This is a genomic window from Amycolatopsis sp. WAC 04197, assembly GCF_003947475.1.
In the GTDB taxonomy this organism is placed as follows: Bacteria; Actinomycetota; Actinomycetes; order Mycobacteriales; family Pseudonocardiaceae; genus Amycolatopsis; species Amycolatopsis japonica.
This window is the reverse complement of record NZ_QHJK01000002.1, coordinates 621,900-734,473: the sequence shown is the minus strand read 5'-3', so window position 1 is coordinate 734,473 and position 112,574 is coordinate 621,900. Positions and strand designations below refer to the sequence as shown.

At 69.2% G+C, this 112,574-nt stretch carries 108 protein-coding genes, 1 pseudogene and 1 riboswitch (2 of these 110 cut by a window edge); of the genes and pseudogenes, 49 read left to right on the top strand and 60 right to left on the bottom strand.

The window, feature by feature from the left end; all coding sequences use genetic code 11:
* From DMC64_RS10700 to DMC64_RS10680, 5 genes are all read right to left on the bottom strand, one after another.
* Positions 1 to 752: the 5' portion of a glycosyltransferase 87 family protein gene (locus DMC64_RS10700; protein ID WP_125733360.1), read on the bottom strand. The gene continues 448 nt to the left of window position 1, outside the view; only the first 752 of its 1,200 coding nucleotides appear in the window; the start codon lies at positions 750 to 752; its stop codon lies off the left edge, out of view.
* Between the two features lie 80 nt (positions 753 to 832).
* A complete protein-coding gene (locus tag DMC64_RS10695) occupies positions 833 to 2,047 on the bottom strand; it encodes an ABC transporter permease (RefSeq protein ID WP_125733359.1) in 1,215 nt (404 codons plus the stop codon).
* Positions 2,044 to 2,730, bottom strand: a complete 687-nt coding sequence (locus tag DMC64_RS10690; RefSeq protein ID WP_037348052.1) for an ABC transporter ATP-binding protein — start codon at positions 2,728 to 2,730, stop codon at positions 2,044 to 2,046. The genes DMC64_RS10695 and DMC64_RS10690 overlap by 4 nt, the downstream gene beginning before the upstream one ends.
* Positions 2,727 to 3,827: a peptidoglycan-binding protein gene (locus DMC64_RS10685; RefSeq protein ID WP_125733358.1), complete on the bottom strand. Its 1,101-nt coding sequence runs from the start codon at positions 3,825 to 3,827 to the stop codon at positions 2,727 to 2,729. The genes DMC64_RS10690 and DMC64_RS10685 overlap by 4 nt, the downstream gene beginning before the upstream one ends.
* Entirely contained in the window at positions 3,824 to 4,369 is a 546-nt protein-coding gene (locus DMC64_RS10680) for a hypothetical protein (protein ID WP_125733357.1), read from the bottom strand. Before DMC64_RS10680 ends, DMC64_RS10685 begins: the two co-directional genes overlap by 4 nt.
* A gap of 230 nt (positions 4,370 to 4,599) precedes the next feature.
* On the opposite strand from DMC64_RS10680, the gene DMC64_RS10675 reads away from it, so the two are divergent.
* The 4 genes from DMC64_RS10675 (at position 4,600) to sepH (ending at position 9,420) form a co-directional block, all read left to right on the top strand.
* Positions 4,600 to 6,402, top strand: a complete 1,803-nt coding sequence (locus DMC64_RS10675; protein WP_125733356.1) for an alpha-L-fucosidase — start codon at positions 4,600 to 4,602, stop codon at positions 6,400 to 6,402.
* Positions 6,403 to 6,561: 159 nt separating this feature from the next.
* Entirely contained in the window at positions 6,562 to 7,221 is a 660-nt protein-coding gene (locus DMC64_RS10670) for a response regulator transcription factor (protein ID WP_037348058.1), read from the top strand.
* Positions 7,218 to 8,384 (top strand): ATP-binding protein, encoded by a 1,167-nt coding sequence (locus tag DMC64_RS10665; protein ID WP_125733355.1) that lies wholly within the window; start codon positions 7,218 to 7,220, stop codon positions 8,382 to 8,384. The genes DMC64_RS10670 and DMC64_RS10665 overlap by 4 nt, the downstream gene beginning before the upstream one ends.
* A 190-nt stretch (positions 8,385 to 8,574) precedes the next feature.
* Positions 8,575 to 9,420: a septation protein SepH gene (gene sepH / locus DMC64_RS10660; RefSeq protein WP_038507911.1), complete on the top strand. Its 846-nt coding sequence runs from the start codon at positions 8,575 to 8,577 to the stop codon at positions 9,418 to 9,420.
* A 36-nt stretch (positions 9,421 to 9,456) separates the two neighbouring features.
* Here the strand turns inward: sepH and DMC64_RS10655 are convergent, their stop codons facing one another.
* On the bottom strand, positions 9,457 to 9,822 hold the full coding sequence (locus DMC64_RS10655; protein ID WP_038507909.1) for an MmcQ/YjbR family DNA-binding protein: 366 nt from the start codon (positions 9,820 to 9,822) through the stop codon (positions 9,457 to 9,459).
* A 32-nt stretch (positions 9,823 to 9,854) separates the two neighbouring features.
* On the opposite strand from DMC64_RS10655, the gene DMC64_RS10650 reads away from it, so the two are divergent.
* Entirely contained in the window at positions 9,855 to 10,670 is an 816-nt protein-coding gene (locus DMC64_RS10650; RefSeq protein WP_125733354.1) for a hypothetical protein, read from the top strand.
* Here the strand turns inward: DMC64_RS10650 and DMC64_RS10645 are convergent.
* Both DMC64_RS10645 and DMC64_RS10640 read right to left on the bottom strand, forming a co-directional pair.
* The gene (locus DMC64_RS10645) at positions 10,667 to 11,269 is read right to left on the bottom strand and encodes a DUF2537 domain-containing protein (RefSeq protein ID WP_037348064.1); all 603 of its coding nucleotides are present in this window, start codon (positions 11,267 to 11,269) and stop codon (positions 10,667 to 10,669) included. The genes DMC64_RS10650 and DMC64_RS10645 overlap by 4 nt on opposite strands.
* Before the next feature lie 27 nt (positions 11,270 to 11,296).
* Positions 11,297 to 12,112 carry an RNA methyltransferase gene (locus DMC64_RS10640; RefSeq protein ID WP_125733353.1) on the bottom strand — a complete coding sequence of 272 codons (816 nt, stop codon included), beginning with the start codon at positions 12,110 to 12,112 and terminating at the stop codon, positions 11,297 to 11,299.
* A gap of 216 nt (positions 12,113 to 12,328) precedes the next feature.
* Here DMC64_RS10640 and DMC64_RS10635 point away from each other — a divergent pair, with 216 nt between their 5' ends.
* The 7 genes from DMC64_RS10635 (at position 12,329) to DMC64_RS10605 (ending at position 20,027) form a co-directional block, all read left to right on the top strand.
* Positions 12,329 to 13,828, top strand: coding sequence for a glutamate-cysteine ligase family protein (locus DMC64_RS10635; RefSeq protein WP_037348067.1), 1,500 nt, complete (start codon positions 12,329 to 12,331; stop codon positions 13,826 to 13,828).
* 201 nt (positions 13,829 to 14,029) lie between these two features.
* Entirely contained in the window at positions 14,030 to 14,617 is a 588-nt protein-coding gene (locus DMC64_RS10630) for a TetR/AcrR family transcriptional regulator (protein ID WP_125733352.1), read from the top strand.
* A gap of 79 nt (positions 14,618 to 14,696) precedes the next feature.
* The gene (locus DMC64_RS10625; RefSeq protein ID WP_125733351.1) at positions 14,697 to 15,365 is read left to right on the top strand and encodes a heme oxygenase (biliverdin-producing); all 669 of its coding nucleotides are present in this window, start codon (positions 14,697 to 14,699) and stop codon (positions 15,363 to 15,365) included.
* A gap of 96 nt (positions 15,366 to 15,461) precedes the next feature.
* Complete coding sequence (locus DMC64_RS10620) at positions 15,462 to 17,321, top strand: serine hydrolase (RefSeq protein WP_125733350.1); 1,860 nt, start codon at positions 15,462 to 15,464, stop codon at positions 17,319 to 17,321.
* 198 nt (positions 17,322 to 17,519) lie between these two features.
* Positions 17,520 to 18,143, top strand: a complete 624-nt coding sequence (locus DMC64_RS10615) for a superoxide dismutase (protein ID WP_016337537.1) — start codon at positions 17,520 to 17,522, stop codon at positions 18,141 to 18,143.
* A gap of 91 nt (positions 18,144 to 18,234) precedes the next feature.
* Positions 18,235 to 18,984, top strand: coding sequence for an arylamine N-acetyltransferase (locus DMC64_RS10610; RefSeq protein ID WP_125733349.1), 750 nt, complete (start codon positions 18,235 to 18,237; stop codon positions 18,982 to 18,984).
* Between the two features lie 203 nt (positions 18,985 to 19,187).
* Positions 19,188 to 20,027, top strand: coding sequence for an SDR family NAD(P)-dependent oxidoreductase (locus DMC64_RS10605; RefSeq protein WP_125733348.1), 840 nt, complete (start codon positions 19,188 to 19,190; stop codon positions 20,025 to 20,027).
* A 336-nt stretch (positions 20,028 to 20,363) separates the two neighbouring features.
* Here the strand turns inward: DMC64_RS10605 and DMC64_RS10600 are convergent, their stop codons facing one another.
* Entirely contained in the window at positions 20,364 to 20,846 is a 483-nt protein-coding gene (locus DMC64_RS10600; RefSeq protein WP_125733347.1) for a hypothetical protein, read from the bottom strand.
* Positions 20,847 to 21,038: 192 nt separating this feature from the next.
* On the opposite strand from DMC64_RS10600, the gene DMC64_RS10595 reads away from it, so the two are divergent.
* Together DMC64_RS10595 and DMC64_RS10590 are read left to right on the top strand one after the other, a co-directional pair.
* Positions 21,039 to 21,737 carry a hypothetical protein gene (locus tag DMC64_RS10595; RefSeq protein ID WP_233629614.1) on the top strand — a complete coding sequence of 233 codons (699 nt, stop codon included), beginning with the start codon at positions 21,039 to 21,041 and terminating at the stop codon, positions 21,735 to 21,737.
* A 10-nt stretch (positions 21,738 to 21,747) separates the two neighbouring features.
* Entirely contained in the window at positions 21,748 to 22,761 is a 1,014-nt protein-coding gene (locus DMC64_RS10590) for a hypothetical protein (RefSeq protein ID WP_125733346.1), read from the top strand.
* Here DMC64_RS10590 and DMC64_RS10585 read toward each other — a convergent pair.
* The 4 genes from DMC64_RS10585 to DMC64_RS10570 all read right to left on the bottom strand — a co-directional run bounded on the left by DMC64_RS10585 (position 22,758) and on the right by DMC64_RS10570 (position 26,494).
* The gene (locus DMC64_RS10585) at positions 22,758 to 23,174 is read right to left on the bottom strand and encodes a hypothetical protein (protein ID WP_125733345.1); all 417 of its coding nucleotides are present in this window, start codon (positions 23,172 to 23,174) and stop codon (positions 22,758 to 22,760) included. The two genes, DMC64_RS10590 and DMC64_RS10585, sit on opposite strands and share 4 nt — an antisense overlap.
* The gene (locus tag DMC64_RS10580; RefSeq protein ID WP_037335683.1) at positions 23,171 to 24,430 is read right to left on the bottom strand and encodes an MFS transporter; all 1,260 of its coding nucleotides are present in this window, start codon (positions 24,428 to 24,430) and stop codon (positions 23,171 to 23,173) included. Before DMC64_RS10580 ends, DMC64_RS10585 begins: the two co-directional genes overlap by 4 nt.
* Before the next feature lie 107 nt (positions 24,431 to 24,537).
* The gene (locus DMC64_RS10575; RefSeq protein WP_016337543.1) at positions 24,538 to 24,969 is read right to left on the bottom strand and encodes a MarR family winged helix-turn-helix transcriptional regulator; all 432 of its coding nucleotides are present in this window, start codon (positions 24,967 to 24,969) and stop codon (positions 24,538 to 24,540) included.
* 67 nt (positions 24,970 to 25,036) lie between these two features.
* Positions 25,037 to 26,494: an NCS2 family permease gene (locus tag DMC64_RS10570; protein WP_125733344.1), complete on the bottom strand. Its 1,458-nt coding sequence runs from the start codon at positions 26,492 to 26,494 to the stop codon at positions 25,037 to 25,039.
* Between the two features lie 80 nt (positions 26,495 to 26,574).
* Between DMC64_RS10570 and DMC64_RS10565 the strand changes: the two genes are divergently transcribed.
* Positions 26,575 to 26,802 (top strand): DUF2530 domain-containing protein, encoded by a 228-nt coding sequence (locus DMC64_RS10565; protein ID WP_037335676.1) that lies wholly within the window; start codon positions 26,575 to 26,577, stop codon positions 26,800 to 26,802.
* Between the two features lie 27 nt (positions 26,803 to 26,829).
* On the opposite strand, the gene DMC64_RS10560 is transcribed toward DMC64_RS10565, so the two are convergent.
* Positions 26,830 to 29,637 carry a sacsin N-terminal ATP-binding-like domain-containing protein gene (locus DMC64_RS10560; RefSeq protein WP_125733343.1) on the bottom strand — a complete coding sequence of 936 codons (2,808 nt, stop codon included), beginning with the start codon at positions 29,635 to 29,637 and terminating at the stop codon, positions 26,830 to 26,832.
* On the bottom strand, positions 29,627 to 30,583 hold the full coding sequence (locus DMC64_RS10555) for a DUF3027 domain-containing protein (protein WP_125733342.1): 957 nt from the start codon (positions 30,581 to 30,583) through the stop codon (positions 29,627 to 29,629). Before DMC64_RS10555 ends, DMC64_RS10560 begins: the two co-directional genes overlap by 11 nt.
* Positions 30,584 to 30,632: 49 nt before the next feature.
* Between DMC64_RS10555 and DMC64_RS10550 the strand changes: the two genes are divergently transcribed.
* The 3 genes from DMC64_RS10550 to DMC64_RS10540 are packed head-to-tail and all read left to right on the top strand — an operon-like array spanning position 30,633 to position 33,864.
* Positions 30,633 to 31,397: a glutaminyl-peptide cyclotransferase gene (locus DMC64_RS10550; protein WP_125733341.1), complete on the top strand. Its 765-nt coding sequence runs from the start codon at positions 30,633 to 30,635 to the stop codon at positions 31,395 to 31,397.
* 51 nt (positions 31,398 to 31,448) lie between these two features.
* Complete coding sequence (locus DMC64_RS10545) at positions 31,449 to 33,371, top strand: MFS transporter (protein WP_125733340.1); 1,923 nt, start codon at positions 31,449 to 31,451, stop codon at positions 33,369 to 33,371.
* Positions 33,372 to 33,399: 28 nt separating this feature from the next.
* Positions 33,400 to 33,864 carry a DUF2771 family protein gene (locus DMC64_RS10540; protein WP_052120336.1) on the top strand — a complete coding sequence of 155 codons (465 nt, stop codon included), beginning with the start codon at positions 33,400 to 33,402 and terminating at the stop codon, positions 33,862 to 33,864.
* Between the two features lie 123 nt (positions 33,865 to 33,987).
* Here the strand turns inward: DMC64_RS10540 and DMC64_RS10535 are convergent, their stop codons facing one another.
* The gene (locus DMC64_RS10535; protein WP_016337551.1) at positions 33,988 to 34,374 is read right to left on the bottom strand and encodes a cold-shock protein; all 387 of its coding nucleotides are present in this window, start codon (positions 34,372 to 34,374) and stop codon (positions 33,988 to 33,990) included.
* A 132-nt stretch (positions 34,375 to 34,506) separates the two neighbouring features.
* Between DMC64_RS10535 and DMC64_RS10530 the strand changes: the two genes are divergently transcribed.
* Positions 34,507 to 34,752 (top strand): hypothetical protein, encoded by a 246-nt coding sequence (locus DMC64_RS10530; RefSeq protein ID WP_051972318.1) that lies wholly within the window; start codon positions 34,507 to 34,509, stop codon positions 34,750 to 34,752.
* On the opposite strand, the gene DMC64_RS10525 is transcribed toward DMC64_RS10530, so the two are convergent.
* Positions 34,724 to 35,341 carry an HAD family hydrolase gene (locus DMC64_RS10525; RefSeq protein WP_125733339.1) on the bottom strand — a complete coding sequence of 206 codons (618 nt, stop codon included), beginning with the start codon at positions 35,339 to 35,341 and terminating at the stop codon, positions 34,724 to 34,726. The genes DMC64_RS10530 and DMC64_RS10525 overlap by 29 nt on opposite strands.
* A gap of 94 nt (positions 35,342 to 35,435) precedes the next feature.
* Between DMC64_RS10525 and DMC64_RS10520 the strand changes: the two genes are divergently transcribed.
* Positions 35,436 to 36,047 (top strand): TetR/AcrR family transcriptional regulator, encoded by a 612-nt coding sequence (locus DMC64_RS10520; protein WP_174491991.1) that lies wholly within the window; start codon positions 35,436 to 35,438, stop codon positions 36,045 to 36,047.
* Positions 36,044 to 37,015 carry a R2-like ligand-binding oxidase gene (locus DMC64_RS10515; RefSeq protein ID WP_016337555.1) on the top strand — a complete coding sequence of 324 codons (972 nt, stop codon included), beginning with the start codon at positions 36,044 to 36,046 and terminating at the stop codon, positions 37,013 to 37,015. Before DMC64_RS10520 ends, DMC64_RS10515 begins: the two co-directional genes overlap by 4 nt.
* Positions 37,016 to 37,073: 58 nt before the next feature.
* Here DMC64_RS10515 and DMC64_RS10510 read toward each other — a convergent pair whose 3' ends face one another.
* The 3 genes from DMC64_RS10510 to DMC64_RS10500 all read right to left on the bottom strand — a co-directional run bounded on the left by DMC64_RS10510 (position 37,074) and on the right by DMC64_RS10500 (position 40,567).
* Positions 37,074 to 38,216, bottom strand: coding sequence for a hypothetical protein (locus tag DMC64_RS10510; protein WP_125733338.1), 1,143 nt, complete (start codon positions 38,214 to 38,216; stop codon positions 37,074 to 37,076).
* A 146-nt stretch (positions 38,217 to 38,362) separates the two neighbouring features.
* Positions 38,363 to 38,743 carry a hypothetical protein gene (locus DMC64_RS10505; protein ID WP_125733337.1) on the bottom strand — a complete coding sequence of 127 codons (381 nt, stop codon included), beginning with the start codon at positions 38,741 to 38,743 and terminating at the stop codon, positions 38,363 to 38,365.
* Between the two features lie 165 nt (positions 38,744 to 38,908).
* Entirely contained in the window at positions 38,909 to 40,567 is a 1,659-nt protein-coding gene (locus tag DMC64_RS10500) for an AMP-binding protein (protein WP_125733336.1), read from the bottom strand.
* 133 nt (positions 40,568 to 40,700) lie between these two features.
* On the opposite strand from DMC64_RS10500, the gene DMC64_RS10495 reads away from it, so the two are divergent.
* Both DMC64_RS10495 and DMC64_RS10490 read left to right on the top strand, forming a co-directional pair.
* Complete coding sequence (locus tag DMC64_RS10495; RefSeq protein ID WP_125733335.1) at positions 40,701 to 41,462, top strand: PhzF family phenazine biosynthesis protein; 762 nt, start codon at positions 40,701 to 40,703, stop codon at positions 41,460 to 41,462.
* Positions 41,462 to 41,836, top strand: a complete 375-nt coding sequence (locus DMC64_RS10490) for a YccF domain-containing protein (protein ID WP_063273289.1) — start codon at positions 41,462 to 41,464, stop codon at positions 41,834 to 41,836. The genes DMC64_RS10495 and DMC64_RS10490 overlap by 1 nt, the downstream gene beginning before the upstream one ends.
* 3 nt (positions 41,837 to 41,839) lie before the next feature.
* Here the strand turns inward: DMC64_RS10490 and DMC64_RS10485 are convergent, their stop codons facing one another.
* From DMC64_RS10485 to DMC64_RS10455, 7 genes are all read right to left on the bottom strand, one after another.
* Entirely contained in the window at positions 41,840 to 42,655 is an 816-nt protein-coding gene (locus tag DMC64_RS10485; protein WP_037335654.1) for a metallophosphoesterase family protein, read from the bottom strand.
* Between the two features lie 37 nt (positions 42,656 to 42,692).
* Positions 42,693 to 43,487: an HAD-IIA family hydrolase gene (locus tag DMC64_RS10480; RefSeq protein WP_007033377.1), complete on the bottom strand. Its 795-nt coding sequence runs from the start codon at positions 43,485 to 43,487 to the stop codon at positions 42,693 to 42,695.
* Between the two features lie 10 nt (positions 43,488 to 43,497).
* The gene (locus DMC64_RS10475; RefSeq protein ID WP_125733334.1) at positions 43,498 to 44,562 is read right to left on the bottom strand and encodes a sulfate/molybdate ABC transporter ATP-binding protein; all 1,065 of its coding nucleotides are present in this window, start codon (positions 44,560 to 44,562) and stop codon (positions 43,498 to 43,500) included.
* On the bottom strand, positions 44,559 to 45,335 hold the full coding sequence (locus DMC64_RS10470) for an ABC transporter permease (protein WP_073845324.1): 777 nt from the start codon (positions 45,333 to 45,335) through the stop codon (positions 44,559 to 44,561). The genes DMC64_RS10475 and DMC64_RS10470 overlap by 4 nt, the downstream gene beginning before the upstream one ends.
* A 70-nt stretch (positions 45,336 to 45,405) precedes the next feature.
* Positions 45,406 to 46,167: a molybdate ABC transporter substrate-binding protein gene (modA, locus tag DMC64_RS10465; protein ID WP_125733332.1), complete on the bottom strand. Its 762-nt coding sequence runs from the start codon at positions 46,165 to 46,167 to the stop codon at positions 45,406 to 45,408.
* On the bottom strand, positions 46,164 to 46,568 hold the full coding sequence (locus DMC64_RS10460) for a molybdopterin-binding protein (RefSeq protein ID WP_005156143.1): 405 nt from the start codon (positions 46,566 to 46,568) through the stop codon (positions 46,164 to 46,166). Before DMC64_RS10460 ends, modA begins: the two co-directional genes overlap by 4 nt.
* Before the next feature lie 33 nt (positions 46,569 to 46,601).
* Positions 46,602 to 47,066, bottom strand: a complete 465-nt coding sequence (locus DMC64_RS10455; protein ID WP_125733331.1) for a MarR family transcriptional regulator — start codon at positions 47,064 to 47,066, stop codon at positions 46,602 to 46,604.
* Positions 47,067 to 47,144: 78 nt separating this feature from the next.
* Between DMC64_RS10455 and moaA the strand changes: the two genes are divergently transcribed.
* The 4 genes from moaA to DMC64_RS10435 all read left to right on the top strand — a co-directional run bounded on the left by moaA (position 47,145) and on the right by DMC64_RS10435 (position 50,516).
* Entirely contained in the window at positions 47,145 to 48,209 is a 1,065-nt protein-coding gene (gene moaA / locus DMC64_RS10450; protein ID WP_051972317.1) for a GTP 3',8-cyclase MoaA, read from the top strand.
* Position 48,210: 1 nt separating this feature from the next.
* A complete protein-coding gene (locus DMC64_RS10445; protein ID WP_037335646.1) occupies positions 48,211 to 48,465 on the top strand; it encodes a MoaD/ThiS family protein in 255 nt (84 codons plus the stop codon).
* A 111-nt stretch (positions 48,466 to 48,576) separates the two neighbouring features.
* The gene (locus DMC64_RS10440; RefSeq protein WP_125733330.1) at positions 48,577 to 49,428 is read left to right on the top strand and encodes a phosphatidylinositol-specific phospholipase C/glycerophosphodiester phosphodiesterase family protein; all 852 of its coding nucleotides are present in this window, start codon (positions 48,577 to 48,579) and stop codon (positions 49,426 to 49,428) included.
* A 455-nt stretch (positions 49,429 to 49,883) separates the two neighbouring features.
* Positions 49,884 to 50,516, top strand: coding sequence for a transglycosylase family protein (locus DMC64_RS10435; protein ID WP_037335640.1), 633 nt, complete (start codon positions 49,884 to 49,886; stop codon positions 50,514 to 50,516).
* Between the two features lie 495 nt (positions 50,517 to 51,011).
* Here the strand turns inward: DMC64_RS10435 and DMC64_RS43625 are convergent.
* The 5 genes and pseudogenes from DMC64_RS43625 to DMC64_RS10405 all read right to left on the bottom strand — a co-directional run bounded on the left by DMC64_RS43625 (position 51,012) and on the right by DMC64_RS10405 (position 55,793).
* Positions 51,012 to 51,928 (bottom strand): annotated as a pseudogene (locus DMC64_RS43625) (molybdenum cofactor biosynthesis protein MoaE).
* Positions 51,925 to 52,395, bottom strand: coding sequence for a cyclic pyranopterin monophosphate synthase MoaC (gene moaC, locus DMC64_RS10420; RefSeq protein ID WP_016337573.1), 471 nt, complete (start codon positions 52,393 to 52,395; stop codon positions 51,925 to 51,927). Before moaC ends, DMC64_RS43625 begins: the two are co-directional and overlap by 4 nt.
* A gap of 17 nt (positions 52,396 to 52,412) precedes the next feature.
* Positions 52,413 to 53,960, bottom strand: coding sequence for an alpha/beta hydrolase (locus DMC64_RS10415; protein WP_125733327.1), 1,548 nt, complete (start codon positions 53,958 to 53,960; stop codon positions 52,413 to 52,415).
* Positions 53,961 to 54,109: 149 nt separating this feature from the next.
* Positions 54,110 to 55,510 (bottom strand): NAD-dependent malic enzyme, encoded by a 1,401-nt coding sequence (locus DMC64_RS10410; RefSeq protein ID WP_037335633.1) that lies wholly within the window; start codon positions 55,508 to 55,510, stop codon positions 54,110 to 54,112.
* 100 nt (positions 55,511 to 55,610) lie between these two features.
* Entirely contained in the window at positions 55,611 to 55,793 is a 183-nt protein-coding gene (locus DMC64_RS10405; RefSeq protein WP_037335631.1) for a hypothetical protein, read from the bottom strand.
* 93 nt (positions 55,794 to 55,886) lie between these two features.
* On the opposite strand from DMC64_RS10405, the gene DMC64_RS10400 reads away from it, so the two are divergent.
* Positions 55,887 to 58,130, top strand: coding sequence for a helicase-associated domain-containing protein (locus DMC64_RS10400; RefSeq protein WP_037335629.1), 2,244 nt, complete (start codon positions 55,887 to 55,889; stop codon positions 58,128 to 58,130).
* A gap of 172 nt (positions 58,131 to 58,302) precedes the next feature.
* On the opposite strand, the gene DMC64_RS10395 is transcribed toward DMC64_RS10400, so the two are convergent.
* The 6 genes from DMC64_RS10395 to DMC64_RS10370 form a co-directional block, all read right to left on the bottom strand.
* Positions 58,303 to 58,884 carry a DUF742 domain-containing protein gene (locus DMC64_RS10395; protein WP_125733326.1) on the bottom strand — a complete coding sequence of 194 codons (582 nt, stop codon included), beginning with the start codon at positions 58,882 to 58,884 and terminating at the stop codon, positions 58,303 to 58,305.
* A 3-nt stretch (positions 58,885 to 58,887) separates the two neighbouring features.
* Positions 58,888 to 59,307: a roadblock/LC7 domain-containing protein gene (locus tag DMC64_RS10390; RefSeq protein WP_005156190.1), complete on the bottom strand. Its 420-nt coding sequence runs from the start codon at positions 59,305 to 59,307 to the stop codon at positions 58,888 to 58,890.
* Positions 59,308 to 59,736: 429 nt separating this feature from the next.
* On the bottom strand, positions 59,737 to 60,345 hold the full coding sequence (locus DMC64_RS10385) for an ATP/GTP-binding protein (protein WP_007033392.1): 609 nt from the start codon (positions 60,343 to 60,345) through the stop codon (positions 59,737 to 59,739).
* On the bottom strand, positions 60,326 to 61,111 hold the full coding sequence (locus DMC64_RS10380; RefSeq protein WP_037335627.1) for a DUF742 domain-containing protein: 786 nt from the start codon (positions 61,109 to 61,111) through the stop codon (positions 60,326 to 60,328). The genes DMC64_RS10385 and DMC64_RS10380 overlap by 20 nt, the downstream gene beginning before the upstream one ends.
* A gap of 25 nt (positions 61,112 to 61,136) precedes the next feature.
* Positions 61,137 to 61,595 carry a roadblock/LC7 domain-containing protein gene (locus DMC64_RS10375; protein WP_085939650.1) on the bottom strand — a complete coding sequence of 153 codons (459 nt, stop codon included), beginning with the start codon at positions 61,593 to 61,595 and terminating at the stop codon, positions 61,137 to 61,139.
* A gap of 20 nt (positions 61,596 to 61,615) precedes the next feature.
* Entirely contained in the window at positions 61,616 to 64,729 is a 3,114-nt protein-coding gene (locus DMC64_RS10370) for a nitrate- and nitrite sensing domain-containing protein (RefSeq protein ID WP_037336323.1), read from the bottom strand.
* A gap of 722 nt (positions 64,730 to 65,451) precedes the next feature.
* Here DMC64_RS10370 and DMC64_RS10365 point away from each other — a divergent pair.
* From DMC64_RS10365 to DMC64_RS10345, 5 genes are all read left to right on the top strand, one after another.
* Positions 65,452 to 66,408: an ABC transporter substrate-binding protein gene (locus DMC64_RS10365; protein WP_125733325.1), complete on the top strand. Its 957-nt coding sequence runs from the start codon at positions 65,452 to 65,454 to the stop codon at positions 66,406 to 66,408.
* 247 nt (positions 66,409 to 66,655) lie between these two features.
* Entirely contained in the window at positions 66,656 to 67,660 is a 1,005-nt protein-coding gene (locus DMC64_RS10360; RefSeq protein ID WP_233629613.1) for an ABC transporter substrate-binding protein, read from the top strand.
* A gap of 8 nt (positions 67,661 to 67,668) precedes the next feature.
* The gene (locus DMC64_RS10355; protein ID WP_038507842.1) at positions 67,669 to 68,439 is read left to right on the top strand and encodes an ABC transporter permease; all 771 of its coding nucleotides are present in this window, start codon (positions 67,669 to 67,671) and stop codon (positions 68,437 to 68,439) included.
* Positions 68,436 to 69,269 (top strand): ABC transporter permease, encoded by an 834-nt coding sequence (locus tag DMC64_RS10350; RefSeq protein WP_125733324.1) that lies wholly within the window; start codon positions 68,436 to 68,438, stop codon positions 69,267 to 69,269. The genes DMC64_RS10355 and DMC64_RS10350 overlap by 4 nt, the downstream gene beginning before the upstream one ends.
* A 184-nt stretch (positions 69,270 to 69,453) precedes the next feature.
* The gene (locus DMC64_RS10345; protein ID WP_125733323.1) at positions 69,454 to 70,329 is read left to right on the top strand and encodes an ABC transporter ATP-binding protein; all 876 of its coding nucleotides are present in this window, start codon (positions 69,454 to 69,456) and stop codon (positions 70,327 to 70,329) included.
* 311 nt (positions 70,330 to 70,640) lie between these two features.
* Here the strand turns inward: DMC64_RS10345 and mdlC are convergent, their stop codons facing one another.
* The 3 genes from mdlC to DMC64_RS10330 all read right to left on the bottom strand — a co-directional run bounded on the left by mdlC (position 70,641) and on the right by DMC64_RS10330 (position 75,952).
* Positions 70,641 to 72,224, bottom strand: coding sequence for a benzoylformate decarboxylase (mdlC, locus tag DMC64_RS10340; RefSeq protein ID WP_125733322.1), 1,584 nt, complete (start codon positions 72,222 to 72,224; stop codon positions 70,641 to 70,643).
* A gap of 352 nt (positions 72,225 to 72,576) precedes the next feature.
* Positions 72,577 to 73,254, bottom strand: coding sequence for a copper homeostasis protein CutC (locus DMC64_RS10335; RefSeq protein WP_125733321.1), 678 nt, complete (start codon positions 73,252 to 73,254; stop codon positions 72,577 to 72,579).
* Between the two features lie 16 nt (positions 73,255 to 73,270).
* Entirely contained in the window at positions 73,271 to 75,952 is a 2,682-nt protein-coding gene (locus tag DMC64_RS10330; RefSeq protein WP_199754948.1) for a nitrate- and nitrite sensing domain-containing protein, read from the bottom strand.
* Between the two features lie 191 nt (positions 75,953 to 76,143).
* Here DMC64_RS10330 and DMC64_RS10325 point away from each other — a divergent pair, with 191 nt between their 5' ends.
* A complete protein-coding gene (locus DMC64_RS10325; RefSeq protein WP_125733319.1) occupies positions 76,144 to 77,103 on the top strand; it encodes an ABC transporter substrate-binding protein in 960 nt (319 codons plus the stop codon).
* On the opposite strand, the gene DMC64_RS10320 is transcribed toward DMC64_RS10325, so the two are convergent.
* Positions 77,100 to 77,735 (bottom strand): hypothetical protein, encoded by a 636-nt coding sequence (locus DMC64_RS10320; protein WP_125733318.1) that lies wholly within the window; start codon positions 77,733 to 77,735, stop codon positions 77,100 to 77,102. The two genes, DMC64_RS10325 and DMC64_RS10320, sit on opposite strands and share 4 nt — an antisense overlap.
* An 85-nt stretch (positions 77,736 to 77,820) precedes the next feature.
* On the opposite strand from DMC64_RS10320, the gene DMC64_RS10315 reads away from it, so the two are divergent.
* The 3 genes from DMC64_RS10315 to DMC64_RS10305 all read left to right on the top strand — a co-directional run bounded on the left by DMC64_RS10315 (position 77,821) and on the right by DMC64_RS10305 (position 81,477).
* Positions 77,821 to 79,467, top strand: coding sequence for a DNA repair helicase XPB (locus DMC64_RS10315; RefSeq protein WP_125733317.1), 1,647 nt, complete (start codon positions 77,821 to 77,823; stop codon positions 79,465 to 79,467).
* 386 nt (positions 79,468 to 79,853) lie between these two features.
* Complete coding sequence (locus tag DMC64_RS10310; protein WP_037336314.1) at positions 79,854 to 80,609, top strand: DUF4253 domain-containing protein; 756 nt, start codon at positions 79,854 to 79,856, stop codon at positions 80,607 to 80,609.
* Positions 80,610 to 80,661: 52 nt separating this feature from the next.
* Complete coding sequence (locus tag DMC64_RS10305) at positions 80,662 to 81,477, top strand: DUF72 domain-containing protein (RefSeq protein ID WP_125733316.1); 816 nt, start codon at positions 80,662 to 80,664, stop codon at positions 81,475 to 81,477.
* 115 nt (positions 81,478 to 81,592) lie between these two features.
* Here the strand turns inward: DMC64_RS10305 and DMC64_RS10300 are convergent, their stop codons facing one another.
* Complete coding sequence (locus DMC64_RS10300) at positions 81,593 to 84,415, bottom strand: BTAD domain-containing putative transcriptional regulator (RefSeq protein ID WP_125733315.1); 2,823 nt, start codon at positions 84,413 to 84,415, stop codon at positions 81,593 to 81,595.
* Positions 84,416 to 84,472: 57 nt separating this feature from the next.
* Between DMC64_RS10300 and DMC64_RS10295 the strand changes: the two genes are divergently transcribed.
* A complete protein-coding gene (locus DMC64_RS10295; RefSeq protein ID WP_125733314.1) occupies positions 84,473 to 85,417 on the top strand; it encodes an o-succinylbenzoate synthase in 945 nt (314 codons plus the stop codon).
* Between the two features lie 56 nt (positions 85,418 to 85,473).
* Here DMC64_RS10295 and DMC64_RS10290 read toward each other — a convergent pair whose 3' ends face one another.
* The 5 genes from DMC64_RS10290 to DMC64_RS43485 all read right to left on the bottom strand — a co-directional run bounded on the left by DMC64_RS10290 (position 85,474) and on the right by DMC64_RS43485 (position 88,663).
* Positions 85,474 to 86,382, bottom strand: coding sequence for a M23 family metallopeptidase (locus DMC64_RS10290; RefSeq protein WP_233629612.1), 909 nt, complete (start codon positions 86,380 to 86,382; stop codon positions 85,474 to 85,476).
* A 157-nt stretch (positions 86,383 to 86,539) separates the two neighbouring features.
* Positions 86,540 to 87,178 (bottom strand): hypothetical protein, encoded by a 639-nt coding sequence (locus DMC64_RS10285; RefSeq protein WP_125733313.1) that lies wholly within the window; start codon positions 87,176 to 87,178, stop codon positions 86,540 to 86,542.
* Positions 87,179 to 87,258: 80 nt separating this feature from the next.
* Positions 87,259 to 88,053 (bottom strand): transporter substrate-binding domain-containing protein, encoded by a 795-nt coding sequence (locus tag DMC64_RS10280; protein ID WP_125733312.1) that lies wholly within the window; start codon positions 88,051 to 88,053, stop codon positions 87,259 to 87,261.
* Positions 88,053 to 88,376 (bottom strand): nucleotidyltransferase domain-containing protein, encoded by a 324-nt coding sequence (locus tag DMC64_RS43490; RefSeq protein WP_255432505.1) that lies wholly within the window; start codon positions 88,374 to 88,376, stop codon positions 88,053 to 88,055. Before DMC64_RS43490 ends, DMC64_RS10280 begins: the two co-directional genes overlap by 1 nt.
* On the bottom strand, positions 88,355 to 88,663 hold the full coding sequence (locus DMC64_RS43485; RefSeq protein ID WP_255432504.1) for a DNA polymerase beta superfamily protein: 309 nt from the start codon (positions 88,661 to 88,663) through the stop codon (positions 88,355 to 88,357). The genes DMC64_RS43490 and DMC64_RS43485 overlap by 22 nt, the downstream gene beginning before the upstream one ends.
* 91 nt (positions 88,664 to 88,754) lie before the next feature.
* Between DMC64_RS43485 and DMC64_RS10270 the strand changes: the two genes are divergently transcribed.
* Together DMC64_RS10270 and DMC64_RS10265 are read left to right on the top strand one after the other, a co-directional pair.
* The gene (locus tag DMC64_RS10270) at positions 88,755 to 88,979 is read left to right on the top strand and encodes a PspC domain-containing protein (protein WP_007033414.1); all 225 of its coding nucleotides are present in this window, start codon (positions 88,755 to 88,757) and stop codon (positions 88,977 to 88,979) included.
* Between the two features lie 206 nt (positions 88,980 to 89,185).
* On the top strand, positions 89,186 to 90,871 hold the full coding sequence (locus tag DMC64_RS10265; RefSeq protein ID WP_125733311.1) for a hypothetical protein: 1,686 nt from the start codon (positions 89,186 to 89,188) through the stop codon (positions 90,869 to 90,871).
* A gap of 235 nt (positions 90,872 to 91,106) precedes the next feature.
* On the opposite strand, the gene groL is transcribed toward DMC64_RS10265, so the two are convergent.
* From groL to DMC64_RS10240, 5 genes are all read right to left on the bottom strand, one after another.
* A complete protein-coding gene (gene groL, locus DMC64_RS10260; RefSeq protein ID WP_037335595.1) occupies positions 91,107 to 92,735 on the bottom strand; it encodes a chaperonin GroEL in 1,629 nt (542 codons plus the stop codon).
* A gap of 249 nt (positions 92,736 to 92,984) precedes the next feature.
* Entirely contained in the window at positions 92,985 to 94,439 is a 1,455-nt protein-coding gene (locus DMC64_RS10255; RefSeq protein ID WP_125733310.1) for a serine/threonine-protein kinase, read from the bottom strand.
* Positions 94,440 to 94,495: 56 nt separating this feature from the next.
* A complete protein-coding gene (locus tag DMC64_RS10250; RefSeq protein WP_005164266.1) occupies positions 94,496 to 94,702 on the bottom strand; it encodes a cold-shock protein in 207 nt (68 codons plus the stop codon).
* Positions 94,703 to 94,816: 114 nt separating this feature from the next.
* Positions 94,817 to 95,440, bottom strand: a complete 624-nt coding sequence (locus tag DMC64_RS10245) for an AIM24 family protein (RefSeq protein ID WP_125733309.1) — start codon at positions 95,438 to 95,440, stop codon at positions 94,817 to 94,819.
* Between the two features lie 4 nt (positions 95,441 to 95,444).
* Positions 95,445 to 96,122, bottom strand: coding sequence for a TIGR00266 family protein (locus DMC64_RS10240; protein WP_037335581.1), 678 nt, complete (start codon positions 96,120 to 96,122; stop codon positions 95,445 to 95,447).
* A gap of 74 nt (positions 96,123 to 96,196) precedes the next feature.
* Between DMC64_RS10240 and glp the strand changes: the two genes are divergently transcribed.
* The gene (gene glp, locus DMC64_RS10235) at positions 96,197 to 97,390 is read left to right on the top strand and encodes a gephyrin-like molybdotransferase Glp (protein WP_125733308.1); all 1,194 of its coding nucleotides are present in this window, start codon (positions 96,197 to 96,199) and stop codon (positions 97,388 to 97,390) included.
* A gap of 15 nt (positions 97,391 to 97,405) precedes the next feature.
* Here glp and DMC64_RS10230 read toward each other — a convergent pair whose 3' ends face one another.
* Positions 97,406 to 98,650: an MFS transporter gene (locus tag DMC64_RS10230; protein ID WP_125733307.1), complete on the bottom strand. Its 1,245-nt coding sequence runs from the start codon at positions 98,648 to 98,650 to the stop codon at positions 97,406 to 97,408.
* A complete protein-coding gene (locus DMC64_RS10225) occupies positions 98,647 to 99,210 on the bottom strand; it encodes a helix-turn-helix transcriptional regulator (protein WP_037335572.1) in 564 nt (187 codons plus the stop codon). The genes DMC64_RS10230 and DMC64_RS10225 overlap by 4 nt, the downstream gene beginning before the upstream one ends.
* A gap of 81 nt (positions 99,211 to 99,291) precedes the next feature.
* Between DMC64_RS10225 and DMC64_RS10220 the strand changes: the two genes are divergently transcribed.
* From DMC64_RS10220 to pssA, 3 genes are all read left to right on the top strand, one after another.
* Positions 99,292 to 99,573, top strand: a complete 282-nt coding sequence (locus tag DMC64_RS10220) for a GlsB/YeaQ/YmgE family stress response membrane protein (RefSeq protein WP_039923570.1) — start codon at positions 99,292 to 99,294, stop codon at positions 99,571 to 99,573.
* Between the two features lie 476 nt (positions 99,574 to 100,049).
* Entirely contained in the window at positions 100,050 to 100,778 is a 729-nt protein-coding gene (locus tag DMC64_RS10210; protein ID WP_038507807.1) for a phosphatidylserine decarboxylase, read from the top strand.
* A 3-nt stretch (positions 100,779 to 100,781) separates the two neighbouring features.
* Positions 100,782 to 101,750 (top strand): CDP-diacylglycerol--serine O-phosphatidyltransferase, encoded by a 969-nt coding sequence (pssA, locus tag DMC64_RS10205; RefSeq protein WP_125733305.1) that lies wholly within the window; start codon positions 100,782 to 100,784, stop codon positions 101,748 to 101,750.
* Positions 101,751 to 102,003: 253 nt separating this feature from the next.
* On the opposite strand, the gene DMC64_RS10200 is transcribed toward pssA, so the two are convergent.
* Positions 102,004 to 102,645, bottom strand: coding sequence for a TetR/AcrR family transcriptional regulator (locus tag DMC64_RS10200; RefSeq protein ID WP_125733304.1), 642 nt, complete (start codon positions 102,643 to 102,645; stop codon positions 102,004 to 102,006).
* An 81-nt stretch (positions 102,646 to 102,726) separates the two neighbouring features.
* Between DMC64_RS10200 and DMC64_RS10195 the strand changes: the two genes are divergently transcribed.
* Both DMC64_RS10195 and DMC64_RS10190 read left to right on the top strand, forming a co-directional pair.
* Complete coding sequence (locus tag DMC64_RS10195) at positions 102,727 to 103,341, top strand: nitroreductase family protein (RefSeq protein WP_125733303.1); 615 nt, start codon at positions 102,727 to 102,729, stop codon at positions 103,339 to 103,341.
* Positions 103,342 to 103,354: 13 nt separating this feature from the next.
* A complete protein-coding gene (locus DMC64_RS10190) occupies positions 103,355 to 105,634 on the top strand; it encodes an AAA family ATPase (protein WP_125733302.1) in 2,280 nt (759 codons plus the stop codon).
* A 54-nt stretch (positions 105,635 to 105,688) separates the two neighbouring features.
* On the opposite strand, the gene DMC64_RS10185 is transcribed toward DMC64_RS10190, so the two are convergent.
* Together DMC64_RS10185 and DMC64_RS10180 are read right to left on the bottom strand one after the other, a co-directional pair.
* Positions 105,689 to 106,324, bottom strand: coding sequence for a LytR C-terminal domain-containing protein (locus DMC64_RS10185; protein ID WP_125733301.1), 636 nt, complete (start codon positions 106,322 to 106,324; stop codon positions 105,689 to 105,691).
* Positions 106,321 to 106,632 (bottom strand): DUF3263 domain-containing protein, encoded by a 312-nt coding sequence (locus DMC64_RS10180; RefSeq protein WP_005160574.1) that lies wholly within the window; start codon positions 106,630 to 106,632, stop codon positions 106,321 to 106,323. Before DMC64_RS10180 ends, DMC64_RS10185 begins: the two co-directional genes overlap by 4 nt.
* A 158-nt stretch (positions 106,633 to 106,790) precedes the next feature.
* Here DMC64_RS10180 and DMC64_RS10175 point away from each other — a divergent pair, with 158 nt between their 5' ends.
* Positions 106,791 to 107,357 (top strand): peptide deformylase, encoded by a 567-nt coding sequence (locus DMC64_RS10175; RefSeq protein WP_037335552.1) that lies wholly within the window; start codon positions 106,791 to 106,793, stop codon positions 107,355 to 107,357.
* An 80-nt stretch (positions 107,358 to 107,437) separates the two neighbouring features.
* On the opposite strand, the gene DMC64_RS10170 is transcribed toward DMC64_RS10175, so the two are convergent.
* On the bottom strand, positions 107,438 to 109,606 hold the full coding sequence (locus DMC64_RS10170) for a glycoside hydrolase family 15 protein (protein ID WP_125733300.1): 2,169 nt from the start codon (positions 109,604 to 109,606) through the stop codon (positions 107,438 to 107,440).
* 162 nt (positions 109,607 to 109,768) lie between these two features.
* Positions 109,769 to 109,899, top strand: a riboswitch (TPP riboswitch).
* On the opposite strand from DMC64_RS10170, the gene thiC reads away from it, so the two are divergent.
* Positions 109,893 to 111,536 (top strand): phosphomethylpyrimidine synthase ThiC, encoded by a 1,644-nt coding sequence (gene thiC, locus DMC64_RS10165; protein ID WP_199754947.1) that lies wholly within the window; start codon positions 109,893 to 109,895, stop codon positions 111,534 to 111,536. It overlaps the preceding riboswitch by 7 nt.
* On the top strand, positions 111,533 to 112,348 hold the full coding sequence (gene thiD / locus DMC64_RS10160) for a bifunctional hydroxymethylpyrimidine kinase/phosphomethylpyrimidine kinase (RefSeq protein WP_125733299.1): 816 nt from the start codon (positions 111,533 to 111,535) through the stop codon (positions 112,346 to 112,348). Before thiC ends, thiD begins: the two co-directional genes overlap by 4 nt.
* A gap of 70 nt (positions 112,349 to 112,418) precedes the next feature.
* On the opposite strand, the gene DMC64_RS10155 is transcribed toward thiD, so the two are convergent.
* Positions 112,419 to 112,574, bottom strand: partial view of an alkaline phosphatase family protein gene (locus DMC64_RS10155; RefSeq protein WP_125733298.1) — the 3' end only. Its footprint extends 1,362 nt past the window's final position; the window shows 156 of its 1,518 coding nt (coding positions 1,363–1,518); the start codon falls outside the window, past its right edge; the stop codon is at positions 112,419 to 112,421.

The window sequence follows — 112,574 nt, the reverse complement described above, 5'->3', positions numbered from 1 at the left end:
CGCAGCGACTGGTTGCCGACGTAACCGCGATCGCCGATGCGGCTGGTGTCGAACAGGATGTCCGTCCAGAACCGCGCCGACGCGCCGGGCGCGGTCAGGAACATCAGCGCGCCCGCGCCGAGGAAACCGGCCACCACCCGGCCCGCGGAGCGGAAGTCCTTGCGGAACAAGAAGAACAGGATGAAGAAGGCAGGCGTCAGCTTGATCGCCGCGGCGACGCCGATCAGGAGGCCCTTCGTGCGGGCGCGGCCCGGCAGGAGGGCGTCGAGGACGACGAGCAGCATCAGCAGGGTGTTCACCTGGCCGAAGCCGAGCGTCGAGCGGACCGGCTCCATGATCCCGCCGACGGCCTGTGCCCCGATCGCCGCCAGGACGGCGATGGCGCGGCCCCGGACGGCGGAACGATCGGTGAGCGAACCGTTGAGCGTCGCGACGAAGAGATAGACGACGACCCCGCCCGCGATGATCGACGCGAGCCCGACCAGTCGCGTGGCCAGCGCGGTCGACAGGAGGGTGCCGGGCAGGAACACCGCCGCCGCGAACGGCGTGTAGGTGAAGGGCAGCCAGCCGCCGTGCGTCTGCACCCACGCGCCGTACGGGTCGCCCGAGTCGACGAGCAGCCGCGCGCCGCCGATGTAGACCTCGAGGTCCTGGCCGTCGAACACCTTGAGCGTGAACAGCACGCCGACCACGACGGCTTCGAGCGCGAGCAACGCCCCCGCGAGTTTCCGCCCCGACAATCCCACCAGCACCCGGCGAGATTACCCACCGTCGCCCCGCGTTCAGTCCTCTGGATGCGGTGAACCAGCGCATCCAGAGGACTAAATGCGAGCTAGGCGAGGGCCTGGGTCGGGGGCAGGCGTGCCGCGCGCATCGCCGGGTAGGCACCGGCGACGGCACCGACCAGTGCCGAGATCCCGACCCCGCCGAGCAGGGCGCCGACGGGCAGCACCGCGGGCCAGCCCTGGCTCAGCGCGTAGCCGGACGTCACCAGCACCCCGACCAGGACCCCGGCGATCCCGCCGAGCCCCGACAACAGCACCGACTCGGCCAGGAACTGGCCTCTCACCTGCCGTTTCGTCGCGCCGAGCGCCCGGCGGAGGCCGATCTCCCGCCGCCGTTCCAGCACCGAGATCACCATCGTGTTGGCCACCCCGACGCCGCCGACCAGCAACGCGACCCCGCCGAGCCCGAGGAACAGCGCGCTGTAGGTGTTCTCCGTCAGCTTCTGCGCCTCCAGCGCTTCCGACGGACGACGGACCTCGACCTCGTTCGGCGCCTCCGGGTTCATCGTCTGCGCGAGCACCGACCGCACGTTCTCGACCTGCGAATCCTTCGCCCGCACGTACACGGTCGTCGGGTGGCCCTCGAAGTCGAGGAGCCGCTTGGCCGCGTCCCAGCCGACCAGCACCGAACGCTCGATCTCGGGCGCCAGCGGCGTCGGCCCGAGGATCCCGCCCACGGTGAACCACTTCCCGTCGATGTACACCTGCGGCGGTTTCGCCGGGTCGATGTGGTCGATCCCGAGCCGCGCCGCCGCGACCGAACCCAGCACGACGACCGGATAGTCGCGAGTGGCGTCCCGGAGGAACTGCCCGTCGCGGACAGCACCGCCGATGACGTCGAGAAGATCCGGCGTCGCCGCGTAGACGCCGAGGCCGGATGTCTCGTCCTTGTCGACCTTGTCCGTGCGCCGCACGGACCCGCCGGTGGTCCCGGTCGCGGACGCCGCCGTCACCGGGGCGATCCGTTTCGCCATCGGCACCGCGCTGTCCGGCAGGGTCGCGTCGCCGCCGAACATCGTCTTGCCCGGCCCTGCCGTGAGCAGGTTGGTGCCCAGCGCGGCCAGCTGGTCTTGCAACGCCTTCGCGCCCGACGCCGGGATCGCGAGCACCGCCACCATCGCGGCGATCCCGATCCCGATGCCGAGCGCGGACAGCACCGCCCGCATCGGCCGCGTCCGCATCCCGTGCGCGCCGAGGTTCAGCACGTCACGCGGGCCGAGCCGGGCCGGATCCGGCGTCTTGTCGAGGACGGGCGCGCTCACACCAGCACCCCCGTCCCGGTGTCGAGCCGGATCCGCCCGTCCCGCAGTTCGATCCGCCGCGGGATGCCCGCCGCGATCTCCCGGTCGTGCGTGATGATCACGACCGTCGTCCCCTGCGAGCTCAACGTGGCCAGCAGGTTGAGGATCGCCGCGCCGTTGCCCGTGTCGAGGTTCCCGGTCGGCTCGTCGGCCAGCAGGATCGACGGCGAGTTGACGACCGCCCGCGCGATCGCCACCCGCTGCCGTTCCCCGCCGGAGAGCTCGTTCGGGAAATGCCCGGCCCGGTGCGCGAGCCCAACGCGGTCGAGCGCGGCCAGCGCCCGCTCGCGCCGTTTCCGCCGCGGCACCCCCGCGTACAGCAGTCCCGTCGCGACGTTGTCGACCGCGCTCACCCCCTCGCTGAGGAAGAACTGCTGGAACACGAACCCGATCCACCGCGACCGCAACGCCGAAAGCTTGCGGTCGGGCAGTTTCGCCACGTCGTGCCCGCGCAGTTCGATGACGCCACCGGTCGGCCGGTCGAGCGTGCCCATCAGCTGCAGCAGCGTCGACTTGCCGGAACCGGACGGGCCGAGGATGGCGACCATCTCCCTGTCCTCAATGGACAGTGTCACCTCGTGCAGGGCGCGCACGCCGCCGGGATAGGTGCGCGAGGCGTTGCGCACGGCCAGCACCGGGGTCATGACGTCGTCACCACCCGCATCCCGGCGGCGAGGCCGGCACCGGTGACTTCGACACGTCCGCCGGAGAACAAGCCGGTCTTCACCGCGATGAGACGACGCTTGCCGCCTTCGTCGACCTCGACGGCGTATCCGCCCTCGGCGAGCGCGAGCAGTGCCCCGACCGGGACCGCCAACACTCCACTGTGGACTTCCTTGGTGAACCGCACGGACACCGGTGTCGAATCGAGCGAGCCCGCCGCGGCCGGATCGTCCAGTTTGATCTTCACCTTGATCTTCGGCTTGCCGTCGTCCTGCCCGGTGCCGTCCTTGCCGTTCTCCGCGACCTTGCCGACGTCGGTGATCACGCCGGTCGTGGTCTTGCCGCCGGTGATGTCGACCCCGACCTTGTCCCCCGCCTTGGCGATGGCCTGTTTGGCGGCGTCGAGTTTGACCTCGACGAGACGCTCGGTGCCGGTGTACTTCAGCAGTTCGCCGCCGCCGGGGCCGCCGAGTTGCGCGGCGACCTGCGAAACCCGGATCTCACCCGGCGCAAGGACGACGTCGCCCTGCCCGAACGCGCCGGTCTGCTCCAAGCCCAGCGACTTCTGCCATTTCTTGATCGCGGCGGCGGTCGCGGAGGTGAACTTCTTGTCGGGCGTGCCGAAACCGCCGAAACCGAGCGCCTTCAGGTTCTCTTCCAGCTGCTTGACGTCCGGGCCGTCCACGGCCCCGTCGGCGAGGTCGCGGAAGAACGGCAGCGTGCCGTAGAACAACGGGACGGGTTTGGCGTCGACGCCGTACACGGCCTTGCCGCGGGTGAGCACCGCGCCCGCGTCCGGCAGGGAGGTGATCGTGCCCTGTTTCCGGCCGGCGAGGGAGCTTTCCTCGCCGTAGCCCAGTTTCCCGTTCGCTTCCTCTTCCTCCTGCAGGTCGGTCTTCTCGACCTTCGCGGTCTCGACCGGCGGCGGCGCCTGCCCGACCTGCTGGGCTTCGGAGGTGACCCTGGTCAGCACGACCACGGACATCGTCCCGGCCACGACGACGAGGACCGCCGCGATGATGAACCAGCGCGCCCGGCGCGACCGCCGTGCGCCGCCGGGTCCTTCGTGTTCGCTCATTTCGCCGGGGCCGCCCTCATGGTCATGCCGAGACCGCAGGCCTTCGCCGCTTCTTCGAACTTCTTGGGGTCGCCGCCGGCGTCCATCGCGATGGCCGCGCCCTTGCCGCCGGGCTCGGGGTCGGGGAAGTCGATGCCGTGCTCGCGCATGCACTTCGCTTCCTTGCGCATCTTGTCGAGCTCTTCGGGCGTGGGCGGCTTGATCTCGCCGCCGTTCGGCAGCAGCTTCTTGCACGCCTCGCTCGCGGCGTTCATCTTCTTCTCGTCCGGCATGTCGCGCGCGTCGAAGGTGACGGTGTCCTGCCCGTTGGCGCCGGGTTTGGGCTCCGGCATGTCGATCCCGTGCTCGCGCATGCATTTCCGGTAGTCGCGGATCTTGTCCTCGTCGGACACGTTGTCCGCCTGCTTCCCGTCGCCCGCGCCGGCGGCGGGCGGGGAAGAGATCGAGGCGACCTTGTCGCCGCCGTCCCCGCCACCACCGCAACCGGCCACGAGCGCGAAGACCGCTCCGGCGATCAGTACCGCCATGGGTCGTTTCCGCATCGCTGCTCCTTCGGTCGTCCTGGCGCCCCGATTTCTACGGAGACGGCGATTCCGGGGCGGTAAGCGATGTTGCTTATGCCGCGCTTACCGTCCCGATCAGCGGAACAGAGATCCGACCTTTCTGCCGTCTTTCCGGGTGAACTAGCTCCCTGATGGGCCTTTCGGAGGTTTACATCCGACCTCTGGCTTCCTAAAGTCCCCGACGTCCACACCTCAGCGAGGAGGAGTGCATGAATCGCCGCAAGCCACTCCGGGCCCTGGCGGCCCTCGTCATCGCGACCACCGCACTGGGCGTCGCGCCCGCCGCGGAAGCCGCGCCACTCCCGTCCGATCACGCCTACGACGACCCGTTCACCGCCGACCGGACGCGCTGGTGGCGCGACGACCGCTTCGGCCAGTTCATCCACTTCGGCGCGTACTCGCAGCTCCAGGGGAAGTACACCCGCCCTGATGGAAGCGTTTGCCAGGACGCCGAATGGATCCAGCGGAACTGCCAGATCCCGCGCGCCGAATACGAGCAGATCGCCGCGAAGTTCAACCCCGCCGGTTTCGACGCGAACGCCATCGCGCAGTCGGCGAAGGACGCCGGGCAGAAGTACGTGGTGATCACGTCGAAGCACCACGAGGGCTACGCGATGTGGCCGACGAAGGTCAACAAATTCAACCTCCGTGACCACTCGGCGTTCGACAAGAAGCGCGACATCCTCGCCGAACTGAAGCGCGCGACGGCCGCGCGCGACGTCAAACTCGGCTTCTACTACTCGATCTGGGATTGGCACGACCCGGATTTCCCGGACCCCGCGACGTTCCCGAAGTACAAGGAGCGGATGTACGCCCAGCTCAAGGAGCTCGTCGACAACTACCACCCGGCGGTCCTGTGGTTCGACGGCGAATGGAGCACCGACCGGCCCAACAACCCTTGGACGGAAAGGGACGGCGAGGAGCTGGAGGCTTACGTCCGCAGCCTCGATCCGTCCATTGTGGTCAACAACCGCGTCGGCAAACGGCGGGTGGTCGACGGCGACACCGGAACGCCCGAACAGGAAATCCCGGACAAGCCGGTCGACGGGCAGCTGTGGGAATCGTGCATGACCCTCAACGGCAGCTGGGGCTACACCGATTGGGACCACAACTGGAAGTCCTCGGCGGACCTCACCAGGAAACTGCTCTCGATCGCCGGCCGTAGCGGGAACTTCCTGCTCAACGTCGGCCCGGATCGCAACGGCCGGGTACCGCGGGAATCCATCGACAGGCTGAAGCAGATGGGCCAGTGGCTGCGAACGAACGGCCAATCCGCGGCCGTCTACGGGGCGGGCGCGCCAGGTCTGGTCGCGGAACCGGGCTGGGGCGTCGTCAGCCGTCGCGGCGACAAGCTTTACGCGTCGGTGTTCGATTGGCCCGCTTCGGGCGGTTCGCTGACGCTCGACACGTTGGCGCCTTTCCGCGTCCGCGACGCGCGGGTGCTCGGCAGCCGTCAGCGCGTGCGGGTCGAGCAGTCACCCGGCAGCGTGAAGCTCACACCGTCGGGCAGCCGGACGAACGACATCGCGACCGTCATCGAGCTGAGTGTCGACCCGCTGCCGCAGGCACCCGCCGGGCGCGGGACCGGACTGACCGCCGAATACTGGCCGAACGCGGACTTCACCGGGACGCCGACGGTGCGGCGGGTCGAGCCGGGCGTGAACCACAACTGGAAGTTCACCGGCTCACCGGACGCGAAGATCCCGGCGGAGACCTTCTCGTCGCGCTGGACCGGGCAGGTCACCGCGCGCGACACCGGGAAGTACACGTTCACCACGGTCTCGGACGACACCGTGCGGCTGTGGGTCGACGGGAAACTCCTGATCGACAACACCACACCCCACGGGCCGAGTGTCGACAAAGCGACTCTCGATCTGGTCGCCGGGCGGACGTACGCGATCCGGCTCGAACACACCGAACGCGGCGGGGAGGCGTCGATGAAGCTGCTGTGGTCCAGCCCGAACACTCCGCAGCAGGTGATCCCGGCCCGGCAGTTGCACCCGGTCGGCTGACGCGTGCTCGAAACCGGAACTCGCGACGCGAAGTGACGTTGCGAAAGCCACTTTCGCAACCTTGAACGTTGCGAAAGTGGCTTTCGCAACACGCGGACCACCCGGCCGGATGATCCACGCTTATCCCCCGCTTACCCCCTCCCGGGGCAGACTGACCAGGTGAGAGTGCTGGTGGTGGAAGACGAGCGGCTCCTGGCGGACACGATCGCCGAGGGCCTGCGACGGTTCTCCATGGCCGTCGACGTCTGCTACGACGGCGCGCAGGCCCTGGACCGGGTGGGAGTGCACGGTTACGACGTCGTCGTGCTCGACCGGGACCTCCCCGTCGTGCACGGCGACGAAGTCTGCGCCGCGGTGATCGGGACCGGCGGCGAGGCGCGGGTCCTCATGCTGACGGCCGCGGCCGACGTCAACGACCGGGTCGCCGGGCTGGGCCTCGGCGCCGACGACTACCTGACGAAACCGTTCGCGTTCGCCGAACTCGTCGCCAGGGTGCAGGCGCTCTCGCGGCGCGCACGGCCGGCGTTGCCGCCGGTGCTGGAACGCGGCGGCGTCGTCCTCGACCTGCCCCGGCACCAGGCGTCCCGCGACGGCCGGTTCCTTCCCTTGTCCCCCAAGGAATTCGCCGTCTTGGAGGTGCTCATGCGCGCCGAAGGGACCGTGGTCAGCGCGGAAGAACTGCTGGAGAAGGCGTGGGACGAACACGCCGACCCGTTCACGAACGCCGTCCGGGTGGCGATGATGACGTTGCGGCGCAAACTCGGCGAGCCGCCGCTGATCGAGACCGTGCCCGGCGCGGGTTACCGGTTCGGGTCGTGAAGCCGCTCCGGCTCTCCGTCCGCACCAAGCTGACGGCGCTCTACGGCGGCGCGTTCCTGATCGTCGGGCTCGCCCTGCTCATCGTCAACTACCTGCTGGTGAGCTCGACCCTGCCGGACACGGCCACTTTCGCGAACGGGGCGACTGCGGGGGCGCAGTTCGAGGTCGCCAGGGCGTATCCACTGGACACGACGACCATCCTCCCCGTCGAACGCGCCCAGGCCACACAACTGGTCGCGACGTCGATCACCGAATACCGCTCGGACGTCCTTTCGACCCTGCTTTGGCAATCACTGGTGGCGCTGGCGATCGCCGGCGGGCTCGCGGTGCTGCTCGGCTGGCTGATGGCGAGCCGCGTGCTGCGGCCGTTGCACGCGATCACTTCCACGGCAAGGAAACTCGAGGTCGAGAACCTCGACCGGCGCATCGACCTCGACGGCCCCGACGACGAACTCAAGGAACTCGCGGACACCTTCGACGGCATGCTCGACCGCCTCGCCGTGTCGTTCGACAGCCAGAAACGCTTCGTCGCCAACGCTTCCCACGAACTACGGACCCCGCTCGCGGTGCAGCGGACGCTGGTCGAGGTCGCGATGGCGGATCCCGACGCGACCCCCGAGGTCCGGAAACTCGGCGAACATCTGATCTACACCAACGAACGCAGCGAACGGATGATCGAAGGCCTGCTCGTGCTCGCCCGCAGTGACCGCGGCCTGGCCGCGCGAGCCCCCGTCCGGCTGGACGAGGTCGCGGCGACGGTGATCCGGTCGGCGTCGGCCATGGCCGAGGAGGCGGGGGTCACGGTGGAGTCGCAGCTGCGGCCGCGGACGGTGTCCGGCGATCCCGTGCTGCTGGAACGGCTGGTCACGAACCTCGTGCACAACGCCATCACCTACAACCGCCAGGGCGGCTGGATCCACGTCGACATCGGCGGCGATCCGGCGCTGGTGGTGCGCAACACCGGCCCGCAGGTGCCACTGGACGCCGTACCCGCCCTGTTCGAGCCGTTCCGCCGGCTTTCGGGCGACCGCACCGGCGACTCCCGCAACGCCGGGCTCGGCCTGTCGATCGTCCGGTCCATCGCGAAGGCGCACGGCGGGACCGCGGGCGCGGAACCAGGCGGCCGCGGCGGCGGACTGGTCGTCCGGGTGCGGCTGCCGTAGATTCCCCCGATCGTGACTGTGCGTGTCCGGCGCGTCACGCGGCAAGGCGGCCTTCGCTCCCGCAGAATTCCCCTTGCCGTCATGAACAAAATAGTGAGCAGGACACATGACATCGGCGCGCCTCACACGTCAAGGCGACGCGCCGTTTTAACGTGGACACCCACAAAGGTGAAGAATCGGGGAGGCGAGAATGCGAGCGCTACGGGTGGTCGGGCTGCACGAGGACGGTAAGTCCATCGTGTGTGAAGACCCGGCGAGCCGCACGCGCTTCCTGCTCCCCGCGGATGAGAGGCTGCGAGCGGCGGCGAGGGGTGACATCACCCGCCTCGGCCAGATCGAAATCGAGTTGGAGAGCCAAATGCGGCCACGCGAGATCCAGGCACGAATCCGGGCCGGTGAGTCCGTGGAGCAGGTCGCGAGCAGCGCCGGCGTCACCGTGCAGCGCGTCGAGCGGTTCGCGTACCCCGTCCTGCTCGAACGATCCCGCACCGCCGAACTGGCCCAGCGGGCGCATCCGGTCCGCGAGGACGGTCCCGACGTCCAGACCCTCGGCGAGGTCGTCGCGCACTCCTTCGGGCAGCGCGGTCACGACTACAGCCAGGCGACCTGGGACTCCTGGCGCGGCGACGACGGCAAGTGGGTCGTCGTGCTGAGCTGGAAGGCCGGCCGTTCGGACAACCGCGCGCACTGGGCGTTCGCCCCCGGCGCGCACGGCGGCACCGTGCAGGCCCTCGACGAGAACGCCGAAGTCCTGCTCAACCCCAACGCCTACCGTGCCCCGCGCACGGTACGGGCACTCGAGCCCGGCAGGGACGCGGTCGTCCAGCCGACCCTCGATTCGGTCCCGGACGAGCCGGTCGCGAAGGTGATCGACGCGCCGATAGCCGAGCCCGAAGAAGATGCCGAGCCACCACTTCCGGCTGACGAGCCGGAGGAAGTGGCCGAACCCGCTCCACGGGCGAAGGGGAAGAAGAACCACCCCATCGTTCCATCCTGGGAAGACGTCCTCTTGGGCGTCCGATCGCAACGAGGTTGAATCCGCACGTAGTGGCCCCTTCCGGTGGAGGGGCCATTACGTGCGTCCGGGGACCTGCGCGATCAGGGATTTCGGCGCCACGAGGCAATACGCGTCGGTGACGATCTGTCCGATCTCGGCCCAGTCGACGTCGGTGTCCAGCCGCACCCCGAGCCACCCCCGATGGCCGACATACGGCGGCCGGAAGAACCGCTCCGGCTCGGCGCCCACCAGTTCCTCCTGCGCCCCGGGCGGCGCCGGGCACCAGAAGGCGACCTTGTCGTCGTGATGACGGTCCGCGTACATGACGAACGTCTTCTTGCCGCGCACGAACCAGGTCGGCTCGCCGTGACTGAGCCGCTCGGAGGTTTCCGGCAGCGCGAGACAGAGCCGTCTGAGTGAATCGAGCGGATCTCCGGCCATGGATCTCAGTATCCTCGGGCCGGGGGGATTTCATGCAGGATTGGTACGTACGCACCGTCCGATTGCGTTTCCAGGTCTTCACCGGGACGCCGTACACACATGTCTCACCGATGGAATGGCGGATCGACCCGGAGGCACTCCGCGGCATCGCGCGGAGCCGCGGCTACCTGGAGATCGCGCCGATGTTCCAGGGCTGTCTGAGTTTCCAGTACGCGCCTCGGTACGTCCCGCCGGTTCCGGTCTTCGACGGTCCGGACCGGCCGGACAAGGATCGGGAACGCTGGCTGCTGAACCAGCTCACCGGCTCCGACCAGGTCTGGATCAGCCTCAAGCACGCGAACCTCTCCGCCCGGCGTGTCGCGGAGGTCGCCGAGACCGAAGGCCTGCGTGTCGCGGCGGATTTCGGCGACCCCGCCGACCGGGTGCTCCTGCTCAGCCGGGATCCGTCGCCGCCGAGGCTTCCCCTGCCCGCGCCCACGGGACCCAGGTTCCGCTATGCCTGGTTGAATCACATCGCCCCCGCCACCGTCATCGTCCTCCTCGGCGCGGCGGCGGTGATCACCGGAATTCCGTCGGGCTACGAAGCGCCGGTCACCAACCTCTTGTTCTTGGCGGCCTTCGCCGGCATGGTCCCGGCCGCGTTCACCACCAGCCTGTTCCCGCGCACCACCCGGGTCGGCTGGCTGGCCCGGGAATTCGACGGCAGCCCCGAGGTCGGATTCCCGATGCGGTCCTATCGAATTCCCGCCGACCTGGTCGTCCAGATCGCCGCCTATCACGGTTATGAGCTTTACGGGCAGTCGGCGACACAGGCGGGCGGGCCGGGTCTCAAGTTCCGCAAACGCTAGAAGACGACGATCAGCACGCCGATCCACGCGATCACGATCCCCGCGGCCGCGCCGAACGACGCCCACCGCACGATCGGCACCCGCCGCGCGAGCCACAGCGACGGCGTGATCCCGGCGGTCACGACGGCGGACGCGAGGAGCGCCAGCCAGCCGTTGGTCTCACGCGCGAGGGTGTTCGCCAGCGCCAGCATCGCCACGACGACCACGGCCGCGACGAACGCGGAAACCGTCAGCCCGGTCAGCCAGGGTGTCGGCTCCCCGGCCGGGTCCGGCGTGCCGAAGAGCCGCCGAGCGAGTTCGCTGCGGGGTGCGGGGGCGGGCGGGTCGATGACGACGCCGTCGCCGGAGACGGGGTCGACGAACCGCACCGACGTGCCCATCGTGGCGGCGACCCGCTGGGCGAGCTGGCGGCCCCGCTGGGAGACCACGGAAGCGGCTTCGGTGCCGGAGGAGCCGACGGCGGAGGCGACCCTGGCCCATTCGTGCAACGCCTGGGCGAGATCCGAACCGATCGCGAGTGAGTGCGGGTCCACCTCGCGCGCGCTTTCGCCGCCCGGCCCGGCCAGCACCGCGCGTCCCTCACGGATCCGCAATTCCATGGGTTCTCCTCGTGATCGCTCGGGTGCTCACGATAGCGGTGGACGCGTCTCGTAGAACGCGATCGCGCCCGCCGTGGCGACATTCAGCGAATCGACGCCTTCCGGCATCGGGATCCGCACCGCGACGTCGGCGGCGGCGATGGCCTCATCGGTCAGGCCGGGGCCCTCCGCACCCAGCATCAACGCGACCTTCCCCGGTGTCTGGTCCCGTAACTGGCGCAGCGAAACGGAATCCGCACGAGGAGTCAGGGCCGCGATGCGGAAACCGCGGTCCCGCAGCGATTCCAGGTCGCCGGGCCAAGACCCGAAGGTGGCGAACGGGACGCGCAGGACGTGCCCCATCGAGACGCGGACACTGCGCCGGTACAGCGGGTCCGAGCAGCCGGCGCCGAGCAGGATCCCGTCGACGCCGAGCGCGGCCGCGTTGCGGAACAGCGAACCGAGGTTCTCGTGGTCACCGACGCCTTCGAGGATCGCGAGCACCCGTGCGCCGTCGATGACCTCTTCCACCGACGGCGGCGGAACCGGCCGGTCGGCGACGGCCAGGATGCCGCGGTTCAGGTGGAACCCGACCACGTCGGCCATCGTCTCGGCCGAAGTCACGTAACCGGGGACATCGACCGCGTCCAGGGTTTCGCCCAATTCGTGGAATCGCCGCTGCACCCCGAGGAGGGAGCGGACCGGATAACGGGAGTTGAGCAGCCGCTCGACCACGACGGTGCCTTCGGCGATCACAAAGCCACGCCCACCCGGCCTATCGGGACGCCGATCGGCTGTGGACAAGTCGCGGAAATCGTCGAGCCGCGGGTCGTCACGGTCGTCGATGGTGATCAGTTCAGCCACCCGGAGAGTGTGTCATCCGCCCGCTGCGCGGCGTTTGCGTCCGAACGTCGACGGGTAGGTGGTACGAACGGACGTATTTTGCTGTCAGTTAACCCCTAGTGACAGAGAGCACCAGTTTGGCCGCTAGCCGGGCGACTGCGATGCGTGAAACCGTTGGGCCGCCTGGCAGTCCCGCCTGGATCCCGCGGAGCGTGGCCAATGAGGAGCTCGACGAACATGGGTAAGAATCTTTCGGCGGACCCCTCCGAGCCGCAGGACCGCGGCCGCTATCGCCGGAAGGTCCAGCGCTGCCTCGACACCTTGGCCCGCATGCTCACCGACGGAAGTTTTTCCTTCCCGCGCAAGAACATCGGGCTCGAGGTCGAGCTGAACCTCGTCGACGCGGAGATGCGCCCGTCGATGACGAACACGACGGTGCTCGAGGCGCTGAACGACCCGTCGTTCACCACCGAGCTCGGCCAGCACAACCTGGAGCTCAACGTGCCGCCGCGGCCGCTGGCCGGCGAATCCGCGCTGCAGCTGGAGGACGACCTCAACGCGTATCTGGGCGCCGCGTCGCGCAAGGCCGAGGAATCCGGCGCCTCGCTGGCGATGATCGGAATCCTCCCGACGCTGCGGCACGAGCACTTCGACCAGAAGTGGCTCACCAACAACGCCCGTTATTCGTTGCTCAATGACCGGATCTTCGCCGCTCGTGGCGAGCGCACGGTCCTCTCGATGGAGGGCGCGCCGCTGCCGGGAAGGCAGCCCGAGCGGCTGCGCAGCTACTCCGAATCGATCCTCCCCGAGGCCGCGTGCACCTCCGTCCAGCTGCATCTGCAGGTCGCGCCCGAGGAGTTCGCGGCGCATTGGAACGCGGCGCAGGCGCTGGCAGGCGTCCAGGTCGCCGTCGGCGCGAATTCGCCGTTCCTGCTCGGCAAGGCGCTCTGGCACGAGACCCGGATCCCGCTGTTCCTGCAGGCCACGGACACCCGGCCCGAAGAACTGAAGAACCAGGGCGTGCGGCCGAGGGTGTGGTTCGGCGAGCGGTGGATCACGTCGATCTTCGACCTGTTCGAGGAGAACGTCCGGTACTTCCCCGGTCTCCTGCCCGAGACCGACCGTGAGGATCCGATCGAGGCACTCGACTCGGGGCAGGCGCCGAAACTCACCGAGCTGCGGATGCACAACGGCACCGTCTGGCGCTGGAACCGGCCGGTGTACGACGTCGTCGACGGCCTGCCGCATCTCCGGGTGGAGAACCGGGTGCTGCCCGCCGGCCCGACCGTTGTCGACATGGTCGCGAACGCCGCCTTCTTCTACGGCGCGCAGCGGGCCCTCGCCGAGGCCGACCGTCCAGTGTGGACACAGATGTCGTTCCAGGCCGCCGAGGAGAACATGTACGCGGGCGCGCGCCGGGGTTTCGACGCGCAGCTGTACTGGCCGGGTATCGGCTGGATCCCGCCGGACGAGCTCGTGCTGCGGGTCCTGCTGCCGCTGGCGCACGAGGGACTGCGCCGGTCGGACGTTTCGGACGAGGCGAGAGAGCGCTATCTGGGCATCATCGAGCAGCGGTGTCTCACCAGGCGGACCGGCGCGGCGTGGCAGCGGGAGTACGTCCTGCGCGCGGAGGAGCGCGGCGCCGAACGGGAGACCGCGCTGAACCGGATGCTGGGCCGGTATCTGGAGCTGTCCGCCACGGAGACGCCGGTGCACACCTGGCCACTGGAGGCTTAGGGGGTGCCTCTCAAACCGAGGCTCGGCTGGGCCGTGAGGACACGCGCGCGCGTTTCTTTTCGGCCGGAGGCCTCGGATTTGCGGAGGTGGGCCGCTGTCACGGCCGGGTGAGTGACCAGCTGACGCCGCGGCCCGGCTACGGAAATCCGAAAGCGCGCTTTGAGACACCGGGTTTAGAGTTTCCTCCCAGGGAGGTGGCTCGTGCCCAAGATCATCGGCCGCTCGCTGGAGGAGCACCGGCGAGAGGTCCGCAGCAGGGTGTTCGAAGTCCTGCGCGGCCAGCTGTACGAGCGCGGGTTCGACGCGATCACGCTCGCGGGTGTCGCCGCTGAAGCGGGCCTCGGCCGGACGGCGATGTACAACCACTTCCCCGACAAGGAAAGCCTGCTGGTGGCCTTCGTCGAGGACGAGGCGACGCGGTACGTCGAACGGCTGACGGCGACCGTCGCGAAGGCCGACACCCCGGTCGAGAAGCTTTCGACGTTCGTCCGGCTCCAGCTGCGGGTGCTCGCCGAGTACCACCTGCCGCCGGGGACGGCGCTCGCGTCGGCGCTGGCACCCGCCGCGTACCGGCGGATCAGCGCGCACGCCGACCCGATCACCGGCCAGCTGCGGGAGATCCTCGCGGAGGGAGTGCCGGACGAGGATCCCGACCTCCTGATCCCGATGATCACCGCCGCGCTCGGCAGCCGTCAGGTGGTCGACGTGCCACCCGAACGGCTGGACGACGCGATCGAGGGAGCCGTGCGCTTCGTGCTCAGAGCGGTCGGGATGTCGGAAAACGGGTAAAATTAGGGTAGCCTAACCCGCAATCGTGCCTTACGCTCTTTCTGACAGCATGTCAGATCGATGCTTGGAGGCTCTGTCCATGCCGGTGACCACCGACGTCGAATCCGGGCCGTTCTCCGCGACCCTGCGCGCCTCCACCCTGCCCGCCCACGAGCGGGCCAACCACTCCGAGTACATGAACGCGCTGCTCGGCGGCGAGCTCACGCGCGACGGGTACACGCGGCTGGCGATCCAGTACTACTTCATCTACCAGGCGATCGAGCAGGCCGCCGACAAGCTGGCGAAAGACCCGGTGGCGGGCAAGTTCGTCTTCGAGGAGCTGCGGCGGCTACCCAGCCTCGAACGCGACCTCGAACACCTCGTCGGCCCGGACTGGCGCGAGACCGTCCGGCCGCTGCCCTCGACGGAGCGTTACGCGCGGCGCGTGGCCGAGGCGTCGGACTGGTCCGGCGGGTTCGTCGCCCACCACTACACGCGCTACCTCGGCGACATCGCCGGCGGTCAGGTCATCCGGCGGCTGCTGGAGCGCAAGTACGAGCTCACCGAGGCGGGTTCGCTGTTCTACCACTTCGACCAGCTGGGCAGCGCTCCGAAGTTCCGGGACAACTACCGCGAACAGCTGAACGCGGCTCCGTGGAGCGAGGACGAACGCGCGCGACTGATCGAGGAGGCCATCGTGGCCTTCGAGTGCAACATCGCGGTATTCGACGAGCTGGCGAGCGAACTGGACGAGTACCGGGCCGCCTGACCTGGTGCGTCCGGTCGCGGGGTAGGGCCGGCCCCACCCCGCGATCGGCGGTCCGCCGGATGCCCTCACCCCGGGGAAATCCCTAACTTTCCAGGTATGTTCCGAATCGCGGCCACCGCCGCCCTGCTGACCTTCGCGACGGTCCTGACCGCCCCCGCCGCCCAAGCCGCGACACCCGCCGGCGTCTTCGACGAAATCCTCCCGCGAAGCCTTGCCGAGCACCACATTCCCGGTGCCGCCGTGGTGGTCGTCGAGGGCGGGAAAACCGTTTTCTCGAAGGGTTACGGTGTGTCCTCAGTGGACACTCAGGCCAAGGTGGACCCCGAGCGCACCGGGTTCCTGATCAACTCCGTCGGCAAGTCGATCGCCGCGACGGCCGCGATGCAGCTCGTCGAACAGGGCAAGCTCGCACTGGACGCCGACATCAACACGTACCTGAAAGCGTTCAAGATCCCCGAAACCTTCCCCGGCCGCCCAGTCACCCTGTCCTCCCTGCTCACCCACACCGCGGGCTTCGAAGACCGCGTGTACCGGATGTTCACGCCACGGGAAGAGAAACTGCCGACGCTCGCGGAGCACCTCGCGGCCGAGATGCCTACCCGCGTCCGCCCGCCCGGCGAGGTCGCCCTGTACTCGAACTACGGCTACGCGCTGGCCGGGCATCTCGTGGAGCTCGCGTCAGGACAGTCCTATTCGGACTATGTACGGCAGCACATCTTCGAACCGTTGGGGATGAAGCACAGCAGCGTCGCCCAGCCCACGCCTGATGTCCCGCTGGCGACCGGCTATCGCTGGGACGGCTCCGCGCAGGTCGTCCCGCCCGCCAACTTCGGCCCCGAACCGCCCGCGGGCGACGGGAACGTCGCGACTCCCGCCGACATGGGCCGCTATCTGTCCGCGAACCTCGTCCCCGGCACGTTCAGCCGTCCCTTGCTCGACCAGCTGCACGGCGCGCGGTTCCGCAACGACCCGCGGCTGCCCGCGATGGGTTTCGGCTTCTCCGAGCGGTATCTGAACGGTCTGCGCCTGGTGGAGAAGACCGGTGATTCACCGGGGTTCTTCAGCGTGCTGGAACTCGTGCCGGAGAAGAACACCGGCGTGTACCTGGCGTTCAACGGCGGCGCGTTCTCCGGCGACGCCGCCGCGGTGACCGCCGAGGTGCTGAAAGCGTTCGTCGAACGGCTACAGCCCGCCACGCCCGTCCCCGCTCCCGTGAAGCTCGCGGGTGATGTCTCAAGGTTCGAGGGCAGCTACAACAACACCCGGCTGGACTACGACAGCTTCACAAAGGTCCGCGCGCTCGCGGGCGGTGTCACGGTGACTGCGGACGGCGACGGCGTGCTGACGACTTCCGGCCTCGGCGAGGGGACCCGGCGCTGGACGCAGACCGACCCGGGGCTGTTCACCGACGCCGCCGGTGAACGGATCGCGTTCCGCGAGTCCGGCGGGGAGGTCCTGCTCTTCGCGGGCGACGACCCGAACTCCTCCTACGAACGGGTGTCGTGGCTCGGCTCGTCGTCCACGCACCTGCTGATCCTCGGTGTGGCGCTGCTGCTCCTGCTGGGCGCGCTGGTGTGGTGGCCGATCCGCGCGCTCGTCCGGCGCGGCCGGGAGCGGAACCCGTCGGGAGCCCGGTTCGCGACCGTCGCCGCCTGGTCCGCGGCGCTGGCCGTCCTGCTGTTCACGACCGGTTTCGCCCTGCTCATGAGCGATCTGAGCGCCGCCGCCGTGGCGCTGACGTCCGGGCACTCGCCGTTGCTGAGCGTCACCTTGCTCCTGCCGAACGCTGTGCTGCTCCTGACCGGCGCGGCCGTCGTCTGCGCGGTGCTCGCCTGGGTCCGCGGCTGGTGGACCACGCCCGCCAGGATCACCTACACGGTGGTTTCCGTGGCCCTGGTCGCCTTCCTCGGCGTCATCGCCTCCTATCACCTGGTGGGACTGCCCTACCTGGCTTGATGACCGCCGTCACATCGCCTTGACCTCCAGCTAACTGGAGCTAGCAGGGTGGGTTTCAGGCGGTGGCCCCACCGGGTACAGCCGCTACGAACGGGTCGTTCCACCTGGGGAGAAACGCGGCGCCCCCGGTCGCCGCAAACGGGTGAAGACGACTAAGTTCGTCCTTGGAAACTTGTGTCGAAGACAGAAGGAGGGCCGATGGCCCGCTACGTGCTCCCCGATCTCGACTATGACTACAGCGCTCTGGCGCCGCACATCTCGGGCGAGATCAACGAGCTGCACCACAGCAAGCACCACGCGACCTACGTCAAGGGCGCGAACGACACGCTCGACAAGATCGCCGAGGCCCGCGAGGCCGGCAACTTCGGTGACATCGTCGGCCTGCAGACCACGCTGGCGTTCCACCTCGCCGGGCACGCCAACCACGTCGTGTGGTGGAAGATCCTCTCCCCGGAAGGCGGCGACAAGCCGACCGGCGAGCTGGCCTCCGCGATCGACGAGGCGTTCGGCTCCTTCGACAAGTTCAAGGCGCAGTTCACCGCGGTCGCCACCACGATCCAGGGCAACGGCTGGGCCGCGCTCTCCTGGGACCCGATCGGCAAGACGCTGATCACCCAGCAGCTGCGCGACCACCACAACAACCTGGTCCTCCCGACCACGCCGATCCTGCTGGTCGACGTCTGGGAGCACGCGTTCTACCTGGACTACAAGAACGTGAAGCCGGACTACGTCAAGGCGCTCTGGAACATCTTCAACTGGGCCGAGATCTCCAAGCGGTTCGACAACGCCGTCGCCGGTGGCAACGGCCTGCTGCTCGGCTGACTTCTCGCCACGAAACGGGGCTCTCCTTCGGAGGAGGGCCCCGTTCTTCGTTTCTTGACCTCCAGCGAAGTCGAGGTGTCAAGGTGGTCGTATGGACGTCGCCGCATACCTCGACCGGCTCGGGCTCGACCGCCCCGCCACCGCGGACGTCGCCGCGTTGCGGACGCTCCAGGAGCGCCATCTCGCGGTGGTGCCGTTCGAGAATCTGAGCATCCACCTCGGTGAACCGATAGTTCTGGACACCGAGTCGCTGTTCGACAAGATCGTGCGGCGGCGCCGCGGTGGCTTCTGTTACGAGCTGAACGGGCTCTTCGCCGCCTTGCTGGGAGAGCTCGGCTTCGACGTCACCCTGCAGGCCGCGAAGGTCTTCCGGGCGGACGGCACCGTCGGGCCCCCGTTCGACCACGCCGTCGTCCGTGTCGAGCTGGGGGAGCCGTGGCTGGCGGACGTCGGCTTCGGCCGGTTCAGCCGGTTCCCGCTGCGGCTGTCCGCCACCGAGGCGCAGGCCGACCCGGACGGCGAGTTCCTGGTGCTCGACGCGCCTCACGGCGACATCGACGTCCTCCAGGACGGCAAGCCCCAGTACCGGATCGAGCGGCGGCCGCGGGCACTGGACGAGTTCGTCCCGACGGCGTTCTGGCAGGCGACCTCGCCGGACTCGCATTTCACGCGGGGGCCGACCTGCTCGCTGCCGGCCGAACACGGCCGCGTCACCCTGGCGGGTGACAAGCTGATCGTCACCACCCACGGCGTCCGCACGGAGACCAGGCTTTCGGGTGACCAGGAGATCCTGGAGGCTTATCGGAAGGAGTTCAGGATCGAACTCGACCGGGTGCCTTGACCCGGGCGGCGCGGTCATCGACCATGAACCCTCCGGAATGAACGAAGCCCCGCCTCCGGGGGTGACCCGGTTGCGGGGCTTCGTCCGTTCCCGAACTGACTGCCGCTCCCACCACGAAGCGGACGTGTATGAGGTTAGCCTAACCTCATATTCCCCGGCAAGGGGTTCCGTCGAGAGACGCCGATCTCACCCTTATGAGTGACATGAGTCTTCTTAGCGGCAAGGCCGTGGTGATCACCGGCGCCGGACAGGGCCTCGGCAGGGCTTTCGCGCACGATGCGGCTTCGCAGGGCGCGGCGGTCGTGGTGAACGACGTCGAAGCGGGGATCGCGGACGAGGTCGCGCGGGAGATCCGCGGCCTGGGCGGCCGGGCCGTTTCCCATGAGGGTTCGGTCGCCGACGCCGAGCAGGCCGCCGGACTGATCGACCGGTGCGTCGCCGAATTCGGACGGCTCGACGGCCTGGTCAACAACGCCGGCGTCAACTACCGGGCCGAGCCGTGGGCGGCCGACCCGGCGCGGATGCGTGAAGTGGTCGAGGTCAACGTGCTCGGCCCGCTGTTCTGCGGGACCGCGGCGGCGAAGGTGCTGCGTGACCAGGGCGGCGGCGTGATCGTGAACGTCGGCTCCGGCTCGATGATCGGCCAGCGGCGCGCGGCCGCGTACTCGGCGTCGAAGGGCGCCGTCGCCTCCATGACCGCCTCGTGGGCGGTGGACCTGGCCGAACACGGCATCCGGGTCAACGCCGTCGCGCCGGTGGCCTGGACGCGGATGGCCTGGAACGATCCGAGTGTCGTCCAGACCCCGGAGCACACCCCGGAACGGGTGGCGCCGCTGGTGACGTACCTGCTCAGCGATCTGTCGGCGGGGATCACGGGGCAGATCCTCCGGTTCCGTGGCGACATCCTGTGCGTGCTGCGGCAGACCGCGATCAAGGACCCCGTGCTGGACCGGGACGGCTGGACCGTCGAAGACATCGCGGACGCGTTGGACGGCGAGCTGCGGGAGACGCTGGAACCGCCTCCGTCGGCGAGGTGGTCGTGAGTGGCGTTTCGGGTTCTAACCCATGCCACGCGGGATTCCGGAATGACTCGCGGGGATGACCCCGGCGCGTTGTGTCCACAACGGACATCTTGCGCGGACCGTGCGCCCGATTGACGTCATGATGTCCGGTTCCCGCGTGGGTCGTGAGTGCTAAAGAGGGTTAGAACGACCATCGCCACTCACGACCCTCGGGCAATACTACGCAAAATGCCCAAACCAGACGTTTTGATGTCGACTAGTGTCCTTTTTGGATAGTCCTGGGGCATGCTAGGCCTCGGTGGCAAGCCCTATGCACTTACTCGTCGAAAGTTCGTGAAGGAGTGCGGTACCACGTACTCACGAGGCCGGAGAACGGCGCCGGTGGTAATGCCACGTCACCGCCGCGAGCAGCGGTCCCCAAAGCACCAACGGCGCGTAGAGGACGACGACCAGCCAGTACGCCCAGGGCTCGCCCGCCATTTCACCGATGAAGGTCGTGTACACGAAGAAGCCTCCGTAGACCGTCGTGGCCACTGCGCCGAGCGAGGAGACGACCACCACCTTGCGGGCGGAAACGGGTTTGCCGCCGACGAACGGAAGCCATCTCGGCCAGGTCTCACCCCACGGCTGGATGAGACCGAGTGCCAGGAAGGCGACGGCTTCGGAGAACACGGCGAGGAACACGAGATAGAGCGAGCCCCAGCCGGGAGTGTTCAAGCTGTCCAATTCGGACTGAGCCAGCCCGAACGGGATCCCGACCGCGAGTCCCAGCCGCCAAAGGCCGGACGGGACGTTCACCAGTGCGACGGTGTGCGCCGACCACTTCGCCCATCCGGGCACTCCTGGAACGCTGCGAAACGCTGTGCTGTCCATAGCTTGAAGCCTCGTCGGAAGCGCTTCGCGGCGGTTCCCTCCGGTGGTGCTTCGGGCTCCCCCACGAGAGGGGAACGACATCATCTTCCTTGCGTACAAGCAACGGCATCACACTCGGCCGATGATCTTCTTGTCGGCCCCCACCGGAACAATGACCGGATGACCAGCCACGTGTTCGTCGACGAAAGCAAAGAGCGCGGCTACTTGGTGACAGCCGCCGCGCTGCTTTCGGGCGACCTCACGTCCGCCCGGCGCGCCATACGCGGTCTGGTGCTGCCAGGGCAACGGCGCCTGCATTTCACCCACGAGAACGATGGACGCCGGAAACGGATCCTGGACACCATCGCCGGGCTCGGGCCGACGGTGACGATCTACGACGCTTCCGCACATCATCGACGTCGTCAGCGCGAAGCCTGCCTCGACGCGCTGGTCGAGGACCTTTCGAGCGCCGGGACACGGATGCTGGTTCTGGAGAGCGACGAGTCGATAGTGGAGCTGGACCGGAAGACGCTCTATCGCTCTGTCCGACGACACGGGTGTCACGACACTCTCGAATACCGGCATCTACGTGCCTTCGAAGAACCCCTGCTGGCCGTGCCGGACGCCCTCGCTGGTGCTGGCAACGCGGCGGCCACTGGAAAACCCGGGTGCGGGAAATGGCGGAAGAGATCCGAACCTTATGAGGTCAGAATACGCGAAACCCGGCCCACCCACCGTCCGGAAGGCTGCCGGGTCCACTTCGCCGGTTTACTAACCAGCGCTGGTCGAAGTCTACCGCACCCCTCTCCGAACGCCCACCTCCGCGGATCCGCCCATCGGGTTGGCGTTTCGCCGGACACCGTGCGCCCGACGGACTAGCTTCACCCCCGTGGCCACCCCGAACGACTACCGCGCCATCGCGCGCAAGACCGACCGTCCGATGTGGATCTGGGCGGGCTGCGCGCTGGTCAGTGCGCTGCTGCTGTTCGGCGTCGGCATCGTCGTCGCGATCACCGTGCTGAACCGGGACGACGAGCCCGAAGCCGAGCTCCCCGCGACTTGGCCGTCCAGGTCCGGACAGGCGCTCCGCCCGGTCACGATGCCGACGGGCGAGATGGTGGCCGCGCTGACGGACGAAACCGCCGCGCAGGTGCTGTGCCAGGCGATCCCGGAGCAGCGCTGGGAGGAGATCCTCGGCGGCCGCACACTTCGCGAGGCCGGCCGGTCCTGCCACGCGGTCACCGCGCGGCTCGACGTCAGCGCGCAGATGGCGCCGGCGCTGCCGGACGACACGAGCCGCGGGCTACCCACGAGGACCACGGTCGCGGGCAAGCTCGCGGTCATCGCCACGAACGAGGACGGCACCAGCCTGAGCGTCGAACTCGTCGAAGTCGCGCCGCACAGCGGCGCCTCGCCGGTGCTGCACGTCTCGATCCGCGGCAGGACCGTGAAGAGCCCGGAAACCGACAAGAAGGCGAGGGCGCTCGCCGAAGCGCTGATCGCCGGTGCGATGCCGCCGGGACCGAAGCTGCCGAAAATCGGCGAGAACGGCGAGATCCCGCTCGAGAAGACCGAACCCGGCCCGATCAAGGACAAGCCGCTGCCGGTGATCTCGTGGCTGCTGTGCGGAGAACTCGGCCGCGCGCTCAGCGTGCCCATCGACACCGCGAAGCCGAACTTCTTCGCCTCGTGCGAGTTGAACGGCGTGACCGCGGACTACAGCGAGCTGTCCACCGCCGTCGCCCCGACCACGACGGTCGCCGGGCTGCCCACCCAAGTCGACGGACGAGGCGTCGTCGTGCAGCTCACCGACGATCCGGCCGGGCAGACGCTCAGGTTCAAGGGCACCGGCGACCTCGTGGCACTCGCCGAGAAGATGGTGCCGCCGCTGCTCGGCCGTTAGGCGCGGTAGTTCGACAAGAGGTCGCCGAGCAGCGTCTCGTACGCCGTCCGCTCGAAGCGGGCGCCGGTGAACCGGTACTCCTCCGGGTCGTCGAACGGCTCGTAGTCGGTCTGCCAGCCGAAGGCCCGCCACTCGACCACGTCGTCACCGAAGACGACCTCGACGCTGTAAGCGCCACAGCCGAGATCGCCACACAGCGGACACATCAGCAGCGCGACCCGGCCGTCGTCGAAATCGCCCGGCAGGCGGCCCAGGAGACGGCGAAGCGTCTCGACCGCGGCCCCGCGCCACCTGTCGTCGTCCAGGAACAACGGCGTCCGCTGCTCGGCGGGGACCATCGAACGCAACGCGACGCCGTCGATCGTCCAGTCGAGGAACCCGGTCCCCGACGGTTCGACGCCGAGCCGGTTCACACCCGTTCCCGCTTCAGCACGCGCAGTCCGTTCCCGAACCGCCGCACCGGCAGGCTCACCCCGCCACGCCGGATCAGGACGACGGCGCACACCACCGCGGCAAGCGCCGAGATAGCGCCACCGATGTAGAACGGCGAGCGGCCGCCGAAGGCGTCGGCCATCCAGCCGGTCATCGGGCCGCCGATGGGGTTGCCGCCGATCAGCACCAGCACGTACAGGCCCATCACCCGGCCGCGCATCTCCGGGCTGACCGCGGTCTGCACGAGCGCGTTCGCCGTGTTCAGGAAGGTGATCGTGGCGAAGCCGAGCGGGATCAGCGCGAGCCCGAAGGTCAGGTACGTCGGCATGAACGCGGTGATCACCTCGAACGCGCCGAGCAGGAACGCCGAGACCAGCAGCAGCCGCACCCGTGGGCCGCCGCGGCTGTTGCGACGGGCCGACATCAGCGCGCCGGTGAAGGTGCCGACGGCGACCAGCGTCGACAGCAGACCGTAGCCATCGGCGTTGGTGTGGAAGACGTTGGCGGCCACGATCGGCAGCGACGTGAAGTACGTGATGCCGAACGTGCTCACGAAGAACACCAGCACCATCACGGTCATCAGGTCACTGCGCCGCCGGACGTACCGCAGCCCCTCGACGAGCTGCCCCTTCTCGCGCGGGATGGCCGGGCCGCGGAAGAGCTTGTCCGGGTTCATCAGCACCAGCGCGGCGATGACGGCGCCCGTGCTCACCGCGTTCGCCATGAACAGCCAGCCGGTGCCGACCCAGGTGATCGCGAAACCCGCGATGGCCGGGCCGACGATCCGGGCCATGTTGAAGATCGACGAGTTGAGCGCGACGGCGTTGGTGACCTTGTCCCTGCCCACCATCTCGGCGACGAACGACTGCCGCGCGGGCACCTCCAGCGAGGCCGTCACACCGAGGGTGAAACAGAGGAGGTACACGTGCCAGAGCGCCGCGATCCCGCTCAGGTCGAGGGCTCCGAGGATCACCGCCTGCGTCAGCACGGCGATCTGGATACCGATCAGCAGCCGTCGTTTGTCGACGCGGTCGGCCAGCACACCCGCCCACAGCGAGAGGAACAGCGTCGGCGCGAACTGCAGCGCCACCGCGATGCCGAGCGCGATCGGGTCGTTGCCGCTGAGGGTGAACACCAGCCAGTCCTGCGCGATGCGCTGCATCCAGGTGCCGATGTTCGAGATGACCTGGCCGGTGAAGAAGAGCCGGTAGTTGCGGACCTTCAGCGAGGAGAACATGCTCCCGCGCGGCTTCTCGCGCGCGGGAGGTGGCGGTGGTGCGGGTTCCCGGGTAACGGTGGTCTTGGAAGGACACTGTGTTTCGCTACCCGTGGTCGTCACCGCTGTTAGTTCCCCGCCATCCTGTCGATGATCTCGGAGGCGCGAGAGAGCACTTCGCGTTCTTCGGCGCTCAACTCCGCCAATTGCTTGTCCAGCCAGATCTCCCGCGCGGTGATCTGCTCGATCACGTAGGCCCGGCCGCGATCGGACAGTTCGACGATGGCCTGGCGGCCGTCCGTCGGATGCGGCCTGCGCTCGACGTAACCCATCTCCTCGAGCGCGGCGATCACCCTCGTCATCGAAGGTGGCTGGACACCTTCCTTCGCGGCGAGCTGGCCAGGGGTCAGCGCACCGCATTTGTGCAACGTCGACAACGCGGACACCTGGGTCAGCGAGATGCCGTCACCGGCACGCTGGGCCCGTAGCCGTCGATTGAGCCGCACCACCGCGAGACGCAGGCGGCTCGCCAGTGAGCGCTCGTGCGTGTCTCCGGACATATAGTTAGCATACCTCACGATCGGATCATCGGCCCGTGAGATCGCCCACGGATGACATAACCGCTGGTCAGTTGAACGCGGCCTGGATCGGTCCGACCGCGAAATAGGCCACGAACATCGCGGCGATACCCCACATCAGCGGGTGCACGCCCTTGGCCTTGCCGGTGACCGCGCGGATGACGACGTAGCTGACGAAGCCGGCGCCGATGCCGTTGGCGATCGAATAGGTGAACGGCATGACCACGATCGTCAGGAACGCGGGGAGCGCGACGGTGAAGTCGGAGAAGTCGATCTCCTTGACCTGGCTCATCATCAGCGCGCCGACGACGACCAGCGCCGGAGCGGCCGCCTCGACCGGCACGACCTGATAGAGCGGGGTCAGGAACATGGCCGCGATGAACAGCACGCCGGTGACGACGTTCGCGAGCCCGGTCCTGGCGCCCTCGGCGATACCGGACGCGGATTCGACGAAGACGGTGTTCGAACTCGACGACGCGAAGCCGCCCGCCACCGCGGCGGTGCCGTCGACGAACAGCGCCTTGCCGACGTTCGGGAGCTTGCCGTCCGCCGGGAGCAGCCCGCCCTCCTTGGCCAGGCCGGTCATCGAGCCCATGGTGTCGAAAAAGTCCGCCAGCACCAGGGTGAACACCAGCAGCACGACGGTGATGATCGGCAGCCGCGTCCAGGCGCCGAAGGAGATGTCGCCGACCAGCGAGAGGTCCGGCAGGCCCAGGACCTGATCCGGCAGCGCCGGGTAGCCGAGGTTCCAGCCCAGCGGGTTCACGCCTTTGGAGGGGCCGACCTTGGTGATCGCCTCGACGACGATCGCCAGCACGGTCGACGCGAGCACACCGATCAGGATCGCACCCTTGACCCGCTTCGCCACCAGGATCCCGGTGACCAGCAGGCCGACGACGAACACCAGCGTCGGCCACGACGCGATCGAACCGTTGATGCCCAGCCCGACCGGCACGGTCGTCTTCGCGTCGTCCGGCACGCGGCGGACGAAACCGGCGTCGACCAGGCCGATCAGGCAGATGAACAGGCCGATGCCGACCGCGATCGCGGATTTCAGCGGCGGCGGCACGGCGTTGAACACCGCCGTCCGGATGCCGGCGAACACCAGCAGGACGATGACCAGGCCCTCGATCACCACCAGGCCCATCGCCTCCGGCCAGGTCATCTGGGAGGCGAAGGTGACCGCGATCAGGCTGTTGATGCCGAGTCCGGTGGCGATGGCGAACGGGTAGTTCGCGACCAGGCCCATGATGATCGTCAGCACGCCGGCGACCAGCGCGGTCACCGCGGCGACCTGCGGCACGGGGAGGATGTTGCCGAGGACGTCCTTGTGCGCGCCCGCGTCTTCGGCGGAGAAGCTGCCGATGATCAGCGGGTTCAGCACCACGATGTAGGCCATCGTGAAGAAGGTGACGATCCCGCCGCGGATCTCCCGCCCCGGTGTCGAGCCGCGCTCGCTGATCTTGAAGAACCGGTCCAGTGTGGACCGGGTGCGCTGCTCCGCCATCGCGTACCACCCTTCGCCCGTTGCCGGGTACCCTTCCCCACGTGGGCGAATCGATCAATTCCGGGGAAGTAAACGGTTCATTGCGGCCAACGCCGGAGCTGCCGAAGCGGCTGACCGACCTGACGCCGGTCGTGATCGTAGGTACCTCGCTCTGGGCGGTCGCGACCGTGGTCCTGTTCTTTGTGACCGACGGCATCTGGGTGCAGACGGCGTTCTCCGGCGTCGTGCTCGGCTTCATCGGTCTCGCGATCATCGCCTGGCAGCGCGCCGCCGCCCGCCGGGGCTCGAAGAGCGCCCAGCGCCTCTAAGGACCGCATTCAGAGGACGAAACGCGGTCAGTTCAGGAGGGCCGAGGGCGAGGGGTCGTCGAGTAGGGCCGTCAGGACGTGACGGTCGGCCCAGCGGTCCGTGGCCCAGGCGAAGGCCCGGCCGAGGCCTTCCGGGGTGTCGGCGGCGTGCAGCCTGCCGTCGGACCACCAGGCGACCTCGTGTTCCGCGTCCTCGAAGGTCACCGTCAGCGCCTCGTGCAGCAGCACGCCACCCTCGGGCAGTTCGACACCCAGCTGATCGGCGGCCAGCCGGAGCGCGGACAGCTCCGTCCACGGCACGTACTCGCCGTCTTCGGTGACCTTGGCGTCGAGACCGCTCGCCACCGGCAGGTCCAGCAGTTCCGCCAGCGCGGCGGCGCCGCTCGCCGAGACGACCATCCGCTCCGGCGGCAGCACGGCCGCGAACCACGGCACGTCGAGCACGACGGCGTCGCGAGCGTCGACGGCCGAGCCGTCCGCGGCGCGGACCCGGTCCGGCGCGGGAACGTCCACTGTGTACTCGGCGAGAGCCGCGTGCGCGCGGGAAGCGAGCCCGGGGCTCACCTTGCGCTCGGGATCCCCGAGCCGATCCAAGAGATCCTCGACGTCTTCGGCATCCGCGCCTAGCTCCGTCCGGACACCGGCGGCGAGCAGGATCTCCTTGCTCAGCCCCGAATCCGGGACGACGTCGTAGAGCCCGGCCAGCGCCGACGCTTCCGGCATCCGCCAGTCGAGCGGGGCGTGCCCGTCCAGCAACGCGTACCGCGCGAGCCACCAGCCGGTGTGCCCGCCGGGTTCGGTGAGCGCTCGCCAGGTCTCGGGACGCGCCGCGAGCAGGCGCAGCGCCTCCGGCCAGGCGTCGTCTCCGACGAGGTCGAGGTCGCGCACGGCGAGCACCCGTGACGGCGGCCGTTCCCGGGAGTCCCACCACTCGTGTTCCTCGGGTAGCCCGTGTTCGGGTTCGAGGGGTTCGTCGTCGGTGACGATCGCGAACGAATCGAGTACGCCGACCGCGACGAGCGTGGCCACCGGCCAGTCTTCGGCGAATTCCTCGTCCAGCACGGACAAAGCGCCGTCTTCTTCGAACACCTCGGGGTCGAAGATGTCGCCCAGCGGCGACGTCGGCAGCACGAGTTCGTCCGCGCGACGCCAGCCGTCCTCGCTCGGCAGGGCCAGCGCACCCGCCCAGTCGGGGGCTTCGTCGCCGACCTCGGCGATCAGGCGGAGCACCGCGCCCGCGAGCGCCATACCGTCCAAACCGGACCGGACGTCTTCGACGCTGCGTTCGACGGCCGCGCTCAGCGCGTCGGCTTCCAGCAGGTCGCTCGCCTCGGCGTGCTTGGCACCCAGGCGTTCCAGCAACGGATGCGCGGCGGCCGGATGCACCAGCCGCAGGCCGATGATGTCCACATCGGACAGGAGTTCGAGCAGTTCCGCCGAGCCTCCGACGAGCAGAGCGTCGCGGACGCCGGGCAAGGTACGGCCGTCGGACATCGGCACCGGCAACGCGCCGAGATCGTCCTTGGTGAGGTCGTGTGCTTCGAGCGCCGGGAGCAGCACGTCGTAGAGCGAACGCCACCACGAGGGCTCGCGCTGGGCCCCGGTCAGCAACTCGATGGCTTCGGCGGGCGAAAGCGTCCGCGCGCCGACCGCGCGAAGGTCCACACCGGACAGTGAAATCAGTCCGGGTACGAGATCGGCCAGCAGCGGCGCCAATCCCGGCACGTCCACCGAAAGGACACGCGCCTGACGCCCCGGCAGATCGTCACCCTCCTGCGCGGGAAGCCAAGGCGAGTCGGTGAGATTCTCCAGGATGGCCTCGCGCAGCGTTCCGTCCACAGTGGAACGCGGGAAGCCCGCTCCGGGCACGAGCGCCAGACGTTCCTTGCCCGGCAAGGAACAGACGAGATCGACGTACTCCCGCGCGGCGTTCTTCAACGCGGCGGTCAGCTCCGGACCCGGCAGCGCGCGGCGCCGGGACGGCTCGATCGGGAGCGTCGCGATCAGCCTGGCGGGCAGGGAAAGCTCGTCGTCCGTGGGGGTCGGCGCGTGCAGGACATCGTCGCCGAGCGGCCGGGGCGAACCGGATCCGTCGAGTGGGACGGCCCAGACGACCTCGCCGCGATGCACCTGCCAGTGCTCGGAACCGTCCGGCGACGCGAGCTCGACGACGCCGTCACCGAGATCGGAGCGGCGCCAGACACCACCTTCGACCTCGATGCTTTCCAGCCAGGGCAAGGTGAGCAGAAGATCGCCGATGTCGTTCTTCAGATCCGCCAGCAGGGCGGGTAGGTCGACGTCGTCGCGCAGCGGAAGGCGGACTTCGGTGGCGAAACCCTCGGGCACGGGAGGCTCGTCGTCGGCGACCGGCCACGGCAGCCGCAGCACGGGAACGTCGCCGGTGCGATCGGCTTCGGCCCGCGTGCGTTCCGCGGAGAACGCGACCCCACCGGTCACCGAAACGATCCTCGGCTCGGCGGAAACCGTGAGCACGGCGGCGAATCCGACGCCGAACCGGCCGACGGTCTCCTCCCCCTTGCCGGAAGCGCGAAGGGAGGCAAGGGATTCGACACCGCGTGCGTCCAGGGGCGCACCTGTGTTGGCGAACCTCAGCTCACCGTCCACAACGGACACTCGGAGCGTCCCGCGATCACCGGCGGCGAGGGCGGCATCGGCGGCGTTCTGCGCCAGCTCGACGAACAGCCGGTCACGATAGCCACCGACCCGCAGGTCGTTCTCGGTGTTCGTGTCCTCGGTGAAGCGCGTCGGCGAATCGGCCCACGCCCGCAGGACGGCGGCGCGGAGCCGCTCGGTGCCGAACGGGTCAGTGCTCACTGGCGCTTTCGGCCTCGACCTGCGCTTCGTCGGCGGTTTCCGCGACCGGCTCGGCGGCCTCGGGTTCGACCTCCGGCTGGACCTCGGCGGTCTCGGGCACCTCGGCGACCGGGGCCTCGGACTCGTCGACGACCGCAGCCTCCGCGGTCTCGGCCGGCTCGGGTTCCGTCGCCTCGGCCGGCGTCTCCGGAGCGGGCTCGAAGTCCATCAGCGAGTCGTCGTAGACCAGTTCCGCCACCGGCACCGACGAGGTCACCTCGACCTCGATCTCGGAGTGCGCGCCGCAGCCGTACTCGACGTCGACGACGTGGCCGTCCGCCGGGGAGATGTCGTTGGTGCACGCGCCGAAGGCCGCGCTGAGCGACCCGGCGAGCGGCACGAAGAACCCGCAGCTCCCGCAGACGTCCGGCGCGCTGCGCGCCATGTCCGACCGCGGGCCGAACTCGCCGCTGTGCCAGCGGGCGGCGGCGTCGAGCCTGCCGTGCCGGGACAGCACGTGGACCCGGCCGAGCCCGATCTCCTTGGCGACCGCCTCGACCGCGGGGTCGTCGGATTCCAGGTACGCCGGGGCGAGCCGCGGGTCGTCCTTCTCCACCGGGAAGATGTCGCCGACGCCGAGGTCGCCCGCCTGCACCCGGCGGTCCCACGGCACCCACGCCGGGGCGACGCGCGCATCCGGACCGGGGATCAGCACGACCTCGCTGACCGTGATCGGCTCGTCCTCACCGGCGAGCGCGACCGTCACCGACCAGCGCCAGCCTCGATACCCCGTCACGGTCGCCTCGAACAGGTGGCTCGCGGAGACCGCGTCCTCCCGGTCCACGCCGACGTGCGCGCCGACCTGTTCGGCACCGGCGTCCTCCAGCACCGCCGCGCGGGCCAGATCGACCGCCTCGGCGAGTTTGCGCTGGATGGAGCCGTCGTCCAGGGTCAACAGCAGGGTCATGCCCCCATTCTGCCGCACGCGATATCGCGGTCCGTGTCAGGCTGTCCGCGTGCGCACGCTGATGACCACCTCGCTCCTGCTGGCCGCCGTCCTCGGTGGCTGCGCCGCCGCGCCGGTGAGCGACGCCGCGCCGCCCGCGCCCGAGAAACTGAAGGTGCGGGTGCTCTCGACGTTGCCCCACGACCCGGGCGCCTTCACCCAGGGCCTCGAGTTCTCCGGCGAGACGCTGTACGAGGGCACCGGCCTGGTCGGGAAGTCGTCGATGCGGGCCGGGCCCGCGGGTGCGGCGCCGGCGGTCCGGCAGGAACTGCCCGGTCTGTTCGGCGAGGGCATCACCGTGCTCGGGGCGACCGCGTGGCAGATCACCTGGAAGGACGGCGTCGCGATCGAACGCGACGCCAAGACGCTGGCCGAGCTGAGGCGGGTGACCTACACCGGCGAGGGCTGGGGCCTTTGCCACCACGACGGGCGGCTGGTGATGAGCGACGGCTCGTCGAAGCTGACCTTCCGCGACCCGGTGTCCTTCGCGCCGACTGGCGGTGTCGATGTCGGCCGTGACCAGCTGAACGAGCTGGAATGCGTCGGCGACTCCGTGTACGCGAACGTCTGGCAGACCGACCGGATCCTGCGGATCGACGCCGCGACCGGGCGGGTCACCGGCGAGATCGACGCCGCCGGCCTGCTGGACGGGGCCGAGCGGGGCTCCGCGGACGTCCTCAACGGCATCGCGGCGGTGCCCGGGACCGACGAATTCGTGATCACCGGCAAGCTCTGGCCGAGGATGTTTCGGGTGAAGTTCGTCCCCATCCCCTAGAAAGCAGTGGTGAACGCGCGAAGCGGACCTCGCGTAAGGCAGGATTGAAGCGTGGGAATCTTCGGCTCGAACTCCGGACCCGACGGCACGCGTTCCGGCCGGCCGGGCAAGGAGCGCGGCCGCAAGAGCAAGCGGAAGTGGACGCCGGAGCCCGGCGCCGCCCAGGCACGCAGCTGGTCCGCACCGCCGCCGACCAGGGTCGATCAGCAGCCGGTGCCGCCCCCGCCGCCGCGCGCGGCCCGTCCCCACCCCCAGTACCAGCCGCATCCGGCCGGGCCGACCGCCGACGAGGCGCGCACCGGCGCGATCCCGATGGGACACCACCAGCCACCGCCGCCACCGAGGACGCCTCCTCGTGGCGCGCGGCCGTACCCGGATCCTTCGCAGCGTCAGACCGAACCCGTCCGGCGTCGTCCGGGCGGGTTCTACGACGAACACCCGCCGGGGAGCGGCGAGTACGAGCACTACGACACCGGCGGTTACGCGGGCGAGCCGCGTGAGGTGCCGGAACCGCCGCACGAGCATCCGACGACCGCGGTCCCGCCACGCGCCGGCTCTCTGCCGAAGATGCCGAAGAAGATCACGGTCACCCGGGTCGCGGCGATGCGCAGCCGTCAGCTCACCGGGCAGGCCGTCGGCGCGTTCCAGCGCGCGACGAAGGCGGACGGCGCCGACAAGTCGGGCCTCACTTCGCTGACGTACGCGGTGATGCTGAACTACGCCAGCGACGCCGCGATGGCGATCGCGCTGGCGAACACCTTGTTCTTCGCCGCCACCAGCGGGGAGAGCAAGGGCAAGGTCGCGCTCTACCTGCTCATCACCATCGCGCCGTTCGCGCTGGTCGCGCCGGTGATCGGCCCGGCGCTGGACAAGATCCAGCGCGGCAGGCGGCTGGCGATGTGCGTGTCCTCGGCGGGGCAGGCGCTGATGGCGATCGTGATGGCGCTGCACTTCGACGACTGGCTCCTGTACCCGGCGGCGCTGGGCATGATGGTGCTCTCGAAGTCGTTCACCGTGCTCAAGGCCGCGGTGACCCCACGGGTGCTGCCGCCCGAGATCACGCTGTCCAAGACCAACGCGCGGCTGACCGTGTTCGGCCTGGTCGCGGCCGGCGCCTTCGGCGCGCTCGCGAGCGGGGTCAACGCGATCTGGGGTTCGCAGGGCGCGTTGTGGTTCACCATGCTGATCTGCGTCGCCGCCGCGGTGCAGTCGATGCGCATCCCGTCCTGGGTCGAGAAGACCGAAGGCGAAGTGCCGGCGTCGCTGTCCGCGCATCCCGAGCGGCGGGTCAAGAAGCAGCGGCAGCCGATGGGGCGGCAGATCGTCGTCTCGTTGTGGGGCAACGGCACCGTCCGGGTGCTGACCGGATTCCTGATGATGTTCTCCGCGTTCGCGGTGAAGGCGCAGGCGGAAGGCAGCGGGCAGAGCCCGTTCGACCAGCTGCTGCTGCTCGGCGTCATCGGCGCCGCGGCGGGCGTGGGTGGTTTCCTCGGCAACGCGCTGGGTTCGCGGCTGCACTTCGGCAAACCGGATCAGGTGATCCTGGCCTGTGTCGGAGCCTGTCTCGGCATCGCGATCATCGCCACCGTGGCGGCCGGACTGGCGACGGCGGCGATCGTGGCGCTCGTCGGCGCGACCGCGAGCGCGCTGGCGAAGATCAGCCTCGACGCCGTCATCCAGGAAGACCTGCCGGAGGAGTCGCGCGCCTCGGCGTTCGGGCGGTCGGAGACCGTGCTGCAGATGTCCTGGTGCTTCGGCGGCGCCGTCGGCCTGCTGCTGCCGCCGACGTACTGGATCGGCTTCCTGGTGCTGTCGATCCTGCTGGCCGTCGGGTTCACGCAGACGTTCATGGTCCGGCGCGGGACCTCGCTGATCCCGGGTCTCGGCGGCGACCGGCCGCTGCGCCCGGAGCCGACCAGCGAAACGCCGGTCCCCTCGCAGCCCGGTGACTCCCGGTGGCGGCCGGGCTCGTAATCTTCACCGTATGCGGCGACTTCGTATTTTGGCCCTGCTCGCGGCGGGTGGTTTCGTGGTGGCCGGTTGCGCGGCCCCCGGCCCCGAAGAGGTGACCTTCTTCGCCGACGGCAAGACGGTGAACGTCGGCCCGCTGGCGTCGTGCGACATCAAGACCGCCCAGTGCACCACCAGGCCCGACGCCGCGGGCAAACTGCGGATCCGGCCGGGGAAACCGGTGCAGATCTCGGTGCCGAGCGCGATCGCGGAAACGCCGTGGAAGGTCACGGTGCAGTACGTGAACGGCCAGGGCGAGCCGCAGGAGCTCAAGCAGGACATCATCACGTCGCTGGACCGGTTCGCCTACACCGTGACGACGCCGCGGCCCGACGACCAGATCCTCGTCGTCGAGGTCGCGCAGGCTTCGGTGCTCAGCCGGACCGGACGACCGGAGGACGCCGAGGCGGTCACGACGGCCATCTGGTCGCTGCAGGTCGAGCCGCCGGCCGCCTGAGGGAGCAAGGGACCTTTGCTACCACGCGCGGCGTCCCTGAGCTGATCGCGCGTGAAGGCCCCCTTCCCTCGACTGAGCCGAGGGAAGGGGGCCTTCACGCGCGATGAGGGTGGGGAGCGCCGATCAGGGATCGAGGTCCCGCGCGACCGCGCGCATGATCTCGGCGATCTGCTTGGTGTTCTTGCGGTCCGGGTAGCGGTTGCGCCGCAGATCCGGCTGCACCTTGAGTTCGAGCAGCTTGATCATGTCCTCGATGAGCCCGTGCAGCTCCTCGGCGGGGCGGCGGCGCGCCTCGGCGACCGAGGGCGGCGGATCCAGCAGCCGGACGGAGAGCGCTTGCGGGCCGCGGCGGCCGTCGGCGACACCGAACTCGAGGCGCTGCCCGGCCTTGAGCCCTTCGACGCCCTGCGGCAGCGCGGCTTTGCGGATGTAGACGTCGGCGCCCCCATCCTGGGTGACGAAACCGAAACCCTTCTCCGCGTCGTACCACTTGACCTTGCCGGTCGGCACTTCCCTCACCAATCCTTTGCTGTCCCGCTCACAACGAACGCGCCCGGGGGCGTACCCAGGGCGCGCGTCCCATAAGCGTATCTCGCCACAGGCCCTGTGGAGAAGCGGATACCGGCGGATACCCTCTCCTTCATGGAGACCGCAGTAAAGGAGGCCGCTGTGGCCGTCCCCGAAAAGCCCGGCAAACCGATTCTCATGCGCGTCGGCATCGGCCTGTTCGCGCTGGGCATGATCGCCGTCACAGCGGTTTTCGTCATGTTCGCCGCCGGACTCGAGAACCTGCCGGTGTGGCTTTCCGCCGCGGCGGGCGTGATCACTCCGCTGGGGCTCGCCCTCGGCTTGATCGCCCTTATCCGCGAGGCTCGCCGAAAGAGCTGAGCCAGCCGGGGAACTCGGTCAGCGAGTCGAACACCACGTCGGCTCCTTCCGCGAGCAGCTCTTCCTTGGTGCACGGGCCCGTCGTGACGCCGATCGGGACCGCGCCCGCCGCCAGCGCGCCGCGGATGTCGCCGACGTGATCCCCGACGTAGACACGGGCGCCGTGCTCGGTGAGCGCGGCGGCCTTCTCCGTCGACCACAGTTCCCCGACCAGGACGTCGACCTCCAGGCCGAGCGCGTCCAGGTGGAGTTTCGCGTTGGGCGCGTATTTGCCGGTGACGACGACGGTGCGTCCGCCCGCCTCGCGGACGGCGTGCAGGGCTTCGGCCGCGCCGGGCATCGCGACCGTCACCGGCACGACCGTCTCCGGATACATCGCGCGGAACCGCGCCACCAGCTCCGGGATGCGCTCCTCCGGCGCGCCGAAACCCCGCAGGCTGGCGTCGAGGGGCGGGCCGAGGTTGGCCGCGAAGTATTCGCCGTCCAGCGGCAGGCCGGATTCCACGCCGAGCGCGTTCATCACCGCGACCATGCCCGGCCGCGGATCGATCAGTGTCATGTCGAGGTCGAACCCCACGGTGATGCCCACACGATCACGGTAGCCGCCGCCACCGACCGATTTACACCGGACGGACACCCGTCAACTTCTTTGACATGCGCGTGATCTGTGTCAAGCTGGAAGTGTGGGCGAGATCACGAGCTTCTCCGATCGGACCAAGGCCTCCCTGCGGGAGGCACTGCTCGACGCGGCCACCGAGCTGCTCACCGAACACGGCTACACGGCCCTGCGGATGGCGGACGTCGCCGCCCGCGCCGGCGTGAGCAGGCAGACCGTCTACAACGAGTTCGGCAACAAGGGCACGCTCGCCGAAGCCGTGGTCCTCCGGACGACTTCGGAGTTCCTGGAAGGCATCCGCGTGCGCGTCCAGGACGCGCTGGACCTGCGCGACGGGATCCGCGAGGCGGTCGTGTACACGATCGAGCACGCCCGTGAGAACCGGCTCGTCGCCACCACGCTGGGCACCGAAGCGGGCGAGGACCTCCTTCCCCTGCTCACCACCAAGGGCGAACCGATCCTGACCGCGGCCACCGAGGTCGCGGCCGGGCAGTACCGCGAGTTCGAGCCGTCGCTCTCCCCGGAATCCGCCACGTTGCTGGCGGAGACCGTCGTGCGGCTTTCCCTGTCCCATCTCGTCATGCCGACGCATTCGGCCGACGAGGCGGCGGCGGCGGTCGTCGCCGTGCTGGCACCCGCGATACGGGCGCTGACCACCGATTCGAAGGGGACATCATGACCGACACGCTCTCCGAACTGCGGACCGGTTTCTCCTCACTGCGCAAGGGCGGGCTGAACTGGGACTCGTTCCCGCTGCGGCTGTTCGTCAAGGGGAACAAGAAGTTCTGGAACCCGGCCGACATCGACTTCTCCCGTGAACGCGAAGGCTGGGAAAGCCTCAACCCGGAACAGCAGCGATCGACGACCTATCTGGTGGCACAGTTCATCGCGGGCGAAGAGGCGGTCACCGAAGACATCCAGCCGTTCATGCGGGCGATGTCCGCGACCGGCCGCTTCGGCGACGAGATGTACCTGACGCAGTTCTGTTTCGAGGAAGCCAAGCACACCGAGGTGTTCCGTCGTTGGATGGACTCCGTCGGGCTGACCGAGGACCTGCATCCGTACGTCGCGGAGAATCCCCACTACCGCAAGCTTTTCTACGAAGAGCTGCCGCAATCCCTGCGCGCGCTGGAAGACGATCCCAGTCCGCTCAACCAGATCCGCGCGAGCGTCACCTACAACCACGTCATCGAGGGCAGTCTCGCGCTGACCGGGTACTACTCGTGGCAGCTGATCTGCACACAGCACGACATCCTGCCGGGTATGCAGGAACTGGTGCGCCGCATCGGCGACGACGAACGCCGCCACATGGCGTGGGGCACCTTCACCTGCCGCCGTCACGTGGCCGCGGACGATTCGCTGTGGGACGCGGTGCAGCAGCGGATGGGCGAACTGCTCCCCCACGCGCTGGGCATGATCCAGTGGGTGCAGGACCAGTTCGAGGAAATCCCGTTCGACAACGACCCCGAGGAGATCATCCAGTACGCGGCGGACCGGGCGCAGCGGCGTCTCGGCGCGATCGAGTCCGCGCGCGGGATGCCGGTGGAGCAGATCGACCTCGACTACTCACCGGAGAACCTCGAAGAGACCTTCGGCGAAGAAGACGCGAAGGCGATCGCCGCGGCTGCGGCCAACTCCGCGGCCTGATGGCGCGTGAAGGCCCCCTTCCCTCGGCTCAGTCGAGGGAAGGGGGCCTTCACGCGCATTAGCCGGCGGGCCAGTACACGGCGTGAGTGCGACCGTTTTCGTTGTCGGACAAGCCGACGACCGTTCCGTTCGCCGCGATGTGGGTGGCGACGCTGTAGGAGCCGCCCGGCAACCCGCCGAGGACCGTCGGAGTGCCGTTCGCCGACCACTTCGTCGCGACGCTGTTCTCCAGGCCCACGACCGTGCCGAGCCGATCGATGTCGTAACCCAGTCCGCGCGCGGTCGAAAGTGTCGTGCGAGCACCCGCCCGGTTCCACTTGACCGGGCTCGTCGTGCCGAACACCAGATAGCCGCCGCCCGCCGCGACACCGGCGTTGTTCACCGCGCGCGCCCAGCCCGGGTCCCGTTCCGGCCAGTCGAGCCAGGTCATCCGCCCGTCACGTTCCCACCGCACGGGTTTCGTGGTGCCGTTCACCTCCGCGCTTCCGACGATCACGCCGAAGTCGTTCATGTCCTCCGGGGTGCTGTTCGGATTCCCGGGGGAAAGGTCGGTGATGGCGCCGTCGAAATTCCAGCGCACGGCGTGGTTGTTCCCCGCGGCGTCGGACGCCGTTCCGGCTACGGTCCTGCCGTCCGGGGTGATCCATTCCGCGTTCGCGTAGGCGCCGCCCGGCAAGCCGCCGAGGTCCACCACCTTGCCGTCGGGGTTCCACCGGACCGCGTGCATCGTCCCGTCCGCCGCGCGCCCGGCGCCGACGATCACGCCCCCGTCGGTGATCGCGTTCGCGGTCGCGTAATCCCCGCCGGGCAGGTACGGCAACGCGGTCACCGTTCCGTCGGACGCCCACTTGACCGCGGCCTGGTTCCAGTTCGCGTCCTTGTGTGCCCAGCCGACCGCGACCCCACCGCGGTTGACGTCCGTCGCCTTGCTCTGCTCGCCGCCGAGGCCGGGCAACGCGGAAATCCGGCCCAGCGCGTCCCATTTCGCCGCGTGGTACTTGATCTGGGTTTCCAGCGGTGTCGACGAACCGACCATGACGCCGTCGTCGTTGACCGCGTTGACCTCGCTGTACTGATCCCCCGGCAGCGTGCCCAGATCGATCGGCCCGGTGGCGGCGGCCGCCACGCCGGGCAGCATCAGCGGCAGCGCCGCCAGCGAGCCGGCCAGAGCGAGAACTCTTCTGCTTCGCTTGAGTGTCATGACTTTCTCCCCTTCGCGGCGGTTCGGGTCCGCCACGAAGGGAACACGCGACAACGGTGTGACAGGTTGCCTCGAAGTGTCATCTTGGACTGAAGGGGCCCTTCACCGCGTCCGATGCGGTGAAGGGCCCTTTCAGCTCCTTATGCTCAGAGTCCGATCGCGCCGAGGGTGCCGCTCAGGACGCCCTGGTCGTGTCCGCCATCGGTACTGGAGTGGGTCTCACTGGACCCGGCACCGTCCTGGCCCGCCCAGCCGCTGTGCTGCCGGTACTGGCTGTCGCCGTTCTCACCGGCGGTCGCGGAAGTGCTGCTGTGCGCGGCCCCGTCCGGCCCTGCGGCGGCCGAGTTCTCGTGGAACGAGCTCGATCCGCGATGGGTGTCGGACTGCACGCTGTGCGTCGCTGCGCCATCTGGCCCGGCCTGGACCTCGGTGCTGCCGTAGGTGTCCGCCGAGGCGATACCGGCGGCTCCGAGCGTCAGCGGCAACGCGAGGGCCGAAGCGACCAGAGTGCGGCGAATCGTACGCATGAGAATTCCCCGTTTCCTTACGGTTGTGGGATTTCTGTCCGGGACGCTGTCACCGTCCCGATCACAGACTGCCCACCCCGGCGAGCCCCCATTCACGCGAAAGCTGTGAACGATCACACCGCGCGGGAGGCCCATCCCACGCGGACAGGCCAGGAGAAGCCGCGGTCAGGCGTGCTTGGTCGCCGCCGCCTTCTCCAGCCCGAGGATGCTGATCGACTCCGCCCGCATCTCGACCTTGCGCACCTTGCCGGTCACCGTCATCGGGAACTCCTCGACGACATGCACGTAGCGCGGGATCTTGTAGCGCGCCAGCTTGCCCTCGCAGAACTCCCGCACCGCTTCGGCCGTCAGCGGCTCCGCGCCCTCGCGCATGCGGACCCAGGCCATGAGTTCCTCGCCGTACTTCTCGTCCGGGACGCCGATCACCTGCGCGTCGAGGATGTCGGGATGCGTGTAGAGGAATTCCTCGATCTCGCGCGGGTACAGGTTCTCGCCGCCGCGGATGACCATGTCCTTGATGCGGCCGGTGATGTTGACGTATCCGTCGGCGTCCATGATCGCGAGGTCGCCGGTGTGCATCCACCGCGCCGCGTCGATCGCCTCGGCCGTCTTGTCGGCCTGTTCCCAGTAACCCAGCATCACCGAGTAGCCGCGGGTGCAGAGTTCGCCCGGTTCGCCGCGCGGCACGGTCAGCCCCGTCTCCGGATCGACGACCTTGACCTCCAGATGCGGCCCGACCCGGCCGACCGTCGACACCCGGCGCTCCACCGAATCGTCCGCGCGGGTCTGCGTCGAAACCGGCGACGTCTCGGTCATGCCGTAGCAGATCGAGACCTCCGCCATGCCCATCCGGTCGATGACCTGCTTCATCACCTCGACCGGGCACGGTGAGCCGGCCATGATCCCGGTCCGCAGCGAGGACAGGTCGTGGGAAGCGAAGTCCGGGTCGGCCAGTTCGGCGATGAACATCGTCGGAACCCCGTACAGGGACGTGCATTTCTCGGCCGCGACGGCTTCGAGGGTGGCCTTCGGATCGAACGCGGGCGCCGGGATGACCATGCAGGCGCCGTGGCTCGTCGCCGCGAGATTGCCCATCACCATGCCGAAGCAGTGGTAGAAGGGCACGGGGATGCAGATCTTGTCGGCTTCGGTGTAGTTGCAGAGTTCGCCGACGAAGTAGCCGTTGTTGAGGATGTTGTGGTGGCTGAGGGTGGCGCCCTTGGGGAAGCCGGTGGTGCCGGACGTGTACTGGATGTTGATCGGGTCGTCCGCGGAGAGTTCGGCCTGCCGCTCCACCAGCGGCGCGCGGTCGGCCTTGCGCCCGATCTCCAGCATCGACGGCCACTCCGGGCTGTCGAGCAGCACGACGTGTTCCAGCGCCGGGCACTTCGGGCCCGCTTCGGCGATCATGCCCGCGTAATCCGAGGTCTTGAACGAGTTCGCGGCCACGATGAGCTTGATCCCGGCCTGGTTCAGCACGTATTCGAGCTCGTGCGAGCGGTACGCCGGGTTGATGTTGACCAGGATCGCGCCGATCTTCGCGGTGGCGTACTGGACGCAGGTCCACTCCCAGCGGTTCGGCGACCAGATGCCGACGCGGTCGCCCTTGGCGATCCCGAGGTCGAGCAGACCCAGCGCGAGCGCGTCCACTTCGGCCGCGAGTTCGGTGTACGTCCAGCGTTTCCCGGCCGCGCGGTCGACGAGCGCGTCCCGGTCGCCGAAGGCGGCGACGGTGCGATCGAAGTTGTCGCCGATGGTGTCCCCCAGCAGCGGGGTGTCCGAGATTCCCGATGCGTAGCTCGGTACTGCGGGGGCGTCGGGCATGGAGACTCCTGCGTTCGGCGGCATCGACGCGTCGAGTCTAGGAACGTGGCGTGACGGCGGCCACCTGCAAGTGGAGACCACCTCAGGGGAAACCCGGAGGCCGGGTCCGGCGGCGGCCGATATCGTCGAGGGCATGCGCCTCTACATCGTCGACGCCTTCACCTCCGAAGCCTTCGCCGGTAACTCCGCCGGCGTGGTGCTGCTGGACGCTCCGGGCGACGCGGGCTGGATGCAGTCCGTCGCCGCCGAGCTGAAGCACGCCGAGACGGCCTTCGTCGAGGTCGGTGGCGAAGGGCCGAAGTCGCTTCGCTGGTTCACGCCGGAGACCGAAGTCGACCTGTGCGGGCACGCGACGCTGGCGACCACGCACGTCCTCGGCGGCGAGCAGACCTTCACGACGAAAAGCGGCGAGTTGCGTTGCCGCGCCGAGGACGGCTGGGTGTCGATGGACTTCCCGTCGGATCCGCCCCGCGAGTCGGACGACGATCTGTCGTCGATCCTGCCGGGGCTGGAGTTCGAGTACGTCGGGCGCAGCAAGCACAACCTGTTCGCGGTGGTCGACGACGCTTCCGTGGTGCGCTCGCTCGCGCCGGACCTGGCCGCGCTGCGGGCGCACTGGACCGGACGGCTCATGGTCACCGCACCGGGTGACGTGGACGGGATCGACTTCGTCACCCGGTTCTTCGCGCCCGGCGTCGGCATCGACGAAGACCCGGTCACCGGCTCCGCGCACTGCGTCCTCGCGCCGTACTGGGCCGCCCGGCTCGGCCGCGACAAGCTCGTCGGCGAGCAGGCCTCGGCCCGCGGCGGCATCGTCCGGGTGAAACTCGAAGGCGACCGCGTCCTGCTTTCGGGGCAGGCGGTCACCGTGGCCAGCGGGGAGTTGCACGTCTGATGCGCCTGATCCTCAACGTCATCTGGCTCGTGCTGTGCGGCCTGTGGATGGCGCTCGGCTACATCGTCGCCGGCGTCATCTGCTGCATCCTGATCGTCACCATCCCGTTCGGACTGGCGTCGTTCCGGATCGCGGCGTACGCGCTCTGGCCGTTCGGCCGCACCGTGGTGGACCGGCGCGACTCCGGCGCCGCCTCGACGATCGGCAACGTCATCTGGTTCATCTTCGCCGGGCTCTGGCTCGCCATCGGCCATGTGCTGACCGGGGTGGCGCTGTGCATCACGATCATCGGGATCCCGCTGGGCGTGGCGAACTTCAAGATGATCCCGGTGTCGCTGATGCCGCTGGGCAAGGAGATCGTGGAACTCCCCTGAGGCTCAGTCCTCGGGCTCCCACGGCAGCGGGATGATCAGGCACGGACCGCCGACGAACAACCCGCCGTCGATCCCCAGCGCCTTCCCGCCCGCGTAGAGATACGGTCCCTCGATCTGCGCGGGGTGGATCCCCAGCTGGTCGGCGATGACGCTGTGCCCGTGCACGATCCGCTCGCCGCCGAGCCGGTCCATGAGCTGTTGCGCGACGTCGGCGCCCTCCGGGCCGCGGAAGGCGTACCGCGTGGTCATCCGCCGCCACACGTCCCACCAGGCTTCTATGTCGCTGCCTTCGAGGATCTCGCGGCCACGCGCGTTGATCCCGTCGATGTCCTCGCCCCAGCCGAGGTACTCGAGCGTGTCCGAATGCATCAGCAGGTGATCCGCGGCCAGCGTCAGCAGCGGGCGCGAGGTCAGCCACTCGATATGTTGCGGGGTGAGCCTGTCCTGGTCTTCGAGCAGCCCGCCGTTGATCTCCCAGCTGCGGGCGAAGCTGCGCGGCCCGAAGTCGGACGGCACCTCCGTGTCGCCGAAGTGGTACATCCCGAGCAGCAGGATCTCGTGGTTGCCCAGCAGCGTCCCGCAGTGCCCGCCCGCCGTGGCGGCCTGGCGTTCGAGCCGCATCACCAGGTCGATGACGCCGACGCCGTCGGGCCCCCGGTCGACGAAGTCGCCGAGGAACCACAGGGTCGCTTCGCCGCCGGCCCAGTCGTCGTCGGAGTCGAGCAGCCCCTTCTCCCGGAGCGCCTCGGCCAGCTCGTCCCGGTGTCCGTGCACGTCACCGACCACATAGGTCGGGGACGTGGGCTGATCGTCGTGCATCGTCTGACGATAAGCCCTCCGCATGCGACTCTGTCGCTCAGCCTTCGCCGAACGGGTCGGCGGTGCGCCCGACCAGATCGGCGATCGAGTCGATGATCTTGGTCGGCCGGTACGGGTAGTGCTCCGCGCTCTCCCGGGTGGAGATGCCGGTGAGCACCAGGATCGTCTGCAATCCGGCCTCGATTCCCGAGTGGACGTCGGTGTCCATCCGGTCGCCGATCATCAGCGTCGACTCGGAATGCGCGCCGAGCCGCCGCAGCGCGGAACGCATCATCAGCGGGTTCGGCTTGCCGACGTAGTACGGCGAGCGGCCGGTCGCCTTCTCGATCAGCGCGGCGACCGAACCGGTGGCGGGCATCGAGCCCTCCATGCTCGGGCCGGTGGCGTCCGGGTTGGTGGCGATGAACTTGGCGCCGCCTTCGATCAGCCTGATCGCGCGGGTTATCGCGCTGAAGCTGTACGTCCGCGTCTCGCCGAGGACGACGTAGTCCGGGTCGCGTTCGGTCAGCACGTAGCCGACCTCGTGCAGTGCCGTGGTGAGCCCGGCCTCGCCGATCACGAACGCCGAGCCGTTCGGCCGCTGCGACGCGAGGAACTTCGCGGTCGCCAGCGCGGAGGTCCAGATGGCCTCCTCGGGGATGTCGAGACCGGTCCGCTCGAGCCTCGCCCGCAGGTCGCGCGGGGTGTAGATCGAGTTGTTGGTCAGCACCAGGAAGCCGATGTCGTTGGCGCGCAGCTCCTTGAGGAACTCGTCCGCGCCGGGCACGAGATGCTCCTCCTGCACCAGCACGCCATCCATGTCGCTGAGGTAGGTCCAACGGCGCTCGTTCATACCTCTCACCCTAATGATCCGAGACGGCGTGAACAGCCACGGACGCCGCCTTGACCGAAAGATTGACCGGTGTGCCGGGTTCGAGCGCCAGTTCGGCGACCGCGGCCGGGGTGAGGTCGGCGGCGAGACCCGCCGCCCAATCGTCGCCGCGGGCCCGGACGCGGATCACCGGTCCGTGTGGTTCGAGCGCGTCGACGATTCCCTCGACGGTGTTGCGCGGGCTGCCCCGGTGCTCGCCGTCGCGCAGGTACACGGCGACGGCGCTGGGCGCGAAGACGGCGACAGCTGCTTCGCCCTCGACGACGTCCTCGGCCGGGATACCCGCCAACTGCCCGCCTGACGTGCGCAAACCGCCTTCGACGGCGACGCCGGGCACCAGGTTCAGCCCGGCGATCCGCGCGGTGAACGCCGTGCGCGGCGCGGAAAGGACCTTGCGGGTCTCGCCGCGTTCGACGATCCGGCCGCCGTCGAGGACGGCGACGTGATCGGCCAGCGCCAGCGCGTCGAGCGGGTCGTGCGTGACCAGGACGGTCGGCGGTCCGGAACGCAACACCCGGCGGAGCAGCCCCCGGATGGCGGGCGCCGCGTCGACGTCCAGCGCCGCGAAAGGCTCGTCGAGCAGCAGAAGTCCCGGTTCGGCGGCCAGCGCCCGCGCGATCGCGACCCGCTGCGCCTGCCCGCCGGAGAGCTGGGCGGGCCGTCGATCGGCGAGTTCGAGCGCGTCCACTTCGGTCAGCCACTCCCGCGCACGCCGCTTCGCCTCGGCGCGCCCGGCTCCGGTCGAGCGCGGCGCGAAGGCGACGTTGTCCAAAGCGGACAGATGAGGGAAGAGGAGGGCGTCCTGGGAGAGCAGGCCGATCCCGCGCGCGTGCGGCGGCAGGCCCGCCAGGCCGCGCCCGCCGAGCGTGATCCGTGCCCGGTCCGGCCGGAGCAGACCGGCGAGACAGCCGAGCACACTGGACTTGCCCGACCCGTTGGGACCGAGCAGCGCGAGCACTCCGCCGTCGGGGACCTCGAAGCCGACGTCCAAGGTGAATTCGCCGCGCCGGAGGGCGATCTCGGCCGAAAGGGTCACGACCGGACTCCTTCGAGCGCGCGCGGCCGGGCGAGCGCGATCACCGCGACGGCGACCAGGATGAGCAGCAAGGCGAGCGCCACGGCGCTGTCGACGTCGACCTCGGCCTGGGTGTAGACCTCCAGCGGCAGCGTCCTGGTCACCCCTTCGAGGCTTCCGGCGAAGGTGATCGTCGCGCCGAACTCGCCCAGCGCCCGCGCGAAGCTCAGCACGATGCCCGAGCCGAGTGCGGGCAGCAGCAGCGGCAGCGTGACCCGGCGGAACACCGTCCACGGCTTGGCGCCGAGTGTCGAAGCGACCCGTTCGTACCGGTCACCGGCGCCGCGGAGGGCACCTTCGAGACTGACGACCAGGAACGGCATCGCCACGAACGTCTGCGCGATGACCACCGCGGCCGTGGTGAACGGCACCTGCTCGCCGGTCAGCGTGGTCACCAGGACGCCGAGGAAACCCTTGCGGCCCAGCAGGTACAGCAGCGCCAGGCCGCCGACGACCGGCGGCAGGACCAGCGGTAGCAGCACCACCGCGCGCAGCACACGGACACCGCGCGCCCCCGAACGCGCGAGCACCACGGCGAGCGGGACGCCGAGCAGCACACAGGCCACAGTGGACAGTCCGGCGGTGAGCAGCGAGAGCTTGAGCGCGTTCAGCGACGACGTCGAGGTGATGAGGCTCGGGAAACGCGTCAGATCCGACCGCACCAGCAGGCCGACGACCGGCAGCACCACCAGCGCCAGCGCGCAGATCGCCGGCGGCCAGAGCACCCACGGCACCCCCGCGTTTAGTCCTCTGAATGCGGTCGTTGCGCGTGCACCTACCGCATCCAGAGGACGAAACGCGGGGTCACGGCGCGCCAAAACCGACCTTCGCCAATTCCTTCTTGCCCTCCTCGCTGAGGACGAAGTCCCTGAACTGCCTGGCGAGGTCGGCTTGCGGAGCGTCCTTCACCACCGCGATGGGGTAGCTGTTGATCGCGCCCGCGGCCTCGGGGAAGTCCACTTTGTCCACCTTCCCGGCCGCTGACGTCGCATCGGTGACGTAGACGAGCCCGGCATCGGCGTCACCCGACTGCACCTTCGCGAGTACCGACTTGACGTCCTGCTCCTCACTGGCCGGTTTGAGCGTGACCCCGGAGGACTGCTGGACCTTCTTCGCCGCCGACCCGCACGGCACCTGCGGAGCGCAGACGACCACGGTCAATCCGTCCTTCGCGAGGTCGGCGAGGCCCTTGATGCCTTTGGGGTTGCCCTTGCCGACCGCGATGGCGAGCCGGTTGGTGGCGAACACCGACGGCTGCCCGTCGAGCACCTCACCCTTCGCCGCCTTGTCCATATTGGCCTGATCGGCGGAGGCGAACACGTCCGCCTTGGCGCCCTGGGTCAGTTTCTGCACCAGCGCAGAGGAGCCCTCGAAGCTTAACTTCACGGTCACCCCGGAGTTCTGCGCCTCGAACCGCTTGCCCAGCGTCCCGAACGACTCGGTCAGCGACGCCGCCGCGAACACGGTCAGCGTCCTCGACTCGACCGTCGCGGTCACCGGCTGATCCGAACCACAGGCGGTCGCGGCCAGTGCCAGCGCGAGCAGGGCGGGGGCGAGTCTCCTCATCGGCTTCCTTCCGGGGTTTCGATCACGACGGTGGTCGCCTTGACGACGGCGACCGCGAGCACCCCCGGCCGCAGCCCGAGTTCGCGGACGGCTTCGGCGCTCATCAGGGAGACCACGCGATGCGGGCCGCACTGCAGCTCGACCTGTGCCATCACCTTGTCCGTGACGACCTCGGTGACGAGGCCGACGAAGCGGTTGCGCGCGGAGCGGCCGACGTTCGAGGGATCCTCGGGCTGTTCGGCCTGCGCCTTGGCGAACGCGGCGAGCTCGGCGCCGTCGACGACCTTGCGGCCCGCCGAGTCGTCGAACGCGGTGAGCTGGCCGGCGCGGACCCAGCGGCGGACGGTGTCGTCGCTGACGCCGAGCAGACGAGCGGCCTCAGACAACCGAAATTGCGGCATGCCTGGCAGATTACTTCCGCAGATACGGAAAAGCTATGCGGAACCGGTGAGTTCGTCGCGAAGGCCGTCGAGCACCGCGCTCTGGAATCGCTCCAGCACTTTCCGCTCGTCGGGAGAGAACTGTTCGAGCACCGACTTCATGTTCGTGTACGCGGATTCGAAGAGCGGCGCGTACCGCTCCATGGCACCGGGAACGACCTCTATCAGGACCTTCCGGCGGTCGGCGGTGTCCCGGACGCGGCGGGCGAGACCCGCCTTCTCGAGCCTGTCCATGACGCCGGTCACAGCGCCCGTCGACAGCCCGGTCAGCTCGGCGATCCTGCCCGCTGTCAACGGTCCCGGCGCCTGCCCGGCGAGTTCGAGCACCTTGTGGTCGGTGGCGGACAGGCCCATCCGCTCGGCGATACGCGCGTGCCGGAGAACGGTCAGCGTGCTGCTTTCCCTGCCGAGATGGGCGAACCGGGCCAATTCGTCCGCCGAGAGCGGATATTTCGCCATCCGGAAACCCTCCCGATTCGGTACCCGCCGAATTCTAGACAGTCGGTTTTCGCCCGCTTCGGGGTTAGTCTGGTGTCAATGACAGCAGTCGATCTCGGGTTTCCCCGTGTCCCCGGTACACGTGGTCGCCCCAGCGTGCCCAGGCCGGACAACCCCGCTCTGATCGACACCTTCGGCCGCGTGGCGACCGACCTGCGGGTGTCGCTCACCGACAAGTGCAATCTGCGCTGCACCTACTGCATGCCCGCCGAAGGGCTCGAATGGATGCCGAGCGCGGACGTGCTGACCGACGACGAACTCGTGCTCCTGTTGCGGATCGCCGTCGAACGGCTCGGGATCACCGACATCCGGCTCACCGGCGGCGAACCGCTGCTGCGCCAAGGGCTGGAGAAGATCGTCGAGCGGGTCGCGGCGCTCGAACCGCGACCGCGGCTTTCCATGACCACCAACGGGATCGGGCTCGCGAAGCGCGCGAAATCGCTCGCCGACGCCGGGCTGGACCGCATCAACGTCTCGCTGGACACCGTCGACCGCGCGCTGTTCGAGACGATCACGCGTCGCGACCGGCTTTCGCACGTGCTCGCCGGGATGGCCGCCGCACGCGAAGCCGGGCTGGACCCGGTGAAGGTCAACGCGGTGCTGATGCGCGGGCTGAACGAAGACCAGGCCGTGCCGCTGCTGAAGTTCTGCCTCGCCGAGGGGTACCACCTGCGGTTCATCGAGCAGATGCCGCTGGACGCGCAGCACGGCTGGAACCGCGGCGACATGATCACCGCCGAGGAGATCCTCGGCATGCTCGGCGAGGAGTTCTCGCTGTCGCCGTTCCCCGCGGCGCGAGGCGGGGCGCCCGCCGAACGCTGGCTGGTCGACGGCGGCCCTGGCGACGTCGGCGTGATCGCGTCGGTGACCCGGCCGTTCTGCGGCGCCTGCGAGCGGACCCGGCTGACCGCGGACGGCGCGGTGCGCTCGTGCCTGTTCAGCAACGACGAGACGGACCTGCGCGCCCTCGTGCGCGCGGGCGCGCGCGAAGAAGAGGTGGCGGACGCCTGGCGGGCGACCATGTGGGGCAAGCTCGCCGGACACGAGATCAACGAGGCCGGGTTCGCGCAGCCGATCCGGCCGATGAGCGCGATCGGCGGCTGACATGGTGACCATCGTGGTGCGGTACTTCGCTTCGGCCCGCGCGGCCGTCGGCCTCGACGAGGAGAAGGTGACGCTCCCGGACGGCGCCCGCGTCGCCGACGCCGTCGCCCGCCTTCGCGAACTCCACCCGGAGAAGCTGCCGAAGCTGCTCGACGCGGTCTCCTATCTACTGGACGGCGTCGCGGTGCGGGATCTCACGCGGCCGCTGACCGACGCGGCCGAACTGGACGTCCTGCCCCCGTTCGCCGGCGGCTGACCCGCCGCTGACCATCGCTGACCTGCGCGAACCTCGAAAGTGGTAGCAAAGGTCCCTTGCTCGCCGTCTCGAGTTCACCGTCCGGTCGCCGAAGCAGCCGAGGATGCGCCAGTGATCACTCCCCGCCGTATCCTCGCCGCGCTGCTCGCCGCGGTCGCCGCCACGAGCCTCGCGACCGCCCCGGCCTCCGCCCATGAACGCGGCGTCAGGCCGCTGCCGCAGGCGCACAGCCACAACGACTACGAGCACACCCGTCCGCTGCAGGACGCGCTCGATCAGGGCTTCACCAGCGTCGAGGCCGACATCTACCTGGTGGACGGGCAGCTGCTGGTCGCCCACGACCTCGCGGACACCCGTCCGGACCGCACGCTGGAGTCGCTCTACCTGGAGCCGCTGCGCAAGCGCGTGCTGGCCAACCACGGCGTCGGCGTCTATCGGCAGCGCGCGGAGTTCCAGCTGCTGATCGACGTCAAGGGCGACGCGAACAGCACCTACGCGGCGCTCGAGAAGCGGCTGCACGACCCGCGCTACTCCTTCCTCTTCTCTCTGTACGCGTTCGGTCACGTGAAGAAGCGGGCCGTCACCGCCGTGATCTCCGGCGGGCGACCCAAGGACGTGATGCTCGGGCAGAAGTTCCGGCTCGCCTTCTACGACGGCCGGATCAAGGACCAGAACGACCTCGGCATCGGCTCGGACCCCCGCGTCACCCCGCTGGTCTCGGACTCCTGGACGGGGCTGTTCACCTGGACCGGCGAAGGCCCCTTCCCCGCCGAGGAGCGGGCGAAACTGCACGACCTGGCCAAGCGGGCCCACGCGGCGGGTCAGCGCGTGCGCTTCTGGGCCACGCCGGACGCCGCCGGGCCCGGCCGTGACGCGTTGTGGAAAGAGCTGGTCGCCGCCGGGGTCGACCACCTGAATACGGATGACCTGCCAGGACTGGCGAACTTCTTGAGGTCTCGCTAAAGTGCGCGGCCCATTCGCGCGCGAAGGCGCACGAATGGGCCAGTCATCCCTTAATCCACGTGATGCAAGCCTCACGATCCGTGAATTATCTCGGTCAGGAAACGGCCAGATAACGGCCCGCTGACCTGCGCAAACAGCCGAATCGTTATGGGTTGCGTGCTGTTACTGTGATGTAGGTCACAGCTCGAATAATTTCCGTCCCGGCCGTTCGTTACGTACCGTCGCTTTTCGGTTGGCCCCGACCGACCACGCAACACCGGGAACCCGTAGCGCCGAGCCCTGTCCAACGGATTCCCGGACCCAACCCCGAGCGAAAGCATTTCCGGACAGGGACGAGGGGACCGAGCCGACGCGTCGTGCGTCAGGCGAAGTCAGCCGGCCCGCAACGGCCGGCCAAGACCCGCGGGTCTTCCCTCAGCACCGACTCGTAGGCGCAGGGAGCGAGATTTATTCACATGTCTTACCGAGGCAAGCACCGCAAGATGTCCGCCGCCACCCGTCACATCGCCCGCGTCGCCATTGCGGGTGTCGCGGTCGGCGCTCCCCTCGCAATCGCCGCGACCCCCGCGTCGGCGACCAACTGGGACGCCATCGCGCAGTGCGAGAGCAGCGGCAACTGGAGCACCAACACCGGTAACGGCTACTACGGTGGTCTGCAGTTCTCGCAGAGCACCTGGCGCGCCTACGGCGGCACCGGCAGCGCGCACAACGCGTCGCGTGAGCAGCAGATCGCCGTCGCCGAGCGGGTCCTCCAGGGCCAGGGCATCGGCGCGTGGCCGCACTGTGGCAAGAAGGGCGGCTCCGCCAGCCCCGCCAAGGCCAAGTCGAGCGCCCCGAAGGCCACCAAGAAGGTGACCCCGAAGAAGTCGACCGCGCCGGTCCAGAAGCAGCAGGCTCCGGCCCCGGCCGCGAACGTCGCCAACTCGAACCCGGCGGGTGACTACACCGTCGTGGCCGGCGACACGCTGTCGAAGATCGCTTCCAAGTTCAACGTCCAGGGCGGCTACCAGAAGCTGCAGGAGCTGAACAAGGACTACGTGTCGAACGCCGACTTCATCGTCGTCGGCCAGAAGCTCGCCACCAAGTGAGCTCTTGAGCACGAGTAAGTCGTGATGCCCGCGGGATTCCCCGCGCGGCCACGTCACGACTGACAAGGCCCCACCGCGCCATTCCCCCGGCGGTGGGGCTTTGTCGTGTCCGGGGTGGGTGTCGGTTCGGCCGGTGGAGGCTCGCCCCATTGCCAAGTCCGTGAAGGCCTCCTTGAGGGACTCTGGGCCCCTCAAGGAGGCCTTGACGGACTTGGAACACGGGCGCGGCGTGTGCGAAGGCGTGACTCGCGTGATCAGGGACGTAACTCGCGTGACTGGAGGCCGCACTCGCGTGTTCCGCTTTCGATCACGTGAGTGGGGGTGCCAAGTACTCCAGGTGCCCAAGGCCCCACCGCGCCATTCCCCCGGAGGTGGGGCTTTGTCGTGTCCGGGGCCGGTCGTGCCTCCAGATGTCATGAAAGGGCCGTTCAGGACGAAAAATGTCCTGAACGGCCCTTTCATGACACTTGGCGGGTCCGGGGCCGGCTCACCCCGCTACGGCGAGTTGACCCATTCGTCGCTGCCGTCGCTGAAGTGCTGGTGCTTCCACACCGGCAGCCGCGCTTTGACCTCGTCGACCAGCTCCGAGCAGGCGGCGAAGGCCTGGCCCCGGTGCTCGGCCGCCACGGCGCACGCCAGCGCGACGTCCCCGATGGCCAGCGCGCCCAGCCGGTGGCTGACGGCGACCGCCCGAACGCCTTCCCACTTCTCCGAGAGGTCCGTGACGACCTCCGCGAGCACGTCGGCGGCGCTGGGGTGCCCTTCGTACGCGAGCCGCTCCACCGACCGTCCGCCGTCGTGGTCCCGGACGACCCCGCCGAAGGTGACGACGGCGCCCGCGGCCGCGTCGTCCACCAGCCGGGCGTGTTCTTCGACCGAAAGCGGCTCGTCGACCACCGCGATCCGTGCGACCCGAACGCTCACTGCTGTGCCTCCCGTGGGTGGTCGCCGCCCGCCAGCTGGTCGACGGCGTGGTCGAGGATCCCGTCCAGTACGCCAAGGCCGTCCTTCACCCCGCCGCGTGAACCGGGCAGGTTCACCACGAGGGTCCGGCCCGCGACGCCCGCGACGCCGCGCGAGAGCACGGCGGTGGGCACCTTGGGCAGTCCGGCGGCGCGGATCGCGTCCGCGACGCCGGGGAGTTCGTAGTCGAGGACGGCGCGGGTGACGTCCGGGGTGCGGTCCGTCGGCGAGATGCCGGTGCCGCCGGTAGTCACGATCACCTGGACCCCGGCCGCGACGGCGTCCCGCAGGGCCTCGCCGACCGGTTCGCCGTCCTGGACGACGACCGGCGAGGGCACCTCCCAGCCCCGTGAAGCGAGCCAGTCCGCGATGACCGGGCCGGTCGTGTCCTCGTAGACGCCCTTCGCGGCACGGTTCGACGCCACGATCACCCTCGCGACCCGGTTCACGGCCGCTCCCAGGTCCCGGTCTTGCCGCCGTCCTTGCGGATCAGGCGGACGTCGTCGAGGGTCGCCGCCGGATCGACGGCCTTGATCATGTCGTGCAGCGTCAGCCCGGCGACGGCGACGGCGGTCAGCGCCTCCATCTCGACGCCGGTCCGGTCGTTCGTCTTCGCGGTCGCGGTGATGTGCACGGCGGTCTCGTCGAGGACGAACTCGACCTTCACCCCGGACAACGCGATCTGGTGGCAGAGCGGGATCAGCTCGGGCACCTTCTTCGCGCCCATGATGCCCGCGATCCGCGCGGTCGCGAGCGCGTCGCCCTTGGGGAGCCCGTCCGTCGCCAGCAGGCCGAGCACCTCGGCCGTGGTGTGCACGGTGCCGCCCGCCAGCGCGGTGCGGGCGGTGGGCGTCTTGCCGGAAACGTCGACCATACGGGCGGCGCCCGTATGGTCGACGTGGCTGAGTTCACTCACGCCCAGCAGGCTAGTCCTTAAAACATCCGCTGCTTCGAGCGAACCTCGCCGAGGGCCTTCTCCCGTTCCTGCCGCTGCTCCGGCGTCATCGACGCGAAGAGCCCGCCCCGGTCCGCGGCACAGGCCGTGTCGTGCGCGGGACGCTTGCCGTCCACGAGGAACCGGTTGACGGCGTTGTTGCCGCAGGCGTTCTCCGAGCTCAGCCAGACCCCGTGCCCGCCGTCGTCGACCGACACCATCCGCGCCCGGTCGCCCAGCGCGCGCCGCATCTCCTTGGCCCCGCTCAGCGGGGTCGCCGGGTCACGCAGGTTCTGCACGACCAGGATGTTCGACGGACCCCGGTCGCCGATCCGCACCTGCGGCTCGATCGGCTCGGACGGCCAGTAGGCGCACGCCCAGATGTTCGCCGCGGCGGCGCCGAACATCGGATACCGCACCCGGTCCTTCTCGACGTTGCGCTGGTAGACCGCGACCTTCTCCGGCCAGTTCACGTCGTTGCACACCACGTGCAGCTGCGCGGACAGCAGTTGCGCCACGTCGAGCTGCTGAGCCTGAGCGGTCTGCTTCACGACGCCTTCGGTGTCGAGCGCCTGCCACTGCTGGGCCAGCACCGGGAAGGAGCTGGTCGAATACAGCGAACCGAACGTGCCCGCCCGGAAGGCCGCGCCGTCCACTCCGGGGACCGCGCCGCCGTCGAGCTTGGCGACGAGTTCGTAGAACTTCGCCGTCACCTGCTGTGGAGTACGGCCGAGCCCGTAGCTCGCGTGCCGCGCCGCCGCCCACTTCGCGAAGTCCGGGAAGCGGTCCTGGAATCCCTCCGCCAGCCGGCGGGACCCGGTCGTGTCGAGTCCACCCGGACCGGTCGCGCTGTCGAGCACGATGCGATCGGTCTGCCGCGGGAACAGCGTCGAATACACGGCGCCCAGGTAGGTGCCGTACGAGACGCCGTAGTACGAGAGCTTCTCCTCGCCCAAGGCCTCCCGGATGCGGTCCATGTCGCGGGCGGTGTTGGCCGTGGTGATGTACGGCAGGTTCGCGGCCGTCTTCGAGTCGGCGCACTGCTTCGCGACGCCCTCGACGTACTTCGCGCGCTCCGCCACCGCCGCGGCGTCGCGCGCGTACAACGGGACGTTGCTGACCTGCTGCTCGGGCTTGAGATCGCAGGTGACCGGCGTGCTGCGGCCGATTCCGCGCGGATCGAAGCCGATGATGTCGTACGCGTCGAGCACGCTCGACGGCATGCCCGCCGACCGCAACCCCGCGGGCATGGTCAGCCCGGGGCCGCCGGGGCCACCCGGGTTGGTGAGCATGATGCCGCGCCGCTTCGCCGGTTTGGTGCTGGCGAGCTTGGAAATGGCGACGTCGATGGTCTTCCCGCCCGGGTTGCGGTAATCGAGCGGGACCTTCAGAGTGGCGCATTCCACGCCGGGCGCGGCCGCGTCCTCCGGACACGGCCCCCAGCTGACAGACGAAACCGCGGCGGACGCCGTGGCCGGTACGAGTACCGCCATGGTGACCGCCGCGGCCGTGAGTGTCCCGATCCTGCTCAGGACAGAGCGAGTCATCCCCAAACCCCCGTCATGATCGACTTCCTGGTCGGAGCCGAGCCTATGAGCGGGCCATCGGCGGAGTCGTCACCCTGAAGTCGGCCTCGAGGTCGGTCTCAGTGATGACGGCACCGCCGAATGGAGCAAGGGACCTTTGCTACCACGTCCTACGACTGAGCAGCCTTCGCTGCTTTCGCCGCCTTCTTGACGGCTTCGGCGACCGCGGGGGCGACGGCGTTGTCGAACACGCTCGGCACGATGAACGAGGCGTTCAGCTTGCCGTTGTCCACGACGTCCGCGATGGCGTCGGCGGCCGCGAGGAGCATCGAGTCGTCGATGTGGTGCGCCTGCGCGTCGAGCAGCCCGCGGAAGACGCCGGGGAACGCGAGCACGTTGTTGATCTGGTTCGGGAAGTCGCTGCGGCCGGTGGCGACCACGGCGGCGTGCTTCTGCGCCTCCAGGGGGTCGATCTCCGGGTCCGGGTTGGCCAGCGCGAACACGACGGCGTCGGACTTCATGGTCGCGACCTGCTCGGCACCGAACAGGTTCGGCGCGGAGACCCCGATGAACACGTCGGCGCCGACGAGCGCCTCGTGCAGCGTGCCCGCCTGCTGTTCCTTGTTCGTGTGACCGGCGATCCAGGTCAGGTTCTCGTCGAGGTTGCCGCGCGCGGAGTGCACGATGCCGTCGATGTCGGCGGCCACGATGTCGCCCGGGTTCTTGCGCAGCAGCAGGCGGATGATCGCCGAACCCGCCGCGCCGACGCCACTGACGACGATCTTGCAGTCTTCGATGTTCTTCCCGACCACGCGCAGGGCGTTGCGCAGCGCGGCGACCACGACGATCGCGGTGCCGTGCTGGTCGTCGTGGAAGACCGGGATGTCGAGCTGTTCACGCAGGCGCTTCTCGATCTCGAAGCAGCGCGGCGCGGCGATGTCCTCGAGGTTGATGCCCGCGTACACCGGCGCGAGCGCCTTCGCGATCATGATGATCTCTTCGGTGTCCTGAGTGTCCAGGCAGACCGGCCACGCGTCGACGTCGGCGAACTTCTTGAACAGCGCCGCCTTGCCCTCCATCACCGGCAGCGCGGCGGCCGGGCCGATGTTGCCGAGCCCCAGCACCGCGGAGCCGTCGGTGAGCACCGCGACGGTGTTGCGCTTGATGGTCAGGCGGCGCGCGTCCTCGGGGTTCGCCGCGATCGCCTGGCAGACGCGGGCGACACCCGGCGTGTACGCGCGGGAGAGGTCGTCACGGTTGCGGAGCGCGACCTTGGGGCTGACCTCGATCTTGCCGCCGAGGTGGATCAGGAACGTCCGGTCGGAGACCTTGCGCACGCGGACGCCCGGCAGCGAGTCCAGGGTCTGCGTGATGTCCTGCGCGTGGTTCTCCGACAGGGCGTTGGCGCTGATGTCGACGACGATCGAATCGGGGTGCGACTCGACGACGTCGAACGCGGTCAGCACGCCGCCGACCCGGCCGACGGCGGTGGTCAGATCACCCGCCGCGGTGGACGACGCGGGGGCCTCCACCCGGACGGTGATCGAATATCCGGGACCGGGAACCGGCATGGCACTACCCCCGCTGAGGAAAGCTCGAATAGGTCGCTCGAAAACCTACTCCCGTGACGACCGCCACGAACCCTCGCAGGGGTAACCCGTCGGTAGCTTTCTACCGGTTGATCTCGGTCTCGGGGTGCACGTACGGCACCGCGTCGAGGGGGAAGGTCACGTCGCCGAACGGGGACAAGGCGCCCTGCCGATCGGACGCGAGCTCGGTGACGGGGTGCTCCCCGTCCTCACCGGGCCACGTGGGGTCGATGCCCGCGCGCTTCTTGTTATCGCCCTTCGCCACAACGTCCTCCAGAGCATGGTCAAGCCGTTCTCGAGGGACAGTCTGCCCGAACGCGGCTGCCGGGCCACCACCCGCCCGGTATCCTGGTCTTCTATGCCCGCGCCATCCCTGGCGGACTGGCTGCGCCAGGAGTCCGACGACGCCCTCGCCGCGCTGCTGCGCACGCGTCGCGACCTGTCCACGCCGCCCCCGTCCGACACCATCGTGCTCGCCACCCGGGCAGGCACGCCGGGCTCCGTCGCGCGTGCCTGCGAAGACCTCGACACCTTCACCCTCGCCGTCCTCGACGCCCTGCTGCTGGCCGGAGCGGACACCGAGCCGGTCCCGGCCGCCGAGGTGGCGCGGCTCGCGGGCACGGAGATCGGCGAGGCGCTGACACTGCTGCGCAAGCGGGCCCTGGTCTGGGGCGAGGACGACGCGCTGCGCGTCCCGCCGTCGGCCCGCGACGCGCTCGGCCCCTTCCCCGCCGGGCTCGGGGCGTCGTCCCCCTCGCTCGCCGGAACGGATATCGAGGCCGCGCTCGCGGAGGTCGGCGAGGACGAACGCGCCCTGCTGACGACGCTGGCCGCCGGGCCGCCGATCGGCCGCACCCGCGACGCGTCGGCCGATGTCCCGCTGGAACGGGCGCAGAACCCCGTCCAGCGCCTGCTCGCCAGGGGACTGCTGCTGCGCCGAGACGATCAGACCGTCGAGCTGCCGCGTGAGATCGGGATCGCGCTGCGCGGCGGGGTGGTATTCGAGCAGGCGTCGCTGCGCGAACCGGAGCTCCCCGTCCATCCGCATCAGCAGTCCACTGTGGACACGACGGCGGCCGGCGAGGCGATGGAGTTCTTGCGCCAGACCGAAAACATGCTTCGCGCCTGGTCCGAGACGCCGCCACCGGTGCTGAAGTCCGGCGGGCTCGGGGTCCGTGAGCTGAAGAAGCTCGCGAAGGATCTCGACGTCGACGAAGCGCGGGTGACCCTGCTCGCGGAGATCGCGGTCGGCGCCGGTCTGGTGGCCGACAGCGAAGCGACCACGCCGGAATGGGTGCCGACGACGCTCACGGATTCGTGGCTCGCGTCGCCGACCGCGCAGCGCTGGATGACGGTCGCGCAGGCCTGGCTCGAACTGCCCCGGCTGCCCGGTCTCGCCGGCGGGCGGGACGCGAAGGACAAGCCGATCGCGCCGCTTTCGGAAGACCTGCGCCGTCCGCTGGCGCCCACTTCGCGGCGCCGGATCCTCCTCGCGCTGGCGGCGCTGCCCGAAGGCGCCGGCGTGAAGAGCACCGACGAACTGGTCGCCGCGCTCGCCTGGCGCGCGCCGCGGCGGGGCGGGCGGCTGCGGGACGAGACCGTGCGCTGGACGATGGCCGAGGGCGCCGCGCTCGGCCTGATCGGCCTCGGCGGGCTCACCACGGCGACCCGGGCGCTGCTGGCCGAGGATCGCCCGGGGGCGATCGAGGCGATGATCGACGCGCTGCCGCGTCCGGTGGACCACGTGCTGGTCCAGGCCGACCTGACCGTGGTCGCGCCGGGACCGTTGGAAGCCGAACTCGCGGCCGAGATGACCGCGGTCGCCGACATCGAATCGGCCGGGCACGCGACCGTCTACCGGATCACCGAGACGTCCGTGCGGCGCGCGCTCGACACCGGGCGGACCGCGGGCGAGCTGCACCAGCTGTTCACGTCGAAATCGGCGACGCCGGTGCCCCAATCGCTGAGTTACCTCATCGACGACGTCGCCCGGCGGCACGGACGGCTGCGCGGCGGGGCCGCCGAGTCGTTCCTGCGCTGCGACGACGCGTCGCTGCTCGCCGAGGTCATGGGCAGCCCCGTCGCGACGGAGTACGGCTTGCGGATGATCGCGCCGACCGTGCTCATCAGCGCGTACCCGCTCGCCGAAGTCCTCGACGCGCTTCGCGCCGCCGGGTTCGCTCCGGCCGCCGAAGGCCCCGACGGACGCGTCATGGACATCAGGCCGTCCGGACGTCGCCTGCCCGCGAAGGCGCGTGCCGCGCGTCGCGCGCCCGGAGAGCCTGCCGGGCTGACGGACGAACAGGTCGGCAAGATCGTCGCGCACGTCCGGGCAGGCGACGCCGCTTCGGCGCGCCGCCGGGGCGAGACGGTGCGCGCACCGCAGGGAGGCGGCGCCGGGGACACGTCCGCGACGCTGGCGTTGCTGTCCCAGGCGACCATCGAGCGCCGTGAGGTGTGGATCGGGTTCGTCGACTCACGCGGGACGGCGAGCCAGCGGGTGGTGCGGCCGCTGCGGGTCGGCGGCGGGGTCCTCGAAGGGACCGACAACGAGCGCTACCCGCTGCACCGGATCACGTCGGCCGCCCTCGTCGAGGACTGACCACCCCGCATTTAGTCCTCTAAATGCGGTCAGTCGGCCACACCGTGAAGCGATGTCCTGAAGGCCACCCTTGAGACATCCAACGTCCTGAAGGTGGCCTTCAGGACGGCCAGGGCACCGCGGCCGGGTCGGGAAAGCGCCACCCCGCATTTAGAGGACGAAATGCGGGAGGTCAGAGGGCGCGCAGGCCTTGCAGCACGCGTTCCATGAAAGCGCGCGAAGAGGAATCACCGAGGATCAGCTCCGTCTGGTGGATCAGCACCAGGCCGGCGTCCGCCATGTCGCCCACGAGCACCTTCACCACGCCCAGCGGCAGCCGCAGATGCGCGGCGATCTCCGCGATCGAGCGGGTGTCCAGGCAGAGGTCGCAGATCTGCCGGTGTTCCGGGGTCCGCACGCCGCGGTACCGGCGGCCGTCCTCACTGGTCGACACCAGCGCCTCCAGCGCCAGGTCGTGCGCGGTGCGGGTGCGCCCGCCGGTGCGGGTGTAGGGCCGCACCCGGGAGCCCGAAGCCGGCGGCAGGTAGACCGAAGCCGGGGCGACGTCAGAGGGCCGCGGAGGAGGCGACTGCCGGATCGGTGAGGGCATCGGAGGCGCCGGCTCGGGAGGCGGCGCGGGCGGGCGCCGAGGCATCACCGTGCTGATCGAGCTCAGCTCGAACCGGCTCGGCGAATCGAAGGCCTCGCGTTCGGTGCCCTGATAGAGGGAGTCCCAGCCGGCGGGGTCCGGTTCGGTGAATCCGCTGATCTTCATCGGTCACCCACGTACGCCGCCCTGCAGCTGCGCCCGCAGCTCGGGGGTGATCTGCTGGCCGACCCGCTCGACGAGCAGCGTCATCTCGTAGGCCACGGTGCCGATGTCGCAGGTCGGCGCGGCCAGCACGGCGAGTGACGAGCCGTCGGCGACCGACATGAGGAAGAGGTAGCCGCGTTCCATCTCGACGACGGTCTGGTTGACCCCGCCCGCGTCGAAGCAGCGGGCCGCGCCTGCGGTGAGACTGATCAGGCCGGAGGCGACCGCGGAGAGCTGTTCGGCCCGTTCCTGCGGCAGCCCGTCCGACGGCGCGAGGAGAAGCCCGTCCGCGGAGACCAGCACGGCGTGTGCCGCACCGGGAACCCGGCGCGCGAAATCCGTGATGAGCCAGCCGAACGAGCTCTGCTGCCCGGATGCCGTCACAAGTCCCTCCTCGCTGCGTCAAGACCACCTGGGCGGCGTGGTCCGGGCGTCTCCCGCCCACCAGCACCGATCCCGGTGCCGACGAGCCGAAAGACGCCTCCACCCAGCGTATTCGCCCCGTCGATCGTGTCGAGCCCGCCACCCGGCCGACCGCGTTAACCGAACGTAAACGTCCAGCCGCGCACCGCGTCGACACATCGTGAACCACGCATTCGTGGGTCACCCTGTGGTGGCCTGGCGCGACCAGGTGTGAACCGGCGTCCGCGCAGGTCACCGACGTTGCGACCACTCGATCGGGGGTCGTCGGCGCCGGATCGCGTGAAAGGGGTCGCCCCGCGTTCGATCCGACCGGTGACGCCACTCCCCGAAGCGGGTGAAGCCTGCCGAGTTCACTCCAACGGCCGCATCCGCTCCGGGCTTTTGTCCCTTTTACCCCGCGCGCAACGCCGAATCGTGTGCGATGGCGTGCTGCACGACCGAGATCAACACCTGCTTGGCGGACTCACGTTCCCGGGCGTCACAGGCCATGATCGGCACGGACGGTGAGATCGTCAGCGCGTGCCGGACGTCCTCGATCTGGTGGTGCAGCAGCCGGTCGAAGCAGTTGATCGCCACGACGTACGGCAGCTTCCGGTTCTCGAAGAAGTCGATCGACGGGAACGCGTCGGCGAGCCGCCGCGTGTCGACCAGCACGACGGCACCGATGGCGCCGACCGCGAGGTCGTCCCACATGAACCAGAACCGGTGCTGGCCCGGCGTACCGAACACGTACAGCACCAGGTCCGAGTCCAGCGAAATCCGGCCGAAGTCCATGGCCACGGTCGTCGTCGACTTGTTCGGGGTGGCCGAATTGTCGTCGACGCCGGTACTGGCCTCGGTCATCATGGCCTCGGTGGTCAGCGGATCGATCTCCGAAACCGCTCCGACCAGCGTGGTCTTCCCCGAGCCGAATCCGCCAGCGACCACGATCTTGGCCGACGAAGTCGGTCCGGTCACCTGCGGCGCATTCGCGTCGGAGTCAAATTCTCCGAAGCCCACTGAGCACCCTCTCCATGAACTCGATACTCGGCCGGTCACCCACGTTCTGGCTGGCGGTGTGCACCAGGACCAGACCGAGGCCGGCCACGTCTCCGATCAGCACCCGGACCACGCCGAGCGGCAGGCGCAACAGCGCCGCGACTTCGGCGACGGACCGGGTGTCCAGGCAAAGGTCGCAGATCGACCGGTGTTCGGGGACGCGTACCCGGTCGAGCACACGTCCCTGTTCGCTGGTCGAGATCAACGCCTCGATGGCAAGGTCGTACGTCGGCTTGGTCCGGCCCCGCGTGCGGAAATACGGCCGGACCAGGCCGGAGGATTCGACGTCGGTGGTGTACTGCTCGTCGACGAACTCGTTCTGCGCCTGCTGCGGCAGGGCCGCGGCGAGCGGGTCGGCGGCGGCCGCCGCCGCCCGGCGCTCCTCCTCCTTGTCGAAGGAGAACTTGGCGAACTCGCCCGAGTCGTAGAGCGGACCGCTGCCACCACCGAACAGCTCCGCCCCCGGCCCGCCGAGCAGGCGTTCCCGGTAGTCCGAGACGCTGAAGTCGGCGGGCCCCTGTCCCGCGTTCGAATCGGTCAGCCAGCGGGAGGCTTCGTCCGGGGCCACGGGGTCGTTGTCCGACCCCTGTGCCCTTCGCGATCGCCATTCGCGGTCGACCCGGTCCCGGAAGGACGTCCAGTCCTCCCGGCCGTCGTCTCGTTCCGACCACCCGCCGGAGAAGTCGTCACCGAGCCGGCCATCGCCCCTCAAGCGCCCGTCGTCCACGGCATTCTCCTCGGTTCCCGGTCGCTCAGCGGCGGACCGACGCGCCCTGCAGCTGCGCGCGCATCTCCGGTGTCAGCTGTTGCCCCACCCGTTCCACCAGCAGGGTCATCTCGTAGACGACCAAGCCGATGTCGCTCTCCGGCGACCCGAGGACCGCCAGGCAGGAACCGTCGGACACCGACATCAGGAAGAGGAAGCCGTTGGCCATCTCGACCACCGTCTGCGCGACCGTGCCGCCCTCGAACACCTTCGCCGCACCGCGCGCGAGGCTCGTGAGCCCCGACGCGACCGCCGCCAGCTGATCGGCCCTGTCCTTGGGAAGTCCCTTCGAGGATGCCAGCAGCAAACCGTCCGCCGACACCACCACGGCATGCGCCGCGCCCGGGACCCGGTGCACGAAATCCGTGATCAGCCAGGCAAAGCTGCTCGTGTGTCCTTTACCCTGCGCCTGGCCGCCAGGCTGCGCCGGACCACCCGGCTGCATCGCACCCGCCCGTGTCACTGTCACTCCTTACTGCTGTCATCGGCAGAGGTATCCCTGCCGGTCACCGGAACGCCGTTGTCATCCAGCGCATCGAGCGGGCGTTCCTTCAACGCGTGCCGTCCCGACGTGTAGCCCTTCTGGAAGCTTGCCATCCGACTCCGCGCCGCCGTCGCCGAGCGGGCGATCGCACCCGTTCCCGGCATTCCGGAGGTCTTGTCGGCGAACGAGTCTTCCTTCTTCGGCTCGTTCCCGCCGATCGAGCCGGGGACGAGGTACTGGTTCGGCACCCGTTTGGGCAGGCCCGCCGGGGTGATCTCGTCGTTCCGGTCTTCGTACAGGACCTGCGCCGCCTGCCAGCCGTCGTCCGACGCGCTGCGCCAGCCATTGTCCTGGAGCACCGTCTCCGGCGGAACACTCCGTGGGGTCCGAGTGGGCAATGCCTCTCCGGAAGTGTCCTCGGCCGCGGATTCCGCCGCTTCGGCGCCACCGTTGGGGGTCCGCACGGGCAGTTCGGACTCGACCGGCTCGGTGTACGTCGTCGGGGAGTCGCCCCCGGTCTCGTCACCTTCGCTGAACCAGCGCGAGAGCACCGACTGGTAGATCGGCAGCCGCCGGGTGGGGACGTCGTCGTCGAGCGCCGACTTGCCCGCGTCCGAGGACTCCGCGGGCTCCTCAGGCTTGTTCCGCGGCTCGACCGGCGTGTACTTCGGCTCCCGCTTCGGCAGCACCAGCGACGCGAACTGGGTCTCGGTGCCGCTGGAGGCGCCGTCGCCGTTCGCCGGCGAGATGTCTTCGGCCGTCGGCCACGCCGGGGCCTCTTCGGCGGGGGACGCGGGGCTGAGGAACGGCCCGGCCGCGTTCTTGCCCGCGACCAGGTCGTCGAGGCTGATCGGCTGGTCGAGCGGGACGAGCCCGCCCTGCGACGCGACCGGCTGCGGAGCGGCCGGCGGCTTCGACGGCGGCGGCGGGGTCATCTCCAGGCCGCGGTCGGAGGCGGGGATGTTCGGCAGCGAGGTCGACATCTCCGACACCGACGGCATGGAAGGCATCGACGTTTCCGAGCGGTTCGCCGGCGGCGGGGTGTTGCGCGCGCCGGGCCGCATCTGCGTGAGCAGCTCGGCGGGCACGACGACCCGCGCGATCACGCCGCCCTCGATGTCCTCGTTCTCCCGGAGCCGGACCTCGATGCCGTGGCGGCGCGCCAGGCGCGCGACCACGTACAGGCCCATCCGCCGGGTCACCGAGACGTCCAGGTCCGGCGGGTCGGCCAGCCGCTGGTTGACCTCGGCGAGCCGCTCCTCGGTCATGCCGACACCGTGGTCGGTGACCTGGATGGCGAGCGCCTTCTTGCGGGTGATCACCGCACGGACGGTCACCTTCGTCTCCGGCTCGGAGAAGTAGGTGGCGTTGTCCAGCAGTTCCGCGAGCACGTGCACGAGGTCGTGGATCGTCAGGCCCTGGACGGCGACCTCGGGGACGATCCCGATCTCGATCCGGGCGTACTGCTCGATCTCCGAGACCGCGGCGCCGATGACGTCGGCGGCGGGCACCGGCTTGGGCACCGACTTCGCGAGACCGGCGCCCGAGAGCACCAGGAGGCTTTCACCGTTGCGGCGCAGCCGCGTGGCGAGGTGGTCGAGCTCGAACAGGCTGGCCAAGTGGTCCGGGTCCTGCTCGTCGGCCTCGAGCCGGTCGATCACGCCCAGCTGGCGTTCCACCAGCCGCTGCGACCGGCGGGACAGGTTCACGAAGATGCCGTTGACGTTCTCGCGCAGGAGGGCCTGTTCGGCGGCCATCTTGACGGCCTGTTCGTGGACGACGTCGAACGACCGCGCCACTTCACCGATCTCGTCACGCGAAGTGACAGGCACCGGCTCGACCGACCGCTTCGAGGCGTTGACCGGGTCCGGGTCGTCGAGGATCGCTTGCACGGTTTCCGGCAGTCGTGTGTAGGCCACGTCGAGCGCCGTCTTCCGCAGCACCCGCAGCGGGCGCAGCATCAGGCGGGCGATGACGAGCATCAGGAACAGCGCCGCGAGCAGCGCCAGCAGCACGACCGCGCCGCCGATCCAGGCCGAGTTGATCGCGTCGGTGGCCAGGCCGTCGGCCTGTGCCCGCAGCTGGCCGAGCAGGTTGGTCTCGACCGCGCGCAGCTTGTCCAGCGCGACCCGGCTGTCGTTGCCGAGGGCGACGTTGTCGATCGCCGGCGGCTCGTTCTGCTGGTGCAGCGAGAACGCCATCGTGGTGATCCGGCGCCGGTCGTCGACCTCGGGACCGGAGAAGGTGTCCGAGTAGAGCTGCCGCTGTTCGGGGCTGGCGTTGTTGAGGAACGCCGCCGTCGAGGCGTCGCCGCTGGCGACCGCCGAACGCGCCTGGTCGAACAGGTCGCCGGGGAAACCGGAGCGGAAGGAGGCGATCAGCAGCGCCGCGTCACCGCGGGCGATGAACTCCTTGCTCTCACTGATGGCCTGCACGGTGACGCCGAGCCGGAGCACGTCGCGGTTCGCCACCGCGGTGGTCACCTCGCGGCCGAGCTGGACCAGCGAGTCGAGGATGCCGGAGTAGGCGATGAGGATCGGGGTGTCGCCCAGCAGCGAGGTGTTCATCGCGCCGCGCAGCGGGCGCAGGGCGTCGAGCCGCTGCAGACCACGCGAGTAGCGGTCCCTCGTGTCCTGATCGTCCGGGTTGATCTGGTTCGCCGAGGCACGCAGGTCGTCGATGGCGCGGTCGACCTTGGCGATCTGCGCGTCGAGACCGTTCTGGCGCGACGGGTCACCGGAGGCGATCTTGGCGACGGCGAGCGCGCGTTCGCTCTGCAGCTCGTGCACCACGAGGGTGATCTTGTCGGCGAACGCGACCTGGTCGGCCGTGTCCTGGAACCGGGCCGCTTCGCTGCTGTCGTCGATCACGCGGAGCGTGCCGAGCGCGAGCGCGGTCAGCGTCGGAATGATCAGGACGGCCGCGAGCTTCGATCGCAGACGCCAGTTACGCAGGCCCAGGAACGACCCGGCCTTCCCACCAGGACCGTCTCCGGTTTCCCGCGCAGGGGTCCCTCCCACCCCCGCGGTGTCTTCGTTCGGCACCGCCGCACCACCATCATCTTCATTCGGGCCGGGAAAGCCCATTTTGGACATGCCGTTCTGCTGCTGCCTGGGTCGGTTGTCGGAGACCACTACCCGCACGCTCCTGCCACCCGGCAGGGAGACGTTGGACGCGAGTGCTCACTCTGACGAATGAGGAAGTCGTCTTTGACGCAGTCTCTCAAGTGCACTTGGCCGAAATCCCGCCTGACGTCATTGGTCTATTCGGCCTAACCCGCCAGTGCGCGGGCGCGCACCAGTGAAGCACGGTCGTGTCCGACATCAGGATCGCGTTCGACACAGAGTGCCTTGCACCTCGGGAAAGGTCCAGAGCGTTCGGCCATCCAAGGCACTCTCTTTCACTACATCAGTGGTCCACACCTCACTACCGGTGCATGAGGGTAGCGAACGGGCGGCCCAGATGTAACCCTTCGGTCAAGACCTGCAAGTAAGCCCCGGACGGGTCTTGACCCGTTGACGCTCATTCGTCAACAACTCCCCGCCTCGAACACGCCCAGTTGTGTTCACTTCTGACAAACAACCTGTTCGGGTGATCGTTACCACTTGGGATCATGGGATGACCACCCATTGTGAGCACAGTGTGTGTTCTCTACAGTGGGCCCGTGACTCGACAAAGAGTCACTTCCGAATTCCACATCAGGCCACGTCATCACGTGTCCTCCCCCTCGATCAGGAGCACCACTTTGCTTGGCTCTGCAAGCTCGAAGAAGGCCTTGGGCATCAGCCGGGGTCGACGTGGAGCCCTCGCATTCGCGATGGCGGCCGTCGTCTCGGTATCGGTCAGCGGCTGCGGCCTGCTCGGCGGGGACGATTCGTCCTCCTCCGGCGGCTCGGGGAGCCTCGAGAAGTCGAAGATCAAGATCGCCGTGATGTCGACCATCGACCTGGCCCCGCTGCGCCTCGCCCAGGACGGCGGCTACTTCAAGAACGAGGGCCTCGACGTCGAGGCTGTGGAAGCCGCGACCGGTCAGGTCTCGCTGACCAAGCTGATCGGCGGCGAGGTCGACATCGCGTACGCGAGCTACACGCCGTTCTTCATCGCGATGAGCAAGGGCACCGCCGACATCAAGCTGGTCGCGGACGCTTCTTCCGCGGGCCCGAAGAGCACGATGCTGGTCACGCTGCCGACGTCGACGGTGAAGAGCGTCAGCGACCTGGCGGGCAAGAAGATCGGCATCACCGCGCCGAACACCGTGTCCGACACGCTGTCCAAGTCGGTCATGAAGGACCACGGCGTCGACGCCAGCAAGGTCCAGTGGGTGCCGATCCCGCTGCCGAACATCGGGACCGCGCTCAAGAACGGCGACATCGACGCCGGCTTCCTGACCGAGCCGTTCATCACCCAGACCGCGAAGCAGGCGGGCACCGTCCCGGTCGTGGACACCGCCACCGGCGCCACCCAGGACTTCCCCACCGCGGGCTACGGCTCGCTCGGCAAGTTCGTGTCGGAGAACCCGAAGACCGTGGCCGCCTTCCAGCGCGCCATGCAGAAGGCCACCCGGGACGCGGCGGACCGCTCCAAGATCGAGCCGCTGCTGGTCAAGTACGCCAAGATCGACCAGGACACCGCCGCGCTGACCACGCTGCTGACGTTCCAGTCCACCCTGGACCCCCGCCGTATCCAGCGGGTCCCGGACCTGCTCCTGCAGATGGGCGCGATCCAGACCAAGATCGACGTCGGCCCGATGATCGCGGCGCAGGCCACCAGCTGACGACGCGGCATTACATCTAATAGTCACATTTCTCGGAAATTGATCACTGAAAGTAATGATGTCCAAGCGGGTGATCAGGTGATCGGGCGAATGGCCTAAAATGATCACCCGCTCACGACACCCATTGTGAGCAGGTGGGCAAATCTCTAAGGTGACCGCGTGCCTGGCGGAATGAAGCCACGACACGGATGAAAAAACCCAACGGTGATTCATTGTTTCCGAGGAGCTGGCTTTGTTTCGAAACGCCATGAGCAGGAGCGGTGTACGTAGAGGACGGGGTGCCATCGGCGTCGCCCTGAGCGCGCTCATGCTGGCCACCTTGGGCGCCTGTGGCGCACTCGGCGGCGAGGACACGTCCAAGGCGTCGGGTGGCGAAGGCGGCCTTGAGAAGCCGAAGATCAAGGTGGCCCTGCTGCCCGTCGTCGACCTCGCGCCGCTGCGGCTGGCGCAGGAGGGCGGCTACTTCAAGGCCGAAGGTCTCGAGGTCGAAGCGGTCGACGCGCCCAGCGGCCAGCAGGCGATGACCAAGATGATCGGTGGCGAGGTCGACATCGCCTTCTCCACCTACATGCCGTTCTTCGTGGCGAAGAGCAAGGGCGCGGCCGACATCCGCCTCGTCGCCGACGCGGTTTCGGCCAGCCCCAAGAGCAACGCGGTCGTCACCGTGCCGACCTCGTCGGTCAAGACGATCAACGACCTCGCGGGCAAGAAGATCGCGATCACCGACAAGAACACCGCCTCCCACCTGCTCACCGTCTCGGTGATGAAGGACCACGGCGTCGACACCAGCAAGGTCCAGTGGGTGCCGATGGCGCTGCCGAACATCGCCGCGGCGCTCTCGTCGGGCCAGGTCGACGCGGGCTACCTGCCCGAGCCGTTCCTGACCCAGGCCTCGAAGGTCGTCGGCGCGACCCCGGTCGTCGACATCTCGACCGGCGCCACCCAGGACTTCCCCCTGGCGGGCTTCGGCGCGCTCGGGTCCTTCGTGGACAAGAACCCCAAGACGCTGGCCGCGTTCCAGCGCGCACTGGGCAAGGCCGTGCGCGACTCGGCCGACCGCTCCAAGATCGAACCCCTCATCGTCAAGTACGCCAAGGTCGACGCTGAAACCGCTTCACTGCTCACGCTGCCGACGTTCGGGTCCACTCTGGACGCCCGTCGCCTGCAGCGGGTACCGGATCTGCTGCTGCAGACCGGAGTGATCGGGGCCAAGCTCGACGCCGCTCCGATGCTCGCCCCTCAAGCTGGATAAAGGTAAAGGTGCCACGACTTCTCCGTGCCCTTGCCGGTCTGGCCGGTTTCTTCCTCGTCTGGGAAGTGATCGTCCAGGCCGGCCTGGTCCGTAAAGAGTTCCTCCCCCCGCCGTCCGTCGTCCTCGTGACGATCGTCGAACAGTTCGGCGAGACCCAGTTCGTCCGGGACCTGATCGCCACGTTCCTCGCGTGGGCGATCGCCCTGCTGATCGCGGTCGCCATCGCGGTGCCCGCCGGCCTGCTGCTCGGCAGCATCCCCGGCCTGCGCACGGCGACCGCGGTGGTCATCGAGTTCCTGCGGCCGATCCCCGCGGTCGCGCTGATCCCGCTGGTGCTCCTGCTGATCGGCGGCGGGCCCGAGGCGAAGATCACGCTGGCCGTGTACGCGTCGTTGTGGCCCATCATGTTCAACACGATCTACGCGCTCGGCGAGATCGACCCCGTGCTGCTGGAGACCGCGAAGGCCTGCGGTACGAGCAAGTTCCGGACGCTGACGTCGGTGGCGCTGCCGCATACCGCGCCGTTCGTGTTCACCGGGGTGCGGCTGTCCGCCAACATCGCGCTGATCGCGGTGGTCAGTACCGAGTTCCTCGCCGGGGCCAAACTCGGCATCGGCAACTTCATCATGCAGGCCAGCACCGGCTCCACCAGGTTCGACCTCGTGCTCGCCGGCACCGTGGTGGTCGGCGCGCTCGGCTTCCTCATCAACGGCGGGCTCGAGATGATCGGCAGGCGGGCGTTCCGCTGGAGCACGGTCGACCGGGAGGCGGTCTCGTGACGACCCTCACGCTGACCAGCCGCGTCGGCAGGCGAGTGGGCCGGGGTATCGGCATCCTCGTCCGCAACTGGCTGCTCTTCTTCGCCCTGATCGGGATCTGGGAGCTCGCGACCCGGCTCGCGGAAAGCCCGTTCTTCCCGCCGCCGAGCGAGATCCTGAGCGCTTCGGTGAAACTGTGGTTCACCGGCCCGGCCTCGCAGCTGTTCCTGACCGACACGGTGTTCGACAACGTGCTCCCCAGCCTCGGCCGGACACTCGGCGGGTGGCTGCTGGCCGGCGCGTTCGGTGTCGCACTGGGTGTCCTTTTGGGACGGTCCAAGACGGGGATGGACTACGTCGGCCCGCTTTTCGCGTTCTTCCGTTCGGTCCCGCCGCCCGCGCTGATCCCCGTGTTCATCGTCCTTTTCGGACTCGGACCCGGGATGCAGACCGGGTCGATCATCTTCGGCGCGATCTGGCCGGTGCTGCTCAACACCGTGGACGGCGTCCGGTCGGTGGACCAGGTGAAGATCGACACCGCGAAGTCGTTCCGGACCCCGCGGTCGTACTGGGTGCGCTCGATCGTGCTCCCCGCCGCCGGGCCGAAGATCTTCGCCGGCCTGCGGCTGAGCCTGTCCATCTCCCTGCTGCTGATGGTGATCTCGGAACTGGTCGGTTCCTACAACGGCATCGGCCGGTCCCTGATGGACGCCCAGCAGGCGTTCGACTTCCCGCTCATGTGGTCGTGGCTGGTCCTGCTCGGACTGCTCGGCTTCGGGTTCAACGCGGCCTTCCTCGCGGTGGAGCAGAGAGTGCTTCGCTGGCAGCCCACCCGCAACGGCCGTATCTAGCTCGGCTGGACAGCGGAGCAGAGGGATGCAGAGCAAATCAGGTTCGAAGCCGCCCCGGCCGCAGGCCCCGCTATCGCGGTGGCGGGGCGCCGGACCGCGCAACTCGACAAGCGTCACGAACGAGCGCCCTGCCGACGTCGATTGCGGTCGCGGCTTCGCCTCAAGGACACGAAGGGTCAGCAAGATGTCAACCATGCTCGAAGTCTCCGGGCTGAACCACCGGTACGGCGCGGGAGAAAAGGCGCACGTCGCGGTCAACGACCTGTCGTTCACCGTCGAAGCGGGACAGCTCGCGAGCATCGTCGGCCCGTCGGGCTGCGGCAAGTCCACGCTCCTGCGCTGCATCGCCGGGCTGATCAAGCCGACGTCCGGCCGCGTCAGCCTGCACGGCGACGACGTCTCCGGCGTGCCGGAGGACCTGGCAGTCGTGTTCCAGGACTACAGCCGCTCGCTGTTCCCGTGGCTCTCGGTCGCGAAGAACGTCGAGTTCCCCTTGCGGTGGCGCAACTTGAGCCGCTCCGAACGCCGGACGCGGGCACAGGAGGCGCTGGAGTCGGTCGGCCTGTCCGGGGTCGGTTCGAAGTTCCCGTGGCAGCTCTCGGGCGGTATGCAGCAGCGTGTGTCGATCGCGCGGGCGCTGGCCAGCCGTCCCGCCCTGCTGCTGATGGACGAGCCGTTCGCGTCGGTCGACGCGCAGACGCGGTTCGAACTCGAAGACCTGACGCGGCGCGTGCAGCGCGAGAACGGGAGCACGGTCCTCGTCGTCACGCACGACATCGACGAGAGCGTCTACCTGTCGGACCGCGTGCTGGTGCTGTCGAAGTCGCCCGCGAAGATCGTCGCGGACCTGCCGGTCGGGCTGCCCGCGGAGCGGGACCAGATCACCACGCGCGAATCGGCCGAGTTCGTGACGCTGCGCGGAGAGGTCGCGCGGCTGCTGCACGGTGGCGCCCCGGAAGCGGCCGCCGCCGCTTCGGACGCGGCCGAGTACGAGCTGGCGCAGCAGGAAGCGGCTGCCGACGCCGCCGAGGCCGAGGCCGAGGCGCGCGCGAAGAGCTGAAGCCTTCTTGATCGTCCATAAGGGACTCTTCCAGGGCGACAGCGCCTGGTTTGGGCGATTTGCACGGCCTGCCCGGCGGGTCGTGAGTGGCAATGAGGGTTAGAACGACCCTTACCACTCACGACCCGATCGAAAACCGTACACACGGGCATTAAATGGACCCGGTTACGTCCTTTTTGGACACTTGGGCCGCGATCGGCCAAGACGACGAGTCCGGACCGGGCTGCGAAGGCCGCCACTCCTGCGGCTGCCATGTCGCGAAAGCCACTTTCGGGACGTCAGATGTCCTGAAAGTGGCTTTCGCGACACCCTCAGTACAGCGTGCGCGGGTTCGCGTCGATGCGGACGTGCACCAGATGCGGCCGCTCGTCCGGCAGCGCCGCTTCCAGCGTCGGCTTGAGGTCTTCGGCCTTCTCGACGACCGACGTCCGCAGCCCCAGGCTCTTCGCCAGCGCGGGGAAATCGATGCCACCGAGGTCGACGCCCGGCACCTTCTCGCCGCCCGCGGCCTCGCCGAGGATGCGCACGGCGGCGTACTGCGAGTTGTCGAAGATCACGAACGTCACCGGCAGATTGTGCTGCGCCGCCGTCCACAGTGCCTGGACGCAGTACATGCTCGACCCGTCGCCGAGGATCGCCACGACCTTGCGGTCCGGGCGGGCCAGCGCGGCGCCGACGGCGGCCGGGAGACCGTAGCCGAGGGTGCCGCTGGCGACGGTGAGGAAACCGGTGTCGGTGGACTTGATCGGCAGGTGGTCGTGCAATTCGTTGCGGTGGCTCGGCGTCTCCTCGACGACGATCGCGTCGTCCGGCAGGACTTCCGAGATCACCGAGTAGGCGAAGCCGGGCGTGATCGGCGTGACCGCGGCGGGCTTTTCCAGCCGGGTGCGGGGTTTCGGCGCTTCCCGCGGCGCGGCGCGGTCCAGCAGCGCGCGGATGGTGAGCTTCGGCGTCGCGCGGATGCCGGTGCCTTCCGCGGCCCTGGCGAGGATCTGCTCGTCGTCGCTGACCAGGAACAGCGGCGGCAGCGCGGTTTCCGACTCGCCGCGGTACACGTGGTAGGTGAACGCCGGGGCGCCGATGACGACCACGAGGTCGTGGTCCGCCAGCGCGCTCGCGAGCGCTTTCCGTTCCGGCTGAAGGAATCCGAAGAACTGCGGGTGGTCCTCGGGGAAGGAGCAGCGCGCCCCCATCGGCGGCGCCCAGACCCCGGCGCCGACCTTCTCGGCCAGCTCGACGACGTCCGGCACGGCGCCTTCACCGTCGATACCGGGGCCGACCACGATCGCCGGGCACTCGGCGGCGTCCAAGGCCGTCACCAGTTCGTCCAAAGCGGACGGATCGGGCGCGAAACCGCGGATCTGCGGCCGGGACACGATCGGCTTCGTGGTCTCGACGTCCCAGTCGTCCACCGGCACCGAAACGAACACCGGACCCATGGGCGCCTGCGTCGCGATGTGATACGCCCGCGCCAGCGCCGCCGGGACGTCCTCGGCCCTGGCGGGCTCGCAGCTCCACTTCACGTACGGCTTGGGGAAGTTCGCCGCCTCGACGGCGCCGAGGAAGGGGTCGTCCGGCAGGAGCGACCTGGTCTGCTGGCCGGCGAGGATGATCAGCGGGGCGTTGTTGCGGTAGGCGGTGAAGATATGCCCGAGCGCGTGCCCGACCCCGCCCGCGGAGTGCAGGTTCACCAGCGCCGCCCGCCTGCTCGCGCGGGCGTACCCGTCGGCCATCGCGACGACGGACGCCTCGTGGAGCGCGAGCACGTAGGTGAAGTCGTCGGGCCACTCCGTGAGGAAGGCGATCTCGGTCGTCCCGGGATTGCCGAAAACGGTGGTCAGGCCCAGATCGCGCAGCAGTTCCCTGGTCGCGTCACGTACGGTGCGGGTAGCCATGGCCACACGCTATCTGGTCGGCACCCGATAGTTGAAGATGCAACCTCGTATCACCGTATGTGGTCTGGACCTGACCCCCTGCGTACGTCCGGCAACCCCCGCATTTCGTCCTCTGAATGCGGTAGTCGCACGCGCAAGGAATCCGGTGCGTACGGCCTGCTCCTTGATGCGATGCGGTGCAGCAAGCCAGCCGGCGCAATGTCCGTGAAGGCCTCCTTACCTACCTTGAGGGTAAGGAAGGAGGCCTTCACGGCATGCGGAAGCGGTGTGGCACGGGCGGAGCCGCGCCCCTGGGAGCCCCCCGCATTTCGTCCTCTGAATGCGGTAGTCGCACGCGCAAGGAACGCCCGGCCTACTCCTTGACCAGCGCGGCCCATTCGCGCACGGCGGCGACGTCCACATCGGACTCCCAGCCACCCGGCCGCACCGCGCTGCCGACGTGGAAAGCGCCGACGCCGCCCGCCCGCAGCAGGTGCACCTGCTGCGCCCGCAGGCCACCGCCGACGAGCAGTCGCGGCCCGTCCTCCCGCCGGGCGAGCCGCTGCAGGACCGAAAGCCCGTGCGCCACACCGTGCGGATGCCCGGCCGCGAGCACCGTGTCGCAGCCGAGCGCGGTCAGCCGGTCGTAGGCGCGCAACGGGTCCCGCGCGCGGTCGATGGCGCGGTGGAAGGTCCACGGCAGCCCGTCGAGCTCCTTGACCAGCGTCTCGCAGGCCTCGACGTCGATTTCGCTTTCCAGGTCCAGGAAACCGAAGACGAACTCCCGCGCGCCCGCGTCGATCAGGCGCCCGGCGTCCGCGCGAAGCCCGTCGAGGTCACCGGCGGCGAAGGATATGTTGTCGCGCAGCATGACCCGCACCGGGAGATCGGTGGCGGCGAGTACGTCGCGCAGCGTCTCGACCGACGGGGTGAGTCCGTCGCTGGCCATGTCGCTGACCAGTTCGAGGCGATCGGCCCCGCCCTCCTGTGCGCGCTCCGCGTCCACCGCGGTCAGCGCGATCACTTCCAGCAGGCCGGTTTTCGGGCTCATGGACCATCCAATTCGCTCATACCGAGGGGTTGTCGTCACCCCTGGCGTGGCGACCGCGCCGGAAACCGCCTTGCAGGCTGGTCATCCGTTCGCGGACCGCTTCGGGGGAAAGTGAGAGTATCGGCCTCTCCCCCCGCGGTTTCTCCGGCCTGTCGTCCTGCGTCCGAGCCTCGGGGACGACGGCGGGCAGCACCGGCCAGGTCTCCTCGGCCCCGTCCTCCTGCTCCAGTTCGGCGGGCGTCGGCCAAGCGGGCTCGGGCTCGGGCTCCGGCGCCTTTCCCTTGGGCTCCAGCGGCTTCAACGTCGGCTCGGTCGGCTCGTCCGGATCTTGCGCGGGCTCCTCGGGCACGGCGTTCTTCACCGGTTCGAAGGACGGCAGCGAGGGCGGGCCGGGTTCGGCGGGCGAAGGCCCTTCGCGCGGGCCTCCGTGGTCGAACCACTGCGAAAGCACGCTCTGGTACTTGGGCATCCGCTCGGTCGGCGAGTCCAGTTCGAGATGGTTGACGGCGTCGTCGTCCGAAGACGGCCACTCCGGCGGGGTCTCGCGCTCGACGACCGGCGCACGCCGCAGCGGCCCGGGATCCAGCACGGGCGCGAACCGCGATTCGTCCGCGCTCTCCTGGGGTTCCGGCAGCGGCGGCACTTCCAGCGGCGGTTCGGGTTCCGGCTCCGGCACGACGACGGTGACGGGCGGGGGCTCCGGCAGCGGCGCGGGGCGGGGAGCTTCGACGATGAGTTCGGCGGGTACGACGACCACCGCGGTGATGCCGCCGCCGTCGGCGGACCGCAGGCGGACGTCGATGTGGTGCCGGACGGCCAGCGTCGCGACCACGAACAGGCCCATCCGCCGGGAGACCTCAACGTCGACCTCCGGCGGGTTCGCCAGCCGCGTGTTGGTCCGGTCGATCTCCGCCTGCGGCATGCCCGCGCCGTGGTCGGTGATCTCGATCTGCCATTCGCCGCGGTCGGTCTCGTGCCCCTCGACCTGCACCATCGTGCTCTGGTCGGAATAGCGGGTCGCGTTCTCCAGCAGCTCGGACACCACGTGCACGAGGTCGTTGACGGCCTCGCCGCGCACCGCGATCCGCGGCGCCGCACCGAGTTCGATCCGCTGGTAGTGCTCGACCTCCGACAGCGCGGCGCCGATGATCTCGTCGGCGACCACGGCGCCGCCGTCTTCACGGACGACGTCGGTTCCGGAGAGCACCAGCAGGTTCTCGCTGTTGCGGCGCATCCGGGTGGCGAGGTGATCGAGTTCGAAGAGGCCGGCGAGGGTGTCGGGATCCTGTTCGTCGGCCTCCATACGGTCCAAAACGGACAGTTGCCGCTCGACGAGATCCTGGCTCCGCTGCGACAGGTTCACGAACATCGCGTTGATGTTCTCCCGCAGCATGGCCTGTTCGCCCGCGAGCCGGACGGCCTCGCCGTGCACCGCGTCGAACGCGCGCGCCACCTGGCCGAGTTCCTCGCGGCTGAACACCGGGACCGGCGCGACGGCCAGCCGACGCCGCAGGTTCTCCGGCTGCGGTTCGGGATCGCTCAGCAGGCCTTCGACGGCCGCCGGGAGCTGGTGCTCGGCGACCTGGAGCGCGCTGCGGCGCAGGATCCGCAACGGCCGCAGCAGTGAACGCGCGATGATCACCGAGAGCACGCCGGCGACGATGAGCACGGCGAGCACGATGCCGCCGTCCCAGATCGCGGACGTCCTCGCGCGCGCCGCGAGGGCGTCGGTGCGTTCCTGGAGCTGGACGAGCAGCGCCTGCTGCACCTGATGGGCCAGATTGACCGTGTACGTGGCCGAGGTGTCCCACTGGTTCGGGTCCAGCCCGCCGAGCCCCTGATCGTTCTCGGCGCGGATGAGCGCCGATTCCACCATGTCGTTGCCGATGTCGACGATCAGGCCGATGACCGTGTCGTCGTACATGCGCTGCTGTTCGGGCGTCGCGAAGGTGCGGTAGTCGCTGCGGGCGGCGGCGAGTTCGGCCTCCGCACCGAGCAGCGCGCGGGTCCGGTCCCGGTTGAGGCCGCCCTGCGCGAGCGCGGCCGCCATGATCGCGCGTTTGACCGACATCTGATCCTTGACCCGCGCGAGCGCGTTGCCCGCGAGCCGGAGCTTGCCCAGATCCGGGTCGGAGACGTCGGCGGCGGTGGCGTCGCTGATGTCGAGCAGGCCGGAGATGAGCTCGCTGTAGGACCGCAGCACCGCGTCGGCGGGAAAAGCCGAGTGTTCCGCGGAAAAGCGGAGCCCGGTCAGCACGCGCAGGCGATCGCTGGTCTGCTGCAGGCTCGTCGCGGCCTTGTCGCCGAGCCTGCTCTTGCTCTCGCCGAGCGTGCGGTCGAACGTGCCGATGGCTTCGTCGGCCCGGTTGCGCTGTTCGGTCAATTCGGAAAGATCGCCCTTGCGATCGCCCGCGACGAACCGGACGGTGAGGTCGCGTTCGCGCTGAAGCTGATGCACCGCTTCGGCGACGGTGCTGTCGACCCGGCCGCGGGTGGCGAATTCGGCCAGCTGCCGCGCGTCCCGCAGATCGGAGTTGACCCGGAGCCCGACGAGCGCGACCACCGCGAGCGCGGGAATCAGGAGTACCACGAAGAGTTTGGTACGCAGGTGCCAGTTCCGCAGCCGCCAGCGGCCGCCGACACGGGGATGCCGTTCCGCCGCGTCGCCCCCACGGGGACGCTTGTCGCGACGGGCCACCTGGTTTCCTTTTCCCACCACGGGACCCTTTCCCATGGCTGACATCGGGGACGAGAGCCCGAACCTACTGTAGAGTAACAAGGTTCGAGAACGATCGAAAGCCGCGCCATCCGGCGTCTCCCGCAGGCGATCGTATGGGGCACGGACCATACGATCCAGAAGGAGGAGCACATTCTCTCGGTAGGTGAGCGGTGACGAAGATGCGTGTCTTGGCGATTCCGCTGGTAGCGGCTCTGCTGGCGACCGCCGGTTGCGGAGTGTTTTCCGGTGGTGACGCAAGCACCGACGCGCCACTCGAACGGACGGAACTGCGGATCGGCGTCGGAAGCCCCATCGACACGGCGCCCTTGCGGGTCGCCGTCGCCGCCGGGAAGTTCACCGCGGCCGGCCTTTCCGTGACCCTCGTCGAGGTTCCCGGCGACCAGGCGATCGGCAAACTCTCCGCCGGCGAGGTCGACCTCGCGTTCGCCAGCGACGTGTCGATCTTCCGCGCCGCCGCGGCGGGGACGGCGTTGCAGTTGCAGGGCGAGGCCTACACCGCCGGCCGCAACACCATGGCGCTCGTCACACTCCCCGGCTCCGACTACACCGAACCGACGCTCAAGAAGTCACCGAAGATCGCGGTGAACATGCTCGACGACGTCGGCGTGCTGGCGGCCAGGTCGGTGCTGGGGACCGCGGGCGTCGACGTGAACCGGATCCAGTTCAAGCAGAACCCGTTCGACCGGATGCCGCAGGCGTTGCAGGCGGGCGAGGTCGACGCCGCGTGGATGGTCGAGCCGTACATCACCAGGGCCGAGAAGGAGCTCGGGGCGAGCATCCTCGCCGACGGCGCCCGCGGCGCGACCCTGGACTTCCCGATGTCGTCCTACGTTTCGATGGGAGCTTTCGCCCAGGCCAACGCCCGCACGCTCGCGGTGTTCCGGAAAGTGCTCAGCGAGGCGCAGGTGCGCGCGGCCGACCCCGCCGTCGTCCGCGACGCGCTGCCGTCGTTCTCCGACATCGACCGGACGACGGCTTCGCTGATCTCGCTCGGGACGTACCCGGTCTCCCTCAACGGCATCCGGCTGCAGCGCGTCGCCGATCTGATGCACAACTCGGGCAGTCTCGGCGCCCGGCTCGACGTGCAGTCGATGGTGGCGCGCCCCTAGATGTTCTCCCCGGTCGGCCTGAGGCACACGGTGCGCTCGGGCGGCCCGGTGTAGTGCAGGGCGGTGTCCTCCGACGAACAGGCGGTCTCCGACGATCCCCGCGTGACGACCGCCCGGGCCTCCGCGCTGATGTCGGTGCAGCGGACCTTCGCGATCCGCGTCTCGTGCACGACGTCGCGCAGGCAATCCCCGGTCTCGACGTTCAGCGCGAGACAGAGCGTCTTCTTGGCCGTGCGGCTGGACGAAGACCCGTAGAGCTCGAACTGGATGTAGTCCGCGTCGCGGCAGTCGGACGAACCCGTCCTCACCTCGTCGACGCGGAAGGTCGCGCGGTTCGAACTGCAATTGGCCGTCGTGTAGCTCTGGTTGCCGCCCGCCTCGTCGGTCAGGTACAGGCACTTGCCCGCCTCCACCGTGGCGAAACTGCTCGACCGCGAGATCCCCCAGGCGGCCAGGCTCCCCAGGCCCAGCGCGAGGACCACACCCAGCACGATCGAGACCCTGGCCAGCACGCTCAGGGGCGCCGGTCTGGGGAACGGCGTCGGCGGTGCCGCCTCCGGCATCGAGGGCAGGGGCGCGGGCGCGTTGAACGGGTCGTACTCGGGCGTCCCGCCGGTCGGTGTAGTCGTCAAGGTCCCCTCCAGTCACCTTGCGTACATCCTTCCACCAGCGGTGCCGCGACGGGAGCCGGTGTGGCCGGAACGTATAAAGGAGGATGTGACCGATGGCCCGCTGATCGTCCAATCCGACAAGACCGTGCTCCTCGAGGTCGACAACAGCCAGGCCGACGACGCGCGGATCGCCATCGCGCCGTTCGCCGAACTGGAACGCGCGCCCGAGCACGTCCACACCTACCGGATCACGCCGCTCGCGTTGTGGAACGCCCGCGCGGCGGGTCACGACGCCGAACAGGTCGTCGACGCGCTGACCACGTACTCGCGGTTCCCCGTGCCGCAGCCGCTGCTCATCGACATCGTGGACACGATGGGCCGCTTCGGGCGGCTGCAGATCGCCAACCACCCGGCGCACGGCCTGGTCATGTCGACCATCGACCGCGCGGTGCTGGAGGAGATCCTCCGGCACAAGAAGATCAGCCCGATGCTGGGCGCGCGTATCGACGAGGACACCGTCGTCGTCCACCCGTCCGAACGCGGACGGCTCAAGCAGGCGCTGCTGAAGGTCGGCTGGCCCGCGGAAGACCTCGCCGGTTACGTCGACGGCGAAGCGCATCCGATCGACCTGGCCGAGGACGACTGGGAGCTGCGCGACTACCAGCGCAAGGCCGCCGAGGCGTTCTGGGCGGGTGGATCCGGCGTCGTCGTGCTGCCGTGCGGCGCGGGCAAGACCCTGGTCGGCGCCGCGGCCATGGCGCACGCGAGGGCGACCACGCTGATCCTGGTGACGAACACCGTCGCCGGACGGCAGTGGAAGCGGGAGCTGGTCGCGCGGACCTCGCTCACCGAGGAGGAGATCGGCGAATACTCCGGGGAGAAGAAGGAGATCCGGCCCGTCACCATCGCGACGTATCAGGTCGTCACGCGCAAGACCAAGGGCGAGTACAAGCATCTGGACCTGTTCGATTCGCGGGACTGGGGCCTGGTGGTCTACGACGAGGTCCACCTGCTGCCCGCGCCCGTCTTCCGGATGACCGCGGACCTGCAGTCGCGGCGACGGCTCGGGCTCACCGCGACCCTCGTGCGCGAGGACGGGCGCGAAGGCGACGTGTTCTCCCTGATCGGCCCGAAGCGCTACGACGTCCCGTGGCGCGACATCGAGGCGCAGGGCTGGATCGCGCCGGCCGAGTGCACCGAGGTCCGCGTGACGCTGACGGACGCCGAGCGGCTCGCGTACGCGACGGCCGAGGCCGAGGAGCGGTACAAGCTGGCGGCGACCGCGGACACCAAGACCAAGGTGATCAAATCGCTGGTCGACCGGCATCCCGGCGAGCCGACGCTGGTCATCGGGGCCTACCTCGACCAGCTGGAAATGATCGGCGACGAACTCGACGCGCCGGTGATCCAGGGCGCGACGCGGAACAAGGAACGCGAGGAACTGTTCGACGCGTTCCGACGCGGCGAGATCAGGACACTGGTCGTTTCGAAGGTCGCGAACTTCTCGATCGACCTGCCGGAGGCGTCGGTCGCGATCCAGATCTCCGGGACGTTCGGCTCGCGGCAGGAGGAGGCGCAGCGGCTCGGACGGCTGCTGCGGCCCAAGGGCGACGGACGGCAGGCGCATTTCTACTCGGTCGTCTCGCGGGACACCGTCGACACGGAGTACGCGGCGCACCGGCAGCGGTTCCTGGCGGAACAGGGGTACGCGTACCGGATCGTGGACGCGGACGACCTGCTGCGCCCGATGTAGGGCTTCGCTTCGGCTCGCGGTGGTCGTGCTGTCCTGAAGGCCTCCCTTGAGACGTTCATCGTCCCGAAGTAGGCCTTCACGGCATCCGGCCACCCGCCGGCCTGCGGCAAGAGAGCAAGGGACCTTTGCTACCACTTGCGGCTCCGTCCCAGCAGTAAGTCCGTGAAGGCCTCCTTCCCTACCCTGAAAGTAGTGAAGGAGGCCTTCACGGCATTCCGGGCTGCCCGAGCACAACAAGTCCATTGTGGACACCCGTGGTGCACGTGTGACTCCAGCGACGCCTGAGGCGACCACCCCGAGATCCCGCAAACGGGGTATCGAAAACTGTCGGTGCTTCGAACTAGTGTTCGGTAGAGTTGACCGAACACCAGTTCGAGGGGAAGCCGATGACCATCGCACCGTTCCGACCGGGTACACCACCAGTCCAGACCCTGCCGCCCGGCCGGTGGCACGGCCGGATCTGGGTTTCCGACCTGCCGCTGGCCAGGCCGGAGCGCTACACCGGCTGCGTCGCCGAGTTCGACCGGTCCGGGCTGTGGCCGGTGCTGATCCCGCACGACCAGCGTTTCGCGGCCAACGGCGAGGACTGGATCGACGACCGCGGCAGGCTCGCCCCCGCCGACCACCGGATCGACTCGGTGGATCCGGCCGAGGTGCTGGCCCGCTGGTGGGACACGTCGTGCTGCGACGGAGCCTGCCTGCGCCCGTTCGGCGCGAAGTTCCCCGGCCTCGCCCGCCGTCCGTCGCGCCGGGCGGATCCGCTGGCCGAGGCGGGCAACACCGGGTCGATCCTGGCCGCGCGCGGGCAGCACCGGCTGGCATTGGTGCAGACCGAGCGGCCCGCCGACATCCCGGCGATCCTCGGCTGGACGGGCATGATCAAGGCGACCGACCAGGTCCACGAGCTGTCCGCCGTCCTGCGCAGCTGGGAAGACCGCTTCGGCGCGACGCTCACGGTGCTGGGCTTCGATTCGATGGAGCTGTCGGTGGCCGCGCCGCCGCGGACCCAGGGCCGCGCGCTCACGGTCGCCGCCGAGCACCGCTCGTTCTGCCTGCCGTCGTTCGCCGGTCAGCCGGGCAATCTGCGCGAGTTCGCGGCCGGCCTGGTGCAGACCCGCCGGTGGCGGTTCTCGTGGGCGTGAGTGGTCGTTTATCCCGAGGAGAGAGGGGGAATCAGGGCGACACGGGAAGGCGGTGATCGACGTCGCGGAGCTGAGGATCGGCACTTCGGGCTGGCGCTATCCACCGTGGCGCGGGGACTTCTACCCCCGCGGCCTGGTGCAGCGGCGCGAGCTGGAATACCTGTCGTCCCGGATGAACTCGGCCGAGATCAACGGCTCGTTCTACTCGCTGCAGCGTCCCGAGCGGTACCGCGCGTGGGTCGAGCAGACCCCGGACGACTTCGTCTTCGCCGTCAAAGGCGGCCGCTTCATCACGCATCTGAAGCAACTGCGCGACGTCGAGACACCGCTGGCGAACTTCTTCGCCTCCGGTGTGCTGGCGCTCGGCCGGAAATTGGGGCCGATCCTCTGGCAGCTGCCGCCGCGGCTGGCGTTCGACGCCGAGCGCGTCGAAGCGTTCTTCAAGCTGCTGCCGCGCACCAGCCATGCCGCCGCCGAGCTCGCGAAACGACATGACGACAAGCTGAAGGCCGAACCGCATACCGATCCGAGCCCTCGCCGGAAGCTCCGGCACGCCGTCGAAGTACGGCATCCGAGCTTCGCCGAGCCCGAAAGCCTGGACCTGTTCCGGAAACACGGCATCGCGCTCGTGGTCGCCGACACCGCGGGCAAATTCCCGTACATCGACGAGATGACGAGCGAAGAGTTCGCGTACGTCCGCCTGCACGGCGACGAGGAGCTGTACGTCAGCGGTTACAGCGACAAGGCCCTCGAAAAGTGGGCACGGAAGATCAAGGGCTGGGGCCGCGACACGTACGTCTACTTCGACAACGACGTCAAGGTCGAGGCGCCGAAGAACGCGATCGCCCTCGCGGAACTCCTGGCTTGACCCTCGCAAGCTGCACAGTCAGCGCGCAGTGAGCGGTGTCCTGTTCACTGGCTCGTGAGGTCACGGGCGTACTCGCGTGCTGGTTCTGGGGGTCGGCACGCCGGGCGCCCGTGCCTCACTCAGCCTTCACGGTTTCGCCCACGAGCGAGGCGAGCTTGGTGCGGACGTCCTCGGCGTCGGGATGCGCGAGTTCGGTCAGCACCCGCACCGAACGCAGCCAGCATTCACGCGCCGACGAGGGATCACCGAGCCGCAGATGGATTCCGCCGAGCTGGGCCAGCACGTCGGCCGCCTCGTAGAGCTCGCCGTGCGCGAAGAACATCTCGACGGCGCGCCGCATGCAGGCGATGCCCTCGTCGCCGCGGCCGAGCCCGACCAGCGCGGTTCCCTTGGTGTGCAGGGTGAAGCGGGCTTCGTCGGGCAGTGCGTGCGCCTCCAGCGCCAATGCCTGGTCGGCGAAGTCGAGTGCCTGCTCGAAGCGGCCGGCCTGGGCGCAGATGTCGCCGAGCGCCTGCAGCGCGCTGGCCTCCATGCCGGCGCCGACGTTGCTCTCGCGGATGAGCCGCAACGCGCGCGTGCCGTAGTCCCACCCCGTGTCGGGATCCTGGCTGGCCAGCGTGAGGTTGTAGAGGGCACGCGCCTCGCCTTGCCGGTCTCCGACCTGCCGCTGCAGTTCGACGACCTGCTCCAGGTAGGCGATGCTGTCCCCGTATTGGCGGGCGACCCCGCAGGCCACGCCGAGCCCGCTGAGGATGGCGGCCTCGCCGGACCGGTCCCCGAGATCGCGGGCGGCACGAAGCGCGACGCCGAACACCGAACGCCAGTCATCCAGTCGCGCCCGCACGATGAAGTACGACTGCAGCAGCCACGCCAGCTGCCAGCATTCCCGGTATCGCCGCTCCCGGTACGCGATGTTCACCGCGGCGATGAGGTTCCCGGCCTCCTCGTCGAACCAGTCGAGAGCCTGTTCGTAGTGCCCGAACTTCAGCCCGGCGCCGTCGAACCGCTCCGGCTGGACGAGCCGGTAATGCCGTTCCGAGCGCAGAAGCCTCGACGCGTTCAGCGCGGAGGCGAGCGACGCGTGGAGCAGTCTGTCCAGCACGGCCGTCCGCGCCTCGGACCCGTCGAGCTCCGCCGAAAGTTCGGCCGCGTACGCGCGGATCAGGTCGTGGAACTGGTACCGGCCCGGTTTGGACCGCGCGATCAGATGCGCGGAAGCGAGTTTCGCCAGATCCTCGTGTGCTTCCGCGATGTCGACGCCGGCCACCGCCGCGGCGGTGGGCACGCTGAAGTCGCCGCCGGTCGGCAGGCCGAGCAGCCGCAGCATCCGCGCGGCCCGCTGGTCGAGCGCCCGGTACGAGTACGAGAAGACGGCCCGGATGTTCGTCTCGTCGCCGTCGGCGAGGTCGAACGAACCCAGCCTGTCCTGTTCGGCTTCCAGCAGCCGGACGAACTCGCCCAGCGCGAGGTTCGGGAACTGCGCCGCCCGCACCGCGAGGATCCGGATGGCCAGCGGCAGCCCACCGCAGTACCGGATGAACCGTTCGGTGGCCTCGGGATCCTCGGCGACCCGGTCCAGCCCGATCGTCGACGCGAGGAGCGCGATCGCGTCCTCGTCCGGCAGCTCTTCCAGCGCGACGCGCCGGGCGCTGTGGGTCGCGACGAGCGCTTGGAGCTGCCATCGGCTGGTCACCAGCACCAGGCAGCCGGGGCCGGGCAGCAGCGGCCGGATCTGCTCGGTGCTCGCCGCGTTGTCGAGCAGGATCAGCATCCGGCGGCCCGCGCTGTATGTGCGCCAGGTGGCCGCGCGTCCGTCGACGTCGGCGGGGATCCGGTCGGCGGGGACGCCGACGGAGACCAGCATGGTTTCGAGCGCGGCGGCGGCTTCGACCGGCTCGCCGGGACCGTAACCGCGCAGGTTGAGGTACACCTGCCCGCCGGGGAAACGGTCTCCGACCTCATGGGCGAAGTGGACGGCGAGTGTCGTCTTGCCGATACCGCCCATTCCCTCGATCGAGGCGATGGACGTCGACCGCTCGGTGTCCAGCGCCTCCGGGACGAGCCCGTGCAACGCCTTGAGATCGCGTTGGCGGCCGGAGAACACCCGTAGATCGGCGGGGAGCTGGCGAGGGATCAGCGGCTCTGCGCCGAGCCGGTACCGCGTCAGTTCGGAGTCCAATGTGGTCTCGACGGACTCCTCGCCGGTCAGGATCGCCTGGTGCGCCCGCTGCAGCGACGCACCGGGGTCCAAGCCGAGCTCTTCGGCCAGCACCGCGCCGATCCGGCGGTAGACGTTCAGCGCCTCGGCCTGCCTGCCGGAGCGGTAGAGCGCGATCATCAGCTGTTCGTGCAGCCGTTCCCGCAGCGGGTTCTCACGGCACAGTCTGATCAGCTCGGGCACGACGACGTTGTGCTCGCCGAGCGCGATGAGCGCGTCGGCCCATTGCTCGCACACGCGTAACCGCTCTTCGCCCAGCTGGTCGGCTTCGTCGCGAAGCAGCGCTTCGGAGTGGACGTTCTGTAGCGCCGGGCCCCGCCATTCGGCCAAGGCGGAGGCGAACCGGCCCGCGGCTCCGCGCAGGTCGCCGTCCCGTGCGGCCTCCGCGCCTGCCGCGGCATGGGCACGGAAACGGGCGAGGTCGAGCAGGTTTTCGTCGAGTTCGAGCAGGTAACCGCCCCGTTCGGTGCGGATGGTGACCTCGTCGCCGAGCGCGCGGCGGACCCGCAGGACGTAGGTCTGCAGCGCCCCCTTGGACCGCCGTTGGTCGTCCGGCCACAGCCAGCGCCCCAGTTCACCGACCGGCACCACCGTGTTCGCGCGCAGCAACAGGCCCGCCAGCACGATGAGCGGTCTGCTGCCGCCCAAGGGCACCGGCAGCCCGTCCGCCGTGACCTCGGTGGGCCCCAGCACGCGAAAGTCGAGTGCCACGTCGCTCATTCTGTCCGGAACCGACGAAATCGGCACGCGATTCCCGCGGTGGCATGATCGGTGCCGATGGACGTCTACGCTATCCCCCTGCGCACACGGTTCCGAGGCATCACGGTCCGCGAAGGACTGCTGGTCCGCGGCGAGGCGGGCTGGGGCGAGTTCTGCCCGTTCTCCGACTACTCCGACGCCGAGAGCGCGCCGTGGCTCGCGTCCGCGCTGGAGGCGAGCGAACGCGGCTGGCCGTCGCCGGTGCGGGACAGCGTCGAGGTGAACGCGACCGTGCCGGTGGTGTCTCCGGAGCAGGCGTACGAACTCGTTTCCGCTTCGGGCTGCCGCACGGCGAAGGTGAAGGTCGCCGACCCGCGGGTGAGCCTCGCCGAGGACTGCGCCCGGGTGGAGGCGGTGCGGGCCGCACTGGGCCCGCGGGGTGCCGTCCGCGTCGACGCGAACATGGCCTGGGACGTGGACACCGCGGTCAAGGCCATCGGTGAGCTGGACCGCGCGGCCGGCGGGCTCGAGTACGCCGAGCAGCCCTGCCCGTCGATCGACGAACTGGCCGCCGTCCGGCGCCGGGTCGGGGTGCGGATCGCCGCGGACGAATCGATCCGCCGGGCCGAGGATCCGCTGAAGGTGGCCGTCGCGGGGGCGGCCGACGTAGCCGTGCTGAAGGTCGCGCCGCTGGGCGGGGTGCGGCGCGCGCTGGAGGTCGCCGAAGCGTGCGGCCTGCCGTGCGTGGTGTCTTCCGCCGTCGAGACGAGCGTCGGGCTCGCCGCGGGGCTGGCGCTCGCGGGCGCACTGCCCACTTTGGACTTCGCGTGCGGACTGGGCACGATGTCGTTGCTGACCGGAGACGTCTGCGGCGATTCACTGTCCCCTGTGGACGGTCGGCTGCCGGTGCCGCTTCAGGCTCCAGCTCCCGATCTGTTCGCCGCCCACGCCGCCGCTGCGGACGTCCAGGCGGCCTGGGAAGCCCGCTTCACCCGCGTCCGCGCCCACCTCCGGATGTCATGAAAGGGTCGTTCAGGACAAAAGATGTCCTGAACGACCCTTTCATGACACTTCAGAAATCAGGTGCAGTGCTCGAAAGGCGATTCGTAGCTGGCGGATCCCGCCGAGCCGCCCCACCGGACGCATTTCGCGCCGGCGGCCGCGCTCACCGGACCCGCGTAGTACTCGAAGCTGCCGGAGTCGGTCTTCCTGGCCGAACCCTGCACTTCGAGGAAGGCCGAGACCGCGCTACCCGTGCCGACCGAGGTGGACTTGATGGTGGTGACGCAGTTGTTCTTGTTCGTGGCGTTGTACAGCAGGTACGCCGTCGCGGCGCTGCCGACCGCCTGCGAGTCGATCACCTTGTAGCCGTCGCCGCACACCTCGACGGCGTCGTACGGGTTGGGGTTCCCGTTGCCGCTGCAGGTGTTCTTGGAGGTCACGTTGGCGTTGGGGTAGCCGAACTTCACGCCGTTGAAGTACGCGGGCTTGATGTTGCTCGGCCACGACGAGTCGTTGGTGCGGACTTCGTAGTGCAGGTGCGGGCTGATGTTGTTGCCCGGCTTGGAGGTGTTGCCGACCTCGCCGATCTTCTGCCCCTGCGCGACCTGCGCGTTGAGCGCGACCGAACGGACCTTCAGATGCGCGTAGTAGGTCGACCATCCCCCACCGTGGTCGATCTTCACCAGGTTGCCGAACCCGTTCGCGGAACCCTGGTGCGCCGAGATGACGACCTTGCCCGCCGCGGCCGCGACCACGGTGTCGCCCAGATCCGCCCCCGCGGAGCTGCCCCGGTTGAAGTCGATCTCGTAGGCCCGGTGCGCGCTGCTGTTGTCGTTGTCGCCGTTCCACACCTGGTTGCAGGGGAACGGAAGCTGGAAGTTGGGACGCGGCCCGACGGCGGCTTCGGCCGACGTCGCGGTGATCGCCAGCCCGGCCATGCCCAGCAAGGCGGTGGCGGCCGCCGTGAGCACTCGTCTGAATCTCATCGGATGTCCTTTCTCGGCGTTTCGCGAGAAGCGTCCCGAAAGGGCGTACAAGCGAGATACAAACGACCACGAGCCCTCCTGGCCGAGGGGACCAGGAGGACTCGTGCCGCCTCCGCACCGGGACCGTCCGCGTCTTCCCCGTCCCGGTGCGGGTGTCTCAGCCGACCCGCTCGATGGTGGCGCGGCGGATCAGGAACTTGCCCGGTTCGCGGACCTGTTCGAAGGCCGCGTTGTTCAGCAGCGCGCAACTGCCGGAGACGCCGGTGACCTCGACGGTCGTGGACTTGTCGTTGTCCAGGTTCGTCACCTTCAGCTTGGTCCCCGCCGGGAACTCGCTGCTGGACGCCGCGGGGGCGCCGCCCTCGCCGGACAGTGTCACCGTGGAGCCCGGGCAGACGACCTCGCCGTCACCGGCGGCCGCTTCCTCCCGCGGGGCAGCTTCTTCCTTCGGAGCCGCCTCGTCCTCGGCCGCCATGGCGTCGTCCGCGGCCTGCTTCCCGCTGTCGGCCTGTACTTCTTCGGTGCACCCGGCGGCTTCGCGACGCTGCTGGATGAGGTCGACGACGGCCTGCCTGTTCGCGATCCGCGCCTCGGACAAGGCGTCCGGCTGCGCCTTTTGGCCCGCGATGAAGGTGAGGTTGTTGCGGAGAGCGGTGTCGAGTCCCTGGCAGCTTTCCGCGGCCTGTCCGTCCGGAGTGCTGATCGCGAACATCGCCGCGGCGATGGCGGCCACCCCGAGCACGGACGCGATGCCGATCGTCGCGCGTTTGCGGTGTTTCCCGGCGCTGTTCATCATCGGTGTCTTCCTCCGGTCTGGTTTCCTCCTCACCCACATCCAGGGATACGGCCGGATAACGAAAGTGGTTCAAACCGATTTCAGCCCAGCCAGGGCTTCGCGATACGCGCGTACGTACCGTCGTTCAGCGCGAGATGCAGCCACTGGTCGGTCCACTCCTTGAACACGACGTCGCGCGGCAGGAGGTACGCCTTCTCCGAGAAGGTGAACGGCTCGTCGGGATGCACCGCGCACAAACGCGGGTTTCGCTTCGCCTGCCAACGGGTCTCGGTGGCGTCGGTGATCATCAGGTCGGCGCGGCCCGCCAGGATCTCGGCGAAGATGGTGTTGTTGTCCGGATGCCGCACGATGGTCGCGCGCTTCAGGTTGGCATCGGCGAACTGTTCGTTGGTACCCCCCGGATTCACGATCGCCCGCACGCCCGGCTGGTCGATCTGCTCCAGGGTCTGGAACCGTTTCTCGTTCTCGCACAAGGTGATCGGCGTCTTGCCGTCGCGAAGATAGGGAACGGTGTAGAAACCCTTCTTCGCGCGGTCCAAGGTCACCGAAACCCCGCCCATCGCCAGATCGCATTTCCGCCCGACGTCGTCGGCGATCGCCTTCCAAGTGGTCTGGACCAGCTGGAGCCGGACGCCGAGCCGCCGGGCGAGGTCGCCCGCGAGGTCGATGTCGATCCCGCTCCACGCACCGGTGGCGTCCCGATAGGTGAACGGGCGATAGTCCCCCGTCGAACACACGCGGATCTCGCCGCGTGCTTGAACGACGTCCAGCCTGCTTTGCGCGCCATGGCCTTCGGGCGCGGCACTGGCCGTGCCGATTCCCAGCACGGTCAGCACCGCGACCCCGAACGTGAGCGCTTTCGCCTTGATCGTCATCAAGGCATCTTCCACGCCCTGAGGTAAGCGCGCACCAGCCAAGCGTCGGCCCACTCGGCGTCCGGCTCCTCCGGCAGCGGCGACGCGCCGCGCACCAGCTCGTCGAGACGGTGCTCCAGCGACTCGGCCGCTTCCAGCGCTTCTTCGCGGGTTTTCTTGCCCTGCCTCAGATCGCGGAGCCAGCCGAGCCACGGTTCGGGGACCGGCAACGTGATCCGGCCGGTCTCCAGCAGCTCCACGCCCTGCACGCCGAGCCGCACCATGTGCATGGCGAACTTCGTGTCGAAGCCGTACTTCTCGATCAGCTCCGGCCTGCCCGACACGAGACGATCCGGTGCGCCTGCTCGCGCAGTTCCGCGCCGAGTTCGTCGATCACCACGATCTCGGACTCGGGTACGAACAACGGCAGGAGGACGGTCGGATTCCCGTTGAGCACGAGCCGCATCCACTCGCGCAGCGAGTAGACGATCAGGTCGAGGTCGCCGGGGCCGGATCGGGCGCCTTCGGGTTGCGTGCGGAAGATGTACTGCTCGAATCGCTTCAGGCCGATCACGTGGTCCGGCGGCTCGACGCAGATGCCGAGCTTGTCGCGGACGGGGGCGCCGGGCATCCGGTTTCCGGCCCCTCAGGGTCGGATTCCAGGGTCGGGTCGGGGCCGTTCCCCGATGTGCCGGGGGTCGTTCCGAAGCGAACATGGAGCCATGACGAACAGCGTGTACACCCCCCAGGCCACCAAGAAGCTCTACCGCAGCCGCACCGACAAGATGCTCGCGGGCGTCGCCGGCGGCTGGGCCGCCTACCTCGGCGTGGACGCCGCGATCCTGCGCATCGCCCTCGTGGCGGGCGTCTTCTTCACCGCCGGATTCGCGATCCCGCTCTACGCCGCCGCTTGGCTCCTGACTCCGGAACAGCCGGGCGAATCCTGAGCGGGGCGGACGCCGTGCGCAGGGGGCGCGGCGTCCGCCGGATCGCGTTTAGCCCGCTAACCGCGATCCACCTGGGGACCAGGGGGATGGAGAAGGGCCCGGACATGGGGATGTCCGGGCCCTTTCCGGTTTTCGGCCGCGGGATGGCGCGTCCGCCGTTACACTTCCCCTGACTTTGTCACAGGGAGTGGGAAGCGGGGGCCTCCATGGCCGGGTATCTGAGCCTCAGCGAGTACAAGCGGATGCTCGAAGGCGCGCTGGACGACTTTTGGCAGGCGCTCACCAAACGCTGGATGGAAGACGCCGTCGACGCCATGACGCACCTCTCGCCCGCCGTTCCGTGCGCCGCGGAACCCTGGGCGTGGCAGTGGCCCGCCGAATCCTACGGCCATCTCTCGGGCGCCGACGATTTCTGCGGCTACCTGACCTGGGTCATGGACGGGATGCACGGCCACTACAAGGACGTCCACTGCGACGGCTGGAACCCGCAGACCCAGAAGTACGTCGAGTGCCACGTCGAACGGAACCTCGCACAGATCGAGCGGCTGGCCTGGAACCGGCGGCAGGAGGTCGCCAAATTCGTTCCGCAGCTGGAGGGGCCCGACCTCGCGAAGCTGGAGGCCGCCCACAACACGTTCCTCAACGTCGCGGGCAACCTCGGCTTCCAGGACAAGAACGGCCGGGTGACCGAGCTGCTCGGTCAGGGCGCCGTCGTCCGGAACGTCGAATGGCTGGACGGCGCGACCAGCGCCGCCGAGCCCTGGTTCATCGAGTGGACCGGGCTCGCCGCCCAGCAGTTCAGGGAAGGGTTCTTCGCCTCGATCGCGCCGACCATGGCGAACCAGTCGCTCATCCTCGCCAGCTTGTCCACGCTGTACTCCACCCGCGCCGCGACGATCCAGGCGACCCGGCTCAACATCGTCAAACGGCTCAACTGGGCCACCAAGAAACTGGACGAGAAGGTCACCCTCAAGGTCTTCACCGCGGACTCGATCCTGGAGAAGGTCGACCAGGCGAAAACGCTCCACGGGATCGCGACCACTCTGCTGTCCGCGGGAGCGAAACTCAGCAAGGTCGTGAAGACCGTCGATGAGGCGGGAGGGAAGGTCCTCGGCCCGGCCGGTGCCGTTCTCGACCTGGCCGTTTTCGCCGGCGGGATCATCAAGGGCCTCACCGTCGAGCAGGACGCCATGTCCCTCCAGGACATCCTGCAGAAGCTCACCACGTCGATCCAGGACGAGCACAACGCCTTGTCCGGCCTCGAATCCGACTTCGGCGCGAACGTGCTGACCCTGCAGAAGGCGATCGCGGGGGTGCACAGCTACAACCTCGAACTCTACGACCTCACCGCGAACAAGCTGCCGAACCAGACCGACCGCGCGAAGTACCACGGGGTCCAGGTCCAGGTCTACTTCGTGCTGCGGTTGGCGCAGACCTGCTTCGAAGCGGCCGAAGCCTATTCGGCGCAACTACGGATCCTCTCCGAGGCCGACAGCGCCGACCGGCACCTCGCGGGCCGCGACGAGCAGACGTGCACGGGCGACGACACGACATTGGAGATCCGGGACGCCGTCGAGCAGTTCATGAGGACGAGCTGCGCGCGATTCCTTCTCGCCGGTGAGCAGCTCAGGAATGCGGCCGAGGCCTACGCGCGAACGGACGGCGAGCTGTCGGACGACCTCAAGAAGATGTTCGCCAACTGGGAAAACGCCAACAAGGACCGCGGGAAGATCGATCCCAATCCCGAGACGGTCGAACGGGAGAACCCCGCCACGGAGGCCGGCGGGACCGGCCTCGAGCCGAGGAAGCCTTCGGAGCCGAACTCCACCGATCCATACGAGGAGGACCGCCGGAAACAAGGTGGGAAGTACGCGGTGGACGGGCAGCGGTAGGGACCGCACCTACAGCCACCAGGTGAATGTCCGCTTGATGCCTATCTGCACGAATCTGACCGGGGGTCGTGAGTGGTAATGGTCGTTCTAACCCTCCTTATCACTCACGACCCGGCGCGGAACGCCCGAATCGGGCGCGCATGACTCGCGCGATCGGATGCAACAAGGTGGGCAAAGGAAAAGCCCGGACGCGCGAGGCGCGTCCGGGCTTTCCGGTGGTGCTACAGGCTCGAACTCAGAAGTCCATGCCGCCCATGCCACCGGACGGGTCGGCGGGAGCGGCCGAGGCCTTCTCCGGCTTGTCCGCCACGACGGCTTCGGTGGTCAGGAACAGCGCCGCGATGGAAGCGGCGTTCTGCAGCGCGGAGCGGGTGACCTTCGTCGGGTCCGGCACGCCGGCCGCGAGCAGGTCCTCGTACTCGCCCGTGGCGGCGTTGAGGCCGTGGCCCTGCGGGAGGGACTTGACCTTCTCCGCCACGACGCCGCCTTCGAGGCCGGCGTTGATCGCGATCTGCTTGAGCGGCGCCTCGACGGCGACCTTGACGATGTTGGCACCAGTGGCCTCGTCGCCCTCGAGCTTCAGACCGGCGAAGGCGGCCTCGGCGGCCTGGATGAGAGCGACGCCACCACCGGCGACGATGCCCTCTTCGACGGCGGCCTTGGCGTTGCGCACCGCGTCCTCGATGCGGTGCTTGCGCTCCTTCAGCTCGACCTCGGTGGCGGCACCGGCCTTGATGACGGCCACGCCGCCGGCCAGCTTCGCCAGACGCTCCTGGAGCTTCTCGCGGTCGTAGTCCGAGTCCGAGTTGTCGATCTCGGCGCGGATCTGGTTGACGCGACCCTGGATCTGGTCGGCGTCGCCCGCACCCTCGACGATGGTGGTCTCGTCCTTGGTGATGACGGCCTTGCGCGCCTTGCCCAGCAGGGAAAGGTCCGCGTTCTCCAGCTTGAGGCCGACGTCCTCGGAGATGACCTGGCCACCGGTCAGGATCGCGATGTCCTGCAGGATCGCCTTGCGGCGGTCACCGAAGCCCGGGGCCTTGACGGCGACGGACTTGAAGGTGCCACGCATCTTGTTGACGATGAGGGTGGCCAGGGCCTCGCCCTCGACGTCCTCGGCGATGATCAGCAGCGGCTTGCCGGACTGGATGACCTTCTCCAGCAGCGGCAGGACGTCCTTGACGGTGGAGATCTTGGAGCCGAAGAGCAGGACGTACGGGTCCTCGAGCTCGGCTTCCTGACGCTCCGGGTCGGTCACGAAGTAACCGGAGATGTAGCCCTTGTCGAAGCGCATACCCTCGGTGAGCTCGAGCTCGAGGCCGAAGGTGTTGCTCTCCTCGACGGTGACGACGCCTTCCTTGCCGACCTTGTCCAGCGCCTCGGCGATGAGCTCGCCGATGGTGCGGTCCGCGGCGGAGATCGACGCGGTGGCGGCGATCTGCTCCTTGGTCTCGATCTGGACGGCGGCCTTGTGCAGCTGCTCGGTGATGGCCTCGACGGCCGCCTCGATGCCGCGCTTCAGGCTGATGGGGTCGGCCCCGGCGGCGACGTTGCGCAGACCCTCGCGGACGAGAGCCTGGGCGAGCACGGTGGCGGTGGTGGTGCCGTCACCCGCGACGTCGTCGGTCTTCTTGGCAACTTCCTTGACGAGCTCGGCCCCGATCTTCTCCCACGGGTCCTCGAGCTCGATCTCCTTGGCGATGGAGACACCGTCGTTGGTGATCGTCGGCGCGCCCCACTTCTTTTCGAGCACGACGTTCCGGCCCCGCGGGCCGAGGGTCACCTTGACGGCTTCGGCGAGGGTGTTCAAGCCGCGCTCAAGACCGCGGCGGGCGTCCTCGTCGAACGCGATCAGTTTGGCCATTGCGGTGTGGTCCTCCGGTATTGGGCGCCGCCGCACGCCTACTACAGCGCGGCGGCAGGACTCTTCCTCGGCCAGGCTCGGTGCCCGCGACGGACGACCCACCCGATCAAGGGTGCGGCCTCACCGTCCCGACCTTCAGGCGAACGGTCGGTGACCGCTCCGCCTGGCACTCGACGGCGTCGAGTGCCAATGTCGTGTTTAGCACTCTCCAGGGGAGAGTGCAAGAACCGCAGGTCAGCGCGGTGGTATTCAGCTGCTCGGCTTGATGGAGATCGACGACGGCGGCGGCTTCAACGACGAGCCGGGACCCTGCGTTTGGGAGCCGCCGGGGCCGACCGGGATGTTCGGCGCGGTGGTCTGCGGGCCGTTCCCGCCGCTCGAATCACTGAAGACGAAGATCGCGGCGACGATCGCGCCCGCGACCACGAGGGCGCCGACGACGATCCAGATCCACTTGGCGCCGCCGCCCTTCTTGGGCTGCTGCTGGAAACCGCCCTGCTGCTGCGGTGGCGGGCCGTAACCGGGGGGCGGGCCCTGCTGGAACCCACCCTGTTGCTGGAAACCGCCCTGCTGCTGCGGCGGGCCGTAACCAGGGGGCGGGCCCTGCTGGAAGCCACCCTGTTGCTGGAAGCCACCCTGCTGCGGCGGCGGGCCGTAACCGGGCGGCGGGCCCTGCTGCGGGGGACCCTGCGGTCCCGGTCCCTGCTGGCCGTAGCCGGGCTGCTGTCCTCCGTACGGGTGCACGGGGCCCCCCTCTCCCTGTGGCGGCGTGTTCTGCCGTGGCGCCTGCTGCGGTACCGCCTGCTGGACGGTCGCGGCCGCCGCCTGCCCGGGCGCGCCGGGAGGCTCGTTCGAAGTCGCGAGCGGACCGAGCGCGCGCCTGGCGGCCGCGATCATCTCAACACAGTTGGGGTAGCGATCGGCGGGATTCTTCGCCATTCCCTTCCGGACGACCTCGTCGATCCCGGCGGGCAGGCCGACGATCCGCGAGATGGCCGGGGGCTCGCCGTTCAGGTGCCCCTTGATGACCGTCTGCACGTCGCCCTTGAAGGGCGGGCTGCCGGTCAGGCAGGCGTAGAGGACACAGGTGAGCGCGTACTGGTCGGTGCGGCCGTCGAGCGGCTCGCCGCGCAGGTGCTCGGGCGCCGCGTACGTGGGCGAGCCGAGGAAGTCGCCGCCGCGGGTCCGGTGCCCGGTGGCGCCGCGGCGGGTCAGGCCGAAGTCGGCGACGTAGACGTGCTCGCGCGAGGTCTCCTTGCTGGTGACCAGGACGTTCGCCGGTTTGACGTCGAGGTGCACGAGACCCCGGTTGTGCAGGGTGTCGAGCGCGTCGGCGACCTGGTCGAGCATGTTCAGCGCGCGGGCGGGCGCGATCGGGCCACCGGAGATCAGCCCGGCGAGGTCGCCGCCGTCGACCATCCGCATGGCGATGTAGAGCATGCCTTCGAGCTCGCCGAAGTCGTACAAGGGCACGACGTTGGCATGGTCGATCGCGGACGTGTTCCGCGCCTCGTCGACGAAGCGTTCGCGGAATTCGGCGTCGGCCCCGAGGTGATCACCGATGACCTTCAGTGCCACCTTGCGCCCGAGCCGCACGTCCGTGGCCTTGTAGGTCACGCTCATGCCGCCCTTGCCGAGCACGCCGTCGATGCGGTAGTTGCCCAGCCGACGACCCGTCAGGTCCCCCGACTCATCGCCTGTCACGCAGCGAAGCCTAACGCGCCAGTTCCGGGCGCCGCCGGGGGTCGCCCGAAGTCTCCTTAAGAGACCTTGCGTACGTCCGCGGCCTGACTCCGCCCGTCGCGGCCGGACTGGACTTCGAATTCCACGCGGTCACCCTCGTCGAGCGTCCGGAATCCGTCGGCCTGAATGGCCGAGTAGTGGACGAAGACGTCGGGCCCTTCGGTGGATTCGATGAATCCGTAGCCCTTTTCCGAGTTGAACCACTTGACGGTGCCGACTGCCACGGCGCACTCCCTCAGCACAGGATCCGTCGGCCTTCTCTGCCCCGGCCGGCGGTTTCGAGTGCAGTTCACGCTACCCGAATTACCGGCTTCGGCAATGCTCAATTCGTCCCAAGGTCATCCGCGAGAAAGCCGCCTATTGCGCGCTTGCACGAGGACGCGTCCTGGTCCCGCGAAGTCCAGCGCGAGCCCTTCGCCGGTGCGCACCGACTGCGGGCCGGACTGGTCGACCGCGCGGAGACGGCACTGCACGGTGTCCGGATAGGCCAGCAGGAAGTCCGGCCGCACGGTGACGAGTTCGCCAGCGGTGAGTTCGAAGGCGTCGACCGGCCCCTGCGCGGCCAGCACGAGCGGGCCGGTTCCGCTGTAGTGCTCCAGGAAACCGGAATCGGCGCCGAAGAGCTTCTGCAGCGGTGCCCAGCCGGGGTCGTGCCGGACGGTCGCCGGCCGGGCGAGGATCGCGTCCCGGCTCACGCACCAGCCCCCGCCGCCGGTGAACTCCAGCGGGTAGACGTCTCCGGCGGCCAGCGGCGCGAAGTCGATCCAGCCGCCGCCCTCCGGTGCGTTGAACACCGACGGGGCGGCCTTGCCCGCCCGCGAGCCACCGCGGGACGGGACGGTTTCGGTGATGCCGAAACTGCTGGCCAGCATGGTGTCCCCGGCGGCCTGGACGGCCTCGCCGGGGGACAGCAGCACGCGTGCGACCCCGAAGTTCGGGGTGTGCCTCGTCTGGACCCGCATGCGGTCAGCGGGAGGGGACCTGGGCGATCACCCAGGCGGACAGCGCCGACGGGTTGCGGGTCTGGGTGAGCAGCTGGCCCGGACCGGCGAAGTCGAAGACGAGGCCTTCACCGCTCTTCATCGACTGGATGACGCCGGTGGCGACCTTGCGGATCTGGTACTGCACGGTGTCGGCGAACGCGACGACGTGCCCGGTGTCGATGGTGATCACCTCGCCCTGCTGCAGGGTCACCGTCTCCAGCGCGCCGTAGCAGGCCACGACGAGCGGGCCCTGTCCCGTCGCGTGCGTGAGGAAGCCGCCCTCGCCGCCGACGAGGTTCTTGAGCCCGCCCCATTTGGTCTCGGTCTGCACGCCGTGGGAGGACGCGAGCCACGAACCGCGCGTGACGCACCAGCCGGTGCGGCCGTCGAGGTTGATGATCTGCATGTCGCCCGGCAGGTTCGCGGCGACGTCGACCCAGCCGCCGTTCTGCGGTGCGGTGTAGGTGGAGATGAAGAAGGACTCGCCGGAGAGGAAGGCGCGGCCGAGGCCCTTCATGATGCCGCCCTGCGCCTGGGACTGGACCTGCACGCCGTAACTCGTCGCCATCATCGCGCCCGACTCGACCTGCGCCGGCTCGCCCGGGGCGAGGATGAGCCTCGCCACCGCGAACGATGGCTGGTGACGGATCTGAACCTGCATGTCTTCTTCTCCCCGGATGGTCGTTGTGACGCGCAGAGTCTTGCATGCGGGGCCCGAGGCGGGAGGATGGTCCGGTGATCTCCGTCGACGCCCACCGTGAGACCGTCACCGGCCTGCTCGGAAACGCCCCCGTCATCCGCCTTCCGCTCGCCTCCGCCGCCGGGCTCGTGCTCGCCGAGGACGTCCGCGCGGGGGTTTCGCTGCCGCCGTTCGACAATTCCGCGATGGACGGTTACGCCGTCCGCGCCGAGGACGTCGCGGAGGTGCCCGTGACGCTGCCGGTCGCCGAGGACATCCCCGCGGGGCGGGTCGACAGCACGAAACTGGAGCCGGGCACCGCGCACCGGATCATGACCGGCGCCCCGTTGCCGCCCGGTGCCGACGCGGTGGTGATGGTGGAGCACACGGACGGCGGTGTGACGGACGTCCGGATTCTCAGGACGGCTGTCCTGGGCGCGCACATCCGGCGCCGGGGCGAAGACGTCGTCGAGGGCACGGTGGCGCTTTCCGCGGGAACGGTGCTGGGCCCGGCGCAACTGGGTCTCGCGGCGGCCGTCGGGCTCGCCGAGGTTCCGGTGTACCGGCCGTTGAAGGTGCTCGTGGTGTCCACCGGGACCGAACTCGTCGACGCGCCGGAACCCTTGCGGCACGGGCAGATCTACGAGTCGAACAGCATCATGCTGGCGTCCGCGATCCGCGCGCTCGGCTGTGAGGCCGAGGTCGTGCGCAGTGTGGTCGACGACGTGGACGAGTTCCGCTCGGTGATCGAGCCGCGGCTGGCGGAGGCCGATCTGCTGGTGACCTCGGGCGGCGTGAGCGCGGGGGCGTACGAAGTCGTCAAGGACGCGCTGACCGGACAGGGCGTGGAGTTCCGGAAGGTCGCGATGCAGCCGGGCGGGCCGCAGGGCTGCGGCCACTGGAACGGCGTGCCGGTGGTGACGCTGCCGGGCAATCCGGTGAGCGTGCTCGTGTCGTTCGAAGCCTTCTTGCGGCCGGCGTTGCTCGCGGCGATGGGGCACGCGGGGGTCGACCGGCAGCGGGTGCGGGCCCGGCTCACCGAGGCGATGACCTCCCCCGCCGGACGGCGTCAGTTCCGGCGGGGCTTCTACACGCATTCCGAAGGTGAGGTCACCGGGATCGTCGGCCCGCGCGGCGGGCCGGGCTCGCATCTGCTGGCGTCGTTCACGCAGGCGAACTGCCTGATCGTGCTGCCGGAGGACGTGGACTCGGCCGAGCAGGGCGACGAGGTGGACGTCCTCCTGCTCTGACCTGCGTTTCGCGGGCTAAACGCGATCCGTCGGGAAGTCGCGGCACCGGCCGACCGGGGTGAACAGCAGGACGAAGACGGCGACGACCTCGAGTCCGGCCATCAGCCCCAGCGTCTGCCGCACGCCGGCCGTTTCGCCGAGGATCCCGCCGAGCAGGCCGCCGAGCGCGACCGCGCCGAAGCTGAGCACGGACGAACTCGCGGTGACCCGGCCGAACATCCCGGCCGGGACGTAGCGCTGCCTGAAGGTGGCGTTGAGGACGTTCGAGCCGACGACGCCCGCGCTGACCGAGAATCCGGCGGCGACGAAGAAGGCGAGCCCCCAGCCGCCGTTCGCCAGCGGGCCGAGCAGCATCATCAGCGCCCCGAAGGCCTCGCAGAGCACGAAGGCGCGCGCGGTGCCGATCCGGGCGGCGAGTTTGCCCGACAGCGCGGCGCCGAAAACGCCGCCCGCGCCGACGAGCGCGAGCACGAGCCCCGCGGTGCCTTCCCCCACGCCGAGATCGCGGACGAGGAACACCACCTCGATCGACTGGTAGCCCATGAGCGCGACGTTCGAGATCGCGCCGAAGACCGCCAGGACAAGCAAATACGGGTCGTGGACGACGAAAACGAGGCCGTCGCGGATCTCGTCACGCAGCCGTGAACGCGTCTTCGCCGGGCGCTCGGGCTCCCGATGCCGGATGGATCGCAGGCACAGCACGGAAATCCCGAAGCTGACGGCGTCGGCGAACACCCCGGCGACGGCGCCGAACCAGTGCGCCAAGAGCCCGGCGAGCCCCGGTCCGCCGATCTGCGCGGCGGATTCGCTGCCCTGCAGCTTTTCGTTGGCCTCCTGGAGTTGTCCCTTGTCGACCAGCGACGGCAAGTACGCGCGATACGCGACGTTGAAGAACACCTTCGCGACGCCGCCCGCCAAGGCGACGACGATCAGCTGGGTCATCGTGAGCAGGCCGGACCACGCCGCGACCGGGACGCTGAGGAAGACGAGCATGGAAATGCCGTTGCACACCAGCATGACCGGGCGTTTCGGCCGTCTGTCGACCCAGGCGCCGGCGGGCAGGCCGATCAGCAGCCACGGCAGCCAGGCGGCCGCGGTCAGCAGCCCGACCGCGAACGTGCTCGCCTGAAGGGTGACCACCGCGACGAGCGGCAGCGCGACGACGGCGATGGAACTGCCGAGCACGCTGGTCGTCTCGCCGGTCCACAGCAGCCGGAAATCCCTGGAGCGCAGCAATCCGCCGCGTTCGCGGGTGGTCACGGTCGGGCCGGGACGACTCGGGTGGAGATGAAGACGGGGCGGCGTTCCTGGCCGTCGTCCGGGATCTCGCGGCCGCTGTAGGACTTGATCAGCTCGTGGACCTTCTGTTCGAGCTCGGCCAGTTCGGCGACCGACATCTTCGCCCAGCTGTCGGTGGCGAAGGCGGCACGATGCCATTCCTCCGGATAGCTGTCGCGTTCGGCGAACCATTGGCGGGCCATGGACACCTGGCGTTCGAGGGCGAGGGATTCGGCTGCGGCCGCGACCGGGTCGTCGGGGAAGTCCGAAGGCGACCAGGACACCGCGTAGCTCACGCGGCGCCACCAGCGCTCGCGGCGGTCGCGGGCGAGTTCCGGCGCCTCCTCGACGAGATCGCTGGCGGCCAGCACCTTCAGGTGGTGGCTGACGTTCCCGACCGCCTGCCCGGTCCGTTCGGCGAGCACGGAAGCCGTGCACGGACCGTCGAGGCGGAGGACGTCGAGCAGGCGGCGCCGCAGCGGATGCGACATCGCGGCGAGCACCTTCGAATCGTGGACTTCATGGACTTCGCGATCGGCCATAACGCACAACAGTAGTTGCACAAGAGTCCTTGTACAAGTTCCCTTGTGCGCTACTCCATCCGGGTCGGTAACCTCGATGGCATGGGTTTCTTCTCGTGGATCGTGTTCGGCGCCATCGCCGGCTGGCTGGCCAATGTCGTGGTCGGCGGCCCGGACCGGCGCGGCGGCTGCCTGTTCAGCATCCTGATCGGCGTGCTGGGCGCGGCCCTCGGCGGTTTCATCTACCGGCTCGCCACCGGGACCGAACGGACCTTCGAGTTCGACTTCCCCAGCTTCGGCGTCGCGATCCTCGGTTCGATCGTGCTGCTCGCCCTGCTGCGGCTGGTGCGCGGCTCCGGGCGGAGCGACTCGTATCGGCGGTGATCAACGGAGTAACCGTTGGTAACGGTTTTCTCGCGACCGGTGATCACCGGCGCGCGGGGCACTAGAGTGGGATGTTCGCTCAGTTCCAGTGGCCGCGTCCGGGTGCATGTGCCGTCGGGGGGCATATGCATCCGGACGCGCGTGCCTCGGCGATGACGGAGGCGGCGCGGACGGGGTCGACGAGCGGTGGCATCGGCGCCGCCGAAATGTCCTTCTTCCAGGCGCGGAACAGCTCGGCGAGTCGCTCGCCTGCGGGGTCCGGACTGGCGGGCATTCGAGGGTCCTCAAGGTCTGCTATCGGCGTCAATTACCTAGAGTTATCGCGTATTTCGACCTTCCGTTACCGGGATGTGGTCCCTCCCACCCGGCGCGGGGAAACCCTTCCGGGGGAGGCCACGGCCCGGCTCCGGACAGGGCGGTAGCGTGGTGGCTCTTCCTGTCCCGACCCCCGACAAGAACTGCGGTGAACCCGACCAATGAGCGGCAACCGGCCGGAAGCCACTGGTAATCCCCTCGCGCACGCCGTGAAGCTGGCCCGCGAGACCGTTCCGCCGATGCACCCGGCCGGCAGGCCGTTCGTGTTCGGCGGTCTCGCCGCGACGCTGGTGCTGCGGAGGTTCTCCAAGCGCCTCGGTGTCGTCGGCGCGCTCGCGACGGCCGCGACGGCCGCGTTCTTCCGTGAGCCCAAGCGGGTTCCGCCCGCTCAGTCCGGCCTCGCGGTCGCGTCGGCGGACGGCCTGGTCTCGCTGATCGAAGAGGCCGTGCCGCCGCCCGAGCTGGGGCTGCCCGCCGAGCCGCGGATGCGGGTGAGCGTGTTCCTGTCGGTGTTCGACGTGCACGTCCAGCGGATCCCGGCGTCGGGGGTGATCGAGCGGGTCGCGTACCGGCCCGGGAAGTTCCTGTCGGCCGACCTGGACAAGGCGAGCGACGACAACGAGCGCAACTCCGTGCTCATGCGCACCGAAGACGGTCACGAGCTCGTCGTGGTGCAGATCGCCGGGCTGGTGGCCCGGCGCATCCTCTGTGAGATCCGCGAGGGTGACAAGGTCGGCGTCGGCGCGACGTACGGCATCATCCGCTTCGGCTCGCGAGTCGACCTGTACCTGCCGCCGGGCAGCAAGGTTCTCGTCTCGAAGGGCCAGCGCACGATCGGCGGCGAGACGCCGATCGCCGAGCTGCCCACGGCGCCGCACCCGGAAGGCTGATCCATGGTCCGCGTGACCACTCCCGGCGTGCGGCTGCTGCCGAACGCCATCACGGTGCTCGCCCTGTGCGCCGGTCTGTCGTCGGTGCAGTTCGCGCTGATCGGCAACTATCCGATGGCGATCGCGTCGATCGGGATCGCCGCGGTGCTCGACAGTCTCGACGGCCGGATCGCGCGACTGCTGGACGCGACGTCGAAGATGGGCCAGGAGCTCGACTCGCTGTCCGACGGCATCTCGTTCGGTGTCGCGCCCGCGCTGGTGCTGTACGTGTGGCACGCGGAGGGCGAGCGGATCGGCTGGGTGGCGTCACTGATCTTCGCGGTCTGCATGATCCTGCGGCTGGCGCGGTTCAACACGCTGATCGAGGACACCGAGCAGCCGCCGTACGCGGGCGAGTTCTTCGTCGGCGTGCCCGCGCCCGCCGGTGGTCTGCTGGCGATGTTGCCGCTGATCCTGGAGCTGCAGTTCGGGCAGGGCTGGTGGTCGCATCAGTACGTGGTGTGGGTGTGGACGATCGCCGTCGCCGCGCTGCTGATCAGCCGGATCCCGACGCTTTCGCTGAAGACGGTGAAGGCGCCGCCCAAGGCGATCGCGCCGCTGCTGGTCGGGGTGGGCCTGCTGGCCGCCGCGATCATCCAGTTCCCGTTGGTGGCGCTGGCGATCGCGCTGATTCTGTACCTGGCGCACATCCCGTACTCGGTGTACCGGCACCGTTGGCTGGCGAAGCATCCGGAGGCGTGGATGGCGCCGCCGCGGGAACGGCGCGCGATCCGGCGTTCTTCGAGCCGCCGCCGTCTCGGCCTGCGGCCGCCGCTGCGGCGCGTGGTGGCCGGCGCCGCTCAGCGCGTGCGGCTGCAGCGCGGCGAACAGCACGTCGCGCGCGCTCCGCGCACCATCCCGACCGACAAGGACCGGGACAGCCGGGGCCCGCGGCGCCGCTCATGGCGCCGGATCGGCCTGCGGAAACGCTGACTCACCCGGCCTGACCGCCCACTCCCAGCCCCCCGCCCGTCCCTGGGGGACGGCCCCGCGCCCAGCGTACCGGGGGTGTCGGACGGGACCGGGGGAAACGGGGGTCGGGGGCGGGAGTTGTCCACAAGCGGGTGGGGCTGTGGACAACTTGGGGATCGCTGGAGCTGAAGTGTCAGGAAAGGGTCGTTCAGGACGAAAAGTGTCCTGAACGGCCCTTTCCTGACATCCGGCCCCGGACCAGCCGAGCCGGAGCTCACCCCACCGAAGCGCGCAGACCGCCGATCACCAGGTCCAGCTGGGCCTCGAAGTCCTGCAGGCAGTCGCCGTCCAGAAGCGACGGCAGCGCCCGGTGCAGCGAAGGCAGCCCGTCTGCGGTCACCGAACGCTGGAACCACGCCACCACCGGCTCGGCCCGCTCCAGATCCGACGGATCCGGGACGCCGGAAAGCCCCACCGTCTCGGTGAGCACGGCCCCGAACACCAGCCCGATCAGCGACCGGTAGCCCCGCGCGGCGCCGCGTTCGTCGAGTCCGGCGTCCAGCAGCGCGGAGAACATCGCGTCGATGAACTTCAGGGCGCCCGCCGAACGCGGATTCGCCGCGTCGGTCGCGAGCGCCCGCACCACCACCGGATGCCGCGAAAAAGCCGTGTAGAGGCCATGCGTCAGCGCCCGCAGCCGTTCGTCCCACGGCCCGGGTTCGGGCAGCGGCACACTCTCGAAGACCCGCGCGGTCAGCCCGTCGAGCAGATCGCCTTTGTTCGCGACGTGGTTGTAGAGCGACATCGCCTCCACGCCGACGTCGGCGGCCAGCTTCCGCATCGACAGTCCGGCCAGTCCCTGCTCGCCCGCCAGCCGCAACGCGGCGTCGAGCACCTTCTCCCTGCTCAGCGCCATGTGTCCCAGTTTACCGGCACCCCCTTACGCCGTAAGTACTTACATCGTATGCTTACGCTGTAAGTAACCTGGAGGGATGCCATGGACACCGAAACCCTGCTCACCACCACCCGCTCGGTCCGCCGCAAACTCGACCTCGACCGGCCGGTCGAGGAAGGACTGCTCGAAGACTGCGTTCGCGTCGCGCAGCAGGCGCCCGCCGCGGGGATGCTGCTCGACGCCCAGCGCTGGGTCATCGTCCGCGACCCGGATCTCCGCGCGGAGATCGCGGAGATCGTCCGCGCCGAGGCGATCCCGACCATGGCGAAGTACGGCCACCTGGCGAGCGAGGCCGTCATGCGGTCGGCCCGCCACCTCGTCGACAACCTCGGCCGCGTCCCGGCCCTCGCGATCCCGTGCATGATCGGCCGCCCGCCGGAGGATCCCGTGCTCCAGAACGGGTACTACGGCTCGGTGTACCCGTCGATCTGGAGCTTCCAGCTCGCGCTGCGGTCGAAGGGACTCGGCAGTTCGATGTGCGCGTACCACCTGCCCGCGCGCGAGGCCGAAGTCGCGAAACTGCTCGAAATCCCCGAAGACGTCGCGCAGATCAGCCTGCTCGCCGTCGCCCACACGACCCAGCGCGACTTCTCCCCGGCCGCCCGGCGACCCGCCGGGGAGATCCTGTCCTTCGACCGCTGGGCACGGTCCGCGTAGATAGGGTGGCGGGGTGAGCGCACCCCAGATCACGCTGACCGTCCGGCACACCCCGTCCGCACTGGACTCCCGCCGCGGCGTCGTCCGGCTGCACCCCGAAGTCCTCGACGCGCTCGGCCTGATGGCCTGGGACGCCGTCCGCGTCACCGGCGCCCGGGTCAGCTCCGCGCTGGCCGCCCCGTCGGACGCCGAGGGGATCCCGGGCGTGATCCTCCTCGACGACGTCACGATGTCGAACCTCGGCGTGACCGAAGGCTCGGAAGTGGTCGTCGCGCCCGCGGAGGTGTCGGCCGCGAAAACGGTCACCGTGGCGGGCTCGCGTATCGCGAGCGTGTCGCTCTCCCCGCACACCCTGCGGCTCGCCCTGATCGGCAAGGTGCTGACCGTCGGCGACGCCGTTTCCCTGCTCCCCCAGGATCTCGCGCCCGCGCCGGGCTCCGACGTCTCCGCGGTCCGCGGCCAGCTTTCCCGCGCGATCGGCATGACGTGGACGAACGAGCTGCTCACCGTCACCGCCACCGAGCCATCGGGACCGGTCGCCGTCGGACCGTCCACTGTGGTCAGCTGGCGTGACGGCGCCCGCACCGGCGAGGCCACCCCCGCCGCCGCGCCCGCCCGCGCCGGGACGACGCTGGTACGCAGCACCCCCGCCACCCCGCACGAGGATTTCATCGACGCGGAGATCGTCGAAGACGAGCGGATCGACGAGGTCGCCGAGGAAACCGTGCCGCCGCTTTCGGATCTCGCCGGCTCCGAGGCGGCCGCCCGCAAACTCGCCGAGTGGTTCGACCTGGCCTTCCACCGCCCGGAGCTGCTGGCGAAACTCGGGACGTCGGCGCACCTCGGGGTCCTGCTGTCCGGGCCGGAGGGCGTCGGGAAGGCGACGCTCGTCCGCGCCGTGGCGCAGGCCGAGAAGGTGCGGGTGGTGTCGCTCGCGGCGCCGAACATCGCCGTCCTCGACCCGAACGTCGCCGCCGCGCGACTGCGTGAAGCGATCGAGCAGGCCACCCGCGACGAAGACCCCGCCGTCCTGCTGATCACCGACATCGACGCGCTGCTGCCCGCGTCCCAGCCGCCGCCGCTCGCGACGGTCGTCCTCGACGACCTGCGCAAGGCCTTGCGTACCAAGGGTTTCGCCGTCGTCGCCACCACCGGCCGCGCCGAGTCCACCGACCCGAGGCTGCGCGCCGCCGACCTCCTCGACCGAGAACTCGGCCTCCCGCTCCCGGACGCGAAGACCCGCACCGAACTGCTGCGCGTACTCCTGCGCGACGCCCCACTGGAGCCCGGCGTCGACGTCGGCCCGATCGCCGAGCGCACCCCCGGTTTCGTGGCCGCGGACCTCATCGCGCTCCGCCGTGACGCCGCCCTCCGCGCCGCGCTGCGTCAGCGTGAGGCCGACGAGCCACGGATCTCCCAGCAGGACCTGCTCGACGCGCTCACCACGGTCCGCCCCATCTCGATGTCCACTTCGGACAACCTGGCCACCGGCGGGCTGACGCTGGACGACGTCGGCAACATGACCGACGTCAAGCAGTCGCTCACCGAGGCGGTGCTGTGGCCGCTGCGCTACCCGGATTCGTTCGCGCGCCTCGGCGTCGATCCGCCGCGCGGCGTGCTCCTGTACGGGCCGCCCGGCGGCGGCAAGACGTTCCTGGTCCGCGCGCTCGCCGGCACCGGCGCGCTGAACGTGTTCGCGGTCAAGGGCGCCGAACTGATGGACAAATGGGTCGGCGAGTCCGAGCGCGCGGTGCGGGAACTGTTCCGCCGTGCCGCCGAGGCCGCGCCGTCGCTGATCTTCCTCGACGAGATCGACGCGCTCGCCCCGCGCCGCGGCCAGTCGTCGGATTCCGGCGTGTCGGACCGCGTCGTCGCGGCCCTGCTGACCGAATTGGACGGTGTCGAGCCGATGCGCGAGGTCGTCGTCCTCGGCGCGACGAACCGGCCTGAACTGGTCGACCCGGCCCTGCTGCGGCCGGGACGGCTGGAGCGCCGCGTCTACGTCCCGCCGCCGGACGCGCACGCCCGTGAGGCGATCTTGGCCGCCAGCGCCAAGAACACACCGCTGGCGTCCGATGTGGACCTCGCGGCGTATGCGGCCACTTTGGACGGTTACTCGGCGGCGGACTGCGCGGCGCTGATCCGCGAGGCCGCGCTGACCGCGATGCGGGAGTCATTGGAGGCCAAGGAGGTCACCGCCGCGCATCTGACGAAGGCGGCCGAGACGGTCCGGCCGTCGCTCGACCCGGCCCAGCTCGCGGCGCTGGAGGCGTACGCGCGGACCCAGGTCTGAGCATGTGAAAAGGGCCCGCTTCCTCGCGAGGAAGCGGGCCCTTTCCCGTCGTGGCTAGGAGCCGTCTTTGTCGTTGGTCTTGTAGTCCTTGGTGAGGATGACGATCACGCCGGGACCGATGTTCTCGATCTCCTTGAACCGGGGCTCGGCGCGGAACCCGAACTCCAGCGCCAGCGCCTTCGCGGCCGCTTCCTCGTCGGTGCCCGGGCGGTAGTAGGCCACCGTCTCGGGGAGCCTGCCCGGGTAGCCCTTGACCTCGGAGACGTTCCAGCCGGAGGCGCGGAAATCCTTCGCGGCCTGCTCGGCGAGGCCCTGGATCGTGCTGTTGTTGTAGACGCGCACCGTCACCCACTTGTGCGACGCCTGCTGGTCGCCACCGGGCCGGCCCGGCTGACCGGTCTGCCCCGGCTGGCTCGCCGGCGGCGCGGAACTCGCGGGCGCGCTCGACGGCGGCACCGCCGACGACGACGCGGGCGGCGTGCTGGCCGAAGGCGAGCCCGGCGCCGGTGACGAAGGCTGCGGCGCGCCGTCCGAAGACGTGGGCGTGGTGCCGGGCGGTGTCGCGGTGTCGGAGTCACCGCCGCCGCTGGTCAGGGTGATCCCGCCGATCACGGCGGCGATCACGGCGACACCGACCAAGGCCAGTCCGGCGGCCTTCATCGGCCGGGACAGGCCCGAAAACAGACTCATGAGAGATCGATCCCCAGTCGCCGGGCCGCGCGATTGCGCTGCCGGGCCGCTCGCGTCTTTCGCAGGCGCTTCACCAGCATCGGGTCGGCCTGCATGGCTTCGGTCTTCTCGAGCAGCCGGTTCAGCAGCTGGTAGTAGCGCGTCGACGACATCGAGAAGCGTTCGCGGATGGCCTGTTCCTTCGCGCCGGCGTACTTCCACCACTGACGTTCGAACGCGAGCATGTCGAGCTCGCGCTCGCTGAGGCCGTTCACGGTCTCCGACGGGGACGGCTGGTCGGGCTCAGCCATCGACTCCGCGGCGTCCATCCGACTCCTCGCAATCAGGTCAGTGCTCGGCGGGCGTGAAACCACAGGCTTGTCATTCCGCGGCGCCATTAGACCACGGATGCGGCGCCCGGCCTCGGTATCGGCGTCGGCGCGTCACGGGTAAGGGTCTACCAGAAGGGTCCGACTAAACTGCGCGCGTGACCGTCCATCCCATCGTGATCGCCGGCGAGCCCGTGCTGCACAACCCGACTCGGGAGATCACCGAGTTCGACGACAAGCTGCGCACCCTCGTCGACGACATGTTCGAGACCATGTACGCCGCCGAAGGGGTGGGCCTCGCGGCCAACCAGATCGGCCTCGACCTGCGCGTGTTCGTCTACGACTGCCCCGACGACGAGGGCACGCGCCACAAGGGCGTCGTGGTGAACCCGAAGCTCGAGACGTCGGAGATCCCGGAGACGATGCCCGATCCGGACGACGACTGGGAAGGCTGCCTGTCGGCTCCCGGCGAGTCGTACCCGACCGGGCGCGCTTCGTGGGCGAAGGTCACCGGCTTCGACGTCGAGGGCAATCCGATCGAGGTCGAAGGAACCGGCTACCTCGCGCGCTGCCTGCAGCACGAGACCGATCACCTGGACGGCTTCATCTACCTCGACCGGCTGGTCGGGCGGCACGCCCGCGCGGCGAAGAAGATGCTGAAGTCGAACAAATGGGGCGTTCCGGGCAACTCGTGGCTGCCCGAGGCCCAGCCCTCCGACGACTGACCCTCTCAGCGCATGTCATGAAAGGGTCGTTCAGGACGAAAAATGTCCTGAACGACCCTTTCATGACATTTACGTGAGGGTCAGCACCCCAGGAAGTGGCACCGCACGACCCGCGGCTGCTCGATCACCTTTCCGGCCTCCACCGACCACGCGAGCCGGAGGTACTGGGCGTGCGTCCAGGCCAGCGGCGTCGCGGACGCGGTCGGCGTGCCCGCCGGGAAGCCCGGCCGCCCCGAAGGCGCGTTCTCGTCCCAGACCTGCTCCGGCATCGTGTCCCCGGAGCTGCTGACGCGCCCGAGGTCGCGAAGCCGCTTCGCGGCCGTACCCCGGTCACCGGCGGCGAGGTCGTACTCGCCACGTTCACCCGCGAGCAGCGGCCACAGTCGCCCGAAGGTGGTCCGGCTCTCGGCCGGGAACGTGTAGTCCCACGGCGATCCGTCGGCCTTCTCGCCGTATCCGTCCTTCGTGTAGCGGTGCCAGAACTGCCCCGTCGGGGTGGTGAACGCGATGTCGGCGTCGGTGACCTTGACGCTGTTCGTGATCACCGGATCGTCGGCGCGGTAGATGCCCAGCCTCACCAGTTCGAGGAATCCGGCGTCGGTCACCGCACGCTGGTCCATGGTCACGCTGGAATTGCCCAGGTTGTACTTCGTGCCGTTGTTCGCGTCGCCGTCCTTGGTCAGCCGGACGAAGTACGGGTCCTTCGACAGCGGGCCGTTCGTGGTCACCGTCCACCGGGCGAGTTTCGCCTTGAAGGTGTCGGCAGTCGCGAGGTAGCGCGCCGCGTCGGCGTCGGCACCGTTGGCCTTGGCGAGATCGGCCGCGCAGACCAGCCCGGCGATCACCGCGGCGATCGTCGAAGGCGAATAGCCGTCCTGCTCCTCCCAGCGTTCCTGCTGGCTGTACGGCGACGCGTGCCCGTTGTCCGCCTTGTAGGACAACAGGAACTCCGCCGCCTTGCGCACACCGCGCCAGGTCTTCGCGTCGGTGCGGCCGAGTTGCTGCGCGAGCACGATCGGCAGCGCGGTCTCGTCGAGCTGGATGGACGTCCAGTACGGCGTGCCGTCGACGTGACTGTTCTGCGGCAGATGCCCGTCCGGCAGCTGCTGCGTGCCGAACATGTAGTCGACCGACCGGTTCGCGGCGTCGCGATCGCCGGCGGCGAGCAGCCCGGTCGCGATCTGGTAGAGGTCACGCGGCCAGACCAGGTGGTACGTGCCCGACGGCGACCATTCGGGGTCGTTGTTCCCGAACCGCCACGGCATGCTCGGCGACGCGATGAGCGCCCCCTGGTGGATCTTGTCCTCGCTCGCCGCGAGCATGAGCACGGACGCCTGGTAGAGATCGCGCTCCCGCTTGGTCTTCAGCGAGGACGGCGCGTCCTTCACCTGAGGGAGGTACTGCTTCCACCCCCGGTCGTACGCGCGGGCGGCGTCGGCGAATCCGCGCCGCAGAGAGGCTTTCGCGTTGGCGAGCGCGTCGGAGTCCTTCGCGCCCATGCCCAGCGAAAGCGTGAAGTCACGTGAGCGGACACCGTCGGCGGAGGTCTGCCCGGTGATCAGCACGTTGCCCTTGGCCGCGGTCGCGTAATCCTTGAGGCTGAAGGATTTCGTCAGCTGCGTGATGCCGTCGGAGGAGCCCGAGTACCCCACGGAAGTCCGCGAGAACGCCGGTTCCGCCGCCAGCGCGGCCGCCGTCTTCGCATCCGAAGCGACCGCGCTCGCACCCTGTGAGCGCGCGGAGTCGTCGGATCCTTCGTTGGTGAGATCGGGATCCGCGACCGCGTACACCTGGTACGGGCGGCCGGTCAGCGAAACGAAGTCGACGTCGATCAGCACACTCGCGCGCGCCGGGTCGGTGACGTAGGTCTTGCGGAGTTTCCAGCGGCGCTGGTCGTCGGTGACGGTCTGTTCGTAGGTGAGTCCGCCGGTGCGGCGCACCTGCTGGGCCTTGGCCGAGGAATCGACGGTCGCGAAGCTCGTCCCGTCGGTCACGACGAGATCCAGCGACCGCACGCCCGGCGTCGACAGATCCGGGTAGTAGACCTCGGACATCCGGCCGCCTTGCAGGGTGAACCAGACGTTGCTCGCCCGTTCGCGGGCGGTGCCGAAGCCGGTCTTGTCGGCCGGGAGCCAGCTCGGATGAGCGCCTGGCGCTCCTGGCGCCTCACCGCCCTGTGCCGCTGCCACCGCCGGGACCAGCCCCGCGAGCAACACGCCTGCCAGTGCCGGGAGCACGAGTTTCCGCATATCCACCCCAGACTTCTGTAACGGTGCAGAACCTCCGGGATTCTGTCGTGAATCCCCGGCGCGCACAGGACCCGAACCGGTGAACCGTCAACGCTGTCGACAAGTCGTCACCCGAGGGCGGGTTGATTGATCCGGCCCCGGCGTGGCATGGTCGGGGCACAACCAAACAACCGCGGGAGCTCGCGCCATGGCGGGCTGAGAGGGCGGCTGGAGTCTTTCTAGAGGACCCGGCGCCGCCGACCGCATGAACCTGACCGGGTAATGCCGGCGTAGGGAGTGAACGTCGTTGACGACGCTTGAGAATGCCCAGGGCATCAAGCCGACCGTGACCACCGGTCCGATCACCGGTTCCCGGAAGGTCTATCACCAGACGGAATCCGGGCTCCGGGTCCCCGCGAGGCGGATCGATCTTTCGAACGGCGAGCATTTCGACGTTTACGACACCTCCGGCCCGTACACCGACGACGACGCGCAGATCGACGTCCACAGTGGACTTCACCGGCTGCGCGCCGGATGGGCCGACGGTCGTGAGCACAACACCCAGCTCGGCTGGGCGAAACAGGGCGTCATCACCCGCGAGATGGAGTACGTCGCGGCACGCGAGCGCTGCTCGCCGGAATTCGTGCGGGACGAGGTCGCGCGCGGTCGCGCGGTGATCCCCGCCAACCGCAAGCACCCGGAGACCGAGCCGATGATCATCGGCAAGAACTTCCTGGTGAAGATCAACGCCAACATGGGCAACTCGGCCGTCTGGTCCTCCGTGGAGGAAGAGGTCGACAAGATGGTGTGGGCCACCCGTTGGGGCGCCGACACGATCATGGACCTCTCCACCGGCAAGCGGATCCACGAGACGCGCGAGTGGATCATCCGCAACTCGCCGGTCCCGGTCGGCACCGTGCCGATCTACCAGGCGCTGGAAAAGGTCAACGGGGAGCCGGAAAAACTGTCGTGGGAGGTCTACCGCGACACGATCATCGAGCAGTGCGAACAGGGCGTCGACTACGTCACCGTGCACGCGGGCGTACTGCTCCGCTACATCCCGCTGACCGCGCGCCGGGTCACCGGCATCGTCTCGCGCGGCGGCTCGATCATGGCGGCGTGGTGCCTCGCGCACCACAAGGAATCGTTCCTGTACACCAATTTCGCCGAGCTCTGCGAGATCCTGCGCGAGTACGACGTCACCTTCTCCCTCGGTGACGGCCTGCGGCCGGGCTCGATCGCCGACGCGAACGACCGCGCGCAGTTCGCCGAACTGGAGACGCTGGGCGAGCTCACGCACATCGCCCGCGACCACGACGTCCAGGTGATGATCGAGGGCCCCGGCCACGTGCCGATGCACAAGATCAAGGAGAACGTCGAACTCGAGGAGAAGCTGACCGGCGAGGCGCCGTTCTACACGCTCGGCCCGCTCGCGACCGACATCGCGCCGGCGTACGACCACATCACCTCGGCCATCGGCGCGGCGCAGATCGGCTGGTACGGCACGGCGATGCTCTGCTACGTCACGCCGAAGGAGCACCTCGGCCTGCCGAACCGCGACGACGTGAAGACCGGCGTCATCACTTACAAGATCGCCGCGCACGCCGCCGACCTCGCCAAGGGCCACCAGTACGCGCAGGAGTGGGACGACGAGCTGTCCAAGGCCCGCTTCGAATTCCGCTGGAACGACCAGTTCAACCTGTCGCTGGACCCGGACACCGCGCGTTCGTACCACGACGAGACGCTGCCCGCGGAACCGGCGAAGACGGCGCACTTCTGCTCGATGTGCGGGCCGAAGTTCTGCTCGATGCGCATCACGCAGGACGTCCGCAAGTACGCCGAGGAACACGGACTGTCCACTGTGGAGGCCATCGAGGCCGGCATGGAGGAGAAGTCGAACGAATTCGCCGAGCAGGGCAACAAGGTGTACTTGCCGGTGGTCAATCAGTGACAGCCACACCCAGGACCGCCCTCACCATCGCCGGATCGGATTCCGGTGGTGGTGCGGGCATCCAGGCCGATCTGCGCACGTTCTTCGCCAACGGCGTGCACGGGATGGTCGCGCTCACCGCGGTCACCGTGCAGAACTCGTTGGGCGTGCAGGGTTTCAGCGAGATCCCGGTCGACGTCGTCACCGGACAGATCAAGGCCGTCGCCACGGACATGGGCGTCGACGCGGCGAAGACCGGGATGCTCGCGACGGCCGAGATCATCAACGCCGTCGCGAAGACGCTCGACGAGGTCCACATCGGACGCTCGACGGGTACGCCGTTCGTCGTGGACCCCGTCGCCGCTTCGATGACGGGGCACGCGTTGCTGCGCGAGGAGGCGCTGGAGGCGATCCGCACCGAGCTCTTCCCGCGCGCCACGCTGATCACGCCGAACCTGGACGAGGTGCGGCTGCTGACCGGCGTCGAAGTCACCGGGCCCGCGACCCAGCGGGAGGCGGCGGAAGCGTTGCTGGAATTCGGTTCCGAATGGGTACTGGTGAAGGGCGGTCATCTCGACGCCGCCCAGGACTGCGTGGACCTGTTGTCCGACGGTGCATCCTGGGTCGAGCTGAGCGGTCCGCGGTTCGACACCCGGAACACCCACGGCGGCGGGGACACGATGGCTTCGGCGATCACGTCCTCGCTGGCGAAGGGGGCCGATGTCCCGACCGCCGTCGCCGAGGGGAAACGGTTCATCGAGCGGTGCGTGGCGGAGTCGTATCCGCTGGGGGCTGGGGTCGGCCCTGTTTCACCCTTCTGGACGCTGAAGTAGGAGTGCGGAAATGTCATGAAAGGGCCGTTCAGGACGAAAGATGTCCTGAACGGCCCTTTCATGACATCCGTTAGCGAGTGGTGAGGCGAGGAGCGTCCACCGCCCAGTACCAGTCGTTCCCCGCCGCGTAGAGCCGCCAGGTCAGCTTCACCGAACGCGCCCCCGCGGGCACCTTCACCGAAGCCGACGTCGGCACCGAAAGCACGTCGCCACCCTTGTTCGCCGT

Excerpts from the sequence above, each read along its gene's own strand:
- DMC64_RS10625 (WP_125733351.1), top strand. The coding sequence starts at position 14,697 with ATGCCGGTGACCACCGACGTCGAATCCGGGCCGTTCTCCGCGACCCTG.
- DMC64_RS10480 (WP_007033377.1), bottom strand. The coding sequence starts at position 43,487 with ATGAACGAGCGCCGTTGGACCTACCTCAGCGACATGGATGGCGTGCTG.
- DMC64_RS10620 (WP_125733350.1), top strand. The coding sequence starts at position 15,462 with ATGTTCCGAATCGCGGCCACCGCCGCCCTGCTGACCTTCGCGACGGTC.
- DMC64_RS10295 (WP_125733314.1), top strand. The coding sequence starts at position 84,473 with ATGGACGTCTACGCTATCCCCCTGCGCACACGGTTCCGAGGCATCACG.
- DMC64_RS10200 (WP_125733304.1), bottom strand. The coding sequence starts at position 102,645 with ATGGCGCTGAGCAGGGAGAAGGTGCTCGACGCCGCGTTGCGGCTGGCG.
- DMC64_RS10570 (WP_125733344.1), bottom strand. The coding sequence starts at position 26,494 with ATGGCGGAGCAGCGCACCCGGTCCACACTGGACCGGTTCTTCAAGATC.
- DMC64_RS10485 (WP_037335654.1), bottom strand. The coding sequence starts at position 42,655 with ATGCACGACGATCAGCCCACGTCCCCGACCTATGTGGTCGGTGACGTG.
- DMC64_RS10655 (WP_038507909.1), bottom strand. The coding sequence starts at position 9,822 with ATGGCCGGAGATCCGCTCGATTCACTCAGACGGCTCTGTCTCGCGCTG.
- DMC64_RS10410 (WP_037335633.1), bottom strand. The coding sequence starts at position 55,510 with ATGCCGGTTCCCGGTCCCGGATATTCGATCACCGTCCGGGTGGAGGCC.
- DMC64_RS10310 (WP_037336314.1), top strand. The coding sequence starts at position 79,854 with ATGACCATCGCACCGTTCCGACCGGGTACACCACCAGTCCAGACCCTG.
- DMC64_RS10680 (WP_125733357.1), bottom strand. The coding sequence starts at position 4,369 with ATGCGGAAACGACCCATGGCGGTACTGATCGCCGGAGCGGTCTTCGCG.
- DMC64_RS10180 (WP_005160574.1), bottom strand. The coding sequence starts at position 106,632 with ATGGACGCCGCGGAGTCGATGGCTGAGCCCGACCAGCCGTCCCCGTCG.
- DMC64_RS10170 (WP_125733300.1), bottom strand. The coding sequence starts at position 109,606 with ATGCGGAAACTCGTGCTCCCGGCACTGGCAGGCGTGTTGCTCGCGGGG.
- DMC64_RS43485 (WP_255432504.1), bottom strand. The coding sequence starts at position 88,663 with ATGCCCGGCGCCCCCGTCCGCGACAAGCTCGGCATCTGCGTCGAGCCG.
- DMC64_RS10285 (WP_125733313.1), bottom strand. The coding sequence starts at position 87,178 with ATGATGAACAGCGCCGGGAAACACCGCAAACGCGCGACGATCGGCATC.
- DMC64_RS10245 (WP_125733309.1), bottom strand. The coding sequence starts at position 95,440 with ATGCGGGTCCAGACGAGGCACACCCCGAACTTCGGGGTCGCACGCGTG.
- DMC64_RS10650 (WP_125733354.1), top strand. The coding sequence starts at position 9,855 with ATGCAGGATTGGTACGTACGCACCGTCCGATTGCGTTTCCAGGTCTTC.
- DMC64_RS10270 (WP_007033414.1), top strand. The coding sequence starts at position 88,755 with ATGACGAACAGCGTGTACACCCCCCAGGCCACCAAGAAGCTCTACCGC.
- DMC64_RS10195 (WP_125733303.1), top strand. The coding sequence starts at position 102,727 with ATGGACACCGAAACCCTGCTCACCACCACCCGCTCGGTCCGCCGCAAA.
- DMC64_RS10635 (WP_037348067.1), top strand. The coding sequence starts at position 12,329 with ATGGGTAAGAATCTTTCGGCGGACCCCTCCGAGCCGCAGGACCGCGGC.
- pssA (WP_125733305.1), top strand. The coding sequence starts at position 100,782 with ATGGTCCGCGTGACCACTCCCGGCGTGCGGCTGCTGCCGAACGCCATC.
- DMC64_RS10280 (WP_125733312.1), bottom strand. The coding sequence starts at position 88,053 with ATGACGATCAAGGCGAAAGCGCTCACGTTCGGGGTCGCGGTGCTGACC.
- DMC64_RS10675 (WP_125733356.1), top strand. The coding sequence starts at position 4,600 with ATGAATCGCCGCAAGCCACTCCGGGCCCTGGCGGCCCTCGTCATCGCG.
- DMC64_RS10240 (WP_037335581.1), bottom strand. The coding sequence starts at position 96,122 with ATGCAGGTTCAGATCCGTCACCAGCCATCGTTCGCGGTGGCGAGGCTC.
- DMC64_RS10530 (WP_051972318.1), top strand. The coding sequence starts at position 34,507 with ATGGAGACCGCAGTAAAGGAGGCCGCTGTGGCCGTCCCCGAAAAGCCC.
- DMC64_RS10300 (WP_125733315.1), bottom strand. The coding sequence starts at position 84,415 with ATGAGCGACGTGGCACTCGACTTTCGCGTGCTGGGGCCCACCGAGGTC.
- sepH (WP_038507911.1), top strand. The coding sequence starts at position 8,575 with ATGCGAGCGCTACGGGTGGTCGGGCTGCACGAGGACGGTAAGTCCATC.
- mdlC (WP_125733322.1), bottom strand. The coding sequence starts at position 72,224 with ATGGCTACCCGCACCGTACGTGACGCGACCAGGGAACTGCTGCGCGAT.
- DMC64_RS10415 (WP_125733327.1), bottom strand. The coding sequence starts at position 53,960 with ATGACTCGCTCTGTCCTGAGCAGGATCGGGACACTCACGGCCGCGGCG.
- DMC64_RS10345 (WP_125733323.1), top strand. The coding sequence starts at position 69,454 with ATGTCAACCATGCTCGAAGTCTCCGGGCTGAACCACCGGTACGGCGCG.
- DMC64_RS10455 (WP_125733331.1), bottom strand. The coding sequence starts at position 47,066 with ATGGCGAAATATCCGCTCTCGGCGGACGAATTGGCCCGGTTCGCCCAT.
- DMC64_RS10495 (WP_125733335.1), top strand. The coding sequence starts at position 40,701 with ATGCGCCTCTACATCGTCGACGCCTTCACCTCCGAAGCCTTCGCCGGT.
- DMC64_RS10610 (WP_125733349.1), top strand. The coding sequence starts at position 18,235 with ATGGACGTCGCCGCATACCTCGACCGGCTCGGGCTCGACCGCCCCGCC.
- modA (WP_125733332.1), bottom strand. The coding sequence starts at position 46,167 with ATGAGGAGACTCGCCCCCGCCCTGCTCGCGCTGGCACTGGCCGCGACC.
- DMC64_RS10580 (WP_037335683.1), bottom strand. The coding sequence starts at position 24,430 with ATGTTCTCCTCGCTGAAGGTCCGCAACTACCGGCTCTTCTTCACCGGC.
- DMC64_RS10370 (WP_037336323.1), bottom strand. The coding sequence starts at position 64,729 with ATGTCCAAAATGGGCTTTCCCGGCCCGAATGAAGATGATGGTGGTGCG.
- DMC64_RS10210 (WP_038507807.1), top strand. The coding sequence starts at position 100,050 with ATGAGCGGCAACCGGCCGGAAGCCACTGGTAATCCCCTCGCGCACGCC.
- DMC64_RS10575 (WP_016337543.1), bottom strand. The coding sequence starts at position 24,969 with ATGTCCGGAGACACGCACGAGCGCTCACTGGCGAGCCGCCTGCGTCTC.
- DMC64_RS10685 (WP_125733358.1), bottom strand. The coding sequence starts at position 3,827 with ATGAGCGAACACGAAGGACCCGGCGGCGCACGGCGGTCGCGCCGGGCG.
- DMC64_RS10460 (WP_005156143.1), bottom strand. The coding sequence starts at position 46,568 with ATGCCGCAATTTCGGTTGTCTGAGGCCGCTCGTCTGCTCGGCGTCAGC.
- DMC64_RS10445 (WP_037335646.1), top strand. The coding sequence starts at position 48,211 with ATGGTGACCATCGTGGTGCGGTACTTCGCTTCGGCCCGCGCGGCCGTC.
- DMC64_RS10690 (WP_037348052.1), bottom strand. The coding sequence starts at position 2,730 with ATGACCCCGGTGCTGGCCGTGCGCAACGCCTCGCGCACCTATCCCGGC.
- DMC64_RS10360 (WP_233629613.1), top strand. The coding sequence starts at position 66,656 with ATGAGCAGGAGCGGTGTACGTAGAGGACGGGGTGCCATCGGCGTCGCC.
- DMC64_RS10395 (WP_125733326.1), bottom strand. The coding sequence starts at position 58,884 with ATGAAGATCAGCGGATTCACCGAACCGGACCCCGCCGGCTGGGACTCC.
- DMC64_RS10605 (WP_125733348.1), top strand. The coding sequence starts at position 19,188 with ATGAGTCTTCTTAGCGGCAAGGCCGTGGTGATCACCGGCGCCGGACAG.
- DMC64_RS10220 (WP_039923570.1), top strand. The coding sequence starts at position 99,292 with ATGGGTTTCTTCTCGTGGATCGTGTTCGGCGCCATCGCCGGCTGGCTG.
- DMC64_RS10595 (WP_233629614.1), top strand. The coding sequence starts at position 21,039 with ATGACCAGCCACGTGTTCGTCGACGAAAGCAAAGAGCGCGGCTACTTG.
- DMC64_RS10375 (WP_085939650.1), bottom strand. The coding sequence starts at position 61,595 with ATGCAGCCGGGTGGTCCGGCGCAGCCTGGCGGCCAGGCGCAGGGTAAA.
- DMC64_RS10510 (WP_125733338.1), bottom strand. The coding sequence starts at position 38,216 with ATGACACTCAAGCGAAGCAGAAGAGTTCTCGCTCTGGCCGGCTCGCTG.
- DMC64_RS10500 (WP_125733336.1), bottom strand. The coding sequence starts at position 40,567 with ATGCCCGACGCCCCCGCAGTACCGAGCTACGCATCGGGAATCTCGGAC.
- DMC64_RS10225 (WP_037335572.1), bottom strand. The coding sequence starts at position 99,210 with ATGGCCGATCGCGAAGTCCATGAAGTCCACGATTCGAAGGTGCTCGCC.
- DMC64_RS10490 (WP_063273289.1), top strand. The coding sequence starts at position 41,462 with ATGCGCCTGATCCTCAACGTCATCTGGCTCGTGCTGTGCGGCCTGTGG.
- DMC64_RS10645 (WP_037348064.1), bottom strand. The coding sequence starts at position 11,269 with ATGGAATTGCGGATCCGTGAGGGACGCGCGGTGCTGGCCGGGCCGGGC.
- DMC64_RS10435 (WP_037335640.1), top strand. The coding sequence starts at position 49,884 with ATGTCTTACCGAGGCAAGCACCGCAAGATGTCCGCCGCCACCCGTCAC.
- moaA (WP_051972317.1), top strand. The coding sequence starts at position 47,145 with ATGACAGCAGTCGATCTCGGGTTTCCCCGTGTCCCCGGTACACGTGGT.
- DMC64_RS10185 (WP_125733301.1), bottom strand. The coding sequence starts at position 106,324 with ATGAGTCTGTTTTCGGGCCTGTCCCGGCCGATGAAGGCCGCCGGACTG.
- DMC64_RS10265 (WP_125733311.1), top strand. The coding sequence starts at position 89,186 with ATGGCCGGGTATCTGAGCCTCAGCGAGTACAAGCGGATGCTCGAAGGC.
- DMC64_RS10400 (WP_037335629.1), top strand. The coding sequence starts at position 55,887 with ATGCCCGCGCCATCCCTGGCGGACTGGCTGCGCCAGGAGTCCGACGAC.
- DMC64_RS10365 (WP_125733325.1), top strand. The coding sequence starts at position 65,452 with ATGGCGGCCGTCGTCTCGGTATCGGTCAGCGGCTGCGGCCTGCTCGGC.
- DMC64_RS10615 (WP_016337537.1), top strand. The coding sequence starts at position 17,520 with ATGGCCCGCTACGTGCTCCCCGATCTCGACTATGACTACAGCGCTCTG.
- DMC64_RS10335 (WP_125733321.1), bottom strand. The coding sequence starts at position 73,254 with ATGAGCCCGAAAACCGGCCTGCTGGAAGTGATCGCGCTGACCGCGGTG.
- groL (WP_037335595.1), bottom strand. The coding sequence starts at position 92,735 with ATGGCCAAACTGATCGCGTTCGACGAGGACGCCCGCCGCGGTCTTGAG.
- DMC64_RS10505 (WP_125733337.1), bottom strand. The coding sequence starts at position 38,743 with ATGCGTACGATTCGCCGCACTCTGGTCGCTTCGGCCCTCGCGTTGCCG.
- DMC64_RS10555 (WP_125733342.1), bottom strand. The coding sequence starts at position 30,583 with ATGACCCTGCTGTTGACCCTGGACGACGGCTCCATCCAGCGCAAACTC.
- DMC64_RS10515 (WP_016337555.1), top strand. The coding sequence starts at position 36,044 with ATGACCGACACGCTCTCCGAACTGCGGACCGGTTTCTCCTCACTGCGC.
- DMC64_RS10290 (WP_233629612.1), bottom strand. The coding sequence starts at position 86,382 with ATGAGATTCAGACGAGTGCTCACGGCGGCCGCCACCGCCTTGCTGGGC.